Source organism: Bacillus sp. WC2503, from assembly GCF_052682895.1.
Genome location: NZ_JBQYMD010000001.1, coordinates 87,501 through 200,762 on the forward strand (window position 1 = coordinate 87,501; position 113,262 = coordinate 200,762).

120 protein-coding genes, 20 tRNA genes, 2 rRNA genes, 3 pseudogenes and 6 riboswitches (2 of these 151 running past the window's edge) are annotated in these 113,262 nt (G+C 36.3%); of the genes and pseudogenes, 103 read left to right on the top strand and 42 right to left on the bottom strand.

Translation table 11 applies throughout. The features are described 5' to 3' along the window. From ACUN26_RS00410 to ACUN26_RS00525, 24 genes are all read left to right on the top strand, one after another. Positions 1-2,588, top strand: a 23S ribosomal RNA gene (locus ACUN26_RS00410) (it extends 334 nt beyond the left edge of the window). Positions 2,589-2,689: 101 nt separating this feature from the next. Then, a 5S ribosomal RNA gene (gene rrf, locus ACUN26_RS00415) occupies positions 2,690-2,805 on the top strand. 4 nt (positions 2,806-2,809) lie between these two features. Beyond that, a tRNA-Val gene (locus ACUN26_RS00420) sits at positions 2,810-2,885 on the top strand. 8 nt (positions 2,886-2,893) lie between these two features. Continuing rightward, positions 2,894-2,977: transfer RNA gene (locus ACUN26_RS00425), tRNA-Tyr, on the top strand. 12 nt (positions 2,978-2,989) lie between these two features. Beyond that, positions 2,990-3,064 (top strand) — tRNA-Gln (locus tag ACUN26_RS00430). A gap of 4 nt (positions 3,065-3,068) precedes the next feature. Next, positions 3,069-3,144: transfer RNA gene (locus ACUN26_RS00435), tRNA-Lys, on the top strand. Positions 3,145-3,159: 15 nt separating this feature from the next. Next, a tRNA-Leu gene (locus tag ACUN26_RS00440) sits at positions 3,160-3,240 on the top strand. Between the two features lie 30 nt (positions 3,241-3,270). Continuing rightward, positions 3,271-3,345 (top strand) — tRNA-Gly (locus ACUN26_RS00445). A 16-nt stretch (positions 3,346-3,361) separates the two neighbouring features. Continuing rightward, positions 3,362-3,450 (top strand) — tRNA-Leu (locus ACUN26_RS00450). A gap of 3 nt (positions 3,451-3,453) precedes the next feature. Further along, positions 3,454-3,527: transfer RNA gene (locus ACUN26_RS00455), tRNA-Arg, on the top strand. A gap of 10 nt (positions 3,528-3,537) precedes the next feature. After that, positions 3,538-3,611, top strand: a tRNA-Pro gene (locus ACUN26_RS00460). Between the two features lie 15 nt (positions 3,612-3,626). Continuing rightward, positions 3,627-3,699 (top strand) — tRNA-Ala (locus ACUN26_RS00465). 20 nt (positions 3,700-3,719) lie between these two features. Beyond that, positions 3,720-3,812, top strand: a tRNA-Ser gene (locus ACUN26_RS00470). Between the two features lie 56 nt (positions 3,813-3,868). Next, positions 3,869-3,961 (top strand) — tRNA-Ser (locus ACUN26_RS00475). A gap of 20 nt (positions 3,962-3,981) precedes the next feature. Next, positions 3,982-4,058, top strand: a tRNA-Met gene (locus ACUN26_RS00480). Positions 4,059-4,061: 3 nt separating this feature from the next. Then, a tRNA-Asp gene (locus tag ACUN26_RS00485) sits at positions 4,062-4,137 on the top strand. Between the two features lie 8 nt (positions 4,138-4,145). Further along, a tRNA-Phe gene (locus ACUN26_RS00490) sits at positions 4,146-4,221 on the top strand. 10 nt (positions 4,222-4,231) lie between these two features. Then, positions 4,232-4,304 (top strand) — tRNA-Thr (locus tag ACUN26_RS00495). 6 nt (positions 4,305-4,310) lie between these two features. Further along, positions 4,311-4,381 (top strand) — tRNA-Trp (locus ACUN26_RS00500). Positions 4,382-4,391: 10 nt separating this feature from the next. After that, a tRNA-Ile gene (locus tag ACUN26_RS00505) sits at positions 4,392-4,468 on the top strand. 9 nt (positions 4,469-4,477) lie between these two features. Further along, a tRNA-Asn gene (locus ACUN26_RS00510) sits at positions 4,478-4,552 on the top strand. A gap of 1 nt (position 4,553) precedes the next feature. Continuing rightward, positions 4,554-4,625, top strand: a tRNA-Glu gene (locus ACUN26_RS00515). A 132-nt stretch (positions 4,626-4,757) separates the two neighbouring features. Then, a complete protein-coding gene (locus ACUN26_RS00520; RefSeq protein ID WP_000195540.1) occupies positions 4,758-5,177 on the top strand; it encodes a CBS domain-containing protein in 420 nt (139 codons plus the stop codon). A 476-nt stretch (positions 5,178-5,653) separates the two neighbouring features. After that, the gene (locus tag ACUN26_RS00525; protein ID WP_001203042.1) at positions 5,654-6,805 is read left to right on the top strand and encodes a DUF3965 domain-containing protein; all 1,152 of its coding nucleotides are present in this window, start codon (positions 5,654-5,656) and stop codon (positions 6,803-6,805) included. 240 nt (positions 6,806-7,045) lie between these two features. Here ACUN26_RS00525 and ACUN26_RS00530 read toward each other — a convergent pair whose 3' ends face one another. Further along, the gene (locus tag ACUN26_RS00530) at positions 7,046-7,378 is read right to left on the bottom strand and encodes a hypothetical protein (RefSeq protein ID WP_001137815.1); all 333 of its coding nucleotides are present in this window, start codon (positions 7,376-7,378) and stop codon (positions 7,046-7,048) included. Positions 7,379-7,383: 5 nt separating this feature from the next. Further along, positions 7,384-8,544, bottom strand: coding sequence for an SH3 domain-containing protein (locus tag ACUN26_RS00535; protein WP_001056043.1), 1,161 nt, complete (start codon positions 8,542-8,544; stop codon positions 7,384-7,386). Between the two features lie 274 nt (positions 8,545-8,818). Beyond that, positions 8,819-8,931: riboswitch (TPP riboswitch) on the top strand. 60 nt (positions 8,932-8,991) lie between these two features. Then, positions 8,992-9,095, top strand: a riboswitch (TPP riboswitch). An 83-nt stretch (positions 9,096-9,178) separates the two neighbouring features. Here ACUN26_RS00535 and tenA point away from each other — a divergent pair. The 18 genes from tenA (at position 9,179) to kdpDN (ending at position 24,154) form a co-directional block, all read left to right on the top strand. Beyond that, positions 9,179-9,874 (top strand): thiaminase II, encoded by a 696-nt coding sequence (gene tenA, locus ACUN26_RS00540; protein WP_000666917.1) that lies wholly within the window; start codon positions 9,179-9,181, stop codon positions 9,872-9,874. After that, complete coding sequence (locus ACUN26_RS00545; protein ID WP_001256787.1) at positions 9,843-10,592, top strand: ABC transporter ATP-binding protein; 750 nt, start codon at positions 9,843-9,845, stop codon at positions 10,590-10,592. The genes tenA and ACUN26_RS00545 overlap by 32 nt, the downstream gene beginning before the upstream one ends. After that, complete coding sequence (locus ACUN26_RS00550) at positions 10,592-11,344, top strand: ABC transporter permease (RefSeq protein WP_002038041.1); 753 nt, start codon at positions 10,592-10,594, stop codon at positions 11,342-11,344. The genes ACUN26_RS00545 and ACUN26_RS00550 overlap by 1 nt, the downstream gene beginning before the upstream one ends. Next, positions 11,341-12,342: an ABC transporter substrate-binding protein gene (locus ACUN26_RS00555; protein ID WP_000670423.1), complete on the top strand. Its 1,002-nt coding sequence runs from the start codon at positions 11,341-11,343 to the stop codon at positions 12,340-12,342. The genes ACUN26_RS00550 and ACUN26_RS00555 overlap by 4 nt, the downstream gene beginning before the upstream one ends. Before the next feature lie 10 nt (positions 12,343-12,352). Further along, on the top strand, positions 12,353-12,973 hold the full coding sequence (tenI, locus tag ACUN26_RS00560; protein WP_000787173.1) for a thiazole tautomerase TenI: 621 nt from the start codon (positions 12,353-12,355) through the stop codon (positions 12,971-12,973). Next, positions 12,966-14,075 (top strand): glycine oxidase ThiO, encoded by a 1,110-nt coding sequence (gene thiO / locus ACUN26_RS00565; RefSeq protein ID WP_000333292.1) that lies wholly within the window; start codon positions 12,966-12,968, stop codon positions 14,073-14,075. The genes tenI and thiO overlap by 8 nt, the downstream gene beginning before the upstream one ends. 15 nt (positions 14,076-14,090) lie before the next feature. Beyond that, the gene (thiS, locus tag ACUN26_RS00570) at positions 14,091-14,294 is read left to right on the top strand and encodes a sulfur carrier protein ThiS (protein ID WP_001049505.1); all 204 of its coding nucleotides are present in this window, start codon (positions 14,091-14,093) and stop codon (positions 14,292-14,294) included. Between the two features lie 2 nt (positions 14,295-14,296). Continuing rightward, the gene (gene thiG / locus ACUN26_RS00575; protein WP_000932006.1) at positions 14,297-15,067 is read left to right on the top strand and encodes a thiazole synthase; all 771 of its coding nucleotides are present in this window, start codon (positions 14,297-14,299) and stop codon (positions 15,065-15,067) included. Next, positions 15,060-16,079, top strand: a complete 1,020-nt coding sequence (thiF, locus tag ACUN26_RS00580; protein WP_001065429.1) for a thiazole biosynthesis adenylyltransferase ThiF — start codon at positions 15,060-15,062, stop codon at positions 16,077-16,079. The genes thiG and thiF overlap by 8 nt, the downstream gene beginning before the upstream one ends. A 15-nt stretch (positions 16,080-16,094) precedes the next feature. After that, the gene (gene thiD / locus ACUN26_RS00585) at positions 16,095-16,901 is read left to right on the top strand and encodes a bifunctional hydroxymethylpyrimidine kinase/phosphomethylpyrimidine kinase (protein WP_000453550.1); all 807 of its coding nucleotides are present in this window, start codon (positions 16,095-16,097) and stop codon (positions 16,899-16,901) included. An 89-nt stretch (positions 16,902-16,990) separates the two neighbouring features. Next, a riboswitch (cyclic di-AMP (ydaO/yuaA leader) is annotated at positions 16,991-17,139 on the top strand. Positions 17,140-17,232: 93 nt separating this feature from the next. After that, a complete protein-coding gene (locus ACUN26_RS00590) occupies positions 17,233-17,619 on the top strand; it encodes a hypothetical protein (RefSeq protein WP_000424095.1) in 387 nt (128 codons plus the stop codon). A gap of 13 nt (positions 17,620-17,632) precedes the next feature. Next, on the top strand, positions 17,633-17,866 hold the full coding sequence (locus ACUN26_RS00595; protein WP_002038038.1) for a hypothetical protein: 234 nt from the start codon (positions 17,633-17,635) through the stop codon (positions 17,864-17,866). 262 nt (positions 17,867-18,128) lie between these two features. Beyond that, positions 18,129-18,274: riboswitch (cyclic di-AMP (ydaO/yuaA leader) on the top strand. Between the two features lie 98 nt (positions 18,275-18,372). After that, positions 18,373-18,477 (top strand): SipW-dependent-type signal peptide-containing protein, encoded by a 105-nt coding sequence (locus ACUN26_RS00600; protein ID WP_000887889.1) that lies wholly within the window; start codon positions 18,373-18,375, stop codon positions 18,475-18,477. Then, a complete protein-coding gene (gene kdpF / locus ACUN26_RS00605; protein ID WP_000972378.1) occupies positions 18,474-18,554 on the top strand; it encodes a K(+)-transporting ATPase subunit F in 81 nt (26 codons plus the stop codon). The genes ACUN26_RS00600 and kdpF overlap by 4 nt, the downstream gene beginning before the upstream one ends. A 19-nt stretch (positions 18,555-18,573) precedes the next feature. After that, positions 18,574-20,241 (top strand): potassium-transporting ATPase subunit KdpA, encoded by a 1,668-nt coding sequence (gene kdpA, locus ACUN26_RS00610; RefSeq protein ID WP_000638325.1) that lies wholly within the window; start codon positions 18,574-18,576, stop codon positions 20,239-20,241. 13 nt (positions 20,242-20,254) lie between these two features. Further along, complete coding sequence (kdpB, locus tag ACUN26_RS00615) at positions 20,255-22,345, top strand: potassium-transporting ATPase subunit KdpB (RefSeq protein ID WP_001247984.1); 2,091 nt, start codon at positions 20,255-20,257, stop codon at positions 22,343-22,345. Between the two features lie 16 nt (positions 22,346-22,361). Continuing rightward, positions 22,362-22,943, top strand: a complete 582-nt coding sequence (gene kdpC, locus ACUN26_RS00620; protein ID WP_001085548.1) for a K(+)-transporting ATPase subunit C — start codon at positions 22,362-22,364, stop codon at positions 22,941-22,943. 56 nt (positions 22,944-22,999) lie between these two features. Further along, positions 23,000-24,154 (top strand): KdpD-like non-kinase potassium sensor, encoded by a 1,155-nt coding sequence (gene kdpDN / locus ACUN26_RS00625; RefSeq protein WP_002038036.1) that lies wholly within the window; start codon positions 23,000-23,002, stop codon positions 24,152-24,154. Between the two features lie 23 nt (positions 24,155-24,177). Here kdpDN and ACUN26_RS00630 read toward each other — a convergent pair whose 3' ends face one another. Beyond that, positions 24,178-25,359 (bottom strand): MFS transporter, encoded by a 1,182-nt coding sequence (locus tag ACUN26_RS00630; protein ID WP_000415972.1) that lies wholly within the window; start codon positions 25,357-25,359, stop codon positions 24,178-24,180. A gap of 139 nt (positions 25,360-25,498) precedes the next feature. On the opposite strand from ACUN26_RS00630, the gene ACUN26_RS00635 reads away from it, so the two are divergent. The 4 genes from ACUN26_RS00635 to ACUN26_RS00650 all read left to right on the top strand — a co-directional run bounded on the left by ACUN26_RS00635 (position 25,499) and on the right by ACUN26_RS00650 (position 27,461). Beyond that, positions 25,499-25,960: a MarR family transcriptional regulator gene (locus ACUN26_RS00635; protein ID WP_000442447.1), complete on the top strand. Its 462-nt coding sequence runs from the start codon at positions 25,499-25,501 to the stop codon at positions 25,958-25,960. Positions 25,961-26,088: 128 nt separating this feature from the next. Beyond that, positions 26,089-26,943 (top strand): patatin-like phospholipase family protein, encoded by an 855-nt coding sequence (locus ACUN26_RS00640; RefSeq protein ID WP_000892699.1) that lies wholly within the window; start codon positions 26,089-26,091, stop codon positions 26,941-26,943. Positions 26,944-27,070: 127 nt separating this feature from the next. Next, positions 27,071-27,274 carry a hypothetical protein gene (locus ACUN26_RS00645; protein WP_000432816.1) on the top strand — a complete coding sequence of 68 codons (204 nt, stop codon included), beginning with the start codon at positions 27,071-27,073 and terminating at the stop codon, positions 27,272-27,274. Positions 27,275-27,299: 25 nt separating this feature from the next. After that, on the top strand, positions 27,300-27,461 hold the full coding sequence (locus ACUN26_RS00650; protein WP_002038033.1) for a hypothetical protein: 162 nt from the start codon (positions 27,300-27,302) through the stop codon (positions 27,459-27,461). 58 nt (positions 27,462-27,519) lie between these two features. On the opposite strand, the gene ACUN26_RS00655 is transcribed toward ACUN26_RS00650, so the two are convergent. From ACUN26_RS00655 to ACUN26_RS00670, 4 genes are all read right to left on the bottom strand, one after another. Beyond that, positions 27,520-28,515, bottom strand: a complete 996-nt coding sequence (locus ACUN26_RS00655) for an ABC transporter permease (RefSeq protein ID WP_001054979.1) — start codon at positions 28,513-28,515, stop codon at positions 27,520-27,522. Next, entirely contained in the window at positions 28,499-29,986 is a 1,488-nt protein-coding gene (locus tag ACUN26_RS00660; protein WP_002093833.1) for a sugar ABC transporter ATP-binding protein, read from the bottom strand. The genes ACUN26_RS00655 and ACUN26_RS00660 overlap by 17 nt, the downstream gene beginning before the upstream one ends. Further along, complete coding sequence (locus ACUN26_RS00665) at positions 29,983-31,095, bottom strand: sugar ABC transporter substrate-binding protein (protein WP_000732072.1); 1,113 nt, start codon at positions 31,093-31,095, stop codon at positions 29,983-29,985. The genes ACUN26_RS00660 and ACUN26_RS00665 overlap by 4 nt, the downstream gene beginning before the upstream one ends. A gap of 88 nt (positions 31,096-31,183) precedes the next feature. After that, positions 31,184-31,289, bottom strand: a riboswitch (SAM riboswitch). A 91-nt stretch (positions 31,290-31,380) separates the two neighbouring features. Beyond that, positions 31,381-32,682, bottom strand: a complete 1,302-nt coding sequence (locus ACUN26_RS00670) for an NCS2 family permease (RefSeq protein ID WP_000482720.1) — start codon at positions 32,680-32,682, stop codon at positions 31,381-31,383. 202 nt (positions 32,683-32,884) lie between these two features. Between ACUN26_RS00670 and ACUN26_RS00675 the strand changes: the two genes are divergently transcribed. The 3 genes from ACUN26_RS00675 to ACUN26_RS00685 all read left to right on the top strand — a co-directional run bounded on the left by ACUN26_RS00675 (position 32,885) and on the right by ACUN26_RS00685 (position 34,936). After that, complete coding sequence (locus tag ACUN26_RS00675; protein ID WP_001136297.1) at positions 32,885-33,751, top strand: SDR family oxidoreductase; 867 nt, start codon at positions 32,885-32,887, stop codon at positions 33,749-33,751. Between the two features lie 68 nt (positions 33,752-33,819). Further along, positions 33,820-34,581, top strand: coding sequence for a L,D-transpeptidase (locus tag ACUN26_RS00680; protein ID WP_000756371.1), 762 nt, complete (start codon positions 33,820-33,822; stop codon positions 34,579-34,581). A gap of 103 nt (positions 34,582-34,684) precedes the next feature. After that, positions 34,685-34,936, top strand: a complete 252-nt coding sequence (locus ACUN26_RS00685) for a hypothetical protein (protein WP_000834196.1) — start codon at positions 34,685-34,687, stop codon at positions 34,934-34,936. Positions 34,937-34,969: 33 nt separating this feature from the next. On the opposite strand, the gene ACUN26_RS00690 is transcribed toward ACUN26_RS00685, so the two are convergent. The 9 genes from ACUN26_RS00690 to ACUN26_RS00730 all read right to left on the bottom strand — a co-directional run bounded on the left by ACUN26_RS00690 (position 34,970) and on the right by ACUN26_RS00730 (position 41,659). Further along, a complete protein-coding gene (locus ACUN26_RS00690; protein ID WP_001115393.1) occupies positions 34,970-35,185 on the bottom strand; it encodes a DUF1540 domain-containing protein in 216 nt (71 codons plus the stop codon). A gap of 72 nt (positions 35,186-35,257) precedes the next feature. Beyond that, positions 35,258-35,713 (bottom strand): thioredoxin family protein, encoded by a 456-nt coding sequence (locus ACUN26_RS00695; RefSeq protein WP_000738448.1) that lies wholly within the window; start codon positions 35,711-35,713, stop codon positions 35,258-35,260. Between the two features lie 12 nt (positions 35,714-35,725). Beyond that, the gene (locus ACUN26_RS00700; RefSeq protein ID WP_000532269.1) at positions 35,726-36,145 is read right to left on the bottom strand and encodes a disulfide formation protein C; all 420 of its coding nucleotides are present in this window, start codon (positions 36,143-36,145) and stop codon (positions 35,726-35,728) included. 164 nt (positions 36,146-36,309) lie between these two features. Beyond that, entirely contained in the window at positions 36,310-36,558 is a 249-nt protein-coding gene (locus ACUN26_RS00705; protein ID WP_001195459.1) for a YhdB family protein, read from the bottom strand. Between the two features lie 117 nt (positions 36,559-36,675). Next, positions 36,676-37,185 carry a PCYCGC domain-containing protein gene (locus tag ACUN26_RS00710; RefSeq protein WP_000761016.1) on the bottom strand — a complete coding sequence of 170 codons (510 nt, stop codon included), beginning with the start codon at positions 37,183-37,185 and terminating at the stop codon, positions 36,676-36,678. Positions 37,186-37,230: 45 nt separating this feature from the next. Next, positions 37,231-38,340, bottom strand: a complete 1,110-nt coding sequence (locus tag ACUN26_RS00715; RefSeq protein WP_000840374.1) for a GerAB/ArcD/ProY family transporter — start codon at positions 38,338-38,340, stop codon at positions 37,231-37,233. A gap of 13 nt (positions 38,341-38,353) precedes the next feature. After that, entirely contained in the window at positions 38,354-39,436 is a 1,083-nt protein-coding gene (gene gerYC / locus ACUN26_RS00720; protein WP_000789833.1) for a spore germination protein GerYC, read from the bottom strand. After that, positions 39,433-40,938, bottom strand: a complete 1,506-nt coding sequence (locus tag ACUN26_RS00725) for a spore germination protein (RefSeq protein WP_000489316.1) — start codon at positions 40,936-40,938, stop codon at positions 39,433-39,435. Before ACUN26_RS00725 ends, gerYC begins: the two co-directional genes overlap by 4 nt. Positions 40,939-41,062: 124 nt before the next feature. Next, positions 41,063-41,659, bottom strand: coding sequence for a hypothetical protein (locus ACUN26_RS00730; protein ID WP_000276987.1), 597 nt, complete (start codon positions 41,657-41,659; stop codon positions 41,063-41,065). A gap of 234 nt (positions 41,660-41,893) precedes the next feature. Here ACUN26_RS00730 and ACUN26_RS00735 point away from each other — a divergent pair, with 234 nt between their 5' ends. The 3 genes from ACUN26_RS00735 (at position 41,894) to ACUN26_RS00745 (ending at position 45,357) form a co-directional block, all read left to right on the top strand. Beyond that, positions 41,894-42,454: a nitroreductase family protein gene (locus tag ACUN26_RS00735; RefSeq protein ID WP_002093832.1), complete on the top strand. Its 561-nt coding sequence runs from the start codon at positions 41,894-41,896 to the stop codon at positions 42,452-42,454. A 114-nt stretch (positions 42,455-42,568) separates the two neighbouring features. After that, complete coding sequence (gene spoVR, locus ACUN26_RS00740; protein ID WP_001202697.1) at positions 42,569-43,987, top strand: stage V sporulation protein SpoVR; 1,419 nt, start codon at positions 42,569-42,571, stop codon at positions 43,985-43,987. Between the two features lie 107 nt (positions 43,988-44,094). Further along, the gene (locus tag ACUN26_RS00745; RefSeq protein ID WP_002038026.1) at positions 44,095-45,357 is read left to right on the top strand and encodes a neutral/alkaline non-lysosomal ceramidase N-terminal domain-containing protein; all 1,263 of its coding nucleotides are present in this window, start codon (positions 44,095-44,097) and stop codon (positions 45,355-45,357) included. 109 nt (positions 45,358-45,466) lie between these two features. On the opposite strand, the gene ACUN26_RS00750 is transcribed toward ACUN26_RS00745, so the two are convergent. Then, on the bottom strand, positions 45,467-45,937 hold the full coding sequence (locus tag ACUN26_RS00750; RefSeq protein WP_000372894.1) for a MarR family winged helix-turn-helix transcriptional regulator: 471 nt from the start codon (positions 45,935-45,937) through the stop codon (positions 45,467-45,469). Positions 45,938-46,083: 146 nt separating this feature from the next. Here ACUN26_RS00750 and ACUN26_RS00755 point away from each other — a divergent pair, with 146 nt between their 5' ends. From ACUN26_RS00755 to ACUN26_RS00800, 10 genes are all read left to right on the top strand, one after another. Continuing rightward, the gene (locus tag ACUN26_RS00755) at positions 46,084-46,668 is read left to right on the top strand and encodes a DUF3238 domain-containing protein (protein WP_000247271.1); all 585 of its coding nucleotides are present in this window, start codon (positions 46,084-46,086) and stop codon (positions 46,666-46,668) included. Between the two features lie 135 nt (positions 46,669-46,803). After that, positions 46,804-47,388, top strand: a complete 585-nt coding sequence (locus ACUN26_RS00760) for a DUF3238 domain-containing protein (protein WP_000182095.1) — start codon at positions 46,804-46,806, stop codon at positions 47,386-47,388. Between the two features lie 144 nt (positions 47,389-47,532). Further along, positions 47,533-47,796, top strand: a complete 264-nt coding sequence (locus ACUN26_RS00765) for a metal-sensitive transcriptional regulator (protein WP_000456206.1) — start codon at positions 47,533-47,535, stop codon at positions 47,794-47,796. A gap of 73 nt (positions 47,797-47,869) precedes the next feature. Beyond that, on the top strand, positions 47,870-48,445 hold the full coding sequence (locus tag ACUN26_RS00770) for a sulfurtransferase TusA family protein (protein WP_002038025.1): 576 nt from the start codon (positions 47,870-47,872) through the stop codon (positions 48,443-48,445). 38 nt (positions 48,446-48,483) lie between these two features. Next, the gene (locus ACUN26_RS00775; RefSeq protein WP_000351926.1) at positions 48,484-49,614 is read left to right on the top strand and encodes an MBL fold metallo-hydrolase; all 1,131 of its coding nucleotides are present in this window, start codon (positions 48,484-48,486) and stop codon (positions 49,612-49,614) included. Between the two features lie 19 nt (positions 49,615-49,633). Then, on the top strand, positions 49,634-49,864 hold the full coding sequence (locus ACUN26_RS00780; protein WP_002038023.1) for a sulfurtransferase TusA family protein: 231 nt from the start codon (positions 49,634-49,636) through the stop codon (positions 49,862-49,864). Positions 49,865-49,901: 37 nt separating this feature from the next. Next, the gene (locus ACUN26_RS00785) at positions 49,902-50,261 is read left to right on the top strand and encodes a rhodanese-like domain-containing protein (RefSeq protein ID WP_001092540.1); all 360 of its coding nucleotides are present in this window, start codon (positions 49,902-49,904) and stop codon (positions 50,259-50,261) included. A gap of 16 nt (positions 50,262-50,277) precedes the next feature. Beyond that, positions 50,278-50,574 carry a rhodanese-like domain-containing protein gene (locus ACUN26_RS00790; protein ID WP_000659150.1) on the top strand — a complete coding sequence of 99 codons (297 nt, stop codon included), beginning with the start codon at positions 50,278-50,280 and terminating at the stop codon, positions 50,572-50,574. Positions 50,575-50,647: 73 nt separating this feature from the next. Then, positions 50,648-51,127, top strand: a complete 480-nt coding sequence (locus tag ACUN26_RS00795) for a DsrE/DsrF/DrsH-like family protein (RefSeq protein ID WP_000437748.1) — start codon at positions 50,648-50,650, stop codon at positions 51,125-51,127. Between the two features lie 33 nt (positions 51,128-51,160). Beyond that, positions 51,161-51,925: a sulfite exporter TauE/SafE family protein gene (locus ACUN26_RS00800; RefSeq protein WP_000060730.1), complete on the top strand. Its 765-nt coding sequence runs from the start codon at positions 51,161-51,163 to the stop codon at positions 51,923-51,925. A gap of 71 nt (positions 51,926-51,996) precedes the next feature. Here the strand turns inward: ACUN26_RS00800 and ACUN26_RS00805 are convergent, their stop codons facing one another. Then, positions 51,997-52,437 carry a hypothetical protein gene (locus tag ACUN26_RS00805; protein ID WP_000642358.1) on the bottom strand — a complete coding sequence of 147 codons (441 nt, stop codon included), beginning with the start codon at positions 52,435-52,437 and terminating at the stop codon, positions 51,997-51,999. Positions 52,438-52,579: 142 nt separating this feature from the next. Further along, on the bottom strand, positions 52,580-53,923 hold the full coding sequence (locus ACUN26_RS00810; protein WP_002109586.1) for an LCP family protein: 1,344 nt from the start codon (positions 53,921-53,923) through the stop codon (positions 52,580-52,582). A gap of 248 nt (positions 53,924-54,171) precedes the next feature. Between ACUN26_RS00810 and ACUN26_RS00815 the strand changes: the two genes are divergently transcribed. Next, positions 54,172-55,236: a YhdH/YhfP family quinone oxidoreductase gene (locus ACUN26_RS00815; protein WP_303745238.1), complete on the top strand. Its 1,065-nt coding sequence runs from the start codon at positions 54,172-54,174 to the stop codon at positions 55,234-55,236. 33 nt (positions 55,237-55,269) lie between these two features. On the opposite strand, the gene ACUN26_RS00820 is transcribed toward ACUN26_RS00815, so the two are convergent. Together ACUN26_RS00820 and ACUN26_RS00825 are read right to left on the bottom strand one after the other, a co-directional pair. Then, entirely contained in the window at positions 55,270-56,925 is a 1,656-nt protein-coding gene (locus tag ACUN26_RS00820; RefSeq protein ID WP_000456283.1) for a Na/Pi cotransporter family protein, read from the bottom strand. 362 nt (positions 56,926-57,287) lie between these two features. Next, a complete protein-coding gene (locus ACUN26_RS00825; RefSeq protein WP_000503250.1) occupies positions 57,288-58,490 on the bottom strand; it encodes an MFS transporter in 1,203 nt (400 codons plus the stop codon). 472 nt (positions 58,491-58,962) lie between these two features. Between ACUN26_RS00825 and ACUN26_RS00830 the strand changes: the two genes are divergently transcribed. From ACUN26_RS00830 to ACUN26_RS00860, 7 genes are all read left to right on the top strand, one after another. Next, positions 58,963-60,051: a DUF871 domain-containing protein gene (locus tag ACUN26_RS00830; protein ID WP_001253372.1), complete on the top strand. Its 1,089-nt coding sequence runs from the start codon at positions 58,963-58,965 to the stop codon at positions 60,049-60,051. A gap of 76 nt (positions 60,052-60,127) precedes the next feature. Beyond that, on the top strand, positions 60,128-62,068 hold the full coding sequence (locus ACUN26_RS00835) for a BglG family transcription antiterminator (RefSeq protein ID WP_000169811.1): 1,941 nt from the start codon (positions 60,128-60,130) through the stop codon (positions 62,066-62,068). A 109-nt stretch (positions 62,069-62,177) separates the two neighbouring features. Beyond that, positions 62,178-62,498 (top strand): PTS lactose/cellobiose transporter subunit IIA, encoded by a 321-nt coding sequence (locus tag ACUN26_RS00840; protein ID WP_000131325.1) that lies wholly within the window; start codon positions 62,178-62,180, stop codon positions 62,496-62,498. Between the two features lies 1 nt (position 62,499). After that, entirely contained in the window at positions 62,500-62,805 is a 306-nt protein-coding gene (locus ACUN26_RS00845) for a PTS sugar transporter subunit IIB (RefSeq protein ID WP_000275635.1), read from the top strand. 71 nt (positions 62,806-62,876) lie between these two features. Beyond that, the gene (locus ACUN26_RS00850) at positions 62,877-64,187 is read left to right on the top strand and encodes a PTS sugar transporter subunit IIC (protein ID WP_001013063.1); all 1,311 of its coding nucleotides are present in this window, start codon (positions 62,877-62,879) and stop codon (positions 64,185-64,187) included. Then, complete coding sequence (locus tag ACUN26_RS00855) at positions 64,163-64,441, top strand: hypothetical protein (protein WP_000900040.1); 279 nt, start codon at positions 64,163-64,165, stop codon at positions 64,439-64,441. Before ACUN26_RS00850 ends, ACUN26_RS00855 begins: the two co-directional genes overlap by 25 nt. Continuing rightward, positions 64,431-65,516: a DUF871 domain-containing protein gene (locus tag ACUN26_RS00860; RefSeq protein WP_000440067.1), complete on the top strand. Its 1,086-nt coding sequence runs from the start codon at positions 64,431-64,433 to the stop codon at positions 65,514-65,516. Before ACUN26_RS00855 ends, ACUN26_RS00860 begins: the two co-directional genes overlap by 11 nt. 279 nt (positions 65,517-65,795) lie before the next feature. Here the strand turns inward: ACUN26_RS00860 and entC are convergent, their stop codons facing one another. The 4 genes from entC to ACUN26_RS00880 all read right to left on the bottom strand — a co-directional run bounded on the left by entC (position 65,796) and on the right by ACUN26_RS00880 (position 70,598). After that, the gene (gene entC, locus ACUN26_RS00865; RefSeq protein ID WP_000421978.1) at positions 65,796-67,187 is read right to left on the bottom strand and encodes a cell wall-binding protein EntC; all 1,392 of its coding nucleotides are present in this window, start codon (positions 67,185-67,187) and stop codon (positions 65,796-65,798) included. 458 nt (positions 67,188-67,645) lie between these two features. Then, on the bottom strand, positions 67,646-68,797 hold the full coding sequence (locus tag ACUN26_RS00870) for an ABC transporter permease (RefSeq protein WP_002038017.1): 1,152 nt from the start codon (positions 68,795-68,797) through the stop codon (positions 67,646-67,648). Between the two features lie 26 nt (positions 68,798-68,823). Continuing rightward, a complete protein-coding gene (locus ACUN26_RS00875; RefSeq protein WP_000609095.1) occupies positions 68,824-69,498 on the bottom strand; it encodes an ABC transporter ATP-binding protein in 675 nt (224 codons plus the stop codon). Beyond that, positions 69,495-70,598 (bottom strand): efflux RND transporter periplasmic adaptor subunit, encoded by a 1,104-nt coding sequence (locus ACUN26_RS00880; protein WP_000728811.1) that lies wholly within the window; start codon positions 70,596-70,598, stop codon positions 69,495-69,497. Before ACUN26_RS00880 ends, ACUN26_RS00875 begins: the two co-directional genes overlap by 4 nt. Before the next feature lie 211 nt (positions 70,599-70,809). On the opposite strand from ACUN26_RS00880, the gene ACUN26_RS00885 reads away from it, so the two are divergent. The 3 genes from ACUN26_RS00885 to ACUN26_RS00895 all read left to right on the top strand — a co-directional run bounded on the left by ACUN26_RS00885 (position 70,810) and on the right by ACUN26_RS00895 (position 73,510). Then, positions 70,810-71,544 (top strand): YwaF family protein, encoded by a 735-nt coding sequence (locus ACUN26_RS00885; protein ID WP_000409221.1) that lies wholly within the window; start codon positions 70,810-70,812, stop codon positions 71,542-71,544. An 87-nt stretch (positions 71,545-71,631) separates the two neighbouring features. Beyond that, positions 71,632-72,498, top strand: coding sequence for an ABC transporter permease subunit (locus tag ACUN26_RS00890; RefSeq protein ID WP_000239657.1), 867 nt, complete (start codon positions 71,632-71,634; stop codon positions 72,496-72,498). A gap of 1 nt (position 72,499) precedes the next feature. Beyond that, positions 72,500-73,510, top strand: coding sequence for an ABC transporter permease subunit (locus ACUN26_RS00895; RefSeq protein WP_000269943.1), 1,011 nt, complete (start codon positions 72,500-72,502; stop codon positions 73,508-73,510). Between the two features lie 43 nt (positions 73,511-73,553). On the opposite strand, the gene brnQ2 is transcribed toward ACUN26_RS00895, so the two are convergent. The 4 genes from brnQ2 to ACUN26_RS00915 form a co-directional block, all read right to left on the bottom strand. Beyond that, entirely contained in the window at positions 73,554-74,870 is a 1,317-nt protein-coding gene (brnQ2, locus tag ACUN26_RS00900) for a branched-chain amino acid transport system II carrier protein BrnQ2 (protein WP_001260922.1), read from the bottom strand. A 219-nt stretch (positions 74,871-75,089) separates the two neighbouring features. Continuing rightward, a complete protein-coding gene (gene cotJC, locus ACUN26_RS00905) occupies positions 75,090-75,659 on the bottom strand; it encodes a spore coat protein CotJC (RefSeq protein WP_000265285.1) in 570 nt (189 codons plus the stop codon). 12 nt (positions 75,660-75,671) lie between these two features. After that, a complete protein-coding gene (locus ACUN26_RS00910) occupies positions 75,672-75,935 on the bottom strand; it encodes a spore coat protein CotJB (RefSeq protein ID WP_000194492.1) in 264 nt (87 codons plus the stop codon). Positions 75,936-75,943: 8 nt separating this feature from the next. Further along, complete coding sequence (locus ACUN26_RS00915; RefSeq protein ID WP_001046260.1) at positions 75,944-76,159, bottom strand: spore coat associated protein CotJA; 216 nt, start codon at positions 76,157-76,159, stop codon at positions 75,944-75,946. 93 nt (positions 76,160-76,252) lie between these two features. Here ACUN26_RS00915 and ACUN26_RS00920 point away from each other — a divergent pair, with 93 nt between their 5' ends. Next, entirely contained in the window at positions 76,253-76,636 is a 384-nt protein-coding gene (locus ACUN26_RS00920; RefSeq protein ID WP_080001216.1) for a VOC family protein, read from the top strand. After that, on the top strand, positions 76,636-77,415 hold the full coding sequence (locus ACUN26_RS00925) for a DUF2935 domain-containing protein (RefSeq protein WP_000440955.1): 780 nt from the start codon (positions 76,636-76,638) through the stop codon (positions 77,413-77,415). Before ACUN26_RS00920 ends, ACUN26_RS00925 begins: the two co-directional genes overlap by 1 nt. A gap of 17 nt (positions 77,416-77,432) precedes the next feature. On the opposite strand, the gene ku is transcribed toward ACUN26_RS00925, so the two are convergent. Beyond that, the gene (ku, locus tag ACUN26_RS00930) at positions 77,433-78,245 is read right to left on the bottom strand and encodes a non-homologous end joining protein Ku (RefSeq protein ID WP_000557761.1); all 813 of its coding nucleotides are present in this window, start codon (positions 78,243-78,245) and stop codon (positions 77,433-77,435) included. A 352-nt stretch (positions 78,246-78,597) separates the two neighbouring features. On the opposite strand from ku, the gene ACUN26_RS00935 reads away from it, so the two are divergent. The 4 genes from ACUN26_RS00935 (at position 78,598) to ACUN26_RS00950 (ending at position 80,340) form a co-directional block, all read left to right on the top strand. Next, positions 78,598-78,879, top strand: coding sequence for a YkvA family protein (locus ACUN26_RS00935; RefSeq protein WP_000733839.1), 282 nt, complete (start codon positions 78,598-78,600; stop codon positions 78,877-78,879). An 11-nt stretch (positions 78,880-78,890) separates the two neighbouring features. After that, positions 78,891-79,496, top strand: coding sequence for a DedA family protein (locus ACUN26_RS00940; protein ID WP_000435005.1), 606 nt, complete (start codon positions 78,891-78,893; stop codon positions 79,494-79,496). A gap of 110 nt (positions 79,497-79,606) precedes the next feature. Next, positions 79,607-79,975, top strand: a complete 369-nt coding sequence (locus ACUN26_RS00945; RefSeq protein ID WP_001277536.1) for a DUF3992 domain-containing protein — start codon at positions 79,607-79,609, stop codon at positions 79,973-79,975. Positions 79,976-79,995: 20 nt separating this feature from the next. Next, positions 79,996-80,340, top strand: coding sequence for a DUF3992 domain-containing protein (locus tag ACUN26_RS00950; protein WP_000525817.1), 345 nt, complete (start codon positions 79,996-79,998; stop codon positions 80,338-80,340). Positions 80,341-80,397: 57 nt separating this feature from the next. Here ACUN26_RS00950 and ACUN26_RS00955 read toward each other — a convergent pair whose 3' ends face one another. Next, positions 80,398-80,823 carry an S-Ena type endospore appendage gene (locus tag ACUN26_RS00955; protein ID WP_000791321.1) on the bottom strand — a complete coding sequence of 142 codons (426 nt, stop codon included), beginning with the start codon at positions 80,821-80,823 and terminating at the stop codon, positions 80,398-80,400. A gap of 353 nt (positions 80,824-81,176) precedes the next feature. Here ACUN26_RS00955 and ACUN26_RS00960 point away from each other — a divergent pair, with 353 nt between their 5' ends. The 3 genes from ACUN26_RS00960 (at position 81,177) to ACUN26_RS00970 (ending at position 84,102) form a co-directional block, all read left to right on the top strand. Next, positions 81,177-83,639 (top strand): LamG-like jellyroll fold domain-containing protein, encoded by a 2,463-nt coding sequence (locus ACUN26_RS00960; RefSeq protein WP_000373852.1) that lies wholly within the window; start codon positions 81,177-81,179, stop codon positions 83,637-83,639. An 80-nt stretch (positions 83,640-83,719) separates the two neighbouring features. Continuing rightward, a complete protein-coding gene (locus tag ACUN26_RS00965) occupies positions 83,720-83,920 on the top strand; it encodes a hypothetical protein (RefSeq protein ID WP_000435798.1) in 201 nt (66 codons plus the stop codon). A gap of 38 nt (positions 83,921-83,958) precedes the next feature. After that, on the top strand, positions 83,959-84,102 hold the full coding sequence (locus ACUN26_RS00970; RefSeq protein WP_000583224.1) for a hypothetical protein: 144 nt from the start codon (positions 83,959-83,961) through the stop codon (positions 84,100-84,102). 28 nt (positions 84,103-84,130) lie between these two features. Here the strand turns inward: ACUN26_RS00970 and ACUN26_RS00975 are convergent, their stop codons facing one another. Next, positions 84,131-85,534: an amino acid permease gene (locus ACUN26_RS00975; protein ID WP_000838706.1), complete on the bottom strand. Its 1,404-nt coding sequence runs from the start codon at positions 85,532-85,534 to the stop codon at positions 84,131-84,133. A 256-nt stretch (positions 85,535-85,790) separates the two neighbouring features. Here ACUN26_RS00975 and ACUN26_RS00980 point away from each other — a divergent pair, with 256 nt between their 5' ends. The 9 genes and pseudogenes from ACUN26_RS00980 to ACUN26_RS01020 all read left to right on the top strand — a co-directional run bounded on the left by ACUN26_RS00980 (position 85,791) and on the right by ACUN26_RS01020 (position 93,596). Continuing rightward, on the top strand, positions 85,791-86,918 hold the full coding sequence (locus ACUN26_RS00980; protein ID WP_000899808.1) for a cation:proton antiporter: 1,128 nt from the start codon (positions 85,791-85,793) through the stop codon (positions 86,916-86,918). Positions 86,919-87,041: 123 nt separating this feature from the next. Beyond that, positions 87,042-87,370: pseudogene (locus ACUN26_RS00985) on the top strand (outer surface protein). A gap of 17 nt (positions 87,371-87,387) precedes the next feature. Further along, the gene (locus ACUN26_RS00990; protein WP_000648150.1) at positions 87,388-88,251 is read left to right on the top strand and encodes a MurR/RpiR family transcriptional regulator; all 864 of its coding nucleotides are present in this window, start codon (positions 87,388-87,390) and stop codon (positions 88,249-88,251) included. Positions 88,252-88,502: 251 nt separating this feature from the next. After that, on the top strand, positions 88,503-89,387 hold the full coding sequence (murQ, locus tag ACUN26_RS00995) for an N-acetylmuramic acid 6-phosphate etherase (protein ID WP_000892372.1): 885 nt from the start codon (positions 88,503-88,505) through the stop codon (positions 89,385-89,387). A 35-nt stretch (positions 89,388-89,422) separates the two neighbouring features. Beyond that, positions 89,423-90,787: a PTS transporter subunit EIIC gene (locus ACUN26_RS01000; RefSeq protein ID WP_000711285.1), complete on the top strand. Its 1,365-nt coding sequence runs from the start codon at positions 89,423-89,425 to the stop codon at positions 90,785-90,787. A gap of 48 nt (positions 90,788-90,835) precedes the next feature. Further along, the gene (locus ACUN26_RS01005; RefSeq protein ID WP_000580649.1) at positions 90,836-91,897 is read left to right on the top strand and encodes a DUF871 domain-containing protein; all 1,062 of its coding nucleotides are present in this window, start codon (positions 90,836-90,838) and stop codon (positions 91,895-91,897) included. 165 nt (positions 91,898-92,062) lie between these two features. After that, the gene (locus tag ACUN26_RS01010) at positions 92,063-92,467 is read left to right on the top strand and encodes a DoxX family protein (RefSeq protein WP_001077742.1); all 405 of its coding nucleotides are present in this window, start codon (positions 92,063-92,065) and stop codon (positions 92,465-92,467) included. A 164-nt stretch (positions 92,468-92,631) separates the two neighbouring features. Then, positions 92,632-93,026, top strand: a pseudogene (locus tag ACUN26_RS01015) (nuclear transport factor 2 family protein); the annotation flags it as partial. A gap of 87 nt (positions 93,027-93,113) precedes the next feature. Further along, positions 93,114-93,596, top strand: a complete 483-nt coding sequence (locus tag ACUN26_RS01020) for a PRK06770 family protein (protein ID WP_000758760.1) — start codon at positions 93,114-93,116, stop codon at positions 93,594-93,596. Between the two features lie 34 nt (positions 93,597-93,630). On the opposite strand, the gene ACUN26_RS01025 is transcribed toward ACUN26_RS01020, so the two are convergent. Further along, entirely contained in the window at positions 93,631-94,542 is a 912-nt protein-coding gene (locus ACUN26_RS01025) for a DMT family transporter (RefSeq protein ID WP_001146261.1), read from the bottom strand. 205 nt (positions 94,543-94,747) lie between these two features. Between ACUN26_RS01025 and ACUN26_RS01030 the strand changes: the two genes are divergently transcribed. After that, positions 94,748-95,242, top strand: a complete 495-nt coding sequence (locus ACUN26_RS01030; protein WP_000446110.1) for an Lrp/AsnC family transcriptional regulator — start codon at positions 94,748-94,750, stop codon at positions 95,240-95,242. A 128-nt stretch (positions 95,243-95,370) separates the two neighbouring features. Continuing rightward, entirely contained in the window at positions 95,371-95,826 is a 456-nt protein-coding gene (locus ACUN26_RS01035) for an N-acetyltransferase (protein ID WP_000686677.1), read from the top strand. A 77-nt stretch (positions 95,827-95,903) separates the two neighbouring features. Here ACUN26_RS01035 and ACUN26_RS01040 read toward each other — a convergent pair whose 3' ends face one another. Beyond that, a complete protein-coding gene (locus tag ACUN26_RS01040) occupies positions 95,904-96,674 on the bottom strand; it encodes an SDR family NAD(P)-dependent oxidoreductase (protein ID WP_000878091.1) in 771 nt (256 codons plus the stop codon). 137 nt (positions 96,675-96,811) lie between these two features. Here ACUN26_RS01040 and ACUN26_RS01045 point away from each other — a divergent pair, with 137 nt between their 5' ends. The 6 genes from ACUN26_RS01045 to ACUN26_RS01070 all read left to right on the top strand — a co-directional run bounded on the left by ACUN26_RS01045 (position 96,812) and on the right by ACUN26_RS01070 (position 102,083). Beyond that, a complete protein-coding gene (locus tag ACUN26_RS01045; RefSeq protein WP_000288079.1) occupies positions 96,812-97,171 on the top strand; it encodes a MerR family transcriptional regulator in 360 nt (119 codons plus the stop codon). Positions 97,172-97,688: 517 nt separating this feature from the next. Then, the gene (locus ACUN26_RS01050) at positions 97,689-98,747 is read left to right on the top strand and encodes a glucan-binding protein (protein ID WP_000755814.1); all 1,059 of its coding nucleotides are present in this window, start codon (positions 97,689-97,691) and stop codon (positions 98,745-98,747) included. Positions 98,748-99,210: 463 nt separating this feature from the next. Further along, positions 99,211-99,567, top strand: a complete 357-nt coding sequence (locus ACUN26_RS01055; protein ID WP_000790623.1) for a DMT family transporter — start codon at positions 99,211-99,213, stop codon at positions 99,565-99,567. Positions 99,568-99,569: 2 nt separating this feature from the next. Then, positions 99,570-99,884: a DMT family transporter gene (locus ACUN26_RS01060; RefSeq protein ID WP_000539672.1), complete on the top strand. Its 315-nt coding sequence runs from the start codon at positions 99,570-99,572 to the stop codon at positions 99,882-99,884. 137 nt (positions 99,885-100,021) lie between these two features. Continuing rightward, the gene (locus ACUN26_RS01065) at positions 100,022-100,600 is read left to right on the top strand and encodes a TetR family transcriptional regulator (protein ID WP_002038002.1); all 579 of its coding nucleotides are present in this window, start codon (positions 100,022-100,024) and stop codon (positions 100,598-100,600) included. A gap of 280 nt (positions 100,601-100,880) precedes the next feature. Beyond that, positions 100,881-102,083 (top strand): MFS transporter, encoded by a 1,203-nt coding sequence (locus ACUN26_RS01070; RefSeq protein WP_000742965.1) that lies wholly within the window; start codon positions 100,881-100,883, stop codon positions 102,081-102,083. 53 nt (positions 102,084-102,136) lie between these two features. On the opposite strand, the gene ACUN26_RS01075 is transcribed toward ACUN26_RS01070, so the two are convergent. After that, positions 102,137-102,475: a winged helix-turn-helix transcriptional regulator gene (locus ACUN26_RS01075; RefSeq protein WP_001059478.1), complete on the bottom strand. Its 339-nt coding sequence runs from the start codon at positions 102,473-102,475 to the stop codon at positions 102,137-102,139. A 169-nt stretch (positions 102,476-102,644) separates the two neighbouring features. Between ACUN26_RS01075 and ACUN26_RS01080 the strand changes: the two genes are divergently transcribed. Continuing rightward, positions 102,645-103,184, top strand: a complete 540-nt coding sequence (locus ACUN26_RS01080) for an ester cyclase (RefSeq protein WP_000061960.1) — start codon at positions 102,645-102,647, stop codon at positions 103,182-103,184. Positions 103,185-103,207: 23 nt separating this feature from the next. Then, complete coding sequence (locus ACUN26_RS01085) at positions 103,208-103,756, top strand: NAD(P)H-dependent oxidoreductase (RefSeq protein ID WP_000789201.1); 549 nt, start codon at positions 103,208-103,210, stop codon at positions 103,754-103,756. A gap of 49 nt (positions 103,757-103,805) precedes the next feature. Here ACUN26_RS01085 and ACUN26_RS01090 read toward each other — a convergent pair. Continuing rightward, positions 103,806-104,323: pseudogene (locus ACUN26_RS01090) on the bottom strand (general stress protein). A 30-nt stretch (positions 104,324-104,353) separates the two neighbouring features. Continuing rightward, positions 104,354-106,114 (bottom strand): SgrR family transcriptional regulator, encoded by a 1,761-nt coding sequence (locus tag ACUN26_RS01095; RefSeq protein WP_116485996.1) that lies wholly within the window; start codon positions 106,112-106,114, stop codon positions 104,354-104,356. Between the two features lie 84 nt (positions 106,115-106,198). On the opposite strand from ACUN26_RS01095, the gene ACUN26_RS01100 reads away from it, so the two are divergent. Further along, complete coding sequence (locus tag ACUN26_RS01100; RefSeq protein ID WP_000508187.1) at positions 106,199-107,461, top strand: MDR family MFS transporter; 1,263 nt, start codon at positions 106,199-106,201, stop codon at positions 107,459-107,461. A gap of 57 nt (positions 107,462-107,518) precedes the next feature. Here ACUN26_RS01100 and ACUN26_RS01105 read toward each other — a convergent pair whose 3' ends face one another. From ACUN26_RS01105 to ACUN26_RS01120, 4 genes are all read right to left on the bottom strand, one after another. Next, complete coding sequence (locus ACUN26_RS01105; RefSeq protein WP_001066489.1) at positions 107,519-107,722, bottom strand: hypothetical protein; 204 nt, start codon at positions 107,720-107,722, stop codon at positions 107,519-107,521. A gap of 266 nt (positions 107,723-107,988) precedes the next feature. Further along, entirely contained in the window at positions 107,989-108,504 is a 516-nt protein-coding gene (locus ACUN26_RS01110; protein WP_000037539.1) for a type 1 glutamine amidotransferase domain-containing protein, read from the bottom strand. Positions 108,505-108,771: 267 nt separating this feature from the next. Next, positions 108,772-109,971 carry an ABC transporter permease gene (locus ACUN26_RS01115; RefSeq protein ID WP_000021380.1) on the bottom strand — a complete coding sequence of 400 codons (1,200 nt, stop codon included), beginning with the start codon at positions 109,969-109,971 and terminating at the stop codon, positions 108,772-108,774. A gap of 60 nt (positions 109,972-110,031) precedes the next feature. Beyond that, complete coding sequence (locus ACUN26_RS01120; RefSeq protein ID WP_001186296.1) at positions 110,032-111,456, bottom strand: amino acid permease; 1,425 nt, start codon at positions 111,454-111,456, stop codon at positions 110,032-110,034. A gap of 146 nt (positions 111,457-111,602) precedes the next feature. Next, positions 111,603-111,784: riboswitch (Lysine riboswitch) on the bottom strand. Positions 111,785-111,984: 200 nt separating this feature from the next. On the opposite strand from ACUN26_RS01120, the gene racE reads away from it, so the two are divergent. Continuing rightward, positions 111,985-112,812 carry a glutamate racemase gene (gene racE / locus ACUN26_RS01125; protein WP_000109655.1) on the top strand — a complete coding sequence of 276 codons (828 nt, stop codon included), beginning with the start codon at positions 111,985-111,987 and terminating at the stop codon, positions 112,810-112,812. Between the two features lie 40 nt (positions 112,813-112,852). Here racE and gapN read toward each other — a convergent pair whose 3' ends face one another. Beyond that, positions 112,853-113,262, bottom strand: partial view of an NADP-dependent glyceraldehyde-3-phosphate dehydrogenase gene (gene gapN, locus ACUN26_RS01130; protein ID WP_000213650.1) — the end only. It continues 1,030 nt past the right edge of the window; the window shows 410 of its 1,440 coding nt (coding positions 1,031-1,440); its start codon lies off the right edge, out of view; the stop codon is at positions 112,853-112,855.

Consider the following 113,262-nt stretch of genomic DNA (forward strand, 5'->3'; position numbering starts at 1 on the left):
GTAGACGAAGCGACCTGGAAAGGTCCGTCGTAGAGGGTAACAACCCCGTAGTCGAAACTTCGTTCTCTCTTGAATGTATCCTGAGTACGGCGGAACACGTGAAATTCCGTCGGAATCTGGGAGGACCATCTCCCAAGGCTAAATACTCCCTAGTGATCGATAGTGAACCAGTACCGTGAGGGAAAGGTGAAAAGCACCCCGGAAGGGGAGTGAAAGAGATCCTGAAACCGTGTGCCTACAAATAGTCAGAGCCCGTTAATGGGTGATGGCGTGCCTTTTGTAGAATGAACCGGCGAGTTACGATCCCGTGCGAGGTTAAGTTGAAGAGACGGAGCCGCAGCGAAAGCGAGTCTGAATAGGGCATTTAGTACGTGGTCGTAGACCCGAAACCAGGTGATCTACCCATGTCCAGGGTGAAGTTCAGGTAACACTGAATGGAGGCCCGAACCCACGCACGTTGAAAAGTGCGGGGATGAGGTGTGGGTAGCGGAGAAATTCCAATCGAACCTGGAGATAGCTGGTTCTCCCCGAAATAGCTTTAGGGCTAGCCTTAAGTGTAAGAGTCTTGGAGGTAGAGCACTGATTGAACTAGGGGTCCTCATCGGATTACCGAATTCAGTCAAACTCCGAATGCCAATGACTTATCCTTAGGAGTCAGACTGCGAGTGATAAGATCCGTAGTCAAGAGGGAAACAGCCCAGATCGCCAGCTAAGGTCCCAAAGTGTGTATTAAGTGGAAAAGGATGTGGAGTTGCTTAGACAACTAGGATGTTGGCTTAGAAGCAGCCACCATTTAAAGAGTGCGTAATAGCTCACTAGTCGAGTGACTCTGCGCCGAAAATGTACCGGGGCTAAATACACCACCGAAGCTGCGAATTGATACCAATGGTATCAGTGGTAGGGGAGCGTTCTAAGTGCAGTGAAGTCAGACCGGAAGGACTGGTGGAGCGCTTAGAAGTGAGAATGCCGGTATGAGTAGCGAAAGACGGGTGAGAATCCCGTCCACCGAATGCCTAAGGTTTCCTGAGGAAGGCTCGTCCGCTCAGGGTTAGTCAGGACCTAAGCCGAGGCCGACAGGCGTAGGCGATGGACAACAGGTTGATATTCCTGTACCACCTCTTTATCGTTTGAGCAATGGAGGGACGCAGAAGGATAGAAGAAGCGTGCGATTGGTTGTGCACGTCCAAGCAGTTAGGCTGATAAGTAGGCAAATCCGCTTATCGTGAAGGCTGAGCTGTGATGGGGAAGCTCCTTATGGAGCGAAGTCTTTGATTCCCCGCTGCCAAGAAAAGCTTCTAGCGAGATAAAAGGTGCCTGTACCGCAAACCGACACAGGTAGGCGAGGAGAGAATCCTAAGGTGTGCGAGAGAACTCTGGTTAAGGAACTCGGCAAAATGACCCCGTAACTTCGGGAGAAGGGGTGCTTTCTTAACGGAAAGCCGCAGTGAATAGGCCCAAGCGACTGTTTAGCAAAAACACAGGTCTCTGCGAAGCCGTAAGGCGAAGTATAGGGGCTGACACCTGCCCGGTGCTGGAAGGTTAAGGAGAGGGGTTAGCGTAAGCGAAGCTCTGAACTGAAGCCCCAGTAAACGGCGGCCGTAACTATAACGGTCCTAAGGTAGCGAAATTCCTTGTCGGGTAAGTTCCGACCCGCACGAAAGGTGTAACGATTTGGGCACTGTCTCAACCAGAGACTCGGTGAAATTATAGTACCTGTGAAGATGCAGGTTACCCGCGACAGGACGGAAAGACCCCGTGGAGCTTTACTGTAGCCTGATATTGAATTTTGGTACAGTTTGTACAGGATAGGCGGGAGCCATTGAAACCGGAGCGCTAGCTTCGGTGGAGGCGCTGGTGGGATACCGCCCTGACTGTATTGAAATTCTAACCTACGGGTCTTATCGACCCGGGAGACAGTGTCAGGTGGGCAGTTTGACTGGGGCGGTCGCCTCCTAAAGTGTAACGGAGGCGCCCAAAGGTTCCCTCAGAATGGTTGGAAATCATTCGTAGAGTGCAAAGGCATAAGGGAGCTTGACTGCGAGACCTACAAGTCGAGCAGGGACGAAAGTCGGGCTTAGTGATCCGGTGGTTCCGCATGGAAGGGCCATCGCTCAACGGATAAAAGCTACCCCGGGGATAACAGGCTTATCTCCCCCAAGAGTCCACATCGACGGGGAGGTTTGGCACCTCGATGTCGGCTCATCGCATCCTGGGGCTGTAGTCGGTCCCAAGGGTTGGGCTGTTCGCCCATTAAAGCGGTACGCGAGCTGGGTTCAGAACGTCGTGAGACAGTTCGGTCCCTATCCGTCGTGGGCGTAGGAAATTTGAGAGGAGCTGTCCTTAGTACGAGAGGACCGGGATGGACGCACCGCTGGTGTACCAGTTGTTCTGCCAAGGGCATAGCTGGGTAGCTATGTGCGGAAGGGATAAGTGCTGAAAGCATCTAAGCATGAAGCCCCCCTCAAGATGAGATTTCCCATAGCGTAAGCTAGTAAGATCCCTGAAAGATGATCAGGTTGATAGGTTCGAGGTGGAAGCATGGTGACATGTGGAGCTGACGAATACTAATAGATCGAGGACTTAACCATATAATATGAAGCAATGTTATCTAGTTTTGAAAGAATATAAAAAACTTATTGACTTTAAAAGTTGAATAAGTTAAAATGATTCTTGTCTTAAATGAATATAGTCTGGTAATGATGGCAGAGAGGTCACACCCGTTCCCATACCGAACACGGAAGTTAAGCTCTCTAGCGCCGATGGTAGTTGGGACCTTGTCCCTGTGAGAGTAGGACGTTGCCAGGCAAATGGAGGATTAGCTCAGCTGGGAGAGCACCTGCCTTACAAGCAGGGGGTCGGCGGTTCGATCCCGTCATCCTCCACCATTTATGTCGGAGGGGTAGCGAAGTGGCTAAACGCGGCGGACTGTAAATCCGCTCCTTCGGGTTCGGCAGTTCGAATCTGCCCCCCTCCACCATTTCTTAATTATTGGGCTATAGCCAAGCGGTAAGGCAACGGACTTTGACTCCGTCATGCGCTGGTTCGAATCCAGCTAGCCCAGCCATTAAGAGCCATTAGCTCAGTTGGTAGAGCATCTGACTTTTAATCAGAGGGTCGAAGGTTCGAATCCTTCATGGCTCACCATTTTCAATAAAATATGCGGGTGTGGCGGAATTGGCAGACGCACTAGACTTAGGATCTAGCGCCTTTGGCGTGGGGGTTCGACTCCCTTCACCCGCACTTTTAATAAAATATCTCATAACATGTCTTGCGGAAGTAGTTCAGTGGTAGAATACAACCTTGCCAAGGTTGGGGTCGCGGGTTCGAATCCCGTCTTCCGCTCCAATTTTCAATATGACATGCCGGGGTGGCGGAACAGGCAGACGCACAGGACTTAAAATCCTGCGGTGGGTGACCACCGTGCGGGTTCGACCCCCGCCCTCGGCACCATATGCGCCCGTAGCTCAATTGGATAGAGCGTTTGACTACGGATCAAGAGGTTAGGGGTTCGACTCCTCTCGGGCGCGCTTTTATTAACGGGAAGTGGCTCAGCTTGGTAGAGCACCTGGTTTGGGACCAGGGGGTCGCAGGTTCAAATCCTGTCTTCCCGATTTTCCCAAAAACATGGGGCCTTAGCTCAGCTGGGAGAGCGCCTGCCTTGCACGCAGGAGGTCAGCGGTTCGATCCCGCTAGGCTCCACTTTATTTATTATATGTCTCGGAGGTATACCCAAGTTCGGCTGAAGGGATCGGTCTTGAAAACCGACAGGCGGTGAGAATCGCGCGGGGGTTCGAATCCCTCTACCTCCTCCATTTTCTTTTGAAATGGTTTAGCTACATATAATAATAAAATATTTATTTTCCTTCATGGAGGTATACCCAAGTTCGGCTGAAGGGATCGGTCTTGAAAACCGACAGGCGGCGAGAGTCGCGCGGGGGTTCGAATCCCTCTACCTCCTCCATTTTTAAAATATTATATTGTCGCGGGGTGGAGCAGTACGGTAGCTCGTCGGGCTCATAACCCGAAGGTCGCAGGTTCAAATCCTGTCCCCGCAACCAAATGGTCCCGTGGTGTAGTGGTTAACATGCCTGCCTGTCACGCAGGAGATCGCCGGTTCGACCCCGGTCGGGACCGCCATTTATGTTGGCTCGGTAGCTCAGTCGGTAGAGCAGAGGACTGAAAATCCTCGTGTCGGCGGTTCGATTCCGTCCCGAGCCACCATTTTTTTTATGCCGGCTTAGCTCAATTGGTAGAGCAACTGACTTGTAATCAGTAGGTTGGGGGTTCAAGTCCTCTAGCCGGCATCATTTAGGGGCATAGTTTAAAGGTAGAACTGAGGTCTCCAAAACCTCCAGTGTGGGTTCGATTCCTACTGCCCCTGTAAAGTATATGGGCCTATAGCTCAGCTGGTTAGAGCGCACGCCTGATAAGCGTGAGGTCGATGGTTCGAGTCCATTTAGGCCCACCATATATTTATTCCGCAGTAGCTCAGTGGTAGAGCTATCGGCTGTTAACCGATCGGTCGTAGGTTCGAGTCCTACCTGCGGAGCCATGGCCCGTTGGTCAAGTGGTTAAGACACCGCCCTTTCACGGCGGTAACACGGGTTCGAATCCCGTACGGGTCATAAAGAAAGAGTCAGCAATATGCTGGCTCTTTTTTATTGTGTATAATCCTCTTTTTTATCATCTTATTTTCCTCAAATAAATAAAGGGATTTAGGAAAAACTATGGTATGTATTAAAAGGAGGAGATAAAAAATGACGCAAGTTAGAGACTTTATGAGTACTCATATTGTACATTGTACACCGTTAGATAATGTATATGAGGCTGCTGTAAAAATGAAGGAAGAATCAGTTGGATTGATTCCTGTTCTTGAAAATGAACAAGTCGTTGGGCTTGTTACTGATCGAGATTTAGTTGTTCGAGGGATTGCTGAAAAACATCCTGGGTCTAATAAAATTACAAATGTAATGACGACAAACATTGTTTCGGTTTCTCCAGATGATTCTATTGAAAAAGCTACAGAATTAATGGCACAGTATCAAATTAGACGATTGCCAGTAGTTGAGGGCGGTCAACTTGTCGGGATGCTAGCATTAGGTGATTTAGCTATAAGAGAAGCGGCAGATGATCAAGCTGGGTTCGCTTTAAGTGAAATCTCGGAACGTACGGAATAAAGTTAAACTTTAATTAGTGAAAGTGTTATTGTCCACAAATAGTGGGATAAATGATGGATAAAAATCAGATACATTATTCTAGTATATGTGGATTAAACTAATATATTAGCGTGATGTATCTGAGACATTATATAATAAGTACATAGTTAAGGTTTTCGACAGTTTATTTAAATTTTTCATTCCTAATTTTAAATAAGAGAAAAAGTGATATACTGATAGATATAAGTATTATGATAGGTTTTGAATATAACAATATTTATTTTTAGTGTTGTAATAATCAATTAATATTTCCTACGTAGATAAAGTGAAACTTTAATTATTGGGGGGGTTGTCCATCCTCCAACGATTATTCGTTGAACCAATCGGGCTTTTACGGGCAGTTTTATTTCCCACCTAACTTCCTCGCATTCACTGGATTTTGAGGTGGGCGTCTTACTGCCCGGCAAATAGCGGGATAAAAAGGGAAGGGGAATTATATGAGGGCTGTACAGGGCGATCCAAATTGGAATTTGGTTACAGATACATATATAGAACCAAATAATTTTGCTGAATTATTATCTTTACTTGTACCTTGTCACCCAAAAGGTGAAGGAAAAGAGCGAACTATATTAGCATGGAAAGAAAAAGAATTTTATAAAGAAGAAAATTTAGCAGCAGTTATCGTTTATGGAATGAATAGAGTAAAGAATTTACCACAGTTTCATAAAGATGAAATTCCAACCTTAGTACGTATTCTTCGTTTATGTCAAGAGATTGGTTGGTATGAAGAGGCAAATACTTTTATGGTAACACAAGGGCTAGCTGAATTTGTCCAAACTTCATTGGAATATGAAACATGGGATCTTTTGACACAAGCAGTTGCTTTAAACTATTTAGTTATTAAATATCGTGTCGGGGAATTAACAGATGGGGATGTAGAAATTTGGGATAGAGTTAAATTTAATGAGAAATGTATAACAAATTGTAAACATCTATTATCTCAAAAAGAAATATTAGAGTTTACATTCTTCTATATGTGTAAGAGGGCTAAAGCACAGTCAAAAGAGCAGCTGAATAGTGATATGATGAGTCTAGCGATGTATTGTAATACTTTTGTGTATGATTTATATAGACATGACTTGTTGCGAAAGTATCGTAAGTGTACAGATTTTCTATCATATTATGGACCTAGTCAAGTAGTTTTAGCTTGTCAAAGAGCTGTACTTTCTCAAATTTCAGATCGATTAGATCCACTAAAGACAACTCATGTAGATGATTATTTATATGTGATGAAAGAAATGATGGAACATATGACAATAGGTATAATGGATCGATATAACCATTTTATCGGAAAGTTATTATCATACGTGCCATTTTTCGAAATGATTCAAGTTCCACAGCATGCATATTATTGTGAAGAATTACTGTATATTTGTAAGGGCATTGAATATAAAGAGGAAATACTACGCAATTATATATTTATACAATTACATGATTGTTTACCATCATTCTTTAAACTATTTCTTAAAAATAAGCGTTATGCGACGATTCATGATATTCTTTTCTATTGGTGTGACGATGAACAAAGAATGGGTTTAGAGAAAAAATATAATCTTAGTTTTATTTATGAAAAATATGCTTGTGGCTAAACAGTATTTTACATATGAAAAATTAATATAAATTAAAAAGGATCTCAATGTTATGTGAGATCCTTTTTTGTTAGTAAAACAAGGAGAAAGTGATTAAGATGAGAAATAGCATTCCATATAGGAGAAGTTGTGCAGTATAACTTCCTTGTATACCAAAAAAAGTATTTAGTTTTCCGTATAAATTCAATATATATTTCATTGTGTTATCTTTGAAAGATTGGTACACAGTGTCTCCTCTTTCTAAGCTTCTTGTTCATGTTTTTTATTATTAGGGACATTAATGTATCTAGCTATGAATAATAAAACAGCCATAAAGAATACGGGAATTATAGTAGATAAATAAAAGCCATTACTAATAACATTTGTTATAAGGGCACTTAATAGAAAAATAGCATTATAAACATGGGCAACTTTTTGCTTTAGTCGCACTTGAAATGACTCCATCATAATTTCTAGAGCAACAAAAGCAATGATAATAGATAAAAATACAGTGTTTGTATTGTAAATTATTAAACAACAGATTAAACCTAAAAAGGCTAAGTATTCAATGAAGAGAGGTATATTGCGTGGCATACAATTTACCTAACTAAATACGGCAGTGGATTTACTGCATTTGTTTTTTCAAAATTCCATTCTCCATTATGTAATTCGAAATGGAGGTGTTGTCCGTATGAATGACCTGTGTTACCCATATGACCTAGTAATTGTCCAGTTTGTATTTGATCACCAGCTTGTACAGTGCGATCTTTCATATGAGCATAAACTGTTGTATATAATTTCCCGTTTATTTGATGGGCGATGAACACTACATTGCCATAACTAGCTGAATAATATGATTTAATAACTTTACCTGCAGCGGCAGCTTGAATGGAGACGTTACCTTGTGCTGCAATATCTATTCCATAATGCATTTGTTCCCAGCGTATATCAAAGGTTGAGCTGATTTTTCCTTGAGTAGGGAATTTGAAAACTGCTGGAATAGCTGAAGATTGAGCTGTTTGAGCTTGTGATTGCTGTTGATTTTGTACCACATAGTGTTTGGCCACATACCCGTATCCTGTGCCAAAACGAATTTTATACCAAGTTCCTACTGTTTCTACTACTTGTATCTGTGTACCGTTTTGTAAAGAACCAAGTAGAGTACCATTTGTGCTAGCATTGCTACGTACATTTAATTTAGGTGTTGCAACAGTATATTTCGTATCATTTTGAACTGTGATTCCTTTTACTAAGGGCTGCGAACCATTAGATACGAATGCTTTTTGTACATAACCTGTTTGACCGTTATGTGAAATTTTATACCATTCGCCTTGTTCTCCTTGAATAGTCACGAACTTACCATTTGGTAATACATCTAAAATGGAAGATTCTAAATTAGGTTCAGAGCGAACGTTCAATGCATTAGCATTGACGATGTATTGATTAGTAGATTGAAGTTTGTTTTTTTGCAGAATAGCATCTTTTTGTACATAGCCTACTTTATTATTAACAGATACTTTATACCAATCCTTCGTTGTTTTAAGTATGTTAACTTTCGTATTAAAGCGAATTGTATCAAGGGATGTGCTATTTGTATTATCTTCTTTATGTAAGGCTACTTGATCGACTTTGACATATCCAGTTTTGACATTAGATAATTGTTCAGCGTTTGCTTTTTGTACATTTGTTTCGCCCATAGAAGGAAGTAATGAGGCGATTGCGACAGTAGTTGCTGTTAGAGCTGTAGCTTTCATATTCATATAATAGAGACCTCCTCTAGTTGTATAGTTAGTTGTAATTTTATTATAGTATAAAGATATAATATAGTGGGTGTATTCACATAAATGTAATATGAAATCAATATAAAAATAAATTTTTTCAGGATAATGATTCCTTTTTGTGGAATTAATTGGTATTTTATTTTACGAAATAGAATAATAATTATTATATAACTCTGTAATTTCGTTGACAATTGAGAAAATTAAAACAGTTGATGATGTCTTATTAGGGTGTTATACTGACAGTGATAATTTTATAGTTTGCTAGGAGAGCTGGTGTTGCCAGCTGAGAGTAAGACCTTAAGTCTTTGATCCTTTTCATTACCTGATCTAGATTATGCTAGCGTAGGGAAGCAATTCGGACACTAATGATGAGTCCCCGTTTCTTTGCGTATAGAAACGGGGCTTTTTTATTTGAAAATTTTATATTGAAACCACTAGGGGTGCTTTTCGTGCTGAGAGAGGAATAATCCTTAACCCTTACAACACCTGATCTAGGTAATACTAGCGAAGGGAAGTGGAACAACGAATAAACTATAATTTTATTTGTTGTAACCACTTCTGATTATAGAAGTGGTTTTTTATTTAGATACATATATTGAAGGGGGAAATAGAAATGAAATTTTGTAATAGATTGTTAGAAACTGTACAACCAGTTTGGGAGATGAGTCATAATCATCCATTTGTAGTAGGGATGGGGGATGGCACGTTAGAAAAAGATAAGTTTCAGTATTACATTATTCAAGATTATTTATATTTGTTAGATTATGCAAAGCTATATGCCATCGGTGTTGTAAAGGCAACGAATCCACAAGTAATGGGAAAATTTGCTGAACAAATTGATGGAATATTAAATGGAGAAATGACGATCCATAAACAGTATGCAAAAAGGCTTGGAATTTCTATAGAGGAGATAGAATCAGCAAAACCATCTGCTAAAAATTTAGCTTATACAAATTACATGATGTCTGTATCTCAAAATGGCACAATTGCGGAATTAATAGCAGCACTTCTTCCATGTATGTGGAGTTATTGGGAAATTGGAAAGCGTTTAAATGATATTCCTGGAGCGAGAGATCATGAGTTCTTTGGTGAGTGGATTCAAGGATATAGTTCTGAAGAATACGGTAACCTTTGTATTTGGTTAATAGATTTATTAGATGAAATGGCAATTGGAAAGTCAGAGCGAGAGCTAGAAAGATTAGAGGAGATTTTCTTATATTCCAGTCGATTTGAATATTTATTCTGGGATATGTCCTATCGTAAGGAGATGTGGGGATTTGAGGAGCAAGAACATACTACAGTTTCATAATGTTTCTTTTCATTATGATGAGAAGCCAATCATCGATGAATTAAATACTTCTATACAAGAGAAAGAGTTTGTAAGCATTATTGGGCCAAGTGGCTGCGGGAAAAGTACTCTATTTCGCCTTATTACAGGCTTAGAAGAAGTTAGTACTGGACGGATAGAGCTGACAGAAACAAAAAGTCATCCTGTAGGGTATATGCCTCAAAAAGATATGCTCCTGCCGTGGAGAACAATTATTGAGAATGCTGCTTTGCCACTAGAATGTCAGGGTGTACAGAAGAAAGAAGCACAAGTAAAGGCAAAGGAACTGTTACATAAATTTGGTTTACAAGGATACGAGGGAAAATACCCGAAAGATTTATCTGGCGGTATGAGGCAGCGCGTATCTTTTATCCGAACATTATTAACAGGCGGAGAGATATTATTGCTAGATGAACCGTTTAGCGCATTGGACGCTTTAACGAAGGCATCTTTGCAAGAATGGTTGTTTGAACAATGGAAAGAGTGGGAAAAAACAATTTTATTTATCACTCATGATGTGGAAGAAGCGTTGTTTCTTTCGAATCGAATTTTAGTGGTGGAACAGCAGCCGATAACTACTTTGACTGAACGGATTGTGCCGCTTGATCATAACAGAACACGAAAAGATTTATATAAACCGGATGTGTTAGCGCTGAAAGATGAGCTTCTTAGTATGTTACAAAGGCAGGTACTCGTATGATGAACCGATTGAAAGAATTAGTTCCTGCCATTACACTTTCTAGCATTTTACTCGTTATGTGGGAAATAGGAGCAAGAATTGTAGATGAAATGTACATTTTACCGTCACCGTCAGCAATTGTAATGAAGATATGGGAACTAAAAGACATATTATTTACGGTTCATTTACCGGCAACGTTATACGTCGTTTTAATAGGTGTTGTTATTTCTATCGTATTAGGTGTAGGGCTAGCGATGTTAATGAATGCGAGTACATGGATGGAAAGGGCATTTTATCCATTATTAGTTGCCTCACAAACGATTCCTATTACAGCGCTTGCTCCGCTTTTCGTTTTATGGTTTGGATATACCCTCTGGAGTAAGGTTGTTGTTACAGTTTTAATTACGTTTTTCCCTATTGCGGTCAATACGTATGACGGACTGCGTAGTACGAAAAAAGAATGGGAGGAGCTCTTAGTTACATATGGAGCAACGAAGAAAGATGTTTTTCTTAAGTTAAAGTTACCGTCTGCTCTTCCTTATTTTTTTTCAGCTTTAAAAATTGCAGTTCCGCTTAGTGTAATTGGGGCAGCAATCGGTGAATGGCTCGGTGCACAAGCTGGGCTTGGTTATTTCAGTAAGAGAATGATGACACAGTTAGATGGAGCTGGTGTATTTGCACCCATTGTATTGTTATCATTATTAGCTATTTTCTTCGTCATACTTATTTCCATATTAGAAAAGAAATTCATTAGTTGGAGGAAGCATTCATGAAATTTTTAAAACGCATCTTTGTGTTTACATTATTAGTTGCAATGATTGCAGGATGTTCGAGTAATTCAGCATCAGATAAAAGTAAAAAAGAGAAAGAAATAACGGTTATGCTCGATTGGTACCCAAATGCGGTACATAGCTTTATTTATGCAGCAATTGAAAAAGGCTACTTTAAAGAAGAAGGAATAAAGGTAAATATAAAATTCCCTTCTAATCCAACTGATCCATTAACTTTAGCTGCAGCAGGGAAAGTGACAGTTGGTTTGTATTATCAGCCAGATGTTGTTATGGCCAGAGCAAATGAACAAATTCCAGTGAAATCAATTGGAGCTGTCGTACGTTCACCGTTAAATCATGTCGTATCGCTGAAATCAGCAGGTATTCAATTACCGAAAGATTTAGAAGGAAAAACAGTAGGATATTCTGGAACTCCTTTAAGTGAAGCATATTTAAAAACAATGATAAAAGAAGCTGGTGGTAATCCTGATACGGTGAAAGTAGTTGATGTTGGCTTTGATTTAGTACCAGCGTTAATTACGAAAAAAGTGGATGCTGTAACAGGAGCATACATTAACCATGAAGTACCTGTTATGCGTCATGAAGGCCATGAACCAGCGTACTTTAATCCAGCAGAATATGGTGTGCCGAATTATCATGAACTTGTTTTCGTAACAGGTGATAAAACGTTGAAAAAAGATAAAGAAGCATTGCAAGCCTTTTTACGTGGGGCAAAAAAAGGGTATGACTTTATGAAGAAAAGCCCTGATGAAGCATTAAATATTTTATTAGATCATCAAGAAAAAGAAAACTTCCCGCTTGTACCAGAAGTTGAAAAAGAAAGCATGAAAATTTTATTAGAGAAGATGGAAACGAAAGATGAGCCATTTTTATCAGATTCAAAAGAGTCATGGGAGAAACAAAACAAATGGTTGAAAGACAAAGGAATGACGAAAGAAATTGTTCCTGCCGATGAATTATTCGAAAACATTTTAAAGTAGGCGAATGAATATGAAAAATGAGCTCCATGTAATCTCAAATGGCCATATGCCATTCGAAGAGTTAGTGAATGTAGCGATGCAAATTGAGAGTGAGATTGATTATTTGCATATTCGTGAGCGTGAGAAAAGTACGAAGGAATTATATAAAGGGGTGGAAAGTCTTTTGAAAAAAGGCTTTCCAGCATCTAAGCTTGTTATAAATGATCGAATTGATATCGCCATTTTATTAAACATTCCGCGTGTTCAACTAGGATACCGAAGCGCAGATGTAAGGTTAGTGAAAGAAAAGTTTTCTTATTTGCATGTCGGTTATTCAGTACACTCGTTAGAGGAAGCGATAGTAGCATTTAAAAATGGAGCGGATTCACTCGTTTATGGTCATGTATTTCCGACAGATTGTAAAAAAGGTGTGCCAGCGAGAGGACTTGAAGAAATTTCAGACATTGCAAGCTGTTTATCTATACCGATTACAGCGATTGGAGGAATTACCCCAGAAAACACAGTAGATGTTCTTACTAACGGTGTAAGCGGTATAGCAGTTATGTCCGGAATTGTAAGTAGTAGTAACCCATATAGCAAAGCGAAATCTTATAAGGAATCAATAAGAAAGTGGGCGGAAAAACATGTGTGAGAAGTATGATGTAGCGATTATTGGCGGTGGTGTAATTGGTAGCTCAGTTGCACATTTTCTAGCAGAAAGAGGACATAAAGTAGCAATTATAGAGAAGCAAAAAATTGCATCAGAAGCTTCTAAAGTAGCTGCTGGCCTGCTTGGTGTTCAAGCAGAATGGGATGCGTATGACCCGCTATTTGAACTTGCTAGAGAAAGCCGAGCTATATTTCCACAACTTGCAACAGTTTTACGTGAAAAGACGGGTATTGATATTGGATATGAGGAGAAAGGGATATATCGTATTGCACAAAACGAAGATGAGAAGGAAAGAATTCTTCACATTATGGATTGGCAACAGAAAACAGGTGAAGATTCATATTTTCTAACGGGAGACCATTTACGGGAAAAAGAGCCATTTCTATCCGAATCCATTATAGGAGCGGTATATTATCCGAAAGATGGTCACGTTATTGCACCAGAGCTTACGAAAGCATTCGCGCATTCTGCATCAATTTCCGGTGCGGATATATATGAACAGACAGAAGTGTTTGATATTCGTATTGAAAATAATAAAGTGACTGGTATTGTTACGAGCGAAGGTATAATCACATGCGAAAAAGTGGTGATTGCCGGTGGCTCATGGAGCACGAAGTTACTAGGTCATTTTCACCGCGAATGGGGTACATATCCAGTTAAAGGAGAAGTAGTAGCGGTAAGAAGTAGAAAACCACTTTTAAAGGCACCTATTTTCCAAGAAAGATTTTATATTGCTCCAAAGCGCGGCGGACGTTACGTAATTGGAGCAACGATGAAGCCGCATACGTTTAATAAAACTGTACAACCGGAAAGCATTACTTCTATATTAGAGCGTGCTTATACAATATTGCCAGCTTTAAAAGAAGCAGAGTGGGAAAGCGCATGGGCAGGATTAAGACCACAATCGAATCACGAAGCTCCTTATATGGGAGAACATGAAGAAATAAAAGGTTTATATGCTTGTACGGGCCATTATCGAAACGGCATTTTATTAAGCCCTGTTTCTGGTCAATATATGGCGGATTTAATAGAAGGAAAGCAGGAGAATCACTTGCTAGATTCATTGCTTTCTAAAACGGTTTAGAAAGGGGATGGAAGTTTGAATTTAAAAATTAATGGTAACCAAATTGAAGTACCAGAGAGTGTAAAAACAGTAGCTGAGTTACTTACACATTTAGAGTTAGATAACAGAATTGTTGTAGTAGAGCGTAATAAAGATATTTTACAAAAAGATGATCATACAGATACATCTGTTTTTGATGGAGACCAAATTGAGATTGTAACTTTCGTAGGAGGCGGTTGATTATGTTAAACATTGGACCATTGTCATTTCAGTCTAGACTTTTATTAGGAACAGGGAAATTCCCTGATTTTGACGTACAGCAAAAAGCAATTGACGCTTCTGAAGCTGAAATTTTAACGTTTGCAGTACGTCGTATGGATATATTTGATGCAAAGCAACTTAATTTATTAGAGAAGCTTGATGTGAAAAAATATACGTTATTACCAAATACAGCTGGAGCAAAAAATGCTGAAGAAGCTGTTCGTATTGCAAAATTAGCAAAAGCTTCAGGGCTTTGTGACATGATCAAAGTTGAAGTTATTGGTGATGATAGAACGTTGTTACCTGATCCAGTAGAAACGTTAAAGGCATCTGAAATGTTACTAGAAGAAGGGTTTATCGTACTTCCGTACACATCTGATGATGTTGTATTAGCACGTAAATTACAAGAACTAGGTGTGCATGCAATTATGCCAGGAGCATCACCAATCGGTTCAGGGCTTGGTATTGTAAATCCGTTAAATTTAAGCTTCATTATTGAACAAGCGACAGTACCGGTTATCGTTGATGCAGGTATTGGTAGCCCAGCTGATGCAGCGTTTGCGATGGAATTAGGAGCAGATGGTGTGTTATTAAATACGGCTGTATCAGGAGCAAAAGATCCTATTAAGATGGCATACGCAATGAAGTTAGGTATTGAGGCAGGTCGCATAGGCTTTGAAGCGGGGCGTATTGCACGTAAACGTTGTGCAACTGCAAGCAGTCCTTTAGAAGGAATGAGTGTAGTTGAATAATCGATATTCTCGCCAAGAACTATTTTCTCCAATTGGGGAAGAAGGACAGCAAAAGATAAGAGAAAAGCATGTGCTTATTATCGGCGCAGGCGCACTTGGTAGTGCAAATGCAGAAATGTTTGTAAGAGCTGGTGTTGGGAAGATAACAATTGTTGACCGTGATTATGTCGATTGGAGTAATTTACAAAGACAACAATTGTATGCAGAGAGCGACGTGAAAAATAATCTTCCGAAGGCTATAGCGGCTAAAAAGCGTTTAGAAGAGATTAATAGTGATGTAACAATAGAGGCCCTCGTTCAAGATGTAACAGCTGAGGAGCTAGAAGAACTTGTTACAAACGTTGATGTAATGATTGATGCGACTGATAATTTTGAAACACGTTTTATTGTGAATGATATAGCACAAAAATATTCTATTCCATGGATTTATGGTGCATGTGTAGGCAGTTACGGTCTTTCTTACACAATTCTTCCTAGTAAAACACCATGTTTATCATGTTTATTACAATCGATTCCGCTTGGCGGGGCGACATGTGATACAGCGGGTATTATATCACCTGCTGTATCTCTTGTCGTTTCTCATCAAGTAACAGAAGCTCTTAAACTGTTAGTAGAAGATTATAAATCACTTCGAGATGGACTTGTATCGTTTGATATGTGGAAGAATGAGTATTCATGTATGAATGTGCAAAAACTTCGCAAACATAATTGTCCTTCGTGCGGAGAGAATGCATTATATCCGTATTTAAATAAAGAGAATACATCGAAAACAGCAGTTTTATGCGGGAGAAATACAGTTCAAATTAGACCACCTCATAAAGAAGAAATGGATTTTGAACAATATAAACAGCTACTAGAAGGCCGTGTGAATGATTTAAATGTAAATCCATATTTACTATCTTTCTCTGTTGAAGAAAAGAGGTTAGTTGCCTTCAAAGATGGCCGTGTACTTGTACATGGAACGAAAGATATAAGCGAAGCAAAGACGATTTATCATCGCTATTTTGGATAGAAAAGGATGAGTGAGATGGAAGTGAATAAAGCTTTAACAATTGCAGGATCTGATAGCGGCGGTGGTGCTGGTATTCAAGCGGATTTAAAAACATTCCAAGAGCTTGGTGTGTATGGGATGACGGCAATTACGGCAATTACTGCTCAAAATACGCTTGGCGTTCAAGGGGTATATCCTGTTCCATTAGAAGGTATTACGGAACAGCTGAATTCAATTGGTACGGATTTAACACCAGATGCAGTGAAACTAGGAATGTTATTTAGTAGTGAAATTATTCAAATTGTGGCAGAACAGATTAAGAAATTTGGTTGGAATAATATTGTGCTAGATCCTGTTATGATTGCAAAGGGCGGAGCATCATTATTACAGCAAGAAGCAGTTCAAGCATTAAAGGAATATTTATTACCAGTAGCAACAGTTATTACACCGAATGTTCCAGAAGCTGAAGTGTTAACTGGGATGGAGATTCATAATATAGAAGATAGTAAGAAAGCTGCGAAAGTATTGCACGAATTAGGTGCTAAATATGTGCTTATGAAGGGCGGACATGCGGAATATCAAGGTAATGAAGTAATTGATTTACTCTTTGATGGAGAAGAGTTTATTGAATTTAGAAGTGAACGAATTCCTTCGAAACAAACGCACGGAAGTGGCTGTACATTTGCTTCAGCAGTTACAGCTGGACTTGCGAAAGGATACTCAATGGACGAAGCAGTTCAAGAGGCAAAACGATTTATTAGTATAGCAATTGAAGAGCCATTGAATATTGGTAGTGGTCATGGACCAACGAATCATTTTGCGTATAAATTGAATAAAGCATAAGCATGAAGAATGAAAAGGCCAGTTTTACAACTGGCTTTTTTTGTTTACTTTTTCAAAATACAAGAGTAATATATCAGCCAGAATACATTTTTTGTAATACGCTGAGTCCAAATATATGGAGCGGAGGAACCAATTTTGTGCATCGTCACTTGGGGTGAATCTTTCAGTTTTGAAAGTAGGGCTACTCTCAAAGCCCGAATCCGACAGCTAACTTCGTAAGCGTTTTGAGAGAGGACGGTGCCATGATGGATACATCACTTCATCGATCCGATTAGTATAGGGGAATATCAATCTACGTTTGAATTCTTTTATGCTAAGGAGGATGAGGTACATGGAACTAACACTTATTTGTGTTGGAGAAAAAAACAAGGTAAAGAGTTTAAGAGAGCTAGTAGCATTTCAGCATGAGTTAATTATTTTTACAGCCAATGAAGAGATAGCGGCTGAAGTTAGAGATTATGGGTTTGAATCAGCTTATAGCTGTAATAAGGAGAAAGATTTTACTAGTATGTGCACACGAATTAAGAAGGTGATTTTACTAGGGGATGAGCTTCCAACAGTTAGTTTCTTCACAGAACACATTCGTTTTTCTTTTCAAGCGCCTATTACTGTTGTTACAAGGAATAAACGATATCCAGCGCGGCTCTATGAAACAATTGGAGCTAAATTTGTCGTGTTTACGAACTGTGATAATATTTCGTTTTTATTTTTTGAATAGGGCGGGGGAAGAAATGATGAAGGTACTACTATTTGGAGATATAGCAAATCGTTGGGCGGTATCGATCGAGAGGGTTCAAGAATTGGCACAGATTGATCCTATTTTTCCAGGGCCATATATTTTATTACCATCAAAAGATGCTTTGTATTTAGAGGCGGATATTATTGAATATGAGCAGTTACATGCAGAATTATCACAAGTTTATATCCGTGGGAGAAATTTACGTGCTTTTTTATGTGGTAAATAAATTCTGAATGAAAACGAGAGCGAATGTTAAGTGTGCCTAAGTGGGGTGCTTATATACATTCGCTCTTTTTTTTATATATAAAAGGTCATTTCTATGAAAAAGAAAGAAAAGACAAGAAAACAGATGAAAGAATATTAATAATACGTAATGTAAGCGTTTAAATAGCGTAATATTTTCTTATTTTAAGTAATTTACCTCTTTACAAGTGAAATATAGAGGAGTATATTTACTCTCATAAATCATTTATCAAATTTCCAAAAAAAACCTAAAATCGCTGAGTTCCAGAAATGGAGCGGGGGAACCAATTTTGTGCATCGTCACTTGGGGTGAATCTTTCAGTTTTGAAAGTAGGGCTACTCTTTAGGCCCGAATCCGACAGCTAACCTCGTAAGCGTTTAGAGAGGAGGTTTACTTTTTGTTGTTCATTTTTTGAATACTGAGTAGAGCTCAGTGTTCTTTTTTAATATTTTAATGGTAAATTTTAACATTTAAAGTGAGGGATTGTTATGTTAGATGTTGTGATGATCGGAATTTTTGTTGTATTAGTAGCATCGATGGCAAGTCTTGCAAGTTGGTCAGATAAAGTTGTGAAAGAAGGGAAGCAATCATGATGATTGCCTTATCGGTTATTGTTGCAGCGATTACGGTGTACTTAGTATACGCATTATTAAATCCAGAAAAGTTTTAATTAGGGGGAATCATTCATTATGATTTGGGTTGCAGTCATTATTACAATGCTCTTGTTTATTTTAGTAGCAAAGCCAACGGGGATTTATTTAGAGAAAGCCTTTCAAGGTAGCAAAATGCTAGATAAAGTATTCGGGCCTTTTGAGAAACTTATTTTTAAAATTACAGGTGTAAAAGGATACAATCAAACGTGGAAACAGTATGCATTATCATTAGTTCTACTCAACGGATTTATGATTGTCGTTGTATATTTCATTTTTAGATTACAAGGTGTATTGCCATTAAATCCAGCGCATATTGAAGGGATGGAGCCTACGCTCGCTTTTAATACAGCGATTAGTTTTATGGCTGATACAAACTTACAACATTACAGCGGTGAAAATGGTTTATCTTATTTATCACAATTAATCGGGATTACATTTTTAATGTTTGCGGCACCAGCAACGACGTTAGCGATTGTTATGGCTTTTATAAGAGGACTTGCTGGAAAAGAACTTGGCAACTTTTTCGTTGATTTTACGAGGGCGTTAACGAGAGTGTTTCTTCCTATCGCATTTATTGCAGCGTTAGTCTTTGTCGCACTTGGTGTACCACAAACGTTAGATGGGGCGGTTACAGCACAAACGATTGATGGAGCAAAACAAAGTATTTTACGAGGGCCTGTTGCATCATTCGTTTCTATTAAGGAACTTGGGAATAACGGCGGTGGATTTTTCGGGGCAAACTCTACACATCCTTTTGAAAATCCAGGACAAATGAGTAATATTTTGCAAATGATGCTTATGATGTTATTACCAACAGCACTTCCATTTACGTACGGACGAATGGTAGGAAATAAAAAACAAGGGCGTATCCTTTTCGTTTCACTATTCATGGTGTTTTTACTAGGATTTATAACGATTACGACATCTGAACTAAACGGGAATCCGGCATTAAATGGAATGGGTATCGAACATGTACAAGGAAGTACAGAAGGGAAAGAAGTACGATTTGGAACAGTATTCTCTTCACTATACGCAACAGTAACGACAGCTGCTGAAACAGGGGCCGTTAATACGATGCATGATACGTTAACGCCAATTGGCGGTTTAGTTCCACTCGTAAATATGATGTTGAATACAGTATACGGCGGTGTTGGAGCGGGCTTTATTAATATTATTATGTATGCAATTATTGCAGTCTTTATATCTGGATTAATGGTCGGAAGAACACCAGAGTTTTTAGGTAAAAAGATTGAAGGTAAGGAAATGAAATTAATTGCAGTAACGATTCTATTTCATCCATTACTTATCTTAGGATTTTCTGCATTAGCTCTTTCAACAAGTTTAGGAACGGATGCGATTTCTCATTCCGGTTTTCACGGTTTAACGCAAGTTGTATATGAATACACATCGTCAGCTGCGAATAATGGATCTGGATTTGAAGGATTAGCAGATAATACACCGTTTTGGAATATTACGACTGGTTTAGTTATGTTTTTAGGACGCTATTTCAGTTTAATTACGATGCTAGCTGTAGCAGCTTCATTGAAAGAGAAGACGGTAGTACCAGAAACAGTCGGAACGTTCCGTACGGATAATGGTTTATTTGGAGGAATCTTTATTGGAACGATTGTAATTGTTGGTGCATTAACATTTTTCCCGATGTTAGTACTTGGCCCAATTGCAGAATTTCTTACATTGAAGTAATGGAGGGTAAATAATGAGACCGGTAGTAGTAAAAGAAAAACAATTGAACGATTCACAAATACATGCTGTAGAAGATGAAGTTAGACAAGCGAAAACGTTGGATCGTGATATCGTGACGCATGCGATGAAACAATCCTTTGCGAAATTGAATCCGAAAGTAATGATAAAGAATCCGATTATGTTCATTGTGGAAATTGGGTTTATCATTACGTTCATTTTATCTTTTCTCCCAAGCAGTTCTAGTAGTGTACCAGGATGGTTTAATATAACAGTTTCTCTCATTCTATTATTTACAGTTTTATTTGCTAACTTTGCAGAAGCGTTAGCTGAAGGCCGTGGTAAAGCGCAAGCCGATTCTTTAAAACAATCGAAGAAAGATGTGTTTGCAAATGTCGTAAAAGAAAATGGAGACATTGTTCAAGTTTCAGCAACTGATCTGAGAAAAGGTGACGTTGTTATCGTAAAACAAGGGGAAATGATTCCAAATGATGGTGAAGTAATAAAAGGGTTAGCGTCTGTCGATGAATCTGCAATAACAGGAGAATCAGCCCCTGTTATAAAGGAAGCGGGTGGCGATTTTTGTTCCGTAACAGGCGGAACGATGGTCGTAAGTGATGAGATTACAATTGTTATTACAAGTAATCCTGGAGAATCATTTATTGATAAAATGATTTCATTAGTAGAAGGGGCTGCTCGTCAAAAAACGCCGAATGAGATTGCTTTAAATACAGTATTAACGAGTTTAACGCTTATTTTCTTAATCGTTGTTGTGACGTTGCCAATTTTCACGAATTATTTAGGGTTTCAAATTGATACAGCTGTACTTGTAGCATTGTTAGTTTGTTTAATTCCAACGACAATTGGTGGGTTATTATCGGCAATTGGTATAGCTGGGATGGACCGGGTGACAAAATTTAACGTGTTAGCGATGTCAGGGAAAGCAGTAGAAGCTGCGGGCGATATTAATACAATTATTTTAGATAAAACAGGTACGATTACTTTCGGGAACCGAATGGCACATACACTGCTTCCAGTAGGAAATGAAACGATTGAGCAAGTTGGAAAGTGGGCTGCTATTAGTTCTGTTTTAGATGAAACACCAGAAGGCCGATCTGTTATAGAATATGTGCAAACGAAATCTATATCATATAATCGAGAACTTGCAGAACAAGGGGAGTTCGTTCCGTTTAAAGCAGAAACAAGAATGAGTGGTGTCGATTTACAGGACGGAACGAAAGTGAGAAAAGGTGCTGTAGGTAGCGTGATTGAATGGGTTCGATCACAAGGTGGAAAGATTCCAAAAGATGTGAATCAAAAAGCAGATTTCATTTCAAAAGAGGGTGGAACACCACTTGTAGTGGCAGTAGATGATCGTATTTACGGTTTAATTTATTTAAAGGATACGGTAAAACCTGGTATGCGTGAGCGTTTTGAACAATTACGTCAGATGGGGATTAAAACGGTTATGTGTACAGGGGATAACCCATTAACAGCAGCAACAATTGCAAAAGAAGCAGGTGTAGATGAATTCGTTGCCGAGTGTAAACCAGAAGATAAAATTGCAGTTATTAAAGCAGAGCAAGATAAAGGGAAGCTTGTAGCGATGACAGGTGATGGTACAAATGATGCGCCGGCGTTAGCGCAAGCCGACGTTGGATTAGCGATGAATAGTGGTACGACAGCAGCGAAAGAAGCGGCGAACATGATTGATCTAGACTCGAATCCAACGAAAATTATTGAGGTTGTAGGAATTGGTAAGCAATTGTTAATGACGCGCGGGGCGTTAACAACGTTTAGTATTGCGAATGATATAGCAAAATATTTTGCAATTATTCCAGCGATGTTCACACTTGCGATTCCGCAAATGGAAGCATTGAACATTATGAAATTAACGTCACCACTGTCAGCAATTTTATCAGCATTAATATTTAACGCTGTTATTATTCCATTACTTATTCCATTAGCGATGAAAGGAATCGCATATAAACCGATGAGCTCTAATGCATTGCTTAGCAGAAACTTACTCATTTACGGGCTTGGCGGGGTTATCGTTCCGTTCATTGGAATTAAGGTAATTGATATGATTGTCGGCTTGTTCATATAAGGAAGAGGGGAAAAAGATGGCGAAGAAACAAAGTATACTATCACCAATTATTCGTATTACTTTTACATTTTTAGTTTTGTGCGGCCTCGTATACCCGCTTATTGTAACTGGTATTGCACAAGCGGTAATGAAGGATAATGCGGATGGAAGTCTTATATATAATGATAAGGATGAAATAGTTGGTTCGAAGTTAATCGGTCAAAATTTCACAGATCCACGTTATTTTCATGGACGTGTCTCTAGTATAGAATATAAAGCAGAAGCATCTGGTTCAAATAACTATGCACCGTCTAATCCAGATTTAGAGAAACGAGTAGAGAAAAGTATGGAAGACTGGAAGAAACAAAATCCAACCGTTCCAGTTACAGAAGTACCGATAGACTTAGTGACGAATTCAGGTTCAGGGCTTGATCCTGACATTAGTCCAAAGGCAGTGTCTGTGCAGGTAGATCGCATCTCTAAATTAACGAATATTCCGAAAGAAAAGTTAAATCAATTGATTAAGGAACAAACAGAAGGTGCTGCCCTCGGTTTATTTGGAGAAGATCGCGTAAACGTCTTAAAGTTAAACTTAGAATTACAGAAATTAATGAAATAGTAACAGTACTACCTCAATCTAACGGATTGAGGTAGTGTTGTTTCGCAAGAAGGGTTGTGAGTGTTTTGTATGCGGATGATTATAAACCGACGTTTCAAAGGCGAACGCCAGAGGAATATTTAGAATACATTCGTCAACAAAATCGTGGAAAATTAAAGCTATACGTAGGGGCTGCCCCAGGCGTAGGGAAAAGTTATAAAATGCTTTTTGATGCACGAGAGATGAAAAAAGACGGCATTGATATTGTAATTGGTTTAATTGAAACACATGGTAGAAAAGAGACGGAAGAAGCAATTGCTGATTTAGAAAAAGTTCCTTTAAAAGAAATAGAGTATAAAGGAAAAGTATTTTATGAACTTGATGTAGAAGGAATTATAAAGCGTGGCCCGCAAGTAGTTGTAGTGGATGAACTTGCACATAGTAACATTCCTGGGTCTAAAAATAAGAAGCGTTACATGGATGTGCAAGAATTGTTAGATGCCGGTATATCTGTATTATCTGCGTTTAATATTCAACATTTAGAAAGCGTTCATGACATTGTAGCTCAAATTACGAATGTAAAAGTACGGGAACGTATTCCAGATTTTATTTTACAAAAAGCAAATGAAATTCAGCTCGTTGATGCAACGCCTGAGGTATTAAGGAAGAGATTAATAGATGGAAAGATATATAAGGAAGAAAAAATTCAGCAGAGCTTACAAAATTTCTTTACGCTTAATAATCTAGGGGCACTTAGGGAATTATCACTTCGAGAAGTTGCTGATGATATGGACGAGAAAATTAGCCAAACAGTAATAGAACCAATTGGCGTAAAAGAAAAAATTCTCGTTTGTGTACAATACAGTTCAACAGCGGAGAAATTAATAAGACGGGGATGGCGCATGGCTGATCGGTTAAATGCTGAATTGTACGTATTAAACGTTGAGAGGGAAAATATAGATTCTATTTCAGCTGGAAAAAAGCAGACGATTGAAGAGTGGAAATCGTTAACCAATCAATTTGATGCGAGTTTTGTATTAGAAGAAGCAAAAGGAAGAAAACCAGCTGATGTTATTATCGAAGTTGCCCAGAGACTACAAGTAACACAAGTTTTACTCGGACAATCTGCAAGAACAAGGTGGGAAGAAATACGAAAAGGTTCTATTGTAAATGAAATTATGAGACAAACAAAGTATATTGATATTCATATTGTTGCGGATCAAAGAGCTTAAATAGAGCCCACCTTTCGGGGGCTCTATTTTGCCTTTTGTGCGGTAGAGAAACGTAACATTTTTATTGCGTATAAAACTATAAGTAGAAATGTAACTGCTCCTATAAAGAAAATCCAAAAGTAATTTTGATTAAATAAAAGAAACCCACCTACAATAGGTCCTGTACCCATGCCAAAATAGCGAATGAAGTTGTACATACCGATAGCTGTTGCGCGTTCTTGTACGAATTCTTCCGTTAATAAAGTAGTGTGAGTTGGCATAGAAAGTCCCATGCTAAAACCGTATAAAGAGGTAACGATAATGAAGGTTGGGATATTGTTGCTATATGCTAAAGAGAATAAAGTGATACATATAATATTGAAGAAACTAGTGATGAATAAAGCTTGCTTTGTTGTGAACTGTTTTTGCAAAAATTTGTAGCAATAACTTCCTAACATAATAGAAAGGGACATTGGTACAAACATAAGACCAATTTCACTTGCGTGTAGATGATATATATTTGTTAATATGCTAGGCAAAAAAACCAGGAAACAGAAATACATACAAAATTGAATAAAGCCAATAAGTGTAATAGAAAATCCAGTTTTATTTTTTAAGATAAGCCAGTAATTCTTTTTTACTTTAGGTTGTTTAATTACATTTGGTTTTGTTTCTGGAAGTAGTGAAATGTTTATAATTAATAATATGATGCCAATTGTAGATAAAAACAGAAATACAGATAAGTGGCCGTGTATACTGCCGAGATAACCACCTATAAGAGGGCCGATCGCAGGTGCGAGAGCAAGTAACATTTGATAAAGGCTCATCGCTTCTCCGCGTTCTTTTCCTTCAAATAAATCACCGATAATCGTTGCTGCAACTACAGGTATAGCCGCTATTCCTATAGCTTGAACAGCTCTAAAAAATAGAAATAAGTAAATGTTTGGTGAGAAAGCACAACCAATTGAGCCGATTGTACTAATAATTAAACTAGGGATAAGGACAGATTTTCTTCCTTTTGTATCAATTAAAGGTCCGTATATGAGCTGCATAATCGCAAGAATGAATGTGAAAAGTGAAACGGTTAAACTTACAAGATAAAGAGAAGTATGAAACGAATTTTGAATCATCGGTAAGATCGGTGTGTAAATATTTTGAGCGAAGGAACTGAGTAAGGCACTCATACAGACAACATATAAAATGAAATTCAGTTTGGTTTTTTCCATAATGCTAACCTCCTTATTTTTAGTTTCCTAGGAAACTAAATTTATTTTAACATGATTTTCTCACTTGTAAAGATGGAGAAATGATTTTAAAATGGTATATAGTTAAATTGTTTCTTTGGAAACTTAGGAGGCGAATGGATTGGAACGTACAGCGAAACAAATGGAAATAATTTCGGATATTCGTACACTTTTTCATAAAAAAGAAGAGCATTTGAAAGAAAATAATGAGAAGTTTCTTCGTGAAACAGGTGTAAGTGGTATGTCTTTATCTGAGTTACATGTTATCGAGTGTATCGGACAAAATGGTCTCATGAATGTAACGGCTATTACGACAGAAATGGGAATGACGAAGGGCGCGATCTCTAAAATTTGTACAAAGTTATTTCAAAAGCAGTTCGTTGAGAAGATGCAAATGTTAGATAATCAAAAAGAAATTTTCTTCCGCTTAACGGAAAGAGGAAATGAAATATATAAAGCTCATGAAAAGTTGCATAAACAAGCGGAAGAAAAGTGGCTGTTACTTTTAGATGGATATACGAAAGAAGAGCAAGATTTTATTCAAAGGTTTATAAAGGATGTCTCTGATCATTTGGAAATATAATTGGAAGAAAAAATACTTTTTTCTCAAGCCTTTTGAATATAATTTCTGAAAGAACTCATATATAATAGAAAAAGATACTTAACATAGTGAATAATTAAAGAGTCAATATATATAGAGGAGAGAGTAACATGCTTGAAAATACGGGGTTAGTATTAGAAGGCGGCGGTATGCGTGGTGTATATACGGGCGGGATATTAGAATATTTTATGGAACAAGATTTATATTTTCCATATGTGATTGGTGTCTCGGCTGGTGCTTGTCATGCAGCGTCGTATCTTTCCAGACAAAGAAATAGAAATAAAACAGTCAATATTGATTATGCATCACATCCACAATATTTATCGTATAAAAATTTGTGGAAAAAACGTCAACTATTCGATATGGATTTCATTTTTCATGAAATTCCAGAAAAGCATGTGCCGTTTGATTTTGAAACATACTTCAATAGTCCAGAGCGTTTCCTTGTAGGGACAACAGATTGTGAAACAGGGCAATCTGTTTATTTTGAAAAAGAAGGAACGAATGATGATGCGCTAAATTTATTACAAGCGTCTAGTTCATTGCCTTTCATTGCACCGGTAGTAAATTACCGCGGTAAGCAATTGTTAGATGGCGGGATTTCTGATCCGATTCCAGTTCGTAAAGCGCAAGAAGACGGATTTAAAAAATCAGTCGTTATTTTAACGAGAAATCATGGTTACGCAAAGAAAAAATCAAAGTTTGGATGGGTTGCAGCGAAAGCTTATAAAAAATATCCGAACCTTGTTAACACGATGCTGAATCGTTATGAAGTGTATAATGAAACACTTCACTACATTGAAAAAGAAGAACAAGCTGGGAATTTATTTGTTATTCGCCCAGAAGTGCCGCTTCAAGTAGATCGTATGGAAAAAGATACAGCAAAATTACAAAGTTTATATGAGCAAGGCTATGAGGATGCAAAGAGACAATTTGCAGATTTACAGGCGTTTTTGCAAAAATAAATATTAGGCTGCGGAGAAGAATTTCTCTGCAGTCTTTTTTATTAGTGGTTTCAATACCGAATGTTGGTTATACAAATTTTCGGAATATGGTATAATATGGATAAAGGTATGTGGAGAGGTGATACATATGGAAAATGTATATAAAGGACTTAGACATACTGGATTTACTATGTTGCTTATTTTTGGTGGTGTATTTTTATTTCGTTTACTCATGCATGATGAAATGTTATTAGATCAGCTTATTGGTTTTAGTATAGGAATGGTAATGATTATTTCATCAGTGTTCATTCAAAAGTATAGTAAAGAATTACAGGTAAATGAGAAATATTAAAGGTTTCTAACCTCTTTTAAGTAGTTTGGTCGTAGAGGAGGTTTTCATTTCTTCTATTATTTATGTATTTAATAATGGAATGGGAGAGCTGATGATAGCAATTTTCTTAGGTGTTATAGCAATAGCGAACGGTCTTCTGCTCCTTGCGTTGAAAGTAGTTCGTGTGATTGTTGCAAAAGGAAAGTAGCGCATCGAATTCGATGCGCTACTTTTTATCCCGCTATTTGCCCGTAAAAGCCTTCACTTTATTTACGGTTCTTTTTAATAAATGAAAAGGCTAAAGCAGCAATTAAAATACTGCCTTTAATGATATCTTGTGCATAATAAGGAACGTTCATCATTGTAAGGCCGTTTAATATGATCCCGATTAATACGGAACCAAGAAATGTTCCGATGACATTTGGTTTCTTAGCACCGAACATTGCATAACCGATATAGGCAGCGGCAACTGCATCCATTAATAATGGGGCGCCAGCTGAAACTTGTCCTGTGCCAACGCGGCTACATAGAATAATTCCGCCAATAGAGGCAAGTAAACCGCTAATCATATAGGCATATACACGGTAACGATCAGTAGGAATACCAGCTAGTCTAGCAGCTTCTCGATTCCCACCTGTCATATAAAAGAAACGACCGTACGTTGTTTTTTCTAAAAATACATATGCAATCAAAACGACAATAAGCATGATAATGACAGGGACTGGAATTCCTAAGACAGAACCTTGACCGATAAATAAAAAGGATGGAATAAAATGTCCTTTGGCACCAGACATTCCTTCATAAATAGAAGATCCTTTTGAAAATGTTAAGTGTAGTCCATTCACGATATACATAATACTTAATGTAGCTAGTAAATCTGGTAGTTTAATTCGGATAACGAGTAGTGCATTTAATAATCCAACTAATAGTCCACAAAGAATAGGAACAAGGAGTGTGACTAATAGTTCTTGTCGATATAAAACGAGACAGGAAGCAGCTGCAATGGTTGCTAAACTAGCGGTAGAGCCGACTGATAAATCAAACCCATCTACAATTAATGTAAAGGTAACACCAATTGCAAGTAACGTTACGATAGAAATGGAGCGTAAAATATCACTAATATTGTTGTACGTTAAAAAAGAATCGTTGACGATAGAGAAGAAAATTGTAACACCTATAATGATAGCAATCGTACTAAATTGATAAAAAAGATGAGTAGGTAAATATAGTTTCTTAGTTTTTGTTTTATGAACGAGATTCAATGGAATAACTCCCTTCAGATAAATGTAAAAGCTGTTCAGGAGATAGTTCGTTTGGTAAGTATTCACCTACAAATTCTCCGTTTGCCAGTATAAGAATGCGATCAGCGATATGTAGTGCTTCATCTTGTTCTCCTGTGAAGTAAATTACGGAACTCCCGTTTTCAGTAATGTTACGAATGAATTGAAAAATGTCTTGTTTTGCAGCTATGTCTACACCTTTAGTTGGCTCGTCTAAAAGAAAGAGATTCGGTTTGAATCCATGCCACTTTGCAATCGAGACTTTTTGTTGATTTCCACCGCTAAGTGAATGAATAAAGGCTTTTGGGTCATTCGGTGAAATGCTGAAAGAAGAAATTGCCGCAGTAGCATTATTTAATTCGGTTTGTTTTCGTCTCCAACCTGATTGGTGTAAATTCGTGTGGCTTATAATATCTTCCGAAAGAAATACGCCTTGTTTTCTTCTTTCTTCTGGTACAAGTGCGATTTTCGCTTTAATCGCATCTCGCGGTGTTTTAATCGTTATATTTTGACCGTTTATTTCTGCGTGATAAGTATGATGAGCACCAAATAACGTTTCAGCAAGTGTTGTTTTGCCACTGCCAATTAATCCGTATATCACAACAGTTTCACCTTTCCGTACGGTGAGAGAAAGGGGAGAATGGTTTTTGTGTAATGGAAGTTCTTGTACTTTAAAGAATTCTTCGTTCCCTCGTTTTGGTGCTGCATTAATAGGAAGTGTAAGTTGTTTTCCAGTCATCGATTCTACAATTTGTTGATCTGTAACCTTTGTAATCGCATCAAAAAGTGCGACTTTACCATTATGTAATACAGTTACATCATCCGCGAAATTTCGAATCTCTGATAAACGATGAGAAATTAAGATGATGCCAATTCCTTTTGATGTTAAATCTTTTAATAGTTGCCCGAAGGTTTCAATTTCTTTCGGTCCAAGAGAAGAAGTAGGCTCATCTAATAAAAGATAATTTGTATTGTTGGATAAAGCTCTTGCGATAAGAAGTAATTGTTTTTCATGTAATGAGCAGTTTGAAACATCTTCAAAAATATTTAAATCAGCCTGTACAGTTTGCAAATGTTGTTTAGCGAGTGCGACTAATTTTGACTTTGAAAATAGTACTTTATTTTGCATTGCTAAATGATCGATAAGTACATTTTCTAATACAGATAATCCCGGAATAAGTCCGTGGTCTACTTCTTGTGTTACGAAAGAAATACCGTGCTTTTTTGCATCGCGTGGCGAAGGAAAGGAAACAGACTGATTATCAATTTTTATATCGCCAGCAACTGGTTGAATTTCACCAGTTGCTATTTTCAGTAGAGTACTTTTCCCAGCACCGTTCATTCCTAGTAGGGCATGAACTTTTCCTTTTTGAATATGGATAGAAACATCTTCTAGAACAGGTGTAGCGGCATGATAAGAATGTGTAATGTTTTGAAGAGAGAATGTCATCATTTTTTCTCCTTCTCTAATTTTTTCATCCAAGGAGAATACGCATCTTTCGAGTCTCCCCAACCGTTTATATGTTTTGATAATTGATCCATTGTTATATTTTCTTTTGGTAAACTATTTTTCTTTACTAAATAAGGTTCTAGTGAATAAATATCTGGCGTTTGTTCACCGGCAATTTTTTTGTATAAGAATCGTACTTGAACTTTCCCTACTTCAGCTGGATCCGTTGCAGCCGTAGCAGACCAAGGTGAGTTTTCTTTTTGCATAAGTTGTAAATCTTCATTACTTAAGTCAATGCTGTATACTTTTATATCTGTACGACCAGCTTGTTCAAGTGCTTTAACAGCTCCTTTAGCAAACTCATCCCACGAAGCGAAAATGGCTTGTAAATCTCCTTCTTTCGGATATTTTTTTAGTAAAGCTTCTACTTGTGTTTGTGTATCAAGTGGTGTGTTATTACTAGCAGTACCGAATCGCGCAACTTCTTTTATATTTGGATACCGTTTATAAAAAGCATCAATGATAACGTTACGACGTTCCATTGGAGCAAATCCGCCAACCCATACGACTGCGATATTTCCTTGTCCATTCAAATCTTCTGCTAACGTTTTTAATGATTTCCATGCAAGACTATAGTCATCTTGATCAATAATCGTTACACCTGGTAAGCGTAGATCGTTATCAAACGCGACTACGGGAATGTTCGCCTGTAACGCTTTTTCTACCCCAGGTTTTAATGCTTCAGATCGGCCATGATCAATTAAAATACCATCCACTTTTGAATTAATAGCAGTATCTAAATTTGCAGCCATTTTTGCTAAATCGTTATCAGAATTGTAGACTTGTACACTACCGCCAAATAGCTCGACTTGTTTTTTGACGCCCTCAATATATTGAGAGGAAAAAGTTCCGATAGACATTTGCATAATTAATGCGATTTTTAATGGCTTTTTTATTTGCTTTGGAATTTCTGTTTGTAAATGATTTTCAACTGTTGTAGTTACTTTTTTCACCGTTTGTTGCTTTTGTGAAGAGATAGCATCTTGTTCATTTGTACAAGCCGTCAATGTAAGTAATAGAAAAATAAGTACGATGGAACACAATTTTTTCATAAAAAAATCCCTCCTAAACTAAGAAGAGAGGGGAGGGAGTGAAAATAAAAAACGCCTTTTCATATAGAAAAGACGTCTTATCATATTACTCTTATCTTTCAACACAACGTGTTGTAAGAATTAGCACCGTGCCCATAAATGGGTCGGTTGCCGGGCTTCGTAGGGCTCATCCCTCCACCTGCTCTTGATAAGACATCGAATATTTAACTATTTTGAATTATTCCATGATTCTGTACAGTTGTCAAATGTTTTTTGAAAATAAAAAATCCCTCAGAAAGAGGGATTTTAATGTGGTAAGAATATCAATTGATAAGCGAACAAGATTCCGAATACATACACAAGTGGGTGAACAGAACGGAATTTACCTTTTGCCACTTTCATAAGTGGGTATGAAATAAATCCAAGTGCGATACCTGTTGCGATACTTGATGTAAGTGGCATGCTTAAGATTACTAAGAATGCTGGGAATGCTTCATCAAATGAATCCCAATCGATGTGGCGAACTGAACCCATCATAAGACTACCAACGATAATTAGTGATGGTGCAGTAATAGCTGATACACCAGATACAGCGCTCACTAATGGTCCAAAGAAAGCTGCTAATGCGAATAGAACAGCTACTGTAACTGTTGTTAAACCAGTACGGCCACCAGCTGCAACACCAGCAGAAGATTCAATGTAAGCTGTTGATGGTGTTGTTCCGAACATAGAACCGATTGTTGCTGAGAATGAGTCAGATAGAAGAGCTCGTCCTGCTTTTGGAAGCTTTCCGTCTTTCATAAATCCACCTTGTTGCGCAACGCCAAGTAGTGTACCTGTTGTATCGAATAGTGTAACAAGGAAGAATGAGAATACAACGCCGTATAATCCGTAGTTAATTACATCAGATACAGCAGTAATTGGATTTGATACGATAATTCCTTCTGGTAATCCAGGCATTGATGTAACACCGTTTGAGAACGTTAATTGTCCTGTGAAGAAAGCGATAAGACCAGTTAATAGCATGCCGATAAATAGCGCACCATTTACATTTAAAGACATAAGGACAATTGTAATTCCAAGTCCAGCTAATGCTAGTAGAACTGGAGCAGAGTGAAGATCACCAAGTCCAACTAAGTTTGCATCGTTTTTTGTAACGATACCTGTTAAACGTAAACCGATAAAGGCGATAAATAGTCCGATACCAGCAGTAATTGCGTGTTTTAAGTTTTCAGGAATGGCTTCCATTAATTTTGTACGGAAAGATGTGAATGATAACAAAATTAAAATCATACCTGCTACGAATACAGCAGAGAATGCAATTGCGAAAGTCATGCCTTCATGAGCTTTTACAACAGAGTAAGAGAAGTAAGCATTTAATCCCATACCTGGTGCAATTGCGATTGGTAAGTTTGTAAAGATCGCCATAAATAATGTTCCGACAACAGCAGCGATAATTGTTGCTGTAAATGCTTGTTCAAATGGAACACCTGCATCCCCAAGGATGACAGGGTTTACGACAATGATATATGCCATTGTTAAGAAGGTAATAATACCTGCCATAATTTCAGTTTTAATAGAAGTTTTATGTTTTGAAAGGTTAAACATATAAACATCCTTTCTGTTTACGAATAATTTTCACAACAGTTATATATAATATTCGTTTTTTAACTATTTTGCAATAGTTTTGTATAAAAAGTTTACAACAATTCATATTTTGTGTCTTAAATTCGAATATTAATCGTAAAACTATGTGTGAATTGTAGTTTTTTATTGTGCACATGATAAGGAAAAGGAGCTGAAGGAAGTTATGCCACAGCAAAAAAGCTTTTTAACAATGCCAGCCCAACATCAAAATAAACAGCCTGGTATTGAATCATTAATGAATCCACTTCCGCAGTTTGAAGATCCCAATTATAAGGGAAGTGAAAAGTTAAAGGGGAAGAATGTGTTAATTACAGGGGGAGATAGCGGGATTGGACGAGCTGTTTCCATCGCTTTTGCAAAAGAGGGTGCAAATATTGCAATTGCTTATTTAGATGAGGAGGAGGATGCGAATGAGACGAAACAACGTGTTGAAAAAGAAGGTGTAAAGTGTGTATTACTACCGGGAGATTTAAGTAATGAACAACATTGTAAAGATATTGTGGAAGAGACTGTTTCGCAGTTAGGTGGTTTAAATATTGTTGTGAATAACGTCGCACAGCAATATCCGCAGCAAGGACTAGAATATATTACAGCAGAACAGCTAGAAAAAACATTCCGTATCAATATTTTTTCTTATTTTCACGTTACGAAAGCAGCACTTTCTCACTTCAAACAAGGGGATGTCATTATAAATACGGCGTCTATCGTTGCATATGAAGGAAATGAAACTTTAATTGATTATTCTGCAACGAAAGGAGCTATCGTTGCTTTTACAAGATCTCTCTCTCAATCGTTAGTGCAAAAAGGAATTCGTGTAAATGGTGTTGCGCCAGGCCCGATTTGGACACCTCTTATTCCATCGAGCTTTGGTGAGAAGAAAGTGTCACAGTTTGGAAGCAATGTTCCGATGCAAAGACCTGGTCAGCCATATGAATTAGCACCAGCATACGTATACTTAGCATCGGACGATTCATCTTATGTTACGGGGCAAATGATACATGTAAACGGAGGCGTTATCGTAAATGGATAGTTTTCATTTATAAGAGCAAAGTAAAGCTAATTGCATTTATTATGATGTTAGTGCTAGGGAGGATTTAGATGAAAAAAGTATTGTTTATCGTAATCCTATTTTTCTGCCTACCAGCTAGCGTTTTTGCTAATACAGATCATTTAATATTAGTTAATCTTACGACGAATCAGCTGTCTTTCTTTGAAGAAGGAAACTATACGAGAACGTTTCCGATAACGACTGGAAGAGATCGTACACCTACGCCAGAAGGTAATTTTTGTATTATAACTAAATATAAAAATAAAGAATACCATCGAAAAAAGATACGTGGTGGTGCACCAAACAACCCTCTCGGTACGAGGTGGCTTGGACTAGATAAAAAGGAATATGCGATTCACGGGACAAATCGGGAATGGACGATTGGAAGTAGGGAATCAAATGGTTGTATTCGCATGCATGACAAGGATATACAATGGTTATATGACCGAGTACAATTACAAACAAAAGTAATCATTTCTCGTTTTCATATGAGTCCGGAATATGAGGCAAATACACTTGGTTATCGTGTTGTGAGTTGGAATGGTCGTAAAGTAGAAGAAGAGCAAATAGGAATACTTACGTTAGTAGATCGCGCGGATATATATTGGCAAGAACCGAATGGGCAGTTAACAAAAGTGAAAACGGTATTGCCGAATGAAAGATATACGGTGTACTCAAAACGAAAAAATGGAATATATTATATAGGAAACAATTTGTATATTGTAGATGAAACAGGAGAAAAAATTCGTTACGAGCAAATTCCTACTTCGACTTTAAGTAATATATATAAACGGAAATACAATGTTCCGTAATAGCTACCGTTTTATAGGCGGTAGCTTATTTCTACTTGGAGTTTAACTGCAACTATTGTATTTTGCTGAATATAATACAATACAGATAGGGGGCGGTTACATTATGAAAAGCGAATTTGCATTTAAAGTTTTCTTAGTAACGACCTGTTTATTCATTGTGTATTTGTATGCGTTTCTCGTCTTTTCCTTTTATGTTCCATATGTTGATTTAATATTGTTCTTCGGATTTATTTGGGCTTTTGTAAAAGCAAGGGAAGGAGAAAAGAGTATATATAGGCGCATTACCCTATGTGGGACGGTTGTCCTCGTTATTTTGTACTTTTTTATCATGCACGATTTTTGGAGGGGAATGTAAAAAAGCATACGATTCATCGTATGCTTTTTATGTTTAATATTTTGGTTTAAATGTATGGCAACAAGTTTCTACACTCGTTGCTACAGAGCTTTCTAACGTCTCGTTTGTTAAAACCGCGCTTGTATACGAATCATTTTCAGTTTGACCAGCTTCATCTGCATCAGGCTGAACGATGATAGCACTTGCTTGACAAAAGTTACCTTGTCCCCAAAATGAGCAATTGGAAACAGAGCATTTTACTTCTGGCATAAAACCCCCTCCTTATACATTAGTGTGAGGTTTTACGCCCATTTCATGTGTAGAAGGAGTTTCCTTTTCTCGTTATTTCTTCGTTTGCTCAAGCCATTCTTTTAATTTGTCTTTCGATTGTTCGCCGCTAATACGGCTCACTTCTTTACCATCTTTAAAATGAATGATTGTTGGTGTACCTTGAATTTTATATTCATCCCAAGGAGCATCTAATTTTTCAATATCCATAACTTTCATATCAACATTCAAGTCTTTAGCCATCGGTACTACGACAGGAGATAATTTTTGGCAATGAACGCAAGATGTTTGATAAAAGTATACTGTTTCTTCTTTTTTCTCTTTTAAATTCTTTTGGAGATCTGAAAGAGAGATTTTATTTGTGTAGTAGTCAGCACCATCTGTTTGACTACCAGTAGCATTATCAATTTTTTGGCTAGTTGAAGCATTTTTTTCTTCCATTTGTGTGACAGCGAAAATTGCTACAAACAAGGCAATAATAATACCGCCAAATATAAGCATTTTTTTCATTCTTTCATCTCCTTATTTGTTTTTGATTACGATAAAGCTACAAACAGCGATTGTGATAAAGCCGATAAGTGCTAAAAACGGGATGGTCACAAAGCCGAACCAGTTTATGTATTCTCCCGTACAAGGTACGCGGCCGCAAGCTGCCCCAGCAGCTGAAAATGCTGCGATTTTTTGAATTGCATAGTGATATAAAGAAATACAAGCACCAATACTTGCGATTGGTAAAGAATAACTTGCAATGCGATAGTCTTTCTTTACTACAGCGATACCAAGCCATAAAACAAATGGATACATAAAAATACGCTGATACCAACAAAGGACACAAGGCTCAAATTTCATGATTTCGGAAAAGTATAGACTTCCTAATGTAGCAATAAATGAAGCTCCCCATGCAGTAAGTAAAGCATATTCTTGCTTTTTTTCTCGTCCCATATTTTATACCTCACTTATAATAGTTACATACTAAATTATAGTATGAAGTAGTAGGGAAAAGAAAGAGAAAATATGTTTATCAATAAAAGTTTTATAAGGAGAAACATTTATTGATATCAACATTTTAAAAAGCGCCATTCTCATAAAGAGAATAGCGCTATATTTTACATTTGAATTTGCTCTACTTCTTCTACATGTGACTTTTGAGATGCGTGGTCAATATATTGAAATAGGAGCTGCAATTGTTTATCAACTTCTGGTAGCTCTTTACTGTATTGATAAGCATGTAAAAAATGCTCAATACGCTTAGAAAATAATTGATCGTTCGTCTGAACCATGAGAACGAGTAATTTATCCCAATTACAGCAATACGTGTAATAGAGAGCTTTATCATAGTCGTTATATGTTTGCACTGTGTACCCTCCTTACCGAGAGTTATATATAGTGTGTGATAAGTAAGGAGAAATACACTTGAAAGAATTTGTTAAGAAAAAAAGTGAATGAAAAAAAACGAGGTATTTCCTCGTTTTTTAAGCTTTTGGCATTGGCGTAGGTGTTGGTTTGCCATAGCCTTCTTTGTATTTATTGTCAATATAGTTACGAATTTCAAGCGTTGATTTTCCTTTTTGTTTCATCGTAGCTGATTCAACTGCGATTTCTAGGCAATTGACGCAAGTCGTTGCATGGGAATCCCAAACAACTTCACCATTCTTCTTAATTTCACGAATAAAGCAATTTTTATTGTTTTTATGTCCTACACTTTCACCGCAACCGCAGTAACATGGAATCCAATCTAATAGCTCTGCATTTTGTCCAGCGACAGTGTAAATGTCTTTCATTTGTGGATCAAGCTTGTCTAGGAAGGCAGGAAGTGTGTCGACTCCCTTTGTTTTTTCTTGAATGTCAGCTTGCTGCGTGTGCGATGCATGGTCATGCTCTTCTTTTGATTCAGATGATTTTTTTTCATTTGTACTAGTAGCTCCACATCCAGCAAGAATTAAACTCAGTACTGCAAGTAAAGAAAATACATATTTCTTCATACGCTTGTCCCCTTTACACATGTATTAATCAAATTGTATCAAATATCATGGTGTGTCGGGTGAAGATTCTTTCGACTTATTTTTGAAGCGCCACCGCAATGAATGGAATAGAAATAAGACTGGGATATAAGCGTATACAATATATAAACCAGCTTGAGACAGTACTGTATTCAATGTATTGATACTTTCGCGGTTTGTGAAATACAAGGATGAAATAAATATAGTTGCGATAAAAAATGGCAGTGTAATGTTAAATGGTATGCGAAAAGATTTCTTAGTAATGCAACAAGAAGACCAAATCGTTAAACAAAGGTTAGGTAAAATAATTAGATACCATAAGAAAATAATAATGTACTCAAACCTTTGGATAAAAGGAACCTTAATTATTTTTAGCATCGTTAATGTTGGCCAAATTGTATGATGTAGTTGCCCTTGGCTATAGTACATAAGGGACACAATCGCTAATATTACGTATAGAATGGTTGTAAAAGCAATACCGCTATGTGCCCATTTATTTAACGATTTTCCTTTTTTAATAAATGGATAAAAGATAAGGATTGCTTCAAATCCAAGAAATTCTAATGCAGATGCTTTCGCTGAAGTTAAAATGTCTAAAGGTGAATGAGCGAGAATTGGGAAAATGTTACGGACATGTGCGTATTTCATTGGGAAAACTAAGAAAAGTAGTACGAAAATCGGTATTATGACACCCCAAAAACATATTCCTGTTACAGAACGAAAGCCGCCTCTAATTATGTAATAAGTTACAAGTAAAAATAGTAAAGTTAATTTCCACGGTTTAATTGTAGGAAAGACCCAAACTTGAATGACTTCAATATATGTACGAAGAACAGTAAGACAAAATAATAGAAGGTATGCGGCAAAACATACGGAAAAAAATGTTCCAATCCACTTTCCAAAACATGTCGTATGAATATTCATTAAATCATTATCTTTTTCTAACATTTTAAGCATACAAAATAAAACGATATGAGTTGCAATACCAGCGATAATAAGAGAAATCCAAGCATCATAACCGGCATATTGCGCAATAATTCTTTGGTACCCTAACACACCTACTCCAATTTGAAGGGAGTGTAATAGAAGGAATGTGAAATAAGGGGAAACAGTATGTGTTTTATCTTGTTCAGCCATTATAGCACCTCCACTATTCTCCGATACCAGATTGCACGACATTGATTTGCACATGAACAGCAACGTCTACATTAGGGTACATTTCTTGAATTTGTTTTATAGTCCATTTTCTTGAATGACTACGAATTTCTTCTCGTATACCTATTGGATCAATTTTTTTTTCTTGGAATTGTTTTATTAATTCGTTTAAATGTTTCTCAAGCGTTTTTTCTACATGTTTTTTTACGTAAGTTACATTTTCGTTCTTAGATAAATCAAGCCAGTCGGGAGCATTTTTTATGAGTCCATTTAATTTTAAGTGAATGTTAACTTTCGGAATATCACCGTTTTGCGAAAGAGAACAAACACTTTTTCCAGATAAGTTTTGAGTAGCGATCAATCCTTTATGCTTACCTTGACGTATTGGAACTTCGTAGCGACCATTTTTCGTTGGGTTAATAAGTAATTTTAATAAAAAAGATTCTTTTTTATCGGTGTACATAACCACTTTATCCTTTTTTAAAAAAGCGAGTCCTTTAATGGAAGCGGACTTGTCTTCATCAACTTTAATATAAGGAAGAAATGGATCGCATCCTGATGAATAAAAGTTATATAAAAAAATATTTAAAGCTGTCCGCGGGATTGTCTCGTTTTTTATATTTTGCTCCAGTAAATCAGATAGATAAAGTGATCCATTTGTTTTAACATGTTTAAGTAATTCTTCTGCTGAACCATCTACCAGTGCTAGCTGTACATCGCGGCCAATGTTAGGGTCACGTTGTAAGTTGTTAATAACATCTCCAATTCCACGTTCACCAAATGCTTTCCCAAATAGGACAACACGCATTTGACCTATAGCGATCGTATGTGGCGATTTTGCGTTTAGAAGGGACGATATAGTTTCAATTGTACCTGCATGAGTTGATTGAGTTTCTGGTTTCGATTGTACTCCTTTTGTGTAATCGGGATATAAAATTGTCCCGCGAAATTTTTTATCTTTCATTATATCGAATCCACCTACGTGAATCATTCGCTGTGTATCAACTATATTTGTTTCTGTACAACCAGATTGAAAAATTAAAATGATAATGGAAAAGCATAATAAAATATTTTTCATTTCTCTTCACCGTCACGTTTTTCTTTCGCTTTGTTTGGGTCATAGCGCCATTTCTTTTTTGGTCTCAGAAAAGAGGCACGCCCAGCAGTTTGACTAAACGGCAAACGAAGGAGTCCTTCTGCTGTCCCTAAACCGCGGAATGGATATAAAGGTAATAAATAAGGTGATCCGAGTGATTTAAGGCGAATTAAATGAGCTAATATGAATACAAATCCGACGATGAGACCAACGCCACCAAACGCTCCAGCTAAAATGATAAGAGGAAATCGTAATATCCGGATTGTAGAAGACATTTTTACTGTCGGTGTTGTAAAAGAAGCAAGCGCAGATAATGCAACCGCAATTAATAAAATCGTACTCGTTAAAGCAGCTTCAACAGATGCTTGCCCAATTACAATTCCTCCAACAATACCAATTGTTTGGCCGACTTTAGTCGGTAAGCGTGCTCCAGCTTCACGCAGTAATTCAATTGTAATTTCTAAAAAAAGAGCTTCCAAAACAGGTGGAAATGGTACATTGGCTCTAGAATAAATAATAGGGCCAAGTAAATCTGCAGGAATCATTTGATAATGATATGTTAATACAGCTGTGTAAATAGCTGAAGAAAATAGAGAGAAAGCTGCTCCAAAAAAACGAACTAATCTAAGAAATGAGCCTGCAATCCATGGTAAATAATAATCTTCTGGCGAGACGAAGAAATCAAGTAACGTCGCTGGTCCAGCTAATGCGTAAGGTGAACCGTCTGTTAAAATAACAACGCCTCCATTCAGTAATGCGTACACCGAGCGGTCTAGCCGCTCTGTAGGTAGTAAAACAGGGAAGGGTGAGTTACTATTATCGCTAATAAACTGTTCAATCATAGTTGCATCAAAAGGAACATCAAAGTCAACGTCTTGTAAGCGCTGCATTGCAGTATTGATGTGTTGTTCATTTGTAATGCCTTCGATGTAAGCAACTATAACCTTTGTTTTTGATATAGAGCCAACTATAACTTCTTTGAAAACTAATTGCTCTGTTACTATATTTCGGCGAAGTAAGTGTGTATTTGTATCAATATTTTCAACAAATCCGACTTTTGGACCGATTACACTATATTCATTTTCGGTATCGTTATATAATCGTGTACCTAAAACTGAACTTTCAGCACGAATAAGTGCATATTCTGCTGCTTGGGAATCGTTTGTTATCTGTATGAGTACATACCCAACTAATAATTTTTCACGAATATCATCAATAGAAGGACTGGTGATGATCCCTTCGAGTGTAACGATATTTGCTATGTCACTTATATTTTCAATGCGATCTAATTCTCTTTTTATAGGTGTTAAAATGAATCGATTAATGAGGAGTGATTCAGCTGTAGATTTATAATAAAACAAACATAGTGTCCCATCTTCTACGATGTTATAAGAAACGAAATCACTAGATTCTTTCATAGTGAGGATAAACTCTGGAATGGAACAGATTGTTTTTTTCTTCTTTTTAGACGATAAACGAAACACTTTCTCACCCCTTACTACATCATTTGTTTATGTTAGTTTTTGGGAAAGACGGGAATTTATACTTCAAAGTTGAAAGTTCATAAAGAAAAGGAAGAGCAGTGAATACCTCTTCCTTTTTTGCGTGTTAATTTGTTTGCTTCTCTTTAATAGACTTCACTAATTTAATCATCTCTGCTCGTATATCTTCTCTTTTAACATTTAATTTTTCCGCGATTTGTTTAATATCCATACCGTCTTTTTTCATTTTTAGTACATCATCAAGAGGGGTATTACTTTTTTGAGAGATGATTGTTAATACCGTGAGCTGACGTAAGCCGATATTATATTCTTTCATTTTTTGTTTTAGTCCATCTGGTGTGGATTTTTGCATAGTTGCTAATTGTTGCAGTAATGCTTTTTTTGTTTCTTTATTCATATGATGCTTTTTAAGCTTACTTGGATCTACACCGAAATGTTGTGCGGTTTTCTCCCAGGATTTATTTTGCTTATAGTAAGCTAAAACGTCCTTAGTTTCTTTTTTGCTGATTCTTGCAATGTGGGCAGCTTTCCAAATTTCATGTTTATTATAGCCGAGTTTTTCGAGCGACTGCATTTCTTCTTCTGAAATAGGTTTATGATGATGCATTGCAACTTCCTTTGGCGTGGTAGCAGAAGCAGGGAAGGTAGATACCCCGCATAATAATGCGGCCATAGTCATACTTACTGCGATTTTTTTGTACATGTAAACTCCTCCTAGATGGATAATGTGGAAAACTTTACACATATCATTTCCATAAAATGTGAAAAACTTGTGAACAAGCTAAGTTTTTTTATTCACAGTAGAAAAAGAAGTTTTTTGTATGTTTTCCAACATAAAACATTGATTAATTGTGAAAAACTAGGTTATAATCGAAATTGAAAATCAATATCAATAACAAACTTATACATATAGATGAAAAATAAGGGAGAGAAAAATATGACTACATATACTTCCATCGCAAATGTTATTAAAGAAAGACGATCTGTTCGTACATTTACAGATAAAGCAGTAGACAAAGAATTATTAATTGAACTATTAAACGATGCAACGTGGGCACCAAATCATAAACACCGTGAGCCATGGAATTGTAAATTATACATTGGGGACGGCCGTAAGAAATTAGTAGATGCGGTATTAAACTCTTTCACAGAAGAAGAAAGAGCGAAACGCGGTAAAATTTTATCTGATCGTTTCTTAAGCACACCTGCACAAATCGTTGTATATATGAATGAAGATCCGCGTCAAATTCAGCGTGACGAAGATTACGCTGCAACATGCGCATTTATGCAAAACTTCCAATTGCTTGCTTGGGAACGCGGCTTAGGCTGTGTTTGGAAATCAGGTGGATTAAACTATAATCCATTATTTATAGAAGGAATCGGTTTAACAAGAGGCCAACGTATCGTTGGAATTCTTCATATTGGTTATTTCGAAAAAGCGCCAGAAGGAAAAGCTCGTACACCGATTACGGAGAAGATGGAGATTATTGAAGATTAATAGATGAGACATTCTCGTTTTTACGAGGGTGTCTTTTTATTATGCAATCAATCCTCATGAAAGCTTGTTCCCCATCATACACTTTCTTAAGGGAAAGTGTAAGGAGGGAAAATAATGAGAGCAAGTGACGATAAAGCACTGCAATATGCGATTGCGGAAATTACGGAAATTGCGACTGGATTTGGGCTTGATTTTTATCCGATGCGTTATGAAATATGTCCAGCGGAAATTATTTATACATTTGGTGCATATGGGATGCCGACAAGGTTTTCACATTGGAGTTTTGGAAAACAATTTTTCAGAATGAAATTACAATACGATTTAGGACTTAGTAAAATATACGAACTCGTTATTAACTCTGATCCATGTTACGCATTTTTATTGGATACGAACTCTTTAATCCAAAACAAATTAATTGTAGCACACGTTTTAGCACACTGTGACTTCTTCAAAAATAATATTCGTTTTTCAAATACGAAGCGGGATATGGTAGAGAGTATGGCCGCAACAGCGGACCGTGTGAAAGCGTATGAGCATAAGTACGGAAAGGCAGAGGTAGAAACATTTTTAGATGCCGTACTTGCCATTCAAGAGCATATTGATCCGTCGCTTATGCGTCCGAAACTTGCATGGAGTATTGATGATTTAGAAGAGGAAGAAGTGGAAAAGAAAAAAGCATCACAATACGATGATTTATGGAATTTAGATGATCGAAATAAAAAGAGGGAACGATCGAATATACGCAAAAAGAAGAAGATTCCACCGCAACCAGAGAAAGATTTACTACTCTTTATTGAAGAATATAGCCGTGAGCTTGAAGATTGGCAGCGAGACATATTAACGATGATGCGTGAGGAAATGTTATATTTCTGGCCACAGCTTGAAACAAAGATCATGAACGAGGGCTGGGCTTCCTACTGGCATCAACGTATACTGCGTGAAATGGACTTAACATCTGATGAAGCAATCGAATTCGCAAAATTAAATGCAGGTGTCGTTCAGCCATCAAAAACAAGCATTAACCCATACTACCTCGGTATTAAAATGTTTGAAGATATTGAAGAACGCTACAACAACCCGACAGAAGAAATGAAAAGGCGTGGTGTGAAGCCTGGTTCTGGTCGAGAGAAAATGTTTGAAGTACGCGAAATTGAATGGGACGTATCATTCCTAAGAAACTACTTAAATAAAGAACTCGTAATGAGAGAAGATATGTACTTATTCCAGCGCCAAGGAAAAGAATATAAAGTAATTGATAAAGAATGGGAACATGTACGTGATCAGCTCGTAAATATGCGGACAAATGGTGGATTCCCGTACTTAGTAGTAGAAGATGGAGACTACTTAAAGAACGGAGAATTATACATTAAACATAGTTACGAAGGAATCGAGCTCGATTTAAAATACTTAGAAAAAGTATTGCCATATCTTCATCAGTTGTGGGGAAGAACGGTGCATATGGAGTCCATTGTGGAGAGTAAGGGCGTTGTGTTTTCTTATGATGGGAAGATGGTGCATCGGAAATATGTGTGATGGAAAGAACGGACATAGCATGCTATGTCCGTTCTTTTTATTTGGAGCAAAGTTAAATATGCTATTCTTGAAGAAAGGGAGTTACATAGAGAAATGGAGCGATTCAAATGAGCAAAGTAGGGGTATGTAAGGTGGATATTACGCCACCTGTAGGTATTGATTTTGTCGGATATCATAGAGAGACAGGAATAAATAATATTGAAGAGCGTATTTACGGGACAATCTTTGTATTTGAAAAAGATGAAATGAAAACTGTGTTTATAAGTATTGATAATATTGGAATGTTAGTAGAGGCTACGAATTTTATTCGTGAGCAAGTAGCAAGTAGGCTTCATGTGCCATTTGAGCGAATAACGGTTGTTTATACTCATACGCATTCCGGTCCAGAAACGGTCGGTGATGATCCGCTAGTACAGTCGTATAAAACGCTTTTAGTAAATAATGTAGTACACGGTGCTGTTACTGCGAATAACAATTTGAAGCTATGTGAAGTTGGATGGAGTGTTACGACAGGTAATATTGGAGTAAACCGAAGAGAGAGAACATCTGATGGAAAAGCGAAGATGGGAACGAATATAGAGGGTGTTGTAGATAAGCGAATTGGGATGTTAGCAATAAGAGATGTTGAAACGAAGGAGTTATCTGGAGTTGTAATATTTTGTACTGCCCATCCGAACGTTTTAAAAGGTGATAGTGATGTATTGTCAGCAGATTATCCGGGGATGACGAGAGAGCTTCTTGAGAAAATAGTAAACTGCCCAGTTATTATTGTTCAAGGTGCTGCTGGAAATGTGAATGCGAAGTATCGCGGTTCAAGGGAAGCATTAAACCAAATGGCTTACATGCTTAGTGGACATGTATTAACGATGTTGCCAACAGTTACATATAGCCCAATTGTAAATGTAAGGACAGTTTCAAGTACTATGCAAATGAAGTTGAAGGATATTCCTGAAATTGATGAGATACAAAAAATGGCCCAACTAGCTGAGAAGCAGTGGGGTGTGAATGCGGATGAATGGCTTGCTATCGTTTTAGAGAAATATGAGCAAGGTATGCGGCGGTTAAGTATTGATTTAGAAGTGCAACTGTTTCAAGTTAATGATGGGATTTTCTCTGGCATACCGATGGAACCTTTTTCAGAAACTGCCCTAGAAATGAAAGAGATTCTTCAAAATGAATTAGCTTTCTTTGGTGGATATATGAATGGATATATTGGTTATTTACCAACGAAGGAAGAATTCTCATATGGTGGGTATGAAGTGGAATTAAGCCCTGTTGTGTATGGACCGGTTACGAATTTATTGATGCCACCGGAGGAGAATACTGCGGAGTTGGTTGTGAAGAGAGTTATGGAATTATATAACGCGTAAAAAATATATTCAGTAGAATAAAATTTAAAGAAATTCATGATTTTTAATACAGCTATAGAAAAACGAATCCATTTTGAAGAAGATGAATCAAAATGGATTCGTTTTTTGTTTACCAGACAGGTCGTATATTTGATGATAATTTCTCTGTATTTTCTTTAGTAACGAATGTTGTCAAATCTTCTTTTAGCATTTGCATTCGTTCTGTACCTATGTTTTCAATCCATCGCTGCTCTATTTCAGCTACTATTTCTTCTTTTGCCTTCATTACTGCTAAACCACGTTCGGTTAAAACAATGATTTTACCCCTTTTATCAGTAGGGTGTGTTTTACGTGTAACGTAGCCACTATTCTCAAGAGAATCCACCATTTTACTTACAGCTTGTTTGGAAACCCCTAAATATTCAGCTAGTTCTATACCAGTTGCCCCATTAGGGAGGATGCGTTTGAACATAAAACCATGTGCTGGCCTAATATCTTCAAATCCTAATTCACTTAATTTGTCATGTAGCTCAGTAATTAATGTGCTAAATGATAATGATAAAAGCGATGTAAGATCTAACTCGTTAAATGTTTGATCCATATATATAACCTCCGCACTTGTAGTCAATTAAGTTGACTATATGTAATGCTTATTGTACTATACATAATACAGTCAATCAAATTGACTATATTATGTTGGTAGAACAAATAATGATTTATATAATATAGAATCGATGGAGGTTTCACATGGTTAATATCGTTAAAATTAGAGGGAGTGTATTTGCACCGTATGTTTCGCTGAAACCTATTCAGGATCCTGCAACGGGAAGAGTTTTTGAATATGCTGGAGATGCACGTGAGTTTACACCATACGCTGTGAATACAAAGCGTTCAAGATTAGAACAAGAAGTGAATATTGATTTTTATAAAAGAGAAATTTTCACATATGCAGATGCTTGTATCGTCACTGTGAAAATTACAAATCCAGATGGCTCAATTGAGTATCAAAAAGGAGAAACAAGTACAGAAAACATTGTATGTACAAATATTGTATGGAGTGAAGATGAAGTTTCGTTTGAAATGAGAGCAAGTGCAAGCAATCCGTTAAATGCGGCAGCACCTGCAGCTGATTATTTTTTGACTATACGAGTTAATGAACGTGGCGCTGTGCACGTTGAAGGTTTACATGATGGTTTCCCTTGCTATGAATTTTATAAACAAGTAGATTTTGGTTCGTTTGAATTGATATACACACATGATTTCAGAAAAACGGATGATACCCCAGCAGCACTAGCTGGAGAGATGGAATATAGCTTTAAAACGATAATCTAGCTGTAAATATAGCGCTATTTTTCAGAAGGAAGTAGTAAGCGTAAAAGAGAAAGCTATTGATTATGGGAGCGATATTGTGATCTGTTTTACTCAATATTATGCAGTATCTAAAATAAAATTATAGAGGTGTATCTTATGACTAATATCGTAAAAATTAGAGCGAGTGTATTTATTCCAATGCCTTGGACGGAAGCTAAGAAGGATATGGAAACAGGAAAAGCAATCCAATTCGAAGGTGATTCACGTGAATTTACACCACATACGGTAAATACTATGCGCTCTAGAGTTGAGCAAGAGGTTGTAGTGGATTTTTATAAAGAAGAAGTGTTTTCATATGCAAATACGGGTATTACGACAGAGAAGGTTACAAATCCAGATGGTTCTGTGAGTAAAAGAACAGGGAAAGCAAGTACAGAAAATATTGTGTGCACTGATATCACATGGAATTCTGAAGGTGTGCAATTCAAAATGAGTGCGAGTGCAAGTAATCCATTAAATGTATATGCACCTCCTGTGGATTATGTATTAAATGTATGTGTGAAACAGGATGGTAGTATTGATATTCAAGGAGAGCATGATGGATTCCCTTGTTTTGAATTTTATAAGCAAGTAGATTTCGGTTCATTTGAAAAAATATATACACATGATTTTAGAGAAACTGGTGATACAGCTGCAGCGTTAGGTGGCGATATGGATTATCTTTTTACAAAGAGTTTATAAGGAATAAGGTAGAGTAGACCACTTAACCGCTAGAAGGCTGAGAAACAAACATCCCCCTTTACAATATACCCTAAAGGGTATATGATGTTATACAAGGTTATAAAGTAATATATAATATAGCTATAATTACGGAGGTGGTCTACAGTGGAATACAATCAAGATATGAAAAATAGATTAAAACGTATTGAAGGCCAAGTGCGCGGTGTGCTTCGTATGATGGAAGAAGGAAAAGATTGCCGAGAGGTTATTACACAGTTAACGGCATCTCGTTCTGCATTAGATCGTACAATTGGATTAGTTGTTGGAACAAATTTAGAGCAATGTTTGCGTGAACAGTTTGAAAGTGGCAATGGTTCAAATGAAGAGTTAATTAAAGAAGCCGTTCAATTACTTGTAAAAAGCCGATAATCTGTCAAACATAAGTGTTGACAGATTTTCAAAAACGTTTTAGTATACCCCTACAGGTATAAGTATATTAAATATGGAGGAATCGATAATGAGTATAAAAGTGGATATGAGTTTAGATTGTAAAGGTTTGGCTTGTCCGATGCCTCTTGTAAAGACGAAGAAGGCGATGGAAGGATTGGCATCAGGGCAAGTGATTGAAATTGAGGCAACAGATAAAGGATCTACGGTAGATATACAAAGTTGGGCGAATAAAATAGGGCATCAATATATCGGGACGAAACATGAGGGTGCTATATTGATGCATTATGTGAGGAAAGCGCATGAACATGAAGTGAACGAAGTTGTGAAATATCCTCATACAATTACGAATGCGGAATTACAGGATATATTATCTCACGGAGAAGAGTGCATTGTATTAGATGTTCGTGAAGCAGCAGAATTTGCTTTTGGTCATATTCCATCTGCTATTTCGGTGCCACTAGGTGAACTAGACAGTACATCGTTAGATCAGACGAAGCAAATTTATGTTGTTTGCCGAACTGGTAACCGCAGTGATGTAGCTTGCCAAATGTTGAAAGAGAAAGGTTTTTCAAATGTGAAAAATGTCATTCCTGGTATGTTAGGGTGGCAAGGAAATGTGGAGAAATAAAATTTTTTAAACGAAAATATACCTATGGGGGTAATTAAATGGACATTAAGATGTTACAAGCAAAAGATGTTGCAGAGAAAGTTTTATTCGGAGAGTTGTTTATTTTAGATGTTCGTAATGAGACGGATTATGAAGATTGGAAAATTGAAGGGAAACAAGTATCTTCTATTAATAAACCTTATTTTGACTTGTTAGATGGTGTAGACCATATTGTAGATGAATTACCGAGAGAGAAAGAGATTTTAGTCGTATGTGCAAAAGAAGGTTCTTCGCAGTTTGTCGCGGAGCAATTGTTGGATGCTGGCTTCAACGATGTTTCCTATTTAGCTGGTGGGATGAAAGCTTGGAGTGAATATGTAAAGCCGCTCAAAGTAGGAGATGTACAGGGCGGAGGGAGTATATATCAATTTAATCGTCTTGGAAAAGGCTGTTTATCTTATATGGTCGTTTCTAACGGTGAAGCAGCAGTTATTGATGCAGTAAGAACGATTGAATCATATGAGGAGTTTGCGAAAGAGCATGGAGTTACTATTACGAATGTAATGGATACACATTTACATGCAGACCATATTTCTGGCGGTCGTAAGTTAGCTGAAAAAGTAGGTGGTACGTATTGGTTACCTCCAAAAGATGCGGAGGAAGTCGTTTTCTTATACGAACCACTTGTAGAAGGATCTGTTATTACGGTAGGGGGTACCAAAATCGAAATTGATGCGCTATACTCACCGGGGCATACGATTGGGAGTACATCATTTATTGTAGATAATTCCTATTTATTATCGGGCGATATTTTATTTGTAGATTCAATCGGGCGTCCAGATCTTGCTGGTAAGGCTGAAGATTGGGTGAGCGATTTACGAAATACATTATATAAGCGCTATAAGGAATTATCTCAAGAGTTAATTGTTTTACCAGCTCATTATTCAAAAATAAGTGAAATGGATGAAAATGGGGTTGTGAGTGCTAATTTAAAACAATTGTTTGAAGTGAATGCAGGGTTAAATATGAAAGATGAGAATGAATTTCGCAAAATTGTAACGGAGAATCTACCACCTCAGCCGAATGCTTATCAAGAAATTCGTCAAACGAATATGGGGAAAATTCATCCGAGTGTGGAAGAAGAACGTGAAATGGAGATTGGTCCAAACCGCTGTGCAGTTCATAATTAATAACAAATTGGAGGAATAGATGATGAATATAAAACAAGTTTTAGATGCGAAAGATTTAGCATGTCCAATGCCAATTGTAAGAACGAAAAGAGCGATGGATACTTTACAATCGGGCGAAGTGTTAGAAGTACATGTAACGGATAAAGGGTCAATTAAGGATATTCCAGCGTGGGCAAACAAAACTGGTCATGACATCGTAAAGCATGCAGAAGAAAGCGATGTACTAAAGTTTTGGATTAAGAAGGCGTAGTAAAGAAATAACTTTATAAATGTAGAGAGGGAGTTATATGAACACAATAGTAAGTACGCTTTTCGTTGTATTGGCTGCATGGTTTGTTATTTCACGGTTCTTACCGGTGAAAGGTGTTCAAAATATAAATGGAAAAGAATTAAAAAGTATAGTGGGAAAACAGGGGAAGTACTTTATCGATGTTCGTACAGTAGGCGAATATAGAGGGAACCATATGAAGGGCTTTCAGAATATCCCGCTAAATGAGTTAGTTAGTAAGGCAAATCAATTAAATAAGAATAAGGAAGTAATCGTTATTTGTCAGAGCGGGATGAGAGGTAAGCAAGCAGCAAAAGTATTAAAGAAATTAGGATTTCAGCGCATTATAAATGTTTCAGGTGGTATGAACGCTTTGTAAGGAAAGGAATATTAAGATGAAAGAAATTACAGCGAGAGAAGTAGAGGAAAGATTGTTACGAAATGAAGAGATACATGTAATTGATGTTCGTGAAGTGGAAGAAGTGAGGGAAGGGAAAATTCCAGGCGTGCTTCATATTAGGTTAGGCTTACTAGAGTTTCGAATGCATGAGCTTGATAAAAATAATGAATACATTATCGTTTGTCGCTCGGGAGGAAGAAGTGCAAGAGCAGTTCAATTTTTAGAAGGTTACGGTTTTCAAGCGATCAATATGGTAGGAGGTATGTTAGCTTGGGAAGGTAAAGTCTTATAGCATAGAGATAAAAGATTTGAGCCTTTTTATAAACAATTAAATACCCCTATAGGTAATTTAGAGGAGGAACAACATGGAACAACAGAAGAAAACGACAATCGTGTTATTTAGCGGAGATTATGATAAAGCGATGGCTGCCTATATTATTGCAAATGGTGCAGCGACTTATGATCAAGAAGTGACTATATTTCATACTTTTTGGGGGTTGAATGCTCTTAGAAAAGATGAGCATGTGAAAGTAAAGAAGACTTTTATAGAGAAAGTATTTGGGAAGATGATGCCGCGTGGTGCCGATAAGATGGGATTATCCAAAATGAATTTTGCTGGCATGGGGCCGAAGATGATTAAAGGCATTATGAAAAAACATAACGCAATGCCTTTGCCGGATTTAATTGATTTGGCGAAAGAACAAGGAATTAAACTTGTAGCTTGTCAAATGACAGTAGATTTATTAGGGTTAAAAGAGGAAGAGATTATGGAAGGGGTAGAGTTTGCTGGGGTAGGAGCATATTTAGCAGATGCTTCGGATGGGAATGTAAACTTATTCATTTAAATCACCTTCTTTTAAGAAGGCGGGGGATGTAAGGTGAGCTTAGTCGTATTACTTTTTATAATTGGTTTTATAGGATCGTTTATATCAGGAATGGTTGGGATTGGCGGCGCGATTATTAATTATCCGATGATCTTATACATTCCAGTATTGCTAGGGTTTACTGGTTATACTGCACATGAGGTGAGCGGTATTACAGCGGTACAAGTATTCTTTGCAACTTTTGCAGGTGCGTGGGCATACCGAAAAAGTAATGATATGAATAAAACGTTAGTTATGTATATGGGAGCCAGTATATTAATAGGAAGCTTCATAGGGAGTTTCGGTGCTAACATATTAGAGGAACATACAGTGAATGTTGTTTATGCAGCATTAGCTACAATTGCAGCTATTATGATGTTTGTACCGAAACAAAATAATAGTGGAGACGTGAAGTATAATAAATGGTTAGCGAGCTTGTTAGCGTTCGTTGTAGGGGGAGCTTCAGGCATTATAGGAGCTGGAGGTTCGTTCCTTTTAGTTCCCATTATGCTAGTTATTTTAAAATTACCACTGCGCATGACGATCGCAACATCTATCGCTATTACGTTTATTTCCTCAATAGGAATTACTACAGGAAAAGTGATTACTGGGCAAGTAGTTATCATTCCAGCTCTAATTATTGCGGTTGCAAGTATATTTGCTGCGCCACTTGGAGCACGAGTCGGGAAGAGGCTAAATCAAAAAGTACTGCAATATGTATTGTCCACTTTAATTGTAGGAACTGCTGTTAAAATGTGGGTTGATATGATATCGAAGTAAAAGGATGGTGCTGCTTGCAGCCCATCCTTTTGTTTTGTGGGTAGTAAAACGTCACTGAGTATAGTTTTACTTTATGCCCAAATAACTTTCATTAAGTTTTTATATTCGTCGTTCGCTAATTTATACAGCATTCTCGTATGCTCAAAAACAAGTGCCGGATTAAAGTTTGGTTCTGAGAATGCAAGAGATGTTGAAATATCAATTGCATTTTGCTTATTTAGTGTGAATTTTGCAAATCGGTAAGATGTGTTTAATTCATTGATGACATGTAAAATGTCATTTGTTGATGTTTCGTCAGGTACGTGAGCAACATTGAAGCAGTATATATCCACAGTCGGATTTTCATTTTCGAAAGCAGCGATAAGTTGAATTTTTGCGCCAGCTTCTGTTTCTAATCCTACTGAAAAATGCACCGAACCATCATTTTCATCTATATTTTCTTCCATGTATATATCGTTGGATTTTAAGTAGTCTTTAAAATCTGAAATGTTATGTTTTACTGCAGCTTTCATATGTATGAGCCCCCTGGTAATTGGAATAGATTACTATTATTTATTATAATTTAAAAATATTAAAAAAGATAGTTGGAAAGTTCTGATTTTTTATGTTTGAAAAAAGAAGCCGCACTCTACCTCCATAGAGTACGGTTTCTTTTTATTCATTGTTATTAGATGATGTTTTTATATCTTCATTGTTATTATCATTATGGTTGTTGTTACTTGACTCACGTTTGTTTGTATTTTCAGAGTCAGTGTCTTTTATTCTCTCAGAGTTAGTGTCTTTTGTTCTCTCAGAGTTAGTGTCTTTTGTTTTCTCAGAGTCAGTGTCTTTTGTTCTCTCAGAGTTAGTGTCTTTTGTTCTCTCAGAGTCAGTGTCTTTTGTTCTCTCAGAGTTAGTGTCTTTCGTTTTCTCTGAATCTGTTTTTTTCGAATCAAAGTCAGTTTTTGTATAGGCAGGTAGTCCAAGGTGAGTACGAAGTTCGTTCGTAACATTTGCTAGTGCTTTTTTATCTGGATTGTAGTAATATGTTCGACCGCCACCAGCAGATTTGCTACATGTGTCATCACCTTTTTCCATATAGCAGTCATCACCTTGAATTTGTAATTTTTCAACTGAAGAATCTGCGCCATATTTATAGAATGAAAGCATATCATCGAATGTTAAGTTTGTAACGAATTGTCCGTTAATATCATCAATGATGTTGCCAACTTTTGTTACAGATCCAACGTTTGTTATTTTCTTTAAAATAGCTTCAATAACGAGTTGTTGACGTTGCCCACGCATTGCATCACTATCGATGTGTCGCGTTCTAGCAAGAGCAAGAGCCTCTTCGCCATTTAACTTTTGGACACCTTTTTTCAGGTGAATTGCATCGGCATTATCATTACTATCTTGTTCTGAAAATTCAACAGGTACATCGACTTCAATGCCGCCTAAATCATCGACAATTTTTATAAATGATTTAAAGTTAAATTTTACAAAGTAATCGACAGGAACATTCATTAATTTTTCAACTGCATCGATACTTGCTTGTGGTCCACCCTTTTTACCGTTTTTAGCAGAACCGAATGCATGAGCGTGTGTAATTTTATCTTTTTTCTTTTCTACTGGAATGTAAGTATATGTGTCACGTGGAATACTTAATAGTTTAACAGTTTTGCTGTCTTTATTAAAAGTTGCAAGCAACAGCGCATCTGTTCTTATAGCTTCACCATATTCTTTTCCTCGGACATCGCTTTCATCAACACCCATTATTAAGACAGAGACATTGTTCGTAATAGGTTTTACAGCTTTATCACGTAAATCAGATTTATCACCGCGTGCTAAATCGTGTGCGGCATTTCGAACAGCAGAAGATGCTTTATTTACTAAAAACCACGTATAACCGCCTCCTACTATTAAAAAGAATAGAATGACGCTTATAATAATTTTTGTTTTTTTCTTACTTTTTTTCGGTTTATTGCGTGTATTTTCTTGCAAAGATGGGTTTTGCTCCATTTCTTGTACTCCTTCATTTGGATTGAAATACGACACTCACATCCACTTATTATAATGAAATTTGACGAAAAAAAACATTACAAATCATTTACATTTCGTAAAAATTCAATTTATTTATAAAAAGTCAGATTTTCTATATGTTATTTTTCAGATGTAGGATAAGTATATGTTTTTTTAGTAGAAATGAAAATATATATTGTGAGAAAGTGAGAGAGAAGTAAGATTTGTTGAAATATAGCCAATAAGAAATTGGTAGTACTACTTATTTCTTCTATATAATAAAGAAGAATTTTACGGATGAAGGAGAGAGCATAATGGATCATACATCATTCCGAGCAATCGTCGTGAAAGAAAAAGAAAATAATCAATTTGAAAGAAAGCTTGTTGAGAGAGAAATCAATCGTTTACCTGAAGGAGATGTGCTAATACGAGTTCATTACTCTTCATTAAATTATAAAGATGCGCTTTCAGCTACTGGTAATAAAGGTGTAACGAGAACATATCCTCATACGCCAGGAATCGATGCTGCAGGAGAAGTTGTGAGTAGTGAAGATGGTTCCTTTAAGGTAGGGGATCAAGTTATTGTAACGGGGTATGATTTAGGTATGAATACGTCTGGTGGATTCGGAGAATATATTCGCGTGCCATCATCTTGGATTGTTTCTTTACCAGAAGGAATGTCTTTGAAGGAAAGTATGATGTATGGGACAGCTGGTTTTACAGCTGCACTATCGGTATATAAGCTCATTGGAGCAGGAATTATGCCTAATAGGGGAGATGTTTTAGTAACGGGTGCTACGGGCGGTGTAGGTAGTGTAGTGGTTAGTATTTTAAGTAAGTTAGGATATAACGTAGTCGGAGCAACAGGGAAATTGGAAGAAGAAGAGATGTTACTACGTTTAGGAGCAAAGAAGGTAATTCAGCGTGAAGAGTTGAGTGATGAATCAGGAAGGCCAATGCTTAAAGGAATATACGCCGGGGTTATCGATACTGTGGGCGGAAAGATGTTAGAAACAGCATTGAAATTGGTACGATATGCCGGTTGTGTAACGACATGTGGTAATGTGGCAGGGCATGAATTACACACAACAGTATATCCGTTTATTTTGCGAGGTATTAGCCTTGTAGGAATAGATTCCGTACAATGTCCAGTAGATATGAGAAGAGAAGTGTGGGCATTGTTAGCGACAGAGTGGAAAAACTTAGAACTATTATCTTATACAGAAGAATGTACATTAGAAAAATTAGATGAGAAGTTTTCGCTCATATTGCAAGGAAAGTTAAAAGGAAGAACAGTTGTAAATATGAAATAAAAAAGAGACGCTAACTTGAGCGTCTCTTTCCTATTATAATGATTGTTTTAAATTGACTTTTCCTTGTTCACCTAAAACACCGTCAGCGATATTTACAGCGTGATCACCGATACGCTCTAAGTTACTTACCATGTCAACGAAGATGATGCTTGCATCGCCTGAACAGCTGCGTTCGTTTAGACGTATTACGTGACGTTTGCGAAGAACACGTTCCATTTGGTCGATTTTACGTTCTTTTGCAATAACAGTTTGAGCTAGTTCAGTGTCAAAGTTTGTTAAAGCATTGATTGCATCTTGTAATGTTGAAATTGTTAATTCAAGCATTTCATTTAATTCAGTTAGTGCGTCGTCTGATAGTGAAACGCGGTTTGAAATTTGGAAATCTACAAGTTCTACAAGGTTTTCTACATGATCACCGACACGTTCAATATCTCCAACAACACCAGCTAAAACAGAATGCTTCTCAGAATCTGCTGATGAAAGTGGTTTTTCTGATAGTAAAACTAAATACTCGGTAATTTTTTTATCTAAATTGTTAATAGCTCCTTCTAATTGAGTAGCCATATTAGCGTGTTTTTTGTCTTGTGTATTTAAAAACTGGTTTGCTTCTTTTAATCCATCTAATGAAAACTCCGCCATACGGATAATCTCTTTTTGAGCTTCTGTTAAAGCAATAGCTGGAGATTGTTCAATAAAGATTGGATTTAAATGTTGTGGTTTGAAGTTAATAGATGCATCTTCACCACGAATAATTTTTGTTACAATCCAGGCTAATACTGCAATGAATGGGAACTGAATGATTGTATTCGTTACGTTAAATGTTCCATGTGCAAATGCAATTGTCATTTCTGGATTCAAGTTTAATGACGTTTGGAAATATTGAATTAAATTTGTAAATGGTATCAATATAATCGTAAAGATAATGGTACCGATAATATTAAAGATAACGTGAACTAATGCTGCACGTCTTGCTGCAATTGAAGTACCGATTGCTGCTAATACTGCTGTAATTGTCGTACCGATGTTATCACCGAATAATACAGGAAGGGCAGCTTGTAAATCGATTGCACCTTGACCGAATAATTCTTGTAAAATACCGATTGTTGCGCTTGAGCTTTGTACAATTAAAGTGAAGACTGTACCGACAATAATTCCTAAAATTGGATTATCACTCATGCTAATCATTAAATCTTGGAATGCCTCTAATGAACGAAGAGGTTTCATACCTGCGCTCATTAATTCTAAACCGAAGAATAACATACCAAAACCGAATACAACTTGACCTACAGAATGTACTTTTTTATTTTTAAAGAAGAATAGTAAAATCGCTCCAACTGCCATAACTGGGAGAGCGTATTCTCCGATTTTAATCCCGATAATAAATGCAGTAACTGTCGTACCGATGTTCGCACCCATAATAACACCAATTGCTTGTCTTAATGTCATAAATCCGGCACTTACAAGTCCGACTGTTAAAGCGGTTGTTCCTGAACTTGATTGAATTAATACAGTAACTAACATACCTGCTAGTACACCCATAAGTGGGTTCGTTGTAAAACGATCTAAAATATCGCGAAGACGATCTCCAGCTGCTTGTTGCAGTCCATCGCCCATGTATTTAATCCCGAATAAGAAAATACCTAATCCACCAATGAATTGGAAGATCATTTCTTGAACATTATATTCCACGCATTCCACTCCTTAAATTTCATGTACGATGTAATTATTAACTAAACCTTGAGGCACTGTAAACGGTTTGCTAGTAAAATTTACACTAAATTTACAAAGAGGTGAAAAGTTTACAATTCTTTAAAGAAACAGCTGTATTTTAATGGTTTTCGTCTTTTGTAAATAGTGTTTTTGTAAAGAAATCACACTTTTTAGAATAGTATTATTCAATTGTATATCAAAGAAATCTTCTACAAGTTCATTGTATATTTTTTGATGATAGTTAAAAAAATATGTAGGGAAATGCATGTAGTTTTATAAAGCCAACATGGGGTTTAATATTTATTAAGTAGTCTTTTTTTGCAAGAAAAAAAGCCGCTAAATTATCCAGCAGCTTTTTCTGTATTTTTATCTCCGTGCTTTTGTTTTCTTATACTTGTAATGTAAATGAACAGAAAAGCAATAAGTAATAGGGAAGAATAACGATATACAGTCGCATAGTTTGTAAAATGTGCAATGAATCCGAAAATAATCGCTCCCGCACCAATTCCAAGGTCAAATGCTGAGAAGAATGTAGCTGTTGCGACTCCTCGTCGGTGCGGTGCTACTCGGTCGATCATCCATGCTTGTAGCGCAGGCTGAATCGCTCCGAAACCACTTCCGTAACAGGCTGCCGCAATAATTAAGCTCGGAATTGTCGTTGTATACGACAATAAAATAATACCTGCGAACGTTATAATAACCCCTGGAATGATGACGAATGTATGGCCTTTCGCATCATATAACTTTCCGGAAAATGGACGAGTTACAGCGATTGCTAGCGCGTTACATAAAAAGAAGAGACTAATATCAGCAATGCCAACTTCGGTAGCAAATAGTGTGATAAAGCTGCCGATTCCTCCGTACATTAATGTAATACATAATATTAATAATGAAGGAAGTAAAGCTTTGCGCTCAATAAATCCATCGAGAAAAGTACCAGATGATTGTTTTGGTGGTTGTTTCGTTTTTTGGATTTGAAGTAGTTTCGTTAAAATTAATGAAACGATTGTGCATGAAAGTGCACATAAAAAAAGAACGTTGAAATTATATGCTTGCATAAGCCATAGTCCGATTAGTGGGCCGAGAGCCATTGCAATGGTTCCAGAAAGTCCGAAATATCCCATGCCTTCTCCGCGGCGAGCTGCTGGAATTAAATCAGAAACGACAGTTCCATATGTAGTCGTTGTAATACCGAAGCCAGCTCCGTGTAAAATACGAACGGCAAGCAAGAGAAAAATGGTAGAGGCGAAAAGGTAACTGCCCATAGCGAGTAAACAAATAGCAGTACCGATCATTAAAATGATTTTTTTATTAAATTTCTGTAAGGCGTTTCCAGTTAGCGGTCTAACAAAAAGTGCCGCAACGGTAAACATACCGACGACCAATCCGATATTTGAACTTGTGCCACCGATTTCTTTCACATAAACAGGTAAAGTTGGAATTAACATTTGAAACCCTAAAAACATACATAAGTTTGCAAAAATTAAAGCAACAAACTCTTTTGTCCATAACGGTTCTCGTTTTACGAGTATTGCCTCTCCCATATATTCATCCCCTATATACATTTTTTCCGCTATTTGCGGACAGTAAAATTCCCACCTCAAAATCTGGCTGGAGCAAAGAAGTTAGGTGGAAGCCCTGCTGCCAGCAAACGCCCGATTGGTGAAGGCTAATAATCGGTGGGGGATGAACAAAACCCCCACTGATTAAAGTTTCACTTTATCTCTTTTCTTTTGAGTATATGTATTGGTCAATGTAGCAGTCAAGGAAGGTGTCTTGAAAGCGGATAACAATTTTTAAAATGAAAAACTGACAAATTTGTGTAAACGCTACACAACTATGAAAAAAAGATGTAAAGTATAGATGTATAGACTTGTAGTTGTTATGAATGATAGAAATTGTTTTTTCTTTAAAGAAAGCGGATTCAAAAGGTAGTGAATGAGAAGGGGATATATACTTTTTCGCTACATATATTTGAAAAGGTTTACAAAACAATGAAGAAAGAGGCGTGTACATATGAGACGATTAGGTATTTCTATTTATCCAGAACATTCAACGGTAGAGAAAGATAAGGAATATGTAACATTAGCAAGTAAATACGGATTTACACGTGTGTTCACATGTTTACTATCTGTGGATGGAGAAAAAGAGAAAATTATTGAAGAATTTAAAGAAACGATCTCTCATGCGAATGCATTAGGGTTCCAAGTATTAGTTGATATTAGTCCATCTGTTTTTGAACAATTAGGTATTTCGTATAATGATTTATCATTCTTCCATGAATTAGGTGCGTACGGTATTCGTTTAGATGTTGGTTTCTCAGGATTAGAAGAATCAATTATGACTTATAATCCGTATGGTTTGAAAATTGAGATTAATATGAGCAATGGTACGAAGTATGTAGATAACATTATGAGTCATAGACCAAATCGTGAAAATTTAATTGGCTGTCATAATTTTTATCCGCACCGCTATTCTGGGTTATCATACGATCATTTCATTACATGCTCGAAACAATTTAAAGATTACGGCATGAGAACAGCTGCATTTATTTCATCATTTGATGCAACATACGGACCTTGGCCAGTAACAGAAGGTTTATGTACGTTAGAAGAGCATCGTGAATTACCGATGACAACCCAAGCGAAGCATTTATTTGCGACAGAATTAATTGATGATGTTATTATTGCGAACGCTTATGCATCAGAAGAAGAATTACAAGCACTAGGTGCGTTAAATAAAGAGAAACAAACATTTGATATAGAACTATACGATACAACGACAAATTTAGAAAGAATTATCGTATTAGAAGAACCTCATTTTTATCGCGGGGATGTATCTGAATATATGATTCGTTCTACACAAAGTCGTGTGAAATATAAAAAAGAAGAGTTTAAACCTCATAATACGCGTGAAATTAAGCGTGGCGATCTTTTAATTGATAATGAGCAATATGGCCAGTATAAAGGTGAATTACAAATTGCATTAAAAGATATGGTGAATACAGGAAAAACAAATGTAGTTGGTCGAATTATAGAAGAAGAGATTTTCTTACTAGATTATTTACATGCTTGGGATAAATTCGGATTTACATTAAAGAAATAGAGAGAATATAAAGGGGAAAAACTACTGATTTCAGCAGCTTTTCCCCCTTTATATATAAAGAGCGAGAGGAAGAGCTATGACAAAGGTGCATCAGCGATTAATTTCTATTTTAGAGGAGTTTTTAGAAGAGAAATCGATGTTAAATCGAGCTTTTTTAGCGAACCGATTACATGTATCAACGAAGACGATTCAAAAAGATATAAAATTATTAAATGATATATTGGAAGAAAACGGAGCGAAAATCGAATCGCAAAGAGGGACTGGATATGAACTAGAAATTATACAAACGAAGATATTTGAAGAGTTTTGTGTGAGTCTATTTCAAAAACAGACGGAAAAGATCCCAACTTCTTATGAAGAAAGAGTTGCGTATATTTTACAACGTGTTTTAACGACAGAAGGATATGTGAAGCTTTCGCAGTTAGCAGAAGAAATTTACGTGAGTAAATCAACTGTAAATTTAATTATGAAAGATGTTACAGATATATGCGGTCGCTATACATTGCAAATTGAAAAGAGACCGTATTATGGTATACGTATTGTGGGAGAGGAATTTAATATTCGTTCTTGTTTATCACAATATGGTTTACCACGTTATGAACATACTCCGTTTCATGAGCAATTTGAGCAGACGGATACATATGTATCGTTACCTCATATATCACTCATTCGTTCAATTATATTAAAGTATATTGAGGGTGGAACAATATATTTATCTGATATAGAAATTGATAATCTAGTTATTCATATTGCAATCGCATTAAAGCGTTGTCAAAGTCAACATTATATGACGGGACTGCATGTGGAGCAATCAGAACTTATAATAAAGAAAGAATATACAATTGCGAAGCAGATTTTAGGAGATTTAGAGAAAGAGTTAAAACTTTTATTTCCAGAAGAAGAAGTATTATATGTGACGGTGCATTTGTTAAGTACTGCTGTTACAGCGAGAGATCGCTATGAAAATGTAGAAGAGCTATTAGGAAAAGATATATATGCATTTATGCAACATATTCTTTTTAAAGTAGCGGAAGAACGGAATCTTATTTTTTATTATGATGAAGAATTATTATTTGGATTTGGTGTTCATTTAAAAACGTTATTAAATCGTTTGAAGTATAAGTTAAATACGAGAAATCCTCTTTTGGCAGAAGTGAAAAAGAATTATCCGTATGCTTTTGAAATTGCGGTTCTCGTTGGAGATATAATTGGTGAATATACGGGTGAAACGATTCCGGAAAGTGAAATTGGTTATATTGCTATTCATTTCGGCGGAGCGATGAGCCGTTTGCAGGAGCAGAATCAAAAGAAAAGATGTTTACTAGTTTGTGCGACTGGTCAAGGGAGTGCACAACTATTAAAATATAAAATTTTATCACAATTTCGAGATAAATTAGAGATTGTAGGTATTACAGGTTATTATCAATTGAAAGTAGAAGACCTTTATAAAGATAAAATAGATTGTATTATTAGTACGATTCATATACCGAGTGGTTTGCCTGTACCAGTTATAAAGGTGAATTCAATATTTGATGATAAAGAGATTAAATCGATTGGTCAGCAATTGTTTACGCATGTGAATAATAGTGTGCAGCAATATATAAAAGAAGATTTAATCTTTTTAAATCGTAGTGCTTCTACGAAAGAAGAAGTTATTCAATTTTTATGTGAGAAAGCCGCTGAGAAAAACTATGTGCCAGAAAATTTTTATGCTTCTGTTATGGAAAGAGAAAATACATCTCCGACAGCGGTTGGGAATTTAGTGGCGATTCCGCATCCGATGCAGTTATTAAGTGAGGAAACATTTTTGATGTTTTGTACACTTGATAAGGCTGTTGATTGGGGAGATAAAAAAGTACAATTGATTATTTTATTTAGTGTGAAGCGCAATAATAATGAAGATTTGCAACGGCTTTATGATTTTTTATATGATATTATGTCTAATCAGAATACGATAGAGAAATTAACTCAGGCTGAATTAATTGAAGGTTTTCAAGAGATTTTATTATCGTATTGAAAAAGTATATAAAAACTTCCGTTACATAACGGAAGTTTTTTATGTTTAATTGTATGCGTTTTCATAATAAGATGAACATATAGAAAAACAAAGCTTGGGGGAAGTTAAAATGACTGATATGCAAACTCCATTTGCGTTAATTTTACATGGTGGCAACGCGAGAAGCGCGGCGCTTGAAGCAATCGCTTTTGCAAGACAAGGAGATTTTGAGAATGCGAGTGAAAAGATGGAACTTGCTAGTGAAGAAATTTCAGCAGCTCATCGTATTCAGACGGATTTAATTCAAGAGGAAGCAAGAGGAAATCATGCAGAAATAAGTTTACTGTTAGTGCATGCACAAGATCATTTAATGAATGCAATTACAGTGAAAGAACTTGCTGAAGAATTTATCGCTCTTCATAAACGTGTGGAAGAGAAAGTGACAGTATAATATGTATATTTTATTATGTTGTGCTGCAGGTATGTCAACGAGTATGGTTGTAAGAAAAATGCAAGAAGAGGCGAAGAAACAAGGGAAGGATTATAAAATTAAGGCAGTTGATTCAGAACTTGTGAAGCTTGAAATTAAGGAAGCAGATGTCGTTTTAATTGGTCCGCAAGTGAAATATTTATTTCCGGCCGTAGCGTTTCTTGCAAAGTCATACGATATACCAGTTGCTATTATAAACCAACGAGATTATGGCATGTGTGACGGTTTGAAAGTACTTAAGCAGGCAGAAGAATTAGTTTTAGCGTAATTATATTTTTTTAAACATAAACATTATAATGTTATAACTTTTGGTTATATTGAACAAAGGGAGGGCTATTGATGAATGGGTTTATGAGTTTTATGGAACAGAAGATTATGCCAACAACGCAAAAGATTGCAGGACAGCGACATTTATTAGCAATTCGAAACGGGGTTATTTCTACATTACCATTAACGATCGTCGGATCATTTTTCGTTATCTTTTTAAACTTACCAATTGATGCATATATGGAGTGGATTGCACCGTTTCGTCATATTTTAGATATTCCATTCCGATTTACAGTAGGCTTAATGGCATTATACGCAGCTTTTGGGGTAGGGGCTTCGCTCGCTAATTTTTATCAGCTCAATCAATTAAGCGCAGGGTTACTCTCTGTACTCGCCTTTTTATTAGCATCAGTTGAACCAATTCAAATTACGAAAGCTGTACCAGGTGTTATTGATGCGGGTAGATACATTTCAGTAGGAACATTAAGTGCCACGTCTTTATTCGGCGCAATTGTTACTGCATTAATTGCAGTAGAAATTTATCATTTTATGATTAAGCATAATATTTCGATTAAATTACCAGAAAGTGTACCACCAGCAGTTGCAAACTCGTTTGCAGCATTAATTCCAACTTTAGTTGTTATTCTTTTATTCTGGGGTATTCGTTACGGTTTAAAATTTGATGTAAATACAACAATCACATATTTAATTGCACCATTAAAGTCAGTATTAGTAGGAAACAATTTATTCGGCGGTCTATTAACAGTATTTTTAATCGTGTTCTTCTGGTCATTCGGTATTCATGGCCCAGCGATTTTAGGACCAATCATTCGTCCGATGTGGGATTCAGCAATTCTTGAAAATATGGAAGTGTTCACGGCTACAGGAAATGCACATCAGTTACCAAACTTATTTACAGAGCAATTTATTCAATGGTTCGTATGGATTGGTGGGTCGGGTTCAACGTTAGCTTTAGTCATTATGTTTATGTTCTCTAAATCTAAGTTCTTAAAAGAGTTAGGTAGATTATCATTCGTGCCAGGTTTATTCAATATTAACGAGCCAATTATTTTCGGGGCACCGATTGTAATGAACCCAATCTTAATTATTCCGTTCGTTATTACACCGTTAGTTACAACGACGGTATCATATTTCGCAGTTGTTTCAGGTATGATTCCACTTATGATGGCGAAGTTGCCATTTACGATGTTAGCGCCAATTGCAGCAGTGATTAGTACGGACTGGACAATTATGGCTGGCGTACTTGTAATTATTAACTTTGTAATCTCATTTATTATTTACTATCCATTCTTCAAAATGTATGAGAAACAACAAATAGCAGGAGAGGAGAAAACAGAATGCTCGGAGCAATTATCATCTTAATTACATTTGTGATCGGACAATGCATTGCTCATTATTCGAAATGGGTACAAAGTAAATCTTTATTAGTTTTACTACTCGTATCAGTTTTGTTTATCGGTTGTTCAATGGGTGCATATGTAATGTTAGGTCTACACTCACCGTACGTAATTATTGTACCGACAATTTTATGTGCAACATGTTTATCTGCAAAATATAGATTTACGAGCATGTCATTAATACAACGTGTGAAGGAGATGCAAAAGCATGGAGCGTAAATTAGGAATTTCACTTTATCCAGAGCATTCAACGAAAGAAAAAGATATGGCTTATATTTCCGCAGCGGCACGACACGGTTTTTCAAGAATATTTACTTGTTTGTTATCTGTGAATCGTCCAAAAGAAGAAATTGTAGCTGAATTTAAAGAGATTATTAATCACGCAAAAGATAACAATATGGAAGTTATTTTAGATGTAGCTCCAGCTGTGTTTGATCAGCTTGGTATTAGTTATAGCAATCTATCATTTTTCGCAGAATTAGGCGCAGATGGTATTCGTTTAGATGTAGGCTTTGACGGGTTAACGGAAGCGAAAATGACGAATAATCCGTACGGTTTAAAAATTGAGTTAAATGTAAGTAACGATATTGCGTACTTAGAAAATATTCTTTCGCATCAAGCGAATAAATCAGCTTTAATCGGTTGCCATAATTTTTATCCACAAAAGTTTACTGGTCTTCCGTACGATTATTTCATTCGATGTAGTGAACGTTTTAAAAAGCATGGTATTCGCAGTGCGGCCTTTATTACATCAAATGCCGCAAACATCGGTCCATGGGATATTAACGACGGTTTATGTACATTAGAAGAGCATCGTAATTTACCAATTGAAGTACAAGCGAAGCATCTATGGGCAACAGGGCTAATCGATGATGTCATTATCGGAAATGCTTATGCGAGTGAGGAAGAGTTAGAAAAACTAGGAAATTTAAATCGCTATATGTTACAGCTAAAAGTGCACTTTGTAGACGAAGTGACTGAAGTAGAGAAGAAAGCGACGCTGCAAGAATTACACGTAAGACGCGGCGACATAACAGAATATATGGTACGTTCTACAGAAGTGCGTAAAAAGTACAAAGACTATGACTTCCCGGTGCGCGAAAGTGTGCTACAGGAAAGAGGGCAAGTTGTAATTGGTAATAACTCATTCGGAAAGTATAAAGGTGAACTGCAAATCATCTTGAAAGAAATGCCGATAGATGAACGGAAAAACATTGTCGGTACAATTGCGGAAGAGGAGTTATTCTTACTAGATTATGTAGGGGCTTGGACGCAGTTTACTTGTGTGGAATAGGGAAGATAGGGGGCGTTCTAAATTTTGGAACGCCTTTTTAATAGTAAAGTGCTTTTAATGTAAAAATTTGTCGATAAATCGATATTTCTTGTCGAATCGTTGATATATTATAAGTTACGATAGATATATTCGAAAAATCGTTGATATATTGTAGGTTACGATAGATATATTTGAAAAATCGTTGATATAATTTCATTTACTGTGACATTTTTCAGTAGTTTAATAGAGTAAAAAAAAGAGTCAGCCTCAACAATGAGACTGACTCTTTTTTTATAGTAATTAGTTTAAAATTTTCACTGTAACTGTTTTACGTCCCCAGTTACTTGAAGTGCCTTTATCTGGCATTAAAACGTCGATTTTATTTCCTTTAATAGCTCCACCAGTATCACCAGCGATTGCTACTCCGTAACCTTCAACCCATACTTTTGAACCTAATGGAATGACACTTGGATCAACTGCAATTAGTTTCATGTTTGGATTTGCTGTTAAGTTGTGACCTAAAGCTGATTTTACTTGGTCGCCTGCTTTATAACCATTTTCAAGTGGATCTGCTGTGTAAGCTGTTGCTACAACTCTTAACTCACGAGAAGATGATGGTGTGCTTGTTTCAGTTTCTTTTGCAACAGGTTTTTGTGTGGCTGGTTTTTGAGCTTTAGCTGCTTCTTGAGCCTTAGCCGTTTCACGAGCTTCAGCTGCTTCCTGAGCCTTAGCTGCTTCACGAGCTTCAGCATCTGCTTGAGCTTTAGCCGCTTCACGAGCTTTAGCTGCTTCTTGAGCCTTAGCCGCTGCTTGAACTTCAGCTGCTGCCTGAGCTTTAGCTTCTTCACGAGCTTTAGCTGCTTCCTCTGCTTTAGCTTCTGCTTGAGCTTCAGCATCTGCCTGAGCTTTAGCTTCTGCTTGAGCCTTAGCTTCTTCACGAGCTTTAGCTGCTTCCTGAGCTTTAACTTCTGCTTGAGCTTCAGCTACTTCACGAGCTTTAGTTGCTTCCTCTGCTTTAGCTTTTGCTTGAGTTTCAGCTACTTCACCAGCTTTAACTGCTTCACGAACTTTAGCTGTGTCTTGAACTTTAATTGCTTTTTCAACTTTAACTGCTGGTTGAACTTTAACTGGTGCTTTACCTGTTAAGTAAGGAACATGAACATAAGCTGTTTTTCCGTTATATTCAAATTGAATCCAGTCATTTTGCACTTCGTGTGTTGTTTCGATTACATCATCTTGTTTCAACTTACCAAGAATTTCTGAGTCTGTGTTTGCTCCAGCACGTACGTTTAATACGTTTGCTGTTACGTAGTAAGTATCTTTCGTATAGTCAGCGCTTATGAAAGCTTCTTTACCGCTATTCAATTTAACTTTTGACCATCCGTTTTCTGTATGTAAAACATTTACTTTATATCCATCTAATAATTTTCCTACAACTTTTGATTCAGTAGTTGGGTTTTCTCGTACGTTTAGTACGTCAGTCGTTACGATTGTTTCTGCTTTAGCAGATGTTGTGAAAATCCCAAGACCAAAAACCGCTGCTGTTGCTATACCCATAAATTTTTTCATAATAGCCTCCATTGCATTTGTTTTCGTTGACCTCATTATAGCAACCATTATTTTCGTATTTGCGAAAAACATAAAATTACAAAGCTTTCGTAACGGGGCATTAATATTCTGTAATAATTCCATAAATAACCTGATAGCGCTTCCTTATTGTTTTTTGGAGGATTAGAGCGTGTGAAACATAAAATGAGTGGTATCTCAATTTCTATAACGTTAATAATATTACAGTAATGTTTCTAATTGTTTTCTGAAGTATTACAAAAACGGTGTGTTTTACTGTCGAAACGAAAATTTAGTTATAAAATAATAATATTTTTGACTGTGGAAATATATAAATGAGGTGAAATTTAATGAAATATTGATAGAATTGTTACAAAATAAGTCGATGCATGGAAAAAATTACGCCTTGTATTTTGTCTATTACATATTATTTTTGCAATAATAGGATTCGATAATAGCCCGAGTATCTATAAAGAATGAAGAGTATTAGAAAGATAGTTGTAACGTGAAACATATATAATAGAAGAAACACAATTTGATAGGTAAATAAAAAACGTAGGAGTGTACACTCCTACGTTTTTTATTTACTCATATCGTAAACATTCAATTGGATCAAGTTTTGCAGCTTTGTTAGCTGGTAGTAGTCCGAATGCAATACCGATTAGCATTGAAATACCTACTGAAAGAAGTCCAAGTTCTTTTGAGATAACAAGTGGCCATCCGGCAAAGATTGAGACGATCCAAGCGAAGAAAATACCGAGCATGAATCCGATAAAACCACCTAGTCCTGTTAAAATACAAGATTCGATTAAGAATTGCGTTAATACTTTACCGCGTGTTGCACCAAGTGCTTTACGAATACCAATCTCACGTGTACGTTCTGTTACAGATACAAGCATGATGTTCATTACACCGATACCACCAACAAGTAATGAAATAGCAGCGATACCACCGAATACCATTTTCATCATACCGATTGATTCATCTAGTTGCTTCGTAAATTCACCCATATCTTGAGCTTCAAATTTATGCTCAAATTTAGGAGCTTTCATATCGTTTAAAACAGAAGCGGCTTGTTTTTCTACACTTTTACGTTCTGCTGGTGAAGTTAATATTAATCTTACAGAGTCATACTCAGTTACTCCTGAGATTACAGGAGCGTTTTCAAGTGATGTATAACCTTCTGACATAGCCATTCCGAAATCATTTTTCGTTTCATACACACCGACTACTTTATATGGCTTTCCTTTTATGTCAGTGTATAAATTTGATTCCCAGCCGTTAAATAATTTATTGAAAGCTTCTTCATTTAAAATAACAGCAGGAATCGCTTGCTTTAATTCACTATCATTTAATTCACGACCGTGAACTAATTTTATTTTCGCATCTGTCATGAAGGCGCCTGTTCCACCTCTTAAATCAAGAGAGACATCTTTTGAACCAGAAGATGCTTTTACTTTCATACTTACATCTGGATAAACATCTTTAACGCCTGGCACAGTTTGAAGACGTTTTAACATATCAGCTGTAATTTTGGCACTATCAGTTCCGTAATCAGGGTTGTTGTAGTAAATCGTTACTTCTGTATCTTTTCCTTGGCCTAATTCTTTTTTAAACTTTGCATTTGTACCATCACCCATTGAAATGATAGTAATAATGGCGCTAATACCAATAATAATACCTAGCATTGTTAATATAGAACGCATTTTATGAGCAAAGATAGAGGAAAGGGCCATGCGTATATTTTCACTCGTGTTCAAAATTAACCTCTCCAATCTTGGACGATATTTCCGTCACGAATTACAATTTGACGTGCTGCAGCTTCCCCGATTTCACGATCATGGGTAATCATAATAATTGTTGAGCCTTGTTTGTTTAATTCGTAAAAGAGGTCCATAATTTGTGTACTCGTTTTCGTATCAAGTGCACCCGTTGGTTCATCAGCTAAAATGAATTTTGGGTTATTTACAATTGCACGGGCAACGGCAACACGCTGCTTTTGACCACCGGATAATTCGTTCGGTAAGTGAGTAGCTCGATCTGCTAAACCAACTTTTGTTAAAGCGGCTAATGAGCGTTCACGTCTTTCTTTTTTATCGACTCCAGCGTAAATAAGAGGTAGTTCTACATTTTGAAGTGCTGTAAGTCTCGGTAATAACATGAAGTTTTGAAATACGAACCCGATCTCTTTATTACGAACGCGTGCAAGTTCGGTTTCAGACATGTTTGAAATATTTTGTCCCGCTAATTCATACGCACCTGTCGTTGGTTTATCTAAGCAACCGATAATGTTCATTAAAGTTGATTTACCAGAACCAGAAGGTCCCATTATAGAAGTGAATTCTCCTTGGTTTAGTGTTATGTCAATTCCGTGTAATATTTGAACGGACTCTGCACCATTTTGGAAGGATTTCGTGATGCCTTTTAAGTTAATCACTGGGCGACAACCTCCATACCATCTTTTAAGTCTTTTTCAGGTTTAGAGATAATTTGCTCTCCTTTTTTCACTCCAGAAACTTTTGCTTCGCTATCTGTCTCGAATTCAACAGTAATCGCTTGTTCTTTCGCTTTACCATCTTTTACAACGAAGACAACATTTTTGTCACCTTTTTTCACGATGCTGCTTTTCGGAACAATTGTACCAGTTGCTTCGCCAGATTTACTTGTTACATAAACGTGGAAGCCGTTTTGTAATTCTTCACTATTATCTAATGTGACAGTGAATTGATAGTTAGAAACAGTTTTATTTTCGTCCATACTCTTTAATGGTGTAGAACCAATTTCCGTTACTTTTCCTGTCCAAGTCTTACCAGCGACCGTTTTTGATGAAACAGTTACTTCTTGCCCAACTTTCATACTAGCAAGCTCATATTCAGAAAGTTGACCTTTTACTTTAAATTGACCAGCATGACGAAGAGTAATGCCACTCATACCTGTTTTTTCATCAGCAGTTTTCACGATATCATCAATTACACCATCAACAGGACTTGTTACAGAAAGAGTGTTTACTTTCTCTTTTGCTGCTTTAATCATTTCATCAGATTTTTCAACTTCAAACTTTTTCATTTCAAGTTGTGATTCTAATTGTTGCACTTCGACTTCCGATGCTTTTAATGCTTCCTGAGGAAGACCTGCATTTTTATCTTTTTGTAATTTTTGTTTCGCTGCATCGATTTGTTTTTGGAACAATGTTACTTCTTTTTGTGCGATTTTCTTTTGCATTTCTGCTTCCGTTACACCTTGTTTAGCAGTGGGGTCATTATATTTAAACAGAAGCTGCCCTTTTTTCACTTCATCGCCTTTTTTAACCGCTAATTCATACGTGCCTTTTGTTGGATCAAATGAAATAGTTTCAATTCCGTTTGGAATAACTTCACCGCCAAATTTTTGCGCGTTTTCGATTTGTTTTTCTGTTACTTTATAACTGCTATATGCCATTGCAACATCTGAACCACCACCAGCAAATGCAAAATATGATCCAGCTGCAATTCCGATTGCTACTACACTAGTAATTAACACTTTATTTTTCTTCTTCATCTATTTATCACCTTTTCGTTCGTTTTAGTATCTACATTAAGTATAAAAGAGGTGAAGAATCTGACAAATCGTTTTAGCTTACAATAACCTTACAGTTTTGTAAGGTATGAATATGTAAATGTAAGGTAGAGGTTGTCCTAGCTTAAGCAAATGAATTGACTCGTTGTTTCTTTCCTACAATAATATTGTAGGAAGGAGAGGAGGAAGGAAGATGGAAATTTATTTTAGCGTACACCCATTAAAACCATTTATTCCATACTCAAGGCAACATGCCATTATATTATTTATTATGTTGGTGGGGATCTTTTTTTTATATCAATACCAAGATGTATTACGTCAAATTGAGTGGAATATAACGGTTAGATATGCGATTGCATTTCTATTTATAGGAAGTGAAATTGGGCTTCATATGTGGGAATGGAAAGCCGGGATTTTTGACCTAGGCACTTCATTACCATTTGAGTTATGTACGATTAGTTTATTATTAGCGTCAATTATGATTGTAACGAAAAGTTATCGCATATATGAGATTGTGTTTTTCACAGGAATTATCGGTGCATCACAAGCCATTTTAACGCCAAACTTGCAGTATGCTTTTCCGCATTTTCGTTTCATTGAATATTTCATTGCGCATGTATTGCTCATTTGGGCACCGCTCTTTATGACCTGGGTAGAAGGGTATCGTCCGACAGTACAATCTATTAAACGCACAATGATATTTTTAAACATATTGATTCCAATTGTTTCGTTTGTGAATTACAAAACGGGTGGAAATTATATGTTTTTAGCTCATAAGCCAGAAACTGCCTCATTACTCGATATGTTAGGACCGCATCCTTACTACATTATTTCATTAGAACTCGCAGCGCTTATTGGATGTTTTATTGTGTATATGCCGTTTGCGAAAAGAGAAAAACATGTACATAAAGAATCACTAGGATCATAACCTAGTGATTTTTTACGTTTGAATATTTACAATTCAGAAAATTAAGAATAAAATTAAAGGGTAAATCATAGAGAGAGAAGGGGAAAAATGGTCAAAAAAGTATTTTTGAATGGGATGGAAATGACGATTCAATTTATTATTTCGATTTTGGGGATTATTTTTTTAGGGGCACTGCCGAAATTATTTTATGGATTTGAGCTGCATGTATCAGAGTACATAAAGAGTTTAAAAGAAGTATTTTTGAACTTAATGGATCTCTCCAATTTGCAATATGTGAGAGATAAATTTTTATTCCCACAGTTGTTTATCCATTATAAAGAAACGATTGTTATTTTTTTGGCCGCTTTTTTCATTTCATTATTTGTAGCATTTTGTATCGTTTATATGATTATGAGTAGTTCACCGCGTATACAACATCGAATTAAATCATTTCTTATCTTCCTAGAATCCATTCCAGACATTCTTCTTATTTTAGTATCACAAATTTTAGTTATATGGTTTTTTAAACAAACAGGTTTTTTACCTTTTCAAATTGCGTCAATTGGAGGCGAGTCGATTAGAGGATTGCCAATATTATGTTTGAGTATACCGACAACGATTATGTTTGTAAAAATGTTAGTGCTTCGTTTTGAAAATGAGCTAGAAAAAGATTATGTACTATTTGCTAAAGCGAAAGGGCTGAATCGCTTTCATATTTTAAATCGTCATATTTTACGAAATGTGTTGCTTAGTACACTTTTCTTTGCGAAAACGAATGTTTTTTTTATGCTATCTAATTTATATATTATAGAATGGATTTTTAATACGAGTGGTATTTTTATGTTTTTGAAATCGTATGAGGGTATTAGGGTTGAGGTTTTCATCGTTAGTGTGCTGCTTATTTATATTCCGATTTTTATTATATTTAAATTGTTTCATTATCTCATTCCAGCTGCGATGAAGGAGAGATTATAATATGTGGACGTATATAAAACGCGATAAAAGATTTTGGATAAGCATTGGGTTTCTTCTCCTATTAGTTCTTTTGAGCATCGGAAATACGATATGGAATGATGGACAGATTAAAAAAGTTACACTGCAATATGATGCGGATGGAAATCCAGAAGTGCCACCGTTTTCACCTTCACTACAATTTTTACTCGGGACAGACTTGAAAGGATATGACCTTTTACATTTAGTCATTGAAGGCGCGAAGTGGACGATTGGTATATCTATTTTAATTGCGGCACTTAGAATGGTAATAGGTGTGTTTTTCGGTGTTATACTCGGAACATATATAAAAAGAGGTTTTTCAAAGATTGAGGCTTTTTTTGATAGTTTCACAGTTATTCCGACAGTTATGATTGCGTATTTCTTTCTTCAAGCTGTGAATAGATTTGGAAGTGGAGAGGAAACAACAACTTTTTTTGAAAGGGCTTCGTTCCAAGTTGTATTACTTGTACTGCTTGTGATGCCAGTTATTGCACTTTATGTGGCGAAGGAAGTTCGTAAATTACAAACGGAAGAATTTATTGATGCTGCGCGCATATTAGGTGGATCAAGAAGACATATTGTTATAAAGCACCTTTTTCCGCATCTCAATATGACGTTTATACTCGTATTTCTTCAGCAGTTTACTCAAACCTTGACTATTTTACTTCATTTAGGGTTACTTGAGGTGTTTTTTGGAGGGACAGTCCAGTTTGGTGGACCAATAGGGATAAAAGAAGTAGACTCTTACACACATGAATGGTCAGGGTTAATAGGAGTCTATTTTAGATCGTTAACAGTGCATCCATGGATTCCTCTCGTCCCAATTACATTTTTCGGGCTTACTATTTTTTCTGGAAATATGATTGTAAAAAGTATAGAAGAGGCGATGTTAAAAGTAAGGTTAGGCGGAGAGATAAAGAAGCCAGTTGTAGAAGAAGAACAATCTGTTGTGCAGTCAAAAGAAGAGTTATTTACTTTTAAACATACGATGTGAAAATAAAAAAAGAAGCAAGCATAATCAATGCTTGCTTCTTTTTTTATTTCGTAGAAACTTCACCTTCAGCTTCTGTTTGCGGAATAAAGTATCCGATTATACCACCGATAATTGCCGGAACAATCCAGCCGATTCCTAAGTTATAAAAAGGAATTGTGTGTACGATATTAGCGATAAAGTTTGGAATCATTTCCACATTATCAAGTGCATGAATACAGCTAATAAGGAATGCAGCGATCATTGCTCCGATATAGACAGAAGGTTTACGTTTCGTATATTTATCAATAAATGATACGAAAATTAAAATGATTGTAATTGGATATAAAATAATTAATACAGGTAATGTAATTTTAATTAATAAGCTTAAGCCTAGGTTTGAAATGATGAAGCTAAATATACAAACGTATAATACCAGTTTCTTGTATGAAACATTCGTTAACACTGTTGCGAAATAGTTTGCGAATGCACTTACAACACCGATTGCAGTCGTTAAACAAGCGAAAATAATTGCGATACTTAATAAAACGTTACCGCTTGTCCCAAAGAATTGATACATAATCGTAGCTAATAGCTGACCACCGTTTTCGAATTGTCCTAAGTTTCCGTTTGAAGCTCCGATATAACCGAGTAAGAAATAAACAATTGTTAAGAAAAGGGCAGCAATGCTTCCGCAAATAATTGTATATTTTGCAATGGATTTTTTATCTTGTATACCGTTTTGGCGAATTGCATTTACAACAATCGTTGATAATACGAGTGCCCCAATTGCATCTAACGTTAAAAACCCTTCAAGAAATCCTTTGAAAAATGGGATGTCTTTATAGTCACCGATAGGTTCTGTGAATGATCCTGGTGAAAGAATTGCTTTTGTTGCCATAATTGCAATAATTACAAGTAAAATTGGCGTTAATATTTTACCGATATGATCTACTAATTTGGATGGATTTAATGATAGGAAGTAAACGACTGTAAAGAAAATAGCGCTAAAAGCCAACATAGAATACCATTGATCTGGGAAAAGTGGTGCAATCCCAATTTCGTAAGATACAGATCCAGTTCGTGGAATAACAAATAGTGGGCCGATTGAAAGATAAATAATGATAGCGAATACTGCTGCGAATTTTGGATGAACACGGCTTGCTAAAGTGTTAAAACTACCACCGGCAAGGGCAACAGCGACGATAGCTAGTAAAGATAAACCGACGTCTGTAATAATAAATCCTGTAATGGAAACCCACATGTTCTCTCCGGAAGAAAGACCGAGAAGGGGCGGGAAAATCATATTACCAGCACCGAAGAAAACTGCGAATAGTAGTAAACTAATCGAAAGTATTTGCGCTGGTTTTAAAGTTGTACGCATATAAAGAAAATCCTCCTAATGAGTATTTTTGTCGAAAATTCAAATAATTTGTCGAGTAACTGTTATTATTTTAAAGGTCTGATGACTAGAAAGCAAGAGGGAATTTTATAAAAATTAAAAAATAATGCATTAAATTGAATAAATATACTATTTATATGTTAATTAGGAAGGATTTAACTTTACATATAAAAAAACACACATATCGTTACGATATGTGTGTTAAAAGAAAATCTTTTTATCACGTTCTTCTTTTAAAATTTCAACTGCTTCTCGGAAGCGTTGTGAATGCACAATTTCTCGTTCACGTAAAAAGCGTAAGCTGTCATTTATATCTGGATCATCGGATAAGTTAATGAGCCATTGATATGTTGCGCGCGCTTTTTCTTCAGCTGCAATATCTTCGTATAAATCTGCGATAGGGTCTCCTTTTGCCTGAATATAAGTAGCAGTAAAAGGAACACCACCTGCATTATGATAAAATAAAGCGCTATCGTGATTAGCGTACTGTGCGTCTAATCCGGCAGCTTTCATTTGTTCCGGTGTTGCATCTTTTGTTAATTTATAAATCATTGTAGCGATCATTTCTAGGTGTGCGAATTCTTCGGTGCCGATATCGGTTAGCAAGCCAACGACTTTGTCAGGGATAGTATAACGCTGATTTAAGTAACGAAGGGCAGCAGCTAGTTCGCCGTCAGCACCACCGTACTGTTCAACTAATAATTTGGCAAGGGCTGGATTACAGGTGCTTACTTTAACCGGGTATTGTAATTTCTTCTCATAAATCCACATATTTTCTCTCCTTCATATTTGCCATGGCCAAGGACCTTTGCTCCATTCCCATGGAGCGTTAGAATAACTATTTCCAAACTGCTGAAGTGGTCCGTATTTTTCTTCCATCTTTTGTTTTAATACCCTTCGTTTATAGGAGAAGTCATTAAATTGATTAATCGCAGCAGTGTCATCTGGATGTGTATCTAAATAAAGAGTTAGTTCAACTAGTACAAAGTCTAGTTCTTGAAGCTCCAGTAAAAGTTGATAATATTCTTCTGGTAGCGATTGAGTCACGTCAGTAGTCACCGCCCTTTTTTATAAGGATTTTCATAATAGTCATAAAAAACAGGCCATAAAGTTCCTTTTTGTAATGCCTCTTTTGGTGTGAATTGCGGTAAATTTGGCGGTTGAAAACCTAAAAATAAATTAGGAGGAGTAGAATAATATTTTTTTCCGATAGGAGGACAAGGATCTTGAGGGCTATGGTATGGCACGAATGATCTCATATATTTATTCATGAATAAACCTCCTTAACTCTTCATCACTACGTATTGTATTCAGACATAACAGGCATTTATGACACATATAAAAAAGTAATAAGTACAGGGGGAATGAATGTGGAGAATGTAAAGAATTTCATTGTGCTAGAAGTAAAGAACTTAAAGGAAACGCTGTATTTTTACGAAGGGATTTTAGAAATAAGCCCCAGTTCAGAGAGACCTCAATTAGATATAACAGGGGTTTGGTATGATGCTGATTCAATGAGAGTTAGTTTTGTAATGAATCGTAGTTTGGGTGGGCGTGAGAAGAGTGTTACGGATGCGGTTGATGTTCTAATGTTTTCAATTTCTAACATAGAGAACTTAAAGAAGAGGTTAGTGTTTTATAAAATTGCATATACAGAAAACAAAAGTGAGAAGAGTATTGTAGTACAAGACCCAGATGGATATAAAGTTCAAGTGATAGAAAGAAAGGAACATAGGGAGGCGATTTGATGGAGAGAAATTACGAAGAAAGTGCGTTGTTTGAGCATAAGTTTTGGCTAAAGGTACTTAGTGATCATGCGCAATTTTTACTTGATGCGTTAGCTCCAAAGGAGAAGGAAGATATAAAGAAAGCTACTTATTTTGTTGAGACGTTTACAGGCTTTTTAAATAAAATTCATACTGTCAATCTCATTGCATTCTCAAAAGAGGCAGAGCGAGCTGCTAAGGAGATACGAACGTTTAAATTAAATATTATACAGAAACAGTTGGAGGGGAAAATTACTATTCATTTTACGCCAACTTTTATTAATCATATGGTAAATGAAGTAGAAGAGTATATAACGGTGTTAGAGTTTTTAAAGAAAGGAGAAGTTCCGCCTGTTTTTCATGAATTACATTATCATCTCGTTTGGTTAACAGATGCAGCTGGTCATGCAGGGTCTATTTCTGGTGGATTAGATCTTGTTGAAAAAAGATTGAAAGAGAAAAGCGAAGAATTCGAGAAGCACTTTGAACAATTTTACTTAAAGGCAGTTGAGATGACGGGGTATTTACGGACAGAGCTTCATCATTTTCCGGCGTTAAAGAAGTTTACAAAAGATGTTTCACTTGAGTTAAAATTATTTTCGCATTTTCTCCATGAGGTTGAAGAGATGGAGTTATCGAATGAAATATTAAGTGCGTTATCAGCGAGAATGGCAGATCATATGGCAAGAGAGGAATGTTATTATTTATTAAAGTTAGCACAATCATCTGGACTTGAGATGCCAAAATGTAATCCACTTTAAAGAACAAGAGGTCGATTTCAGTTGGCCTCTTGTTCTTTTTTATTATCTCTTTTTATTTTTGCTTGCTCAATACTTGCCTGTAATGTCTCCATAATATTGATGATGTTTGGAGCTGGGGAGATTGTTTCAGTTTTTTCCTGTTGTTCAATTTTGTTTTCGATTAATTCGGTAAGAGCTTCTTTATACTCGTCTGTAAATAGCTCTTGTTCGAAAGGATTTGTAAGATGATGAATTAAATTGATTGCCGCGGTGAGTTCTTGTTTTTGAATAGGATGATCTTCGTTACTTGGTAAATTAGGTGTAGTTGTTATATTGCGAATTTCATTAGGGTAATGAATGGTTTGTAACATAAGCCCATCTTCAAAGCTACGGATAATAGCTAAGTGTTGTTTTTTTCTGATAGAAATATGAATTAGACCAAGTTTATTCGTACGTTCAAGAGCTTCTTTTAATAATAAATATGACTTTTCGTGTCCCGGCGTAGGGCCTATAAAATAAGAACGGTCATAGAGAACAGAATCAATTTCGCTATTTTGGACAAAAGATATAATACGAATGGACCGTGGCTCATGAACTTTTTGCAGCTCAGCTAATTCTTTTTCATCAATAATGATGTATTTATGAGGTGCATATTCATAGGCTTTTACAATATCTTTATCATCGATTTCTTCATCCGTACAATCAGGAGCAAGCTTTTTATATTTAATAGGTGTTAGGCATTCTTTATGGAGACTTAAAAACTTTATATCGTTTTCTTCTACGGCACTATATAGTTTGATTCCTATATTTAATAGCCCAAGTGAAAGTGCACCTTTCCATACGGTATGCATATGAAATTTCTCCTTTCATTTAAAAAAATAAGTATGTTTATTATGAGATAGTAAGAAATTTCATATACGTTTTTTATTTTTAGTCAAGGGTAAGCTAGATAGTTCGAGTCATAAAATGTATTGACAAGCCCTCTAAAATATTTTAATGTGATTGTATAAAATTGTGTATATAAAGGGGAGTAACTTATTACAGTAAAGTCGTCATTACAGGGAGAAACCCTCGGCTTTATTGGCAACGTTTCGTTGTTAGTGAGACCTTTACCAGCAATGGTACAGGCCCCTTATTGTCTTTTTTAGGACCCTTACCATATTTGGTAGGGGCCTTTTTGTATACAAAGAGAGGAGATAAAAAATGAAAAAACTTATTAGTAGATTAAGAGTTGTATTTCATGTCCGCAAGTTTGTTCCATTCCTATTTGACTTTTTCACTTCAAAAGAGGTTTCAATAAAGAAGAAAATTTTATCTGTTGCTTTTTTAGTTGGTTATGTGGCGATGCCGCTTGATTTAATTCCAGACTTCCTGCCGTTTATCGGTATTTTAGATGATATTGGAATTGTGTTATTCATTTTGAATCGAATTGTAAAAATGGCACCAGTGCAATTACAAGAAAAGCATAATGTAAATATTGGATAGGAGTTAAAAGAATGGAGCAAATTATTTTAGATATAATCGAGTTTTTAAAGCAGTTTTCTTATTTTGGAGTTGTGTTAGCATTAACGTTTGAATTTATTCCAGCAGAAGTAGTTTTACCCATGGTTGGATATTGGGTGTACGAGGGAGATATGAATTTTTGGCTAGCTGTATTAGCTGGAACGCTTGGTGGAACGACAGGACCATTAACGTTATATGCACTCGGTTATTACGGTGGTCGTCCTCTATTAATAAAATACGGAAAATACTTCTTCATTAAGGAAGAACAAATTCAAAAGGCAGATGATTTCTTTGAGAAATACGGACCGGTTGTAGCCTTTGTTGGACGCTTCGTTCCAGGAGTTCGAACACTTATTTCCGTTCCATGTGGTATGGCGAAAATGAACATATGGAAATTTAGCATATATACATTTGTAGCGATGTTCCCGTTAACGGCTTTGTATATATATGTAGGAATGAAATTAGGTCCGCATTGGGAAAAAGCAGCGGATATTGTTGGACAATATATGCTACCGATATTAGGAGGCGTTCTTCTTATCGTGGCTAGTATCTTTATCTATAAATTTATGAAAAAACGAAACAAAACGGAATCTATCTAGTTATTAGCATTGAGTTTTGATTAATTTTTGAAAATAGATGAATAGTACAGGCAAAAGACTCTAAAGGACATACACATATAGGGAATATAAAAGAGAGAGGGGAAACAACTATGTCTTGTGAGTGCTCAGGGTCAGCGTTAACTTGCTGTCCAGATAAAAATTATGTGCAAGATAAAGTGTGTAGTCCGTGGTCTGCTACTGTAGTTGCAACAGCAATTGATAATGTTCTCTATACAAATAATATTAATCAAAATGTAATTGGTACTGGCTTTGTGAAATATGATGTTGGACCGGGCCCAATCACTGTAGAAGCACTTGATTCTGCTGGGGCTACAATTGATACACAAACATTAAACCCAGGAACGAGTATTGCTTTTACGTATCGCCGCTTTGATAGTATACAAGTTGTGTTACCGGCAACACCTGCTGGAACGTATCAGGGAGAGTTTTGTATTACAACACGTTATCCACTTTCATAGCAGAATAGGAGAGGATCAAAATGGGAATGAGAAGTTCCAGTTTGTCTTGTTGTTCTAATAAAACGCTTGTACAAGATCAAGTATGTACAGACTGGTCTATTACAGGTGCTGGTACTCAAATTGTATATACGAATAATATTACGCAAGAAGTGTATGGTTCGGGTTATGTGAAATATGATGTAGGCGCAAATCCAATTACTGTTGATTTTTTAGTAGGTGCTACAGTAGTTGATACGATTACTGTTCAACCGCAAAGTAGCGGTACTTTCACTATACGATATTTTACTACAATTCGAATTACTACGACAGGAACAACTGTTAGTCAAGGAGAGTTTTGTATTACAGTACGTTATCCGATTTCATAAAAAAGCATACCGTAAAGGGTATGTTTTTTTTATTGAGGAAGTAATGAAATTGGTATTCTATAAGCAACATGTAAATTGGCAACAGTACTTGCCTTCTAAATATAGTGAAGAATTACTTTGTATATTAATAATACTAACGGATATTAAACCTTTACCTGTGTAAGATATTGTATTGCCAGGAAACACAGTGAAAATATTAGTTACTGCTCCAACGATTTGAATTGTAATTGCTTCAGTGCTGCTAGTACTATTGTAAACCGAGACAGTACCTGATATAAGGAGTATCCCATCACTTTGCCATAGTATCATTGATTGTAATGCATCTTTGGCAGAGGGAATGGTGCTATTAGTTATGAGGAAATTCCCTGCAAATTCATTTGTTACTAGCTCGCAACTTGGATTTGGAGGAGGGGGCGGTGGACAAGGGTCTGGACAAATGATAGATAAAGGAGCGAAACAGCCAATATTTTTTTTATTCTTCAATACAACCCCTCCTTTTTAAGTTGTCTTTTACTACTATTAAATGTAGAAGCATGGCCGATGTGTTAAGAAAAGAAGAAAATGTTAAAAATTAAGATTGTCTAATAGGCTTACATCTTAACGTATCATTCATGTTATAGAAAAGAGTATATGTGAATAGACATGGGAAAAGAATGATCAGAATCTTTTAGACAAAAGGTGGTTGTATACAATAGTACGAGGAATGTGGGACTTAATTTATAATTAACTGTATATTTACAAAAATTTAATAAAATTCATTTGTGATTTAAACGACATTAATATGCTTTAGATAAAATAGCCCTTGTAATGAATCAATTATTATGAGGAGGATTCACGTGGACAGAATTGCTTTAAGAAAAGTAAAAGGTCTTATTGGATTATTAATGATTTTTGTATTGGCGTTTGTATCATTTCCATGGAGTACATCAGTCAAAGCGGAAGAGAAGAAACAAGAAAAGATGCAGAGTGAGAAGAAGTTAGTTTTTCCAGTTGTAAGTGATGTACATATTAAAAACAGTGGAACGGATGATACGTTTCGCTGGAAAAGAGCGATTGAACAGTTTAATACACTTGCTCCAAAACAAGATGCATTTGTAATTGTAGGAGATTTTACTGATTCAGGATCGGTACAACAATATGATCGCTTCATGCAAGTGTATAATGAAAATGCAAATAAAGATGCGGTACGAATGAATTCTCTCGGTAATCATGATTATTGGAACGGCTTATCTGTAGATGGAGCGCAGAAGCGTTTCTTAGAAAAAACAGGAATGGAATCGATTTATTATCATAATGTGGTGAAAGGGTATCACTTCCTTGTTATGTCTCCGGAAGATGGGACAACTCATGGATATTATTCAGACAAGCAAATTAACTGGTTAAAAGAAGAAATGGCAAAAGCGCAAAAGGATGATCCAGAAAAGCCGATTTTCGTATTTTTACATCAACATATTAAAGATACAGTATACGGTAGCCAAGAGTGGGGAACGAAAGATAGTACGAAAATTAATGCAGTATTAAAAGAATACCCACAAGTCATTACGTTTTCAGGTCATTCTCATTATCCGTTAGATGATCCAAGATCTATTCATCAAAAAGACTTTACGTCCGTTGGTACATCTTCTGTAAGTTATATGGAAGTTGAAGGCGGTAAAGTACAAGGAAATATCCCGCCAGGAGCTAGTACGTTAAGCCAAGGTTTATTAGTAGAAGTAGATGATGAAGAGGTAACGATTAATCGTCGTGATTTCCATACGAATGCTTGGACAGGTGAGCCTTGGAAAATTAAATTGCCAGCAAAGAAAGAAACATTTACACATGTAGAAAATCGTGATAAAGAAAAGCCATACTTCGCTAAGGATGCAAAGCTTGCTGTATCAAATGTAACAGAAAACGCAGCAACAGTAACATTCCCGCAAGCATTGGACAACCTTCTTGTTCATTCTTATCGTGTACAAGCGAAGGATAAACAAACAGGTGAGATTAAAAATAAGTTATTAGCATTCTCAGAGTTTTACCGTGACCCAGTGCCGAAAGACCTTACATTTACGCTTGCAGGGTTAGATGGTGGGAAAACATACCTACTTGAAGTCGTCGCAATTGATTCATTTGGCAATGAAAGTGTGCAGCCGTTAACGGCAGAAATTACTACGAAAAAAGATAATATCGATCCGAATGTAAAAGTGCCAAAGGCTGATGTTTTCGATGTGAACTTTGCAGATGGTACATTTAAAGACAATTCACCATTTGTTACAAAAGGTGATGTGAAGGGTAATGTGACTATTGAATATGATAAAGCTTTGAAAAAAAATGTTATGAAGTTAAACGGGAAAGCAAATACATTTGGGTATCTGCCGTTTTCAGCAGCCCAAAAAGAAAAAGTAGCAAATGCATTTACGTTAGAAACTGTATTTTCAATGAATGAAATTCGTGGACAAGGTATTTTGCAAAATACAGAGAGTGGTGGAATTGGTTTTGAGTCTACAGGAAGTGGAAATGTTGAATTGTGGGCTCATATTGGTGGTAGTTATAAACGTGTTGGCGTTCAGTTAGAAGCGAACAAAACATATCATTTAACAGGAACGTATAACGGAAGTGAAATAGCAATTTATGTAGATGGTAAAAAAATAAATAGCCAACCAGCTCAAGGAAAAGTGTATCATCCGAACGTACCGTTTGCATTTGGAGCTGATCCAGATAGCAATGGAAATGGTGGCATTTCGTTAAATGGTCAAATTGCGCTAGCAAAATTATATAGTAAAGCATTAAGTTCTTCAGAAGTATTAGCAGCGTACAATGAGTTTTTTAATCGTACGAAGTTAGAGCAAGTAAACGCGTTATATGAAGAGCTAGGAAAAGTAAAAGCAGTGTTAGCTGGTACATATGAATTTGGTGATAAGCCAGGTCAATACTCAAAGGAAGCATTTCAAGAACTAGAGAAAAGCTATAACACTGCAAAGCAAGCGTTTGAAAATATCGGAAGTACTGGGGAACAAATTATTCAAACGTATAACGAATTAAAAACAGCTAATGTAACCTTTGTACAATCTAAAGTAGCAGAAGAGCAACCAAAAACACCGAAAGAAAAATTAAAAATCAATATTGAATCTGCAAAAGTTGTAGTACAGAAAGCGCAAGCTGCGAATGTAACGGACGGTTCAGTGAAATCATTACAACAAAAAATTACAGTTGCAGAAGCTGTATTAAAAGATGCGAAAGTGAAAGACGAACAGGTAGAAACGATGAATCGTACGATAGAGCATGCGATTTCACTCGTTGAAAAAAGCATGAACAAATAAGAGAGAAGAAAAAGAAGCTTATCATGATAGGCTTCTTTTTTGTTATACTAAAAGTAGTATAGAAAGAGGGAGCGAATAATTTGGAACAGAAAAAGCTAAAAAGAATTCTTGAATATGTATGGATCGCGGTTGTGCTCCTTGTAGGATATTATTTATTAAAAGATAAAAGTATATGGATTCTATTTTTAATGACTTTCTTATTAGCGGGTTTAGGCACGTTATTTATTAATTTCTTCTTTGATAGTGTAAATGCATGGAAGAAAAAGAAGGAGACGAAGTAAAGAGGGAAGCTATGCAAAAGTGGAAGCTTATATATTAGGTGATTATTTTCTTATTGCTTGTAAGTATTGGAGTTTTTAAATACGCTACACCAATAGGGAATTGGGCATCGCTTACAGCTTACATCGGCATATTCATCATTTTACAATCGTTAACGAGAAAACATAATAAAACAGGAAAATAGCTCGCCGTTTCATCGGCGAGCTATTTTATTATGCTTCTTTCGTCTCATCATTTGTTTTTTCAGTAGCTAAATGACTATGCTTTCTAGAGTAGAAGAAATAGAAGCATAAGCCGACTATAAGCCAAACTGCAAAGCTAATCCATGTCGTTTTAGACAAATTGATCATTAAATATAAACAGCAAAGGATTGCGACAACTGGTAGTACAGGTACGAAAGGAGTACGGAATCCGCGTTTTAAGTCAGGATGTGTTTTTCGTAAAATAAGTACAGCACAGCAAACGAATGTGAAGGCTGTTAACGTACCGATGTTTACTAAATTCGCGAGTAAATGTAGGTCTAAAAGTCCTGCTAATAAAGCGGCAACAACGCCAGTAATCCACGTATTTAATAAAGGGATTTTCACTTTTTTATTTACACGTGCTAACGCTTTTGGAAGTAAACCGTCGCGGCTCATCGCATATGAAACACGAACTTGTCCATACATAACGACTAAGAGAACGGTTGTCATTCCAGTCATCGCACCAACAGCGAGTAACCCTGCAATTGTATCTTCACCAACGAAATGCAATGCAAATGCAACTGGATCAGAAACATCTAATTGTGTATAAGGAACCATGCCTGTTAAAACGAAAGATACAATCATGTATAAAACAGTACAAATAAGAAGGGAACCGATAATGCCGATTGGTAAATCACGCTGTGGTTTTTTCGTTTCTTCTGCAGCGGTTGCGATTGCATCAAACCCTAAAAAGGCGAAGAATACAGTGGCAGCTCCAGTAATAATACCGTCGTATCCGAATGGAATGAACGGTGTCCAATTTTCAGGCTTTACATATTTTGCGCCTGCAACGATAAAGGCAATGATAACAGCTAGTTTAATAAGAACCATAATATTATTAATGCGTGCACTTTCACGTATACCGAAACTTAAAAGGCCAGTAATAAGAAGTAAAATACAGACAGCTGGTAAATCGATGATACCACCTTTTCCAACACCGGGGGCCGAGGCGATTATGGCGGGAAGGTGTATGTTAAATCCTTGTAGTAAAGATTGTAAATAACCAGACCACCCAACAGCTACAGCTGCAACGGCAAGTAAATATTCGAGCATTAAACACCATCCGACGATGAAGGCGACGACTTCTCCGACTGTCATATATGCGTAAGTATACACACTTCCTGAGACAGGTATAGAAGAAGCAAATTCAGCATAACAAAAGGCTACACAAGCACAAGTAAATGCAGCGATAAGAAATGATAGCATAATACCAGGACCAGAATGTTTTGCTGCAACAATCCCCGTTAATACAAAGATTCCTGTCCCAATTACGGCGCCGATTCCTAAAAACGTTAAATCGAGTGCAGTTAATGTTCTATCTAGTTGCTTTGGTGATTCAGTACTGAGCGCTTTTTTTCGTAATAATGACTTCATTTTGGACTCTCCCCCCGTTTTTCATTTCCATAACTGCGAATATAGTATGAGCCCATTAGAAAAGAGTACGTAAGTAAATGGAGGTACAGTTATGGTATGTAGTTTTTTAAAGTTTCTGGATTAACTTTATTATAATTCAGAATATTTTGTCAAATAAAACTTTAACAAATAAAATCCGGATGAATAGGGGAAACTATGTGCGGAAATGGATACGGGTTAACAAATAGATTTATTTTATATAGTAGGAGAAGATGCTATGTTATTTTATTTTGAACTTGTCGTCATTTTACTTTGTACGAAATTAGCTGGTGATATTAGCGTTAGACTCGGTCAGCCTTCTGTACTTGGTAAATTACTTGTTGGTATTATTATCGGTCCTGCGGTGCTAGGTATTATTAATAGTTCAGAACTTATTGATGAGCTTAGTGAAATTGGTGTTTTGCTACTTATGTTTATGGCGGGACTTGAAACAGATTTAGAAGAGTTAAATCGGAATTTGAAATCGTCGTTTGCAGTAGCGGCTGGTGGAATTATTTTTCCTTTCATCGGTGGATATGTGATAGGGCTGTTGTTTGGATTAATGCAATCTCATGCCATTTTTTTAGGATTATTACTTTGTGCAACATCGGTTAGTATTACAGTGCAAACGCTAAGAGATTTAGGGAAGATGAATACGAGAGAAAGTACAACGATTTTAGGTGCTGCCGTATTTGATGATGTAATTGTCGTTATTTTATTAGCGTTTGTTATGAGCTTTTTAGGAACGCAAGATGTGAATATAACACTTGTCATTGTAAAGAAAATTGTTTTCTTTGTAAGTATTGTTTTTATCGCATGGAAAGTCGTTCCTTGGATTATGAAAATGCTTGTGCCGCTTCGTGTAACAGAAGCTTTAATTAGCGCGGCTCTTATTATTTGTTTCTCTTTTTCGTATTACAGTGAAATGATGGGAATTGCAGGTATTATTGGAGCATTTGCAGCAGGAATTGCCATTTCTCAAACGGAGTATAAGCATGAAGTGGAACATAAAATTGAACCGATTGCTTATGCGATATTTGTACCAGTGTTCTTCGTAAGTATCGGAATGGAAATTACATTTCAAGGAATCGGGAGTCAGCTTTGGTTCATTATCATTATGACGCTCGTTGCGATTTTCACAAAGTTAATCGGATCAGGTTTAGGAGCAAGACTGACAGGATTCAACCTCCAATCTTCTATTAGTATTGGTGCAGGGATGGTGTCACGCGGAGAAGTAGCGCTGATTATCGCAGCAAACGGACTTACGGCGAATTTATTAGCGAAAGAAAATTTCACAGCGATTGTGATTGTTGTTATATTGACGACGATTATTACACCGCCACTTTTAAAGAAGTATTTTGTATAGAGGGAAAGAGCTTATCTAACGTAGGTAAGCTTTTTTTATTTCAAAAAGCAATGGGCATGTAGCATGAGTGGTTTGTAATTATGGTAAAATCTATGTATATGATGTGGACGAGGAGAGGGATGTGTGAAGATTACGAAGGGGAAGGTTATAGGCGTAATCATACTTATTGCACTATGTATACCATTTACCGCATGGAAAGAATCAAAAGTAAAATATTTTCCAGTTTCTATTTTTTCTTCCTATGTAGAAGATGAAAACCGAAAGACTATAAGTACACTGCTTTTGTACCTGACTTTGCAGTTTGGATACATGGATGGGAAAAACAGAGATCTGAAGGTGAAATAACGTCATATTAAAAAGGGGATTGAACTGTAATTGTTCATCATCTACCTGGTAATGATGGTTTTTATCTATATGATACAAATGATATTAGAGAATATACGCAACCGTAAGAAGTGGAGGTTAAATAGTGAAAGCTTCAACATTACTATTTAAAATTGAAAATAATATGGATCAATTTTCACCAGCTGAAAAGAAGGTTGCCATGTACATAATGGAGAACGCAGAGATTGTTCCAAATTTAACGACAAAAGAAGTGTCTACAAATGCGGGATCGAGTGAGGCGAGTGTTGTACGTTTTTGTAAAACAATCGGTATTGGAAGCTTTAAAGCATTTAAGATAGCGCTTGTTCGTGAATTAACGATTGCTGATTATAATATTAACGATTTTTCAGTAATGAATAAGGAAGATGGACCGTACGATTTGTTTAATAAAGTTACGTATGTGAATAAAGCCGCAATTGAGGCAAGTGTTACGGCGATAGATAAGAAGGAACTTGAGAAAGCTGCAGATCGTATTGTAAATGCGGATAAGATCTTATTTTACGGCGTAGGTGGGTCAGCGACACCGGCGATGGATGGGGCGTATAAATTTACACGGCTCGGATTTACAGCGATGATGCTATCTGATTTTCATATGATGTTGCCGCTTGTGACGAATTTAAAAGAAGGCGATATATTTGTGGCGATTTCAACATCTGGGCGAACGAAAGATGTGCTTGAAATGGCGCAATATGCAAAGAGACAAGGTGCAACTGTTATCGGAATTACGAAACTTGACCAATCATCACCTTTATATAAAGAAGCGGACATTCGCCTTTGTATGCCGGATGTAGAGCAAGATCATCGTATTGCGAGTATTGCTTCGAGAATGACGCAACTGAATATGATTGATGCTTTATATGTGATTACTTTTAATCGAATTGGCAATAAAGTGCTGGATCAATTTATGGAGACGCGAGAAGAAGCTTTGCGGTTACGGAAGTTAAAGTAGAAGAAAAGATGAGGGGACTCATCTTTTTTTATCCCGCTATTTGCCGGGCAGTAAGACCCCTCCCTCAAAATTCAGCGGAAGCAAAGAAAGTTAGGTGGGGGTCGGGCTGATTAAAGTTTCACTTTATTATCTTTGACAAAAATATGTCATTTTATGAAATTTTATTTCATAAAATAAGAAAGAGTTATTGATTTTTAATTTCTTAAAGTTATAATAAAAGTGTGAAATATAATTTCAAAGAGGGTGGCAATATGTTAGAAAATTTATCGACAGAACACCGTAATGAGAAAACGACGAATCTAGATGAGATGAGTATAAAAGAAGTGTTACAAAGTATGAATGAAGAAGATCGAACTGTTGCGTTAGCAGTTGAAAAAGAAATAGAACACATTGAAAAGGCTGTACAGACTGTTATTAAATCTTTTGAAGAAGAGGGCCGATTAATTTATATTGGGGCTGGTACGAGTGGACGTTTAGGTATTTTAGATGCGGTTGAATGCCCACCAACATTTGGAACAGATGATAAAATGGTGCAAGGATTTATAGCAGGTGGATTGAAAGCGTTTACTAAGGCGGTGGAAGGTGCCGAAGATCGCGAAGAATTAGCAGAAGAAGATTTGAAAAGTATTGGCTTAAACGAGAAAGATACAGTGATTGGTATTGCCGCAAGTGGTAGAACCCCTTACGTAATTGGCGGATTGAAATACGCACATAGTGTGGGAGCAAGTACGGCGAGTATTTCTTGTAATAAAAATGCTGAAATAAGTAAGTATGCAAAACTCAATGTAGAAGTGGAGACAGGTGCAGAAATATTAACAGGCTCAACACGTTTGAAGGCTGGTACAGCGCAAAAATTAGTGCTCAATATGATTTCAACAGCGTCAATGATTGGTGTAGGAAAAGTATATAAAAACTTAATGGTAGATGTTCAATCTACGAATGAAAAGTTAGTAGAACGATCAAAACGAATTATTGTGGAAGCAACAGGAGTTAGTTATGAAGTAGCAGCAGAGTATTACGAAAAAGCAAATCGTAATGTGAAAGTTGCTATCGTTATGGTATTACTACAGTGTGAGTATGGGGAAGCACTAGAAAAACTAAAAGAAGCGAAAGGCTTTGTGAAGAAAGCATTATAAAGTGAAACGATAAGAATAGGGAGGGGGATTCTATTATGAAGAAAGAAGAGAGAATGGCCAAAGAAATTTCAGAGCAACTTGGGGGAATAAAAAATATTCGTGGCATTGCTCATTGTATGACGAGACTGAGGTTAACGCTTCATGATGAAAGTAAAGTGAATATGGATCTTTTGAAAAAGGTTGAAGGCGTTATGGGCGTCATTGAAGATGAAACACTTCAAGTTGTTGTTGGTCCAGGAACTGTAAATAAAGTAGCAGCTGAAATGGAAGTTTTAACAGGATTACGAATTGGTGAGGTTGCAGATCATCATCTTGAAGATATTGGTCAAGAGATTAAATCAGAGATGAAGAAGAAAAATAATACACCAGTGAAGAACTTTTTACGAAAAATAGGTAACATTTTTATTCCGTTAATACCTGGTCTTGTTGCATCAGGAATTATAAACGGAGTTGCTAACTTTGCGAAAAACGCTGGTGCTGATCCGAATGCTACATGGCTACAAATGTTACTACTCATTGGCGGCGGTATCTTTACATTTTTAGGGATTTTAGTCGGTTGGAATACAGCGAAAGAATTTGGCGGGACACCAGTTCTTGGGGCGATTGCGGGTATTTTAATTTTCAATCCGGCGATGGCAAATGTGAAATTATTTGGTGAGGCAATGGTACCTGGGCGGGGCGGATTGTTTGCAGTTATTTTTGCAGCGTGGCTTATGGTAGTAGTTGAGAGAAGAGTACGAAAAGCAGTGCCGAATGCAGTAGATATTATTGTAACACCGCTTATTACTGTATTAGCTGTAAGTATAGTAACGATGTTAGCGATTCAGCCAGCAGCGGGATTTTTATCTGATGGTATTACGAGCGGTATTAACGCAATTTTAAATGTTGGTGGGGCATTTGCTGGAGCAGTGCTAGCCGGAACGTTTTTACCACTCGTTATGGTCGGATTACACCACGGTTTAACACCGATTCATATGGAATTTATTAATCAAACGCACGTAACACCTTTATTACCAGTACTCGCAATGGCTGGTGCCGGTCAAGTGGGCGCAGCGATTGCAATTTATGTAAAAACAAAAAATAAACGACTTCGTAACGTAATTAAAGGTGGATTGCCAGTTGGGTTTTTAGGGATTGGTGAGCCGTTATTATACGGGGTTACATTACCACTTGGAAAACCTTTTATCACTGCTTGTTTAGGAGCGGCTGTCGGTGGTGCATTCCAAGCAGTTATGAAAACGGCTTCACTCGGAATTGGCGTATCAGGATTATCTTTAATCCCGTTAATTGCTGATAATAAATATTTACTATATTTCTTAGGTTTAGTCATTGCATATACTTTCGGATTTATCTTCACGTACTTCTTCGGATTTAAAGAAGAAATGGCAGAAAACATATAGAGAAAGGGATTCCTTTCTCTTTTTCTATTCATAGAAAGGGAGATTCATATGATAGGAGTTTCAATTTATCTTTCAAAAGGGCAAGCAGACAAACAAAAAGAGTGGCTAAAAATAGCGAAGGAAAACGGATTTTCATCTATTTTTACATCACTTCATATTCCGGAAGACGATCCAGATACGTATAAAGAGTTAATTCAAACATTAGGGAAACAGGCTCTCGAAAATGAAATGGAATTAATGGTGGATATATCTCCAAAGTCGTTAAATCATTTAGGAATAACGTATGAAAATGTGGAAGTGTTATTGGGCTTTGGTATTACTGGTTTACGAATGGATTATGGCATTGCGCCGAAGGAAATTGCGCGTGTATCTCATAAGATGAAAGTAGCTTTAAATGCGAGTACGATTACAGAATCTTTCTGGGAAGAGTTACTTGCGGAAAATATACGGGTAGAGAATGTAGAAGCGTGGCATAATTTTTATCCGCGCCCAGAAACAGGACTAGCAAGGTCCTTTTTACAAAAGCAAAATCAATATTTACATGCGTGTGGAATAACAACGATGGCATTTATTCCGGGAGATGAGGATAAACGTGGCCCGTTATATGAAGGGTTACCAACGTTAGAAAAGCACCGCAATATGCGCCCGCTTGAAGCGTTTTTAGAACTTGTTCAAGATTGTGATGTCGATAAAGTGTTGATTGGAGATATAAGTGCTAGTTTAGAAAGTGTACAAGAAATTGCGAGCGTGAGTAGAGGGATTATTCCGCTGCGATATGAGTCATTTATAAATGAAAATGAAGTATTAAAAGTAGTAGAGCAAGTGCATACAAATAGATTAGACCCAGCACGTGATGTCATTCGCTCAGTAGAATCAAGGGAAGGAAATAAAGTGATTTTACAGCCGATGCATGCAATCGCAAGAAAGAAAGGCAGTATCACAATTGATAATGAATTGTACGGTAGATATGCCGGGGAGATGCAAGTTGTTATAAATGATTTGCCTACAGATGAGAAGGTGAATGTTGTCGGAATGGTTGTGGAAGAGGACGTGCTGTTATTGCCTTATATTGGTGCTGGAAAAAAGTTTCAACTTTTTCTGTGCGATTGAGTAAAAGCTTGAATTAGCGCTATTTTATAAAAGACATTATTCGTAAAACGGATAATGTTTTTTGTTTTCTTTAAAAAAAGCATTTGACGAATGAAACGAAATACCGTATTGTTTTGTCTTGTGAATAAATGTTCACCATAACAAAACAAAAAAGGGGAGTTCAAAATGAATCAATATATTGGGAATTTAATTATTCGTATCGTGTTAGGAGTTACGTTCTTTGCACACGGTTTAGCAAAGTTTCAATCAGGTATAGATAACGTAGCAGGATGGTTTACAAGTATCGGTTTACCAGGTGGCCTTGCGTATGGCATAGCGACAGTTGAATTAGTTGGTGGTATATTATTAATTATCGGTTTAGGTGTTCGATATGTAGGATTGTTATTCGCTCTTATTTTAGCTGGAGCTATCGTAAAGGTAAATGGAGCAGCAGGATTATTAGGAGATGGCAAGAATCCAGGATATGAATTAGATCTTGCATTATTATCAATGGGTGCGTATTTATTCGTTGTAAAAGCAGAAGGATATGTAGATCGTTTCTTAAAAGAGAAAGTAATGAAAACGAAGTAAATTTTATTTATAAATTGTTGACTTAAAGAGTTATTGTAACTATAATGGTTACAATAACTAAGTTAAGAATGAAATGAATTAGCATATTTTTTTACACAAGTTGTAACTACATTAGTTACAACTTGTGTAAAGAATAAATAAACGAGGGAGGAATTACTATGCTTAAATCAAATTTAGAAATTATTCAAAGTACGTATGAAGGATCAGCTTCTTCGAATGCAAAACATTTAGCAGAAGCCCTCTCTGAAAAAATAGAATGGACAGAGGCAAAAGGTTTCCCGTACGGCGGACGTATATAGGTACAGAGGATATAATGGAAAATGTATTTAGTCGTTTAGGATCAGAATGGGATGATTATAAAGCGAGTGTAAATATGTATCATGAAGTAAACGGAAAAGATGTAATTATTGCTGAAGGTGTTTATTCAGGAGTTTATAAAGAAACGGGAAAATTGTTTGAAGCAGAATTTGTTCATATATGGCAGCTTGAAAATGGGAAAATTATAAAATTTAAGCAATATGTGGATAGTTTTATTGTGCGAGAAGCGATGAAGGTTTAAAATATAATAAGGAAACAAATGGAATCGGCTGTGCGCAGGCGATTCCATTTGTTTATGTGATTATTAGGGGAATGGGGAATACATAATATGAAAAAATGGATTATAGGGACAATTACAATGATTGTAATTGCAATAGGAGCTGTATTCGGTGTTACGAAACTTCTTAATTATATAGAAGAAGAGGAGAAGAGTCTGAAAGCACAAAATGTAACGGGGCAACAAGGGAAGAAAGCAAAGGAAGAGAAGCAACAAGCTAGTGAAGATGAAATTATTTCTACCATGCATAGGATGGTACATCAAAAAGTGAAATCCTCTGAAAAATGGGGATTTATTGAAATGACAAATAAGGAAATTCGTAGTGCGAAGGAAGCGGTAGAAAGCAGTACAAATTTTAAAAATAAATCAAAGTTACTTGCTACTTTGGAGCGCTGGGAGAAAGGGGATTTTTCACAAACGGTTGAGGAGCATAACTTTTTGTGGGAAATTCAAGGTGGTGATACTGGAAAGGCAACAGAACGTTTATCGCCAGAAGAAGAAAAGAAGTATGTGAAAGAAATGAAAGGTAAATAAAAACATCGCCACTTTGGTGGCGATGTTTTTTTGATTAAGAATGTTTGCGCAGTAAAGCTCTAGTTGGCTGAACAGCAACTGTTTTGAAATGAGAAAATAAATAACATCCTGTCACGACGACAATTGTACCTAAAATTTGTATCCATGTTAATTCTTCACCTAGGAAAAGGAATGCTAAAATAGCTGTGAAAATCGGATTGAAGTTTAGAAAAATTCCCGATGTTGTAGCTCCTAATTTTTGTACACCAATGTTCCAAAATACCATACAAAGTACTGTTGAAATGATTCCTGTATATAAAAGCGATGTAATGAATGATGTATTTATATTTGAAACAGTGAAGTTACCGATGTTAAATGGCAGTAATAAAATAATGCCGAAAATACCAGAATATAACGTCGCCATTAGTGGTGTAGTTGTTTTTGTTGCCCATTTACTGCACACAGAATATATCCCCCAAATACAAACTGCCGCAATCATCCATAAATCTCCGCTATTAAAATGTAGTGAAAATAAAAGTGAGAAATCACCTTTTAATAGAGCGAGGATAACCCCGAAGAATGAAAGGGTCATGGATAATATTTGAAGTGTATTTACTTTTTCTTTTAGAAATAATACCGAAAATAGTGCAATTGAAATTGCATTCAATGTAGAGATGAGACCCACATTCGTTGCGGATGTTTTTTCTAATGCTAAAAATTGAAAGATGTTAAAGAGAGCGACTCCTGAAATCCCCATCAGTATTAAAGGTAGTATCGCAGCGCGCGGTGGCAGGATTTTCTTTTCTTTAAGCCATACCATAGGTAATAAACAAACGATCGCAATGATCCATCTTAAACTCGTCAGTGTCATCGGCGAGGCATGATCGACGAGAGATTTCCCAACGACAAAATTCCCTCCCCATAATAAGCTCGTTAATAATAGTAAAAAGACATAAAAATAAGGCATATTAAAATCCCCTTTGTTATAATCAATACGAATTGTAAATAATTTTAGCATTTTTCTTTATTGTGTAATATATTCTTTTGTATAATGGTTAAAAATCAATAAAACATTTCGTTTCGTTTGTATCTTAAAGAATAATATTCAGTTTCGTTTGAATTAAGGGATGTTTTTTCGAATAATCATCGGTAAGAAAAAAGGGGGAATTATAATGGAGTCATCTGTTATTAAAGTGTTAGATGATTTGGATGTACAAATTTTAGATATATTGCAGAAAGAATCACAAGTAAGTAATGCAGAGCTTGCACGCCGTGTTAATTTATCTCCAGCTGCGATGCATGCAAGAATAAAAAGGTTAGATGGAGAAGGTTTTATTGATAAGCAAGTAGCAATTTTAAATCAAGAAAAGCTCGGTTTTGATTTACTATGCTTCATTTTTATGAGTACGAATATTCATCAGTATGAAAAGCTTGAAGTGCTAGAACGAGAATTAGAATCGATGCCTGAAGTGTTAGAATGTCATTGTTTAACAGGGGAATATGATTATTTATTAAAAGTTGCAAATCGTGATCGTAAAGAACTGGAGCAGTTTATTAGAAAGTTGAACAAGCTTGGTATTACACGGATACAGACAAGTTTAGCACTGCGTGAAATTAAATATTCGACGGTATTGCCGATACGAAATGAGGAACCGAGCATCGATTAGATTGCTTGGTTTTTTGTTTGTATAAAGTGATTGACGAGGAGAAAAGAGAGATGTATTATTATATAAAATTATGTATTAAAATTCATTTAAAGTTATAAATATTAATATTGGGGGCAAGGGGATATAATATGAAAATCTGTAATGCGGTTACGAGTGATGTGAAAGAAATTTATAGTCTCATTGAAGTTTATGCAAAAGAGGGGGTTGTTTTACCGCGTTCTCTTTTGTCTCTCTATCAATATTTGCAATGTTTATATGTTATGAAAGAAGGAGAGGAAGTCGTTGGAGTTGCTGGCTTACATGTATTAGGAGAGGATCTTGCAGAAGTGCGATCTTTAGTAGTTTCGCATACATATGCAGGGAAAGGGATAGGGCGTATGTTAGTGAATCATGTTATGGATGAGGCGGCAAAGATAAAAGTGAACAGGGTAATTTCTTTAACATATGAAACGGAATTTTTTCAAAAGTGTGGGTTTGATTTTGTGAATAAGGAAGTGTTGCCAGAGAAAGTGTGGATTGATTGCAGACATTGTCCAAAAGTTGATTATTGTGATGAAGTGGCGATGATTAGGTATGTTGGGTGAAATGTTTAGAGAGAAAAAAGCCCACTATTATTTAAGAAATAGTGGGTATCTATATTTTAGGCAGAAATGAGATGTTGTTAAGAATTTGAATTTGTTTTTCTTACTGCAAAATTAAAAATGGGATTTTTAAGCTCATAGTTATAAGTAGAACCATCGACAAGCCCTATAACTTTATCGCTATCATAAAGGTCGAGCATAAATTGTGCCATTTGTTTTGCAGTGTGGAATTTTGGTACAACATTATCGTATTGGAATTCATCAATATCAAATGATCGTTTCGCGAACTCTGTTTCAGTTGCACCAGGAGCTAAAACTTTTGCTTGTAATTTTGCACCTTGTTCTTTCAGTTCGTGAGATAATCCTTCTGTAAATGCACTTACATAGAATTTCGTAGCGCAATACGTAACAGCATTAGCGACAATCGTATATCCACCGCCTGATGAAACGTTAATAAGCTGTGTTCCATCAATCATTGAATAATCTCGAACGAAAAGGGAAGAGAGTATTGTTAGTGCTTCTATATTTACATGCAACATCGTTTCTATTTTATTTAAATTTTGTTCAGCGATTGAGGCAAAATTACCAAAACCTGCGTTGTTAATCCACGTTTCAATCTGGAAACTTTGGAGACTTTCATAAAGTTTATAAACATTTTCCGTGACGGATAAATCAGTTCTTCGAATGACAACATCTAACTCCGGATACATTTCGTTAATTTTCAATTTTAATCCATCTAATTCTTCTTTTCTTCGAGCTACAAGTATTATATTTTTTCCACGAGATGCAAAGGCTAAAGCCGATTCATAGCCGATTCCAGAACTAGCACCAGTAATAACAGTATATTTCATATAAAATCCCCCTAAGTTCAAATTCATTTATGGTTAGATTGTATTTGTTAGAGTATACTCTAAGTCAAATGTTTTTTATAAATTTGATAAGAACGCAAAATATATGAGGGCAAATGGCATGCGGAGGGAGTATGAGTATGTACACAATTAGCGAGGTAGCTACATTATTAGGAGTGAGCACACATACATTACGTTATTATGAAAAAGAGAACATACTAATTGCAAATCGCGATACAAATGGAAATCGACTGTATGAAGAATCACATATAAAGTGGTTGCAGTTTGTAATGAAGTTAAAACAAACGCAAATGCCAATAGCGAAAATAAGAGAATACGCTAGATTATATTTAGAAGGGGAGCATACAACTGAAGCTCGTTTACAGCTCCTAGAAGATCACAGGAAATCTATTCAGATTCAAAGAGAAAACTTAGAAGTTACAGAGAAGATGCTTGAAAATAAAATCATTGCATACAAAGACTCGTTGAAAAATACATAGATTAAAAAATACGCTGTTTCCTGTTACGTGATGAAAAATGGATTTGATCTATGAGTATTTCATCATAGTGTGCGGACAAATAAAAAGAGCAGCTAGCAAAAGCTAACTGCTCCATTCAAGGGATCTCTCCAAGGGGGAGTGGAGAAAGTATCGTATTATCAATATTATTGACGGAATATTGATTTTATTAAACTAGATTAAAAATTTGAAAGACTATTGTGTTAACTAAAATTATAACAGTATTAAAAAGTTCATGTATACGCTCAAAGTTTTGACTACTATGAAATCCATACTTTTTATCTTTTTGATATTTGGAACGAATGAATTACTTGAAAAAATGGATGATTAATTATAACGATTATGTAATTATAATTACATTAAAAACTCATATGTTTCTAATTTATAAAAAATATTACAATTACATTACAAAGACTGTTGACTATATTTAACTAACGTAATACAATTCTGTTTGTGGAAATAAAAACTAAAAATATTCATTAATTGGGGGATTTGGAAAATGAAGAAAGTTATTTTGCCGATTTTAATGTCTTCAATGTTTATCATACCAGCAGTGTCTCATGCAGAAGAAAATGTAGTTTCTCAAAAGAAAGCGGATACAATTGAGCAAGTTCAAGAAAAACGTGGTTGGTTTCAAGGGACGGGATACTGGTTGTACTATAATGAAGATGGTTCTTTGGCTATAGGCTGGAAAAATATTAATGGAAAATGGTATCACTTTGATGAAACAGGCATGATGGCTACATATATGAAAAATATTCAAGGAAAAACATATTATTTTAATGAAGATGGTTCAATGCAAATAGGATGGAAGAAAGTTCGAGTTTGGCATTATTTTAACGAAGATGGCTCTATGGCTAAAGATTGGAAAAAAATCAATGGAAAATGGTATCACTTTGACAAAGATGGTTACATGTCTGATGGCCGTAGGACTATAGGAGGAAAAACATACACTTTTAATGCAGATGGAACTATGGTTACAGGTTGGCAAGAGATTAAAAGTGGGCCTTATACAGGGAAATGGTTTTACTATAATGCAGATGGCGCTATGGCAACAGGTTGGGCACAAGTGAAAGGGAAATGGTATTATTTTGATGCATCTGGTGTCATGCAAACAGGCTGGTTAAAAAATAATAACGTATGGTATTACTTAAATACAGATGGATCAATGAAAAGCACAGAAAATAACTGGAACGAAGGCTGGTTAGAAGAAAACGGAAAGCGTTATGTTTTTGATGACACTGGTGCTATGCGAAAAGGGAAACTAGCTGAAGGCGGTACGGTTTGGTACTTTAATGAAGATGGTTCAATGCTAACAGGATGGAAACAGCTAGAAGAAGGATGGTATTACTTTAATGATCAATCTGGTGCAAGTGAACAAGGTTGGTTTAGCAATAAAGGGAAATGGTATTACTTTGAAGATGGCCCAATGAAAACAGGTTGGTTACAAGAAAATAAAAATTGGTATTATTTACAGTCTAGCGGTGACATGGCAGTTGGAAAACATTTAATTAATGGAAAATGGTATACGTTCAAACATAACGGTATTATGATGTAACAAAAGGTTTTTAAATAGAAATGTATTTTAAGAGATTTCCATAATGAAAAGGACACCTGTGAGGGTGTCTTTTTTACGCTAGCCCCCTATTAATAAAGAAAGAATAACATTTTTAACAATAATGAGTACCGATTTTTATTAAGTTGATTGATGGAGGAAGAGACATTGTTGCCATCAAGTTAAGCAATTTACGGTTTCTAAAAATGTAAAGTATTACAAGTAGTTAAATTGTTTATGGAATGTTGGTATTGACATTTTATAAATTATTCGTGTAAAATAATTTATGAATGACATTCAGTCATTTGTTATGAAAGGGTGTAGATAAGTAATTTTTAATAACTGAACAAATATAAGGATAAATGAGGCTGATATTGTTTTTTTAAAATAGTAGTTTGCGTGAGATTATATTTTTTAAATTATAAATGACTGACGGTCAGTCATATAATAATAGAAGGTGAGAGATATGAAAAATAAAGCTTGGTTATATGTGATATTAACATGTATCTTTGAAATATTTTGGGTGTTCGGTTTTAATACAGCCCATACTTGGTGGCATTGGGTTGTTATTGTAGGAGTTATTGCTGTTGATTTTCATTTTCTTTCTAAAGCGTGCGAACATCTTGCAACAGGGACTGTATATGCTGTGTTTGCCGGAGCTGGTACGGTAGGTACTTTCCTAATGGATGTATTCCTTTTCGGCGGCAGTTTCAGTGTAGGGAAACTATTCTTTATCGTGATGGTCGTAGCGGGTGTTATCGGTTTAAAACTGGCTGATAATAAAGAAGAAACCGCGGAAGAAATTGTGAAAGGAGCTGCTTAAAAATGGGTTGGTTTTTCGTATTTTGTGCCGCAATTAGTGAAATAGTCGGTGTGATAGGACTTAAAATGTATAGTAAAGATAAGACGTTAGCAAATGGAGCGATTTATATAGGTGGATTTGCAACGTCCTTCGCATTCTTATACACTTCTTTCTTGTTCTTACAAGTAAGTGTGGCTTATGCGGTTTGGATTGGTATTGGAACAGCAGGCGCAGTTTTATTAAATATGTTTCTGTTTGGTGAATCAAAAAGTAAGGCACGTTTGATTAGCGTAGCTCTTATCGTATGTGGAGTTACGGGATTAAAGGCCCTTTCATAAGAAAAGGATATTAAAGCTAAATCTCCTAACGATCTGTTGGGAGATTTTTATTATGAAAGTACATGATGATTGACAGTACAGCTAGTTATTTTATAAAATGAGTGACAGTCATTCAATATGAGTGTGAAAGGGTTTAGATGATGAATAAAAAAGAAAAAATTGTCTATGCAGCTATTGAAGTGTTTCAGGAAAAGGGCGTTGAAAAAACGAAGATTTCTGATATCGTGAAATTGGCTGGCATTGCACAAGGAACTTTCTATTTATATTTTCCTTCTAAGCTATCTGTTATGCCTGCAATAGCAGAAGTGATGGTTGAGAAGATGATACTTGCAGTGAAAGAAAAAGTACAGAACGATGCATCTTTTTCAAGTAAAGTTGAGCAAGTAATAGATGCAGTATTTAACTTTATAGCTGAATATCGTGAAATACAAGCATTAATGTATGCGGGTCTTGCATCTACTGAACATATAAAAGAATGGGAAGCTGTATATGAGCCTCTTTATATGTGGCTAAGCGAATTTTTAAGCGAGGCAAAAGAAGCTGGTGAAATTCGTGATTCGGTTCACGCAGAGCGAACAGCCAAGTTATTTATCGCTCTTGTTGAATCAGCAGCGGAACAAGTTTATTTATACGATCATAAAGATGATGAGCAAGTGGAGCTTCAAAAGGCAGAAGTACTAGATTTTTTAATACATGCACTACATATAAAGAAATAAAGGGAAACTTTAATTGGTAGGGGCATTCCCTGCTGATTATTAGCCCGCATTAATGGGGACAAAACAGTTAGGTGAACCTATCTTAAGACGGTAGGTTCATTTCTACGAAAAACTGAATGATAGTCATTCACCCTGTATTTGTGTATGTGTGGAAGGATAAAGTGAAACTTTAATGAGTGGGGGGTATCTCCACTCATTATTAGCCCACAAATAGCAGGATAAAGAAAAAGTTTCTTGGGCATTATTTTTGAGAGGAACTTACGGGAAGAGGTGTTAAAAAGTGAAGAAACCGATAAAAGAACAAAAGATGGTATTGGTCATTCTTTTAAGCAATATATTTATCGCTTTTTTAGGGATTGGGTTAATCATTCCGGTTATGCCGTCCTTTATGAATGATATGAATTTAACAGGTAAAACGATGGGCTATCTCGTTGCAGTGTTTGCAATGGCTCAGCTCATAACTTCACCAATTACAGGTCGTTGGGTCGATCTTTACGGTAGGAAGAAAATGATAATCATTGGATTATTTATTTTTGGTGTTTCAGAGCTTCTTTTTGGATTAGGAAAAGATGTGTGGATGCTTTATGTAGCGAGGGTGTTAGGCGGAGTTAGTGCTGCGTTTATTATGCCGGGTGTTACAGCATATGTTGCGGATATTACATCGATTCAGGAACGACCAAAGGCGATGGGTTATCTTTCAGCAGCTATTAGCACTGGATTTATTATAGGGCCTGGAATCGGCGGGTTTATTGCAGAATACGGAATACGTGTGCCGTTCTTTGTGGCAGCAGTGATTGCTTTTGTAGCATGTGTGATTTCGATCTTTATTTTAAAAGAACCGTTAACGAAAGAAGAGCTTGCAGAAATTTCTTCTAATACGAAAGAATCAAGCTTTATTGGAGATTTAAAGAAATCATTAAACCCAATGTATGCAATTGCATTTATTATTGTATTTGTACTCGCATTTGGATTATCAGCATATGAAACTGTGTTTAGTCTGTTTTCTGATCATAAATTTGGTTTCACGCCGAAAGATATTGCTGCAATTATTACAATTAGTTCAATCTTTGGGGTAGTTGTGCAAGTATTTATGTTTGGAAAATTAGTTGACATGTTTGGTGAAAAAGTGTTAATTCAAATATGTTTAATTGTGGGAGCAGTGTTAGCGTTTGTATCCACTGTAGTCTTTAATTATTGGATTGTACTTCTCGTTACTTGCTTCATTTTCTTAGCATTTGATTTACTTCGTCCAGCTTTAACGACGTTTTTATCAAAAGCAGCTGGAAAAGAGCAAGGATTTGTTGCTGGTATGAACTCAACGTATACGAGTTTAGGAAATATCGCAGGACCTGCTATGGGCGGAATATTATTTGATATGAATATTCATTATCCATATGCATTTTCAGGAGTTGTTTTAATCGTTGGTCTCGGCATTACATTTATGTGGAGAGAGAAACAGCTAGCTGAAAGTTTTGCGAAGTAATGTAGTGAATAATGAAAAGCCTCTTACTATTTGTATGGTAAGGGGCTTTTCGTTTATAAACTTAATCCAAACCGCTTTAATTCAATAAAAATCCCCTCTAATTGCTTTCCTTTATCCGTTAAAGTGTACTCTACGCGGGGCGGAACTTCTGGATATACTTTTCGCGTTATAATCCCTTGTGCTTCCAATTCTTTTAGGCGAAGCGATAATGTTTTTGGGCTAATGCCGTCCATTGATTTTTGTAAATCACTAAAACGTAAAGTTCCTTCAATAAGAAGGTCACGAATGATTAAAAACGTCCATTTTGTACTGATTACGTCAAGCGTTTTAGCGATAGGACAAGGTATGCCAGGTAAACCTTTCGTTAATACAACTGAATCTATATTGTTCATGGAACTAGCCTCCATAAAAATTTTTTGAATGAATTTGCTTTATAGTATCACAAAACTATACTTTTGGTAACTATATGAAAAAAATATCACTACTTCCATAAAGGAAGTTAGTGCATATACAATAGCAATACGAAATACAAAGGGTTTGTATGAGGAGGAGGTGATTTCCATGAGTATGAAAAAGTTGTTTATGTTCCTTAATTTTTTTGTCATTTGTATTGTGTTTGTAGCATGTAGTGGTGAGCAAAAAACTGAAATTCAGTTATTAAAAGAGATGCCAAAGCCAAAAGCAATGACAATTGATCCCTCACTAAGTAAAAAAGAAGCGACAGAAATGGTTCATGCAGCGCAGCGTTTTTATGCATTTTGGGATACAGGTAAGGAGGAACTTATTCCGCAGACTGTTACTAAAGATTTTTTCGATAATACATTGCCGAAAGGGCGACCACAAGGCACTGAAGGACTAAAATTTGCGGCACAAAATTTTCGTAAAGTCGTTCCTAATATACATTGCGAGATTGAAGATTTATTAGTCGTTGGTGATAAAGTAACAGCTCGTCTTTCTTTTACAGGAACGTATAATGATAAGAAAATCAATTTTTTCGCCATTGATATGTTACATGTGAAAGACGGAAAGATCACGGAAGACTGGCATTTAGAAGATAATCTTACGCTGAAGCAGCAACTGGGCTTAATAGCTGAAGAGTAGATCATATAGGGGAGAGAAAAGCGATGAAAAATATTTTTATTATAAATGGACATGAGAAATACGGTACGAAAGAAGGACGATTAAATAGAACGTTAGTAGATTATATGGTAACGGTATTAAGCGAGAATCATCATGTGAAAACAACAACGATTCAAGATGGCTATAGTATTAAAGAAGAGCAAGAGAAGTTTTTATGGGCGGATGTTGTGATTTATCAAACACCAATTTATTGGTTTAGTGTACCTGGACTATTTAAAACATATATGGATGAAGTATATGAATACGGTTTGTTCTTTAAAGGTGCTGATGAATATGGAACAGGTGGTTTATTAAAAGAGAAAGAGTATATGTTTTCTACAACTTGGAACGCACCGGAGAAAGCATTTGGAGATAAGACGAAGTTTTTTGAAGGAGAAAGTTTAGAATCTACGCTTAGTCATTTACACCGTGTGCAGAAGTTTCTCGGTATGAGTCCGTTAAAGAGTTTTGCTTGTTATGATGTGGTGAAGAATCCGGATATTGAGCAATATTTATTGAACTTGAAAAATCACTTGGATGGAGTAATTCAATAATAGTTTGTATTGTGAAGAAGGTACTACTAAGGATGTAGTACCTTCTCTTTTATGAAATACGTTGAAAACCTTTACTTATACAGGACTGCTTTAGTTTTTTTGATTTGATTAAATGTTTCATATCAGAGATGTTATCGTATGAAAGCTGAGTATGATAATAGTTAATGTACTCAAGTAATGCAAAAATATAAATAAATAGGGTGAATGATAGCCCACCTAAAGGTAAGTGGGGATACCAAATTACAAAATCAATAGTAAACGTAATAAATCCCGTGATAATTAATGCTATATTTATCTTTTTAAGTATTTTTAAATATTGAATCATCCTAATGGGCGTAACAGATGTTTTCTCTTTTTTAGTCGTTTCCACTTTACGTACCAGTAAATTACTCCTTGTAATAAGATAAACTCTAAAAGAAGAAATGAGACCCAAAAAGAATATAGGGAATATAAATGTAATGTAGGATAAGCATAATTAAGTAAGTAACTTGTGAAGATAAAAGTAATGACTGAAAATAACTCACCTGTGTATAGATAGGAAAGTCTTTTTTCTAGGTTGCGTTTCATAGTTCCTCTCCTTTTATAATGACTCACATTTTAAGACATGGATGGCTGTATCCATAACTTTGCAAAATTTGCCCAACCGAATGAATCAATCGTTACGTTTTTTAAAGAAGAAGGGTATGTTTTTCTTTTTAAAACGTGATAGTTAAATAAAATGATGTGTTCTGTTTGTAAAAATTCTTCGATTTCATACATGAGCTCGTAGCGCTTCTCCTTATTTCCTTCTAATAAAAATGTATCTAGCAAACAGTTAATTTGTTTTTCATAGTGCGGGTCCATGAACCGGTTTACGAAGCAACTTTTATTTTTAAATACATTTAAGAATGCAAGTTCATGATCGGCAGCAAATACTTCTCCCATAAAAATAATATCAGCATGTTGATCAATAGAACGATTCATATAATCTGAAACGAGAAATGGGTGAAGCTCTACTTGTATACCTAAACTTTCACATCGTGCTTTTAGGAAATGTGCATCATTTGCACTATCTTTAAATGCGAAGAAATAAATGTGTATCGTTTTTCCATTATAGGTGCTCTTTTTTAAATACTCTTTCGCTTTTTCTAAAGAGTAGGATCTTTTAGAAGCTTGACGGCTTCTTTCAGGGAAAAAACTTGATGCAGCAATTGTTCGTCTACCTTCTATGCTACGAATTATCGTTTCAACATCATATAGTTCTCTCCAAGCCTTTCGAAAGTACATGTCATGATGAGGACCAGGTTTTGTAAAGTTGAAGCCAGCATAAATACAACCTATTTCTTCTATTTGTATATTATGCCTTTCATTTTCTTCTTCATTTGGTAGTTCATAATCAGCATCGATTTGTACATGATCAGGAATACCCCAAAATTCAATACGGTCTAATAACGCGCGCTCTTTAAAATAATGAGTGAACGCTTCGAACACGATATTATCTTCAGAGTAATGAGCAAGTTTGAAAGGTCCAGTACCTATATAATGATGATTTTCAATACTAGCATCATGTGGCAAAATTGCTAGTTGTATGGAACTTACATAGTGTAAGAAAAATAGATTTGGTTTTGCTAAATGGAATCGAATTTGCAATGGTGATGGTGTTTCAATTTGAACAATTTCTTCTGTTAACCATTCGAAAGGAGAGTGAATTTCTTTTAGTCTTTCAAATGAAAATCGTACATCTTTAGAAGTTAAAACTGTTTCGTTATGAAAATATACATCCTTTCGTAAATAAAAAGTCCACGTAAGCCCGTCTTCACTTAATTCCCACGTATGCGCAATGTGTGGTTCCATTTTTTCAGTAACATCGTTATAAACGACTAACGTATCAAAAATTTGACTCGTAAGATGGCTCTCTGTAGTTACAGCCACAAAAGCCGGATCTAATGGAAATATCTTTCTCGATATAGGAATCTTTAATATGTCGTACATATCATTTGAAGGTTCGTATCCAAAATGATGATGTAGTTTATTTTCTATCTTTTTTTGAAGTGCAAGGGGTAGGGGTTCTTTTAAAAGAAGAAAGATATCTTTTAATTTTTCTTGCGCTAACAGTTCATCTGTATAGGACTCAATCGCTTCTACGAAATTATGTATAAATAGAATTTCCGTTTTATTCCCGCGGCCTCGCCCTGGAGTCCAGTTAATTAATTGCTCCTCGCTCATTTTCTTTAATAAAATCTTTACGTTTTTCGTACTGCAATATAAAACATCCGCTAATTCTTGTAAGCTATTTCGTATATGTTGTTGATCTTGTGCATGTAGTCTTAGTCTAATGTAATAGTCCATAATTTTCATATATACACTTCCTTCTATTATAAAAGGGGAAACTCTTTAGAATATTCTAACCTTTTTCTTCCTTTTTTTCAAAGTAAAATAAGTAAGCATAAGGAGGGGGAAACAATGGGGTTTTGGAGTATGCATCGAAATATAAAAATTAGAATTATAACTTCGTTTTTAACACGTACTGTATCCACGATGATTTTTCCATTTATGGCGATTTATTTTTCAATAAAATTAGGTAGTGCAATTGCTGGTGCGTTACTACTTATTAATGTAATAGCTTCATTAGTAATTGGTTTATACGGTGGATATGTTGGGGATCGACTTGGTCGTAAAAAAGTAATGATTATCGGTCAAAGTATACAAGTCATTTCAATCGCTTGTATGGGGATTGCAAACTCAGATTATGTAGATTCACCGTGGCTAACATTTATCTTTATGTTAGTGAATAGTTTAGGGTCTGGTCTTATGAATCCTGCGACAGAGGCGATGTTAATTGATGTGAGTACACCGGAAAATCGAAAAGTGATGTACAGCATTAACTACTGGGCGATTAATTTATCCATTGCAATTGGAGCGATATTTGGCGGATTATTGTTTGAAAACTATAGATTACAATTGTTTATTGGATTAACAGTTATTGCAGTTATTACTTTATATGTGATGGCTGTATATATGGAAGAAGTGTATGTAGCACGAAAAACGGTGGAGAAGAAAAATGTATTAAAAGATATGGCGGATAGTTATAAAGTCGTAATGAAAGATAAAGCGTTTTTAATTTTTTGTGCAGCAAGTATATGTACATTATCTCTAGAGTTTCAGGTTAATAATTATTTAGGAGTACGTTTGCAGCAGGAATTTGAAACGGTGCACTTTTTCTTTAGGGATGGTGTGACGTTTGATTTAACAGGTATTCGAATGATGAGCTGGATTTCAGCAGAGAATACAATTTTAGTTGTGTTATGTTCGGCACTCCTTATTAAAATGCTGAAAAGCTTCAACGATTTGAAAATCTTATATGTAGGTTTATTCATTTATACAATTGGATTTACAATACTCGGAACGAGCAATAGTTTATGGATTTTATTAATTGCAGGGCTTTTCCAAACGGTAGGCGAGATGATGTATGTGCCAGTGCGTCAATCTATTATGGCAGATATGGTGCCGGATGAGGCAAGAGGTTCTTATATGGCGATTAACGGGATGGTCTTTCAAATGGCGAAAATGAACGGGGCATTAGGTGTTATGTTAGGTTCATTTATTGCATCTTGGGGCATGAGTGCTCTGTACTTTATTGTTGGTATGAGCAGTATTTTATTATTTATGAAGGCGATAGGGAAAGAGAAATATCAAGATGAAGGGAAGGTTTCTCAGATCGGATAAAGTGAAACGATATAAAAAGCGAACCAGTTATAATGAGGAGCGCTTTTTATACCATTTTTAAAACGGATCAACTTCAGCTAAATTTGGAGTGGTATTCGGCTGTAGTAAAAGATTTTTTAACGTTCCTACTTCAGAAAGTGCTACTAATATGTAGCCACTAATTAGTACAATAAGCCCAATGACGCGTAACGTTTGTAAGCTCACTTCATTATTATTCGTTTCCGTTGGATTTGGGGGCGTTGAAGGTGGAGTATTGTTCATAGTTAGGCTCCCATCTTTTGTATTTATATATGTGTAAAATCATGATTTAACTTATGGATAGGAATTATATAGTCATTTTCACTATATGAGAACTGCCTATGAATAGTGATTGGGAATTTTAGAGTGAGATAAGAGGTGTATTTGTGGGAGTCGGGTTGCCCATAAACACGCGATTAGTGTGAACTAATAATCAGTGGGGGATGAAAAAAATCCCCCACTGATTACATTTTGTTTTTCATACAAATAAAAGAGGTTAACCAAAGTAGCTATCCTAATATACGCAACGATTCTTCAATAAAAGCGGGGATATCTTCCGGTTGTCTACTTGTGACTAGCTGATTTTGGCATACGACTACTTCTTTATCATGAAAGTTTCCGCCAGCATTTTTCAAATCGACCTCAATGGATTTATATCCAGTCACATCGCGTCCTTCAAGTGTTTGTGCAGTGATGAGTAGCTGAGGTCCGTGACAAATAGCGAAAACGGGTTTTTCCGCATCCATAAATGTTTTGCTAAAGTGAACAAAACGTTCATCTGCACGAAGTATATCTGGGGAAAATCCGCCCGGTATGAAGAGGGCGTCAAAGTTCTCTGGAGAAACATCATCAATACTTTTATCAATTACGACTTCACTTTTTCTTTGCTTACCGTGTACCGTTTTACCTTTTTCCATTTCAATAGTTGTTAATTCATATCCCTTTTGCTTAAAAGCTTCTACTGGCTCTGTGTATTCTGTATCCTCGAAATAATCCGTTATTAAAATAGCAATTTTTTTACTCATTGCAGTCAGCTCCTTATATTATAGTATCGGTTCCAGAATCATCCTTGAGCAATGCCTTTTATAAAGTGAAACTTTAATTCATGTTTTTTCATTCCCTCCAGTTCCTTTGCCCTGTTAATTTAATAAATACCCTTTTTATTAGGACGTAAACATGTATTATCGTTTTTGTATGTAAAAATCATAAAATATCGGTTGTTTGAGGAAGAAAAATAAAAAAGCCAAGGAGATAATTTATTTTCTCCTTGGCTTTTAAGATAATTCTTTTCGTTAAAACGAAGAAACACGCTGCTTCGTTTTTGGTACAATAATAAATTTGATCCAGATTACCCCGATTATCATAATAATTAAGGTATGTAGTAATTGACCTGTAGCAATGAGTATAACACTCGAAAATACAATGAGTTGAATGCTTAGCAATATAAAGATTAAGCGAAGAAATTGATTCATTCGTTTTTCAGTATCAATCGGATACAATGCTACAATAATATTTCCCGAAAAATATTTCCAAAGGGAACGAAGCTGCATAGAAATCATATATAGGACGATATATGCGATAGCGCCTTTTACGTATGTGTTTGGTATAAAATATAAGGCGAAGGCACCAATCAGCCCTAAGCGAATATATATACCGAAATAATCATTCCCGCGTAAAAATGCTAGTGTATGTAAATAGAAGAAAGTTGCTCGTTTTTTATGTAATAAAGGTTCAATCCAATTTGTAAGCCATTTTCTTTTGTTTACTTGCTTATTAAGTTGCGGAACATCGGTGAAGATGCTAGCAAATTGATAGAAACGAACGTTCATTTTTTCTTCTTGTTCAATTATGTAATCCCACGGTATTCGTTTTGTAGGCTGTTTTTTCGTATATAGAAGTAGGAAAGCAAGTAGTAAGAGCAATCCACCTAATATGAGAACATGTGCCGAGTAAAATAGCATGTAAATGATTAGGGCGTTACAAGCAATACGAATAATGAACCATATGTTTTTTTCATGGCTATCACGCCACATCCAATATATGTACATGTTCCAAGCTTTCGTAATCATTAAAACGATAAAGATTGTACATAAGAACGGTACAGTTAATTGTAATGATTGCATAGCAAGCGGAACGAGAATAAGGAACGTAAATAATAATGGGAAAATCTGAATGATGTAATTATATAGAAGAGATTTTTTAAAATAAGATGTTAGTTTCTCTTCTAATGTAAGCAAATAGACAGCATCAGGTTTTTGAATAAAGGTGCGAATGGGACATCTCATTATAATAAATGTAAGAACGGTCGTTATGAGTATGAGAGATATTCCTTTAGAAGGAGATGCTTTTAGAAACTGAGCATAATAATATGCGCCAACGCATGAAATAAAGATAAAGCTATATAATAAACCGTTAATCATACGTGCAAAGTATGTAATGATATTTTGAATGTGTTGTTGGAAGCGACTGCTCCATAGTGATTCGATTGACATGTTTTTCACCTCTTTGTTCTATTATATATGTTTTACAAAAGAAAAAACGAGCAAATTGCGTTATGCAACTTGCCCGTTTTTCTTTTCGTTATTTTTTTTCTGATCACGATTCATTAATGGATAGAAAGCAAATCCAATTACGAATAAACCAATTCCGAGAAGGAACGTTTTTATATCGGATGCACCGGTTTTAATAACCCATAGTGCGTAGCAAAGTGCGATCACTGCGACTATACCATCTGTAATTCTTGCCCGCATTTCATTTTTATATGTTTCACCAGTTGCGACTAATTTTAACTGGAAGATCGGTGAAACGAGATATGGAATGAGGTAGGCCAGTGTTGATACGGTAATAACGAATGTATAAGCTTCCGCAATAGTTCCTGATAATGTTGAGAATAAGAATACTTGCGACATAATGTTTGTTAATCGTAATGAGTAAATTGGACTTCCTTTTTTATTTGTTTTTGTGAAGAAGGAAGGGAAGAAACCTTCTTTTGCTGCTTGATACGGTACTTCTGAGCTTAATAAAATCCAGCCTAAGATAGAACCGAATAGGGAAGTAAGAGCAAGTAATGCCATCAGTTTCCCGCCGCCATGACCCATTGCAGCATTTAGTGCATCTGCTAACGGACGTTCAGAAGCTTGTAATGTATCAACGTGAAGGACACCCATTGTTAAAATTGTAATTCCTAAGTAAATTGCAACTGTAATAAGTAATCCCGCAACTGTTGCCCGTTTTACCGTTTTTGGAGAAACAGCCCGGTTTGATAAAAGAACGGCTGATTCAATTCCGATAAACGCCCAAAGCGTTGTAAGAGCGGCTAAATTTACTTGTGAAAGAAGACCGTGTGATACACCTGATTTATCGATCATCGGTGTGTACCATTGTCCAAACTTAGAAGCTTCGAATGCAAATAACGTAACGACGATAAATAAAAGGAATCCAGTCACTTTCGTTGTTGTTGCTAAGAAGTTTAGCTTTCCAGCTCCGCTTACACCATTAGTTAATATAATATGAGTTCCCCAAAGTAAGATGGAACAAATCGTAAATGTAATTAGTTTTCCGACTTCTATGTTAAACGAACCGATTGAAAATAGTAGTCGCGTATCTTTCATAATTGGGAAGAAAAGTGATAAATATCCCGCGAAAGATGTAATGATGGCAACGTTACTTGCCCAGTTTGCAACCCAATATCCCCATACCATACTGAAACCAGCCATTTTTTTCTTTTTTGGTGTTGAGAATAAAGCATATGCATGACTTTGTGGTCCTGTCGTTAAATCAGGACGACGAATTGCTAAATTACCAAAAACAAGAGCTAGCATTAAAACACCAAACCCTGTTGTTAACCAAGCTAAAGTGACACCGAGTGGGCTTGCTGTTTGTGCCAACGTACTTGGCACCATGAAAATCCCAGCGCCAACCATATTACCGACAACGAAAGCTGTTAGTACCCAAAAGCCCCATTTTTTTTGTTGCATAGAAAATACCTCCAAAGTTAGTATAACCAAGTCAAGCGAGGAGATATGTATGTCTTCCGATTAGAGAAGAGAAGTCCCAAACAAAACAAAAAAAGCACGTAATCTGCCGCTACATGCTTTCTATCTTATAAGAAACCCACGACATACCTCTCGATAGCTCTCCACAAACGAAACGTTTGTGACAGTTCTGCACTTATTAAATGCAGACCCAGCAAGTGTGCATGGTGGACACGACTTACTTCGGCAATCATTCCTTTCTCATTTCTTCATCAATGCCACTACATCTCCTGAAATGATACTCTTAATGACTGCAACCTCTACCTCACCGAGATACGAATGAGGATTTAAATATTAAATTAACGTATTTAAGAGTAACAAATGTATTTTTATACGTCAATGGATATAGTAATAATCAGATTATAGAGAAGAGTTTGTGATTAAAAGAGAGAGGGATTATTATGTAATATTGAATTTTCATAATATAATAAATGTTATTGACGCTAGAAGATTGAGAAGGGGATGAAGTATATGTCTGTATGTCATAAACATTCAGTAATAGGTGTGCTAGATTCGGGAGTTGGGGGATTAACAGTTGCGAGTGAAATTATAAGACAATTGCCTAAAGAGAGCATTTATTATATTGGTGATAATGAGCGTTGTCCGTATGGGCCAAGAAGTGTAGAAGAGGTACAATCTTTCGTATTTGAAATGGTTGAGTTCCTCAAACAGTTTCCGTTAAAAGCGCTAGTGGTAGCATGTAATACTGCTGCAGCTGCTGCATTGACTGCGCTGCAAGAAGCACTGTCTATTCCGGTTATTGGCGTTATACATCCGGGAGCAAGAGCGGCAATTAAAGTGACAAAGAAAGGGGAAATCGGAGTAATTGGAACTGTAGGTACGATACAGTCTAATATGTACGAAAAAGCATTACACGAGCTTGATACATATTTGGAAGTGCATAGTCACGCGTGCCCGACTTTAGCTACAGTTGCAGAAAATCAATTAGAAGATACAGCATATGTAACGCAGCAAGTGAAACAAGCTTTACTGCCATTAACGAAAGAAGATATAGATACGTTAATTCTTGGGTGTACGCATTATCCACTTTTAGAGTCCTATATAAAAAAGGAACTAGGAGAAGATGTAACGATTATTAGTTCTGCAGAAGAAACAGCGATAGAATTAAGCACAATTTTACAGCACAAAGGAATCCTGTCTGACAATTTGAATCCGAAGCATCGATTTTTTACAACAGGCTCTGTTTTATCATTTGAACATATTGCTGAGCTTTGGCTAGGATATGAAATTTCTGTAGAATGTGTGAATTTACCTATGGAAAAACAACTCGTGAAATAAAAAGAAGCTGATCTAAAACTAGATCAGCTTCTATATAAGATTAAACTAAGTTCAATACAGTTACTTTTTCACGTGTCATAGACTCAAGGCTCTTACGAATACCTTGTGCGCCCATACCTGAACCTTTTACACCGATGAATGGGAAGTGGTCAGGGCCGCGCTCTGTGCGTCCGTTAATTTGAACAGAACCAGTTTCGATTTTGTTAGCAATTGCAAATGCTTTGTTAATGTCTTTTGTGAAGACACTTGCTTGTAAGCCGAACTCTGATTTGTTAGCAATTTCAATTGCTTGCTCATCTGAAGAAACGCGGATGATTGGAAGGATTGGGCCGAATGGCTCTTCCCAAGCAACTTTCATTTCTTCAGTTACGTGGTCGATTAATGTTGGGTAAATTAAGTTACGCTCACGTTTGTTACCGATAACGATCGTAGCACCTTTTTCTACAGCGT

What these genes read in the sequence shown, in the direction of transcription:
- ACUN26_RS00675 (WP_001136297.1), top strand. Translation starts at nt 32,885, where the DNA reads ATGCCACAGCAAAAAAGCTTTTTAACAATGCCAGCCCAACATCAAAAT.
- ACUN26_RS00550 (WP_002038041.1), top strand. Translation starts at nt 10,592, where the DNA reads ATGAACCGATTGAAAGAATTAGTTCCTGCCATTACACTTTCTAGCATT.
- ACUN26_RS00755 (WP_000247271.1), top strand. Translation starts at nt 46,084, where the DNA reads ATGGTTAATATCGTTAAAATTAGAGGGAGTGTATTTGCACCGTATGTT.
- ACUN26_RS01025 (WP_001146261.1), bottom strand. Translation starts at nt 94,542, where the DNA reads ATGCCTTATTTTTATGTCTTTTTACTATTATTAACGAGCTTATTATGG.
- kdpC (WP_001085548.1), top strand. Translation starts at nt 22,362, where the DNA reads ATGGCGAAGAAACAAAGTATACTATCACCAATTATTCGTATTACTTTT.
- ACUN26_RS01055 (WP_000790623.1), top strand. Translation starts at nt 99,211, where the DNA reads ATGAAAAATAAAGCTTGGTTATATGTGATATTAACATGTATCTTTGAA.
- ACUN26_RS00790 (WP_000659150.1), top strand. Translation starts at nt 50,278, where the DNA reads ATGAAAGAAATTACAGCGAGAGAAGTAGAGGAAAGATTGTTACGAAAT.
- ACUN26_RS01080 (WP_000061960.1), top strand. Translation starts at nt 102,645, where the DNA reads ATGAGTATGAAAAAGTTGTTTATGTTCCTTAATTTTTTTGTCATTTGT.
- tenI (WP_000787173.1), top strand. Translation starts at nt 12,353, where the DNA reads ATGAAAAATGAGCTCCATGTAATCTCAAATGGCCATATGCCATTCGAA.
- ACUN26_RS00945 (WP_001277536.1), top strand. Translation starts at nt 79,607, where the DNA reads ATGTCTTGTGAGTGCTCAGGGTCAGCGTTAACTTGCTGTCCAGATAAA.
- ACUN26_RS01075 (WP_001059478.1), bottom strand. Translation starts at nt 102,475, where the DNA reads ATGAACAATATAGATTCAGTTGTATTAACGAAAGGTTTACCTGGCATA.
- ku (WP_000557761.1), bottom strand. Translation starts at nt 78,245, where the DNA reads ATGCATACCGTATGGAAAGGTGCACTTTCACTTGGGCTATTAAATATA.
- ACUN26_RS00715 (WP_000840374.1), bottom strand. Translation starts at nt 38,340, where the DNA reads ATGGCTGAACAAGATAAAACACATACTGTTTCCCCTTATTTCACATTC.
- ACUN26_RS00915 (WP_001046260.1), bottom strand. Translation starts at nt 76,159, where the DNA reads ATGAATAAATATATGAGATCATTCGTGCCATACCATAGCCCTCAAGAT.
- ACUN26_RS00840 (WP_000131325.1), top strand. Translation starts at nt 62,178, where the DNA reads ATGACTGATATGCAAACTCCATTTGCGTTAATTTTACATGGTGGCAAC.
- ACUN26_RS01120 (WP_001186296.1), bottom strand. Translation starts at nt 111,456, where the DNA reads ATGCAACAAAAAAAATGGGGCTTTTGGGTACTAACAGCTTTCGTTGTC.
- ACUN26_RS00775 (WP_000351926.1), top strand. Translation starts at nt 48,484, where the DNA reads ATGGACATTAAGATGTTACAAGCAAAAGATGTTGCAGAGAAAGTTTTA.
- tenA (WP_000666917.1), top strand. Translation starts at nt 9,179, where the DNA reads ATGAAATTTTGTAATAGATTGTTAGAAACTGTACAACCAGTTTGGGAG.
- ACUN26_RS00665 (WP_000732072.1), bottom strand. Translation starts at nt 31,095, where the DNA reads ATGAAAAAATTGTGTTCCATCGTACTTATTTTTCTATTACTTACATTG.
- gerYC (WP_000789833.1), bottom strand. Translation starts at nt 39,436, where the DNA reads ATGAAAAATATTTTATTATGCTTTTCCATTATCATTTTAATTTTTCAA.
- cotJC (WP_000265285.1), bottom strand. Translation starts at nt 75,659, where the DNA reads ATGTGGATTTATGAGAAGAAATTACAATACCCGGTTAAAGTAAGCACC.
- ACUN26_RS00870 (WP_002038017.1), bottom strand. Translation starts at nt 68,797, where the DNA reads ATGGCCCTTTCCTCTATCTTTGCTCATAAAATGCGTTCTATATTAACA.
- ACUN26_RS00935 (WP_000733839.1), top strand. Translation starts at nt 78,598, where the DNA reads ATGAAAAAACTTATTAGTAGATTAAGAGTTGTATTTCATGTCCGCAAG.
- ACUN26_RS00855 (WP_000900040.1), top strand. Translation starts at nt 64,163, where the DNA reads ATGCTCGGAGCAATTATCATCTTAATTACATTTGTGATCGGACAATGC.
- ACUN26_RS01060 (WP_000539672.1), top strand. Translation starts at nt 99,570, where the DNA reads ATGGGTTGGTTTTTCGTATTTTGTGCCGCAATTAGTGAAATAGTCGGT.
- ACUN26_RS01010 (WP_001077742.1), top strand. Translation starts at nt 92,063, where the DNA reads ATGAATCAATATATTGGGAATTTAATTATTCGTATCGTGTTAGGAGTT.
- ACUN26_RS01110 (WP_000037539.1), bottom strand. Translation starts at nt 108,504, where the DNA reads ATGAGTAAAAAAATTGCTATTTTAATAACGGATTATTTCGAGGATACA.
- ACUN26_RS00975 (WP_000838706.1), bottom strand. Translation starts at nt 85,534, where the DNA reads ATGAAGTCATTATTACGAAAAAAAGCGCTCAGTACTGAATCACCAAAG.
- ACUN26_RS00530 (WP_001137815.1), bottom strand. Translation starts at nt 7,378, where the DNA reads ATGCCACGCAATATACCTCTCTTCATTGAATACTTAGCCTTTTTAGGT.
- ACUN26_RS01085 (WP_000789201.1), top strand. Translation starts at nt 103,208, where the DNA reads ATGAAAAATATTTTTATTATAAATGGACATGAGAAATACGGTACGAAA.
- ACUN26_RS01035 (WP_000686677.1), top strand. Translation starts at nt 95,371, where the DNA reads ATGAAAATCTGTAATGCGGTTACGAGTGATGTGAAAGAAATTTATAGT.
- brnQ2 (WP_001260922.1), bottom strand. Translation starts at nt 74,870, where the DNA reads ATGCGTACAACTTTAAAACCAGCGCAAATACTTTCGATTAGTTTACTA.
- ACUN26_RS00595 (WP_002038038.1), top strand. Translation starts at nt 17,633, where the DNA reads ATGATGAAGGTACTACTATTTGGAGATATAGCAAATCGTTGGGCGGTA.
- ACUN26_RS00860 (WP_000440067.1), top strand. Translation starts at nt 64,431, where the DNA reads ATGGAGCGTAAATTAGGAATTTCACTTTATCCAGAGCATTCAACGAAA.
- ACUN26_RS00830 (WP_001253372.1), top strand. Translation starts at nt 58,963, where the DNA reads ATGAGACGATTAGGTATTTCTATTTATCCAGAACATTCAACGGTAGAG.
- ACUN26_RS00685 (WP_000834196.1), top strand. Translation starts at nt 34,685, where the DNA reads ATGAAAAGCGAATTTGCATTTAAAGTTTTCTTAGTAACGACCTGTTTA.
- ACUN26_RS00640 (WP_000892699.1), top strand. Translation starts at nt 26,089, where the DNA reads ATGCTTGAAAATACGGGGTTAGTATTAGAAGGCGGCGGTATGCGTGGT.
- ACUN26_RS00695 (WP_000738448.1), bottom strand. Translation starts at nt 35,713, where the DNA reads ATGAAAAAAATGCTTATATTTGGCGGTATTATTATTGCCTTGTTTGTA.
- ACUN26_RS00810 (WP_002109586.1), bottom strand. Translation starts at nt 53,923, where the DNA reads ATGGAGCAAAACCCATCTTTGCAAGAAAATACACGCAATAAACCGAAA.
- ACUN26_RS00895 (WP_000269943.1), top strand. Translation starts at nt 72,500, where the DNA reads ATGTGGACGTATATAAAACGCGATAAAAGATTTTGGATAAGCATTGGG.
- ACUN26_RS00890 (WP_000239657.1), top strand. Translation starts at nt 71,632, where the DNA reads ATGGTCAAAAAAGTATTTTTGAATGGGATGGAAATGACGATTCAATTT.
- ACUN26_RS00845 (WP_000275635.1), top strand. Translation starts at nt 62,500, where the DNA reads ATGTATATTTTATTATGTTGTGCTGCAGGTATGTCAACGAGTATGGTT.
- ACUN26_RS00880 (WP_000728811.1), bottom strand. Translation starts at nt 70,598, where the DNA reads ATGAAGAAGAAAAATAAAGTGTTAATTACTAGTGTAGTAGCAATCGGA.
- ACUN26_RS00670 (WP_000482720.1), bottom strand. Translation starts at nt 32,682, where the DNA reads ATGTTTAACCTTTCAAAACATAAAACTTCTATTAAAACTGAAATTATG.
- ACUN26_RS00925 (WP_000440955.1), top strand. Translation starts at nt 76,636, where the DNA reads ATGGAGAGAAATTACGAAGAAAGTGCGTTGTTTGAGCATAAGTTTTGG.
- thiG (WP_000932006.1), top strand. Translation starts at nt 14,297, where the DNA reads ATGTTAAACATTGGACCATTGTCATTTCAGTCTAGACTTTTATTAGGA.
- kdpA (WP_000638325.1), top strand. Translation starts at nt 18,574, where the DNA reads ATGATTTGGGTTGCAGTCATTATTACAATGCTCTTGTTTATTTTAGTA.
- ACUN26_RS01100 (WP_000508187.1), top strand. Translation starts at nt 106,199, where the DNA reads ATGGGGTTTTGGAGTATGCATCGAAATATAAAAATTAGAATTATAACT.
- spoVR (WP_001202697.1), top strand. Translation starts at nt 42,569, where the DNA reads ATGAGAGCAAGTGACGATAAAGCACTGCAATATGCGATTGCGGAAATT.
- ACUN26_RS00630 (WP_000415972.1), bottom strand. Translation starts at nt 25,359, where the DNA reads ATGGAAAAAACCAAACTGAATTTCATTTTATATGTTGTCTGTATGAGT.
- ACUN26_RS00980 (WP_000899808.1), top strand. Translation starts at nt 85,791, where the DNA reads ATGTTATTTTATTTTGAACTTGTCGTCATTTTACTTTGTACGAAATTA.
- ACUN26_RS00850 (WP_001013063.1), top strand. Translation starts at nt 62,877, where the DNA reads ATGAATGGGTTTATGAGTTTTATGGAACAGAAGATTATGCCAACAACG.
- ACUN26_RS00835 (WP_000169811.1), top strand. Translation starts at nt 60,128, where the DNA reads ATGACAAAGGTGCATCAGCGATTAATTTCTATTTTAGAGGAGTTTTTA.
- ACUN26_RS01065 (WP_002038002.1), top strand. Translation starts at nt 100,022, where the DNA reads ATGATGAATAAAAAAGAAAAAATTGTCTATGCAGCTATTGAAGTGTTT.
- ACUN26_RS01030 (WP_000446110.1), top strand. Translation starts at nt 94,748, where the DNA reads ATGGAGTCATCTGTTATTAAAGTGTTAGATGATTTGGATGTACAAATT.
- thiD (WP_000453550.1), top strand. Translation starts at nt 16,095, where the DNA reads ATGGAAGTGAATAAAGCTTTAACAATTGCAGGATCTGATAGCGGCGGT.
- kdpF (WP_000972378.1), top strand. Translation starts at nt 18,474, where the DNA reads ATGATGATTGCCTTATCGGTTATTGTTGCAGCGATTACGGTGTACTTA.
- ACUN26_RS00555 (WP_000670423.1), top strand. Translation starts at nt 11,341, where the DNA reads ATGAAATTTTTAAAACGCATCTTTGTGTTTACATTATTAGTTGCAATG.
- ACUN26_RS00730 (WP_000276987.1), bottom strand. Translation starts at nt 41,659, where the DNA reads ATGTACAAAAAAATCGCAGTAAGTATGACTATGGCCGCATTATTATGC.
- ACUN26_RS01105 (WP_001066489.1), bottom strand. Translation starts at nt 107,722, where the DNA reads ATGAACAATACTCCACCTTCAACGCCCCCAAATCCAACGGAAACGAAT.
- ACUN26_RS00825 (WP_000503250.1), bottom strand. Translation starts at nt 58,490, where the DNA reads ATGGGAGAGGCAATACTCGTAAAACGAGAACCGTTATGGACAAAAGAG.
- ACUN26_RS00760 (WP_000182095.1), top strand. Translation starts at nt 46,804, where the DNA reads ATGACTAATATCGTAAAAATTAGAGCGAGTGTATTTATTCCAATGCCT.
- racE (WP_000109655.1), top strand. Translation starts at nt 111,985, where the DNA reads ATGTCTGTATGTCATAAACATTCAGTAATAGGTGTGCTAGATTCGGGA.
- ACUN26_RS01045 (WP_000288079.1), top strand. Translation starts at nt 96,812, where the DNA reads ATGTACACAATTAGCGAGGTAGCTACATTATTAGGAGTGAGCACACAT.
- ACUN26_RS01000 (WP_000711285.1), top strand. Translation starts at nt 89,423, where the DNA reads ATGAAGAAAGAAGAGAGAATGGCCAAAGAAATTTCAGAGCAACTTGGG.
- ACUN26_RS01050 (WP_000755814.1), top strand. Translation starts at nt 97,689, where the DNA reads ATGAAGAAAGTTATTTTGCCGATTTTAATGTCTTCAATGTTTATCATA.
- ACUN26_RS00920 (WP_080001216.1), top strand. Translation starts at nt 76,253, where the DNA reads ATGAATGTGGAGAATGTAAAGAATTTCATTGTGCTAGAAGTAAAGAAC.
- ACUN26_RS00735 (WP_002093832.1), top strand. Translation starts at nt 41,894, where the DNA reads ATGACTACATATACTTCCATCGCAAATGTTATTAAAGAAAGACGATCT.
- ACUN26_RS00590 (WP_000424095.1), top strand. Translation starts at nt 17,233, where the DNA reads ATGGAACTAACACTTATTTGTGTTGGAGAAAAAAACAAGGTAAAGAGT.
- ACUN26_RS00520 (WP_000195540.1), top strand. Translation starts at nt 4,758, where the DNA reads ATGACGCAAGTTAGAGACTTTATGAGTACTCATATTGTACATTGTACA.
- ACUN26_RS00750 (WP_000372894.1), bottom strand. Translation starts at nt 45,937, where the DNA reads ATGGATCAAACATTTAACGAGTTAGATCTTACATCGCTTTTATCATTA.
- ACUN26_RS00745 (WP_002038026.1), top strand. Translation starts at nt 44,095, where the DNA reads ATGAGCAAAGTAGGGGTATGTAAGGTGGATATTACGCCACCTGTAGGT.
- ACUN26_RS01040 (WP_000878091.1), bottom strand. Translation starts at nt 96,674, where the DNA reads ATGAAATATACTGTTATTACTGGTGCTAGTTCTGGAATCGGCTATGAA.
- ACUN26_RS00535 (WP_001056043.1), bottom strand. Translation starts at nt 8,544, where the DNA reads ATGAATATGAAAGCTACAGCTCTAACAGCAACTACTGTCGCAATCGCC.
- ACUN26_RS00780 (WP_002038023.1), top strand. Translation starts at nt 49,634, where the DNA reads ATGATGAATATAAAACAAGTTTTAGATGCGAAAGATTTAGCATGTCCA.
- ACUN26_RS00770 (WP_002038025.1), top strand. Translation starts at nt 47,870, where the DNA reads ATGGAGGAATCGATAATGAGTATAAAAGTGGATATGAGTTTAGATTGT.
- ACUN26_RS00885 (WP_000409221.1), top strand. Translation starts at nt 70,810, where the DNA reads ATGGAAATTTATTTTAGCGTACACCCATTAAAACCATTTATTCCATAC.
- ACUN26_RS00700 (WP_000532269.1), bottom strand. Translation starts at nt 36,145, where the DNA reads ATGGGACGAGAAAAAAAGCAAGAATATGCTTTACTTACTGCATGGGGA.
- ACUN26_RS00710 (WP_000761016.1), bottom strand. Translation starts at nt 37,185, where the DNA reads ATGAAGAAATATGTATTTTCTTTACTTGCAGTACTGAGTTTAATTCTT.
- kdpB (WP_001247984.1), top strand. Translation starts at nt 20,255, where the DNA reads ATGAGACCGGTAGTAGTAAAAGAAAAACAATTGAACGATTCACAAATA.
- ACUN26_RS00600 (WP_000887889.1), top strand. Translation starts at nt 18,373, where the DNA reads ATGTTAGATGTTGTGATGATCGGAATTTTTGTTGTATTAGTAGCATCG.
- ACUN26_RS00680 (WP_000756371.1), top strand. Translation starts at nt 33,820, where the DNA reads ATGAAAAAAGTATTGTTTATCGTAATCCTATTTTTCTGCCTACCAGCT.
- murQ (WP_000892372.1), top strand. Translation starts at nt 88,503, where the DNA reads ATGTTAGAAAATTTATCGACAGAACACCGTAATGAGAAAACGACGAAT.
- ACUN26_RS00795 (WP_000437748.1), top strand. Translation starts at nt 50,648, where the DNA reads ATGGAACAACAGAAGAAAACGACAATCGTGTTATTTAGCGGAGATTAT.
- entC (WP_000421978.1), bottom strand. Translation starts at nt 67,187, where the DNA reads ATGGAATTATTACAGAATATTAATGCCCCGTTACGAAAGCTTTGTAAT.
- ACUN26_RS01020 (WP_000758760.1), top strand. Translation starts at nt 93,114, where the DNA reads ATGAAAAAATGGATTATAGGGACAATTACAATGATTGTAATTGCAATA.
- ACUN26_RS01115 (WP_000021380.1), bottom strand. Translation starts at nt 109,971, where the DNA reads ATGTCAATCGAATCACTATGGAGCAGTCGCTTCCAACAACACATTCAA.
- ACUN26_RS00785 (WP_001092540.1), top strand. Translation starts at nt 49,902, where the DNA reads ATGAACACAATAGTAAGTACGCTTTTCGTTGTATTGGCTGCATGGTTT.
- ACUN26_RS01005 (WP_000580649.1), top strand. Translation starts at nt 90,836, where the DNA reads ATGATAGGAGTTTCAATTTATCTTTCAAAAGGGCAAGCAGACAAACAA.
- ACUN26_RS00525 (WP_001203042.1), top strand. Translation starts at nt 5,654, where the DNA reads ATGAGGGCTGTACAGGGCGATCCAAATTGGAATTTGGTTACAGATACA.
- thiO (WP_000333292.1), top strand. Translation starts at nt 12,966, where the DNA reads ATGTGTGAGAAGTATGATGTAGCGATTATTGGCGGTGGTGTAATTGGT.
- ACUN26_RS00690 (WP_001115393.1), bottom strand. Translation starts at nt 35,185, where the DNA reads ATGCCAGAAGTAAAATGCTCTGTTTCCAATTGCTCATTTTGGGGACAA.
- ACUN26_RS00940 (WP_000435005.1), top strand. Translation starts at nt 78,891, where the DNA reads ATGGAGCAAATTATTTTAGATATAATCGAGTTTTTAAAGCAGTTTTCT.
- ACUN26_RS00660 (WP_002093833.1), bottom strand. Translation starts at nt 29,986, where the DNA reads ATGATGACATTCTCTCTTCAAAACATTACACATTCTTATCATGCCGCT.
- ACUN26_RS00950 (WP_000525817.1), top strand. Translation starts at nt 79,996, where the DNA reads ATGGGAATGAGAAGTTCCAGTTTGTCTTGTTGTTCTAATAAAACGCTT.
- ACUN26_RS00805 (WP_000642358.1), bottom strand. Translation starts at nt 52,437, where the DNA reads ATGAAAGCTGCAGTAAAACATAACATTTCAGATTTTAAAGACTACTTA.
- ACUN26_RS00645 (WP_000432816.1), top strand. Translation starts at nt 27,071, where the DNA reads ATGGAAAATGTATATAAAGGACTTAGACATACTGGATTTACTATGTTG.